The organism is Microcoleus sp. M2_D5 (genome assembly GCF_036701935.1).
Classification (GTDB): domain Bacteria; phylum Cyanobacteriota; class Cyanobacteriia; order Cyanobacteriales; family Microcoleaceae; genus Microcoleus.
The window spans coordinates 1-81,703 of record NZ_JAUBRP010000027.1; the positions used below are offsets into that span (position 1 = coordinate 1).

An 81,703-nucleotide genomic window follows, 5' to 3' on the forward strand; every position below is an offset into this window, starting at 1 on the left:
ACCTTAAATTTGTTGGCCATATTACATCTCCTCTACTTTTAGCCTACATTTAGTGTACCTTCATAGTGAATTGGTATCAGGGAATACTAACAATTAGTAATTGGTTATTGACAATTGGCTGTAGGAAGGGCATTACCGCCGTTGGTGTACCCCAAGGCAGAAATTAGAAGGCAGAATTTAAAATCCGTATCAATCCAAAGAAAGAGATTTGAAGGCAAAAAATGGCAGCCCGATCGACCGATTTTAGCAACCCGCTTACCGCCGATATTCGTCTGGGGCTTGCGGGGAATTTTTTTACAGAGGGCAGTATGGTACAACTCGGCAGAATTTTACCATATCGTCCTTAAAGGCGATCGGGGTAATTTCAACTTGAAATGTCATATTTATGCTGCATTTCACAAACTTTCCGCATCCTGTTAAATAAGTTTATTTCTGAATAATTTGACTGCTAAAATAACTGATAGAAACAGAACACAGCATGATACTGATACTATTGTTTCTTTGATATTTGGTGATATAAATACAATAAATCCCTCCTCTTTAATCAGGGCAGAGAAGCTTGAGACACAAAATGGCATGAGATATAACCTAAATGCCTGCCAACGATCTCTTTTGCCTTTACTAGAAGAAACACTTAGCATCAGACCCGTACCGATTACAGCACTTATACCAATTGAATTGATCCATATCTTAACCGAAGGGTCAAAATGAAAACAAACTACTATAACATACCAAATGAGATAGCACCAGAGAATAGCTTTATCTAATTGGATTTCGCAAAGATATTGAATCAACCATTTCATGGCTATAAAAATGCTTGGATTTTTTCAATCTAACTGATGAATACAACCCGGTGAATTGAAGAATTAGGGATGGAGAGCAAAAGAGTTTTCTAACGAGACAAGTTGATACCCCGCATCGGCTGGTGACACAACTGAGATAAAAACCAATGGCTCATCACCGTTGTTGAATACTCCATGTACACATCCGGTATGAGCGACTACAACATCCCCAGCAGCGATCGACTTCGTAGTGCCTGCTTTGTCCAAATAGTAGTCTCCCTTCCCGGTTAAAACAGTCCAAGTGTCTTGCCCGTTGGGATGGGTGTGCGCGGGGATTGCCTGACCTGGCTTGATATACCAGGCGACAACGACAGCCTCCTTAGATTCGGTAACGATCGAGCGAACAGGCTCTCCCTCAGTCGGTTGAAAGAATTTAGAACTGCTGAATATCCTAGTTGTACTCATCTTTGCATCACTCTTTGAAAGACTTCTAAGGTGATTGTCTCACCGATCGCCTACAAAGAACTGTCTCACCGATCACTTTACGGAAACTTAACTCAGAGCAATAAACCCGCTCAAATCACAACTTGTAAGGAGCGCGATCGTCTTTTCCCAAGAGCGCACCGAGTACAAGAATAACGCTAGAAACTAACGATCGCACGCTCATTGAAAAGCTATCGACAAATCAGGTAATTTTGAAGTATTGGGTATTGCGATCGCGACCTAACTCTTACCGTGACTTGTTCTGCCGCTGTCAACTACAAGCTCTGACAATCTTATTTCTGGGCGGATTTGTTAAACAGTTTGGACGCAGCACCTCTCAAAATGTGCGGTAGTAACTTTGGGCCCGGCAAGAAGACAATCCCTAACTGCTGCATTAATCCAAGTGCATCGCCCTGCCCCCAATGCTCCGCGATTTTGCCGTTCTCGACTCGATCGATGTGCATAATCGCCAAGCTGATTTGTTTGCCCGTTGGCGGCAGACCCTGAAATTCTCCGAGGTGTGTTGCTGTGAAGGTTCCCCACGTCACTACTTTATCGCCTGCAACCAGAACCTCATCAAAAACGTGTTTACCCTGACTGAAAGCTAGATAAAATGACATCCCGAACTGCTTGAACTCCTCCCCGTCCAATGGCTCCGGGATTCCCGCCATGCGAGCAATAAAATTCGGCGCTAGAAGTTCTAAGGCTTGTTCCATTTTGCGATCGTCGAAGGCTTTGTAGAACTGGAGAACGATTGCTTTGTTTTGGTAGCTCAGCATACAGAATTTTGTTTTGAACTAAATTGTAACGCAATGATTGCGAGAACCCGATCGAAATATCGAGCCGACTTCAACACGCTGCCTCGACACTCATCTTCAACATCAACTCACTTCACGCAATAATCGATCGCTTCATATCACGTCCGATCGACCAAATTCATCTTCAAAATAACCGATCGCTGGGAATTCTCTACAAACTGTTTGCCACATTCCTTACAGCGATAGCACTGCTTCCCCCGTCGATAACCGTTTTTGGACAACTGCTCCGATCGACAATGAGGACATTTCATTACTTTCATTACATGACTCGATCGACTTTCCCCCACATATGGCTCTAAATACGACACCAACAAATCCTCAATCTGCCCTACGAGTTGTTGGCGATACTGTCGATCGGGGTTCCGAAGTGCCGACAGAATGACAGCATTACTGCTGTGAACGCAAACCTCTGCTAACAGGCTGCATTGCGCCTCCCCCAAGCTGGGATTTCTCTGCTGCAAAAGACTTGCCATAAAGTCGATCGCTTCCTGAGTCATACTTTCATCGATCGACTGGAAAATCTCGCGCGCTATATAAAACTGCACGAACACCACCCGCGATACAGGCTGTTCAAACATCTCTGCAACAGCAGTGACCAGGGTATGGATCATTTCGCGCAGCGGTAACTGAACGATTTCCGACGTGTTCGCCTGCGCCCACATCGCCTTGACCCGATCGGCATGACGCAGTTCCATTGCATTAAAAATGGCAGCTTTATCAGGAAAAAACTGATACAGAGAACCGATGGCTGTCCCTGCTTTTGCTGCAATTAGATGGGTAGTCGCCTCCCAATAGCCCACCTCGTCAAACACTGCTGCTGCTGCATCCAAGATTTTTTCGACTCTTTCTTTACCCCGCTGCTGTTTCGGTTGACGGCGCAAACTGCTTGACGAATGCGAATCTTCTGTCATATTCTAGAAAAGCGACAAATCTCTCACAATTTTAGGTCTAAAGGAGAACACCATGCAGTCTATGCTTCCCGGTGCGCCTTGGTTGTTGGCACACAAATCGATGCTGACAGCGAACCAGCCTCGCAAAATTTCCTTGTACGGCACCGACTATGTGATGTGGAAAGATCCTGCCGGAACCATCCATGCCTTGCCCAATGCCTGTCCGCACATGGGAGCAATGCTGTCGGAAGGATGGTGCGAAACCGAAGGCGATCGCCCAAGCGGTGTTGTCTGCCCCTTCCATGCCCTGAAATTTGATGCGGGCGGCTGCACCGTATTGCCCGGATCGAATCAGAAAACTTTGCCCTTACTGAAACCGTTAGATTTGATTGTTCAAGATGACTTCATTTGGTCTTACGGGGAATACCAGCCGCAAGTCCCCATTCCCAACGTACTGAATGAAATCGCCGAAACTTACTACTTCATCGGGCATACCGCCGATCGCAGTATCGAGACAGATTTGCTGACAATGCTGCTGAATATGCACGACTACAACCATCAAAACGGCACCCACCGGGACTTGTTTAGAATTACCGATGTGGAATTTCATCAATTCATTGATGAGGGACATCAATCCCATGCGTTTTACGATATGCCGACGGCCCCTTACAGTTTGGCAGAAAAGCTCAGAAAGCCAGATTTGTGGTTGCTGCCGAGCACCATTAAAGCTCACTTAGAAAATCATTTCCCATCCCTAGTAATTTTTCATGGAGAAATGCCATTCGGCAAAGCTGCACAGTGTCATATATTCGTACCAGAAGCCGAGAATCGGACGCGGACTTATATTTTGCTGTTCGGTCAAGCAAAGCATCCTCTATTTAAGGTGTTGGGGGGAACGTATCTCAATTTTGGTAAAGTTGTCGTCGATCAAGATGCGGATATTTTAGGAAAAATTTATCCCGATACGCCTCAGAAAATTAAACTCAATAATGAAGTGGGGATGGATTGGGTGCGGCGCAATTTTGAAAGCTTCCCTAGTGTGAGGGAGCCTAATCTTTCCAGGTAGACAGTGAAGATGCCTTCAGCATCCTACTAGGTCGATACCTAAGAGCTCAATACGCAGGCTTATTTCCCCAGAGCGTTCAGAGCCTTGCGGAAAACGATCTTGTCCTCGCCCGCCTTGTAGAACTCGCGGATTCTTGCTTCCTCGTCGTAACCGCTCTTGCGATAGAACGATCGAACGTACTCGAAGCTCTCCAGTCCCGATGTTTCCACGAGCAGCACGCGCTCGCCCCGCTGGGCCAACATCTGTTCGACGTGGGTTAGCAGTGCCGTACCGCGTCCTTGCTGCTGACGATCTGGACAGACGGCAATTAGATATAGATTCCACGTCCCCTGGGTCATTCGTTCCGGCGCAACATACGCGACCCCCACCAGCCCGCCGTCATCGTCGGTGAGCCAGATGTCTTGGCTATTTTCGCCGTCGAAGTAGTCTGCCAGCATGAGGGCGAGTTCTTCGGTCTCGTGTGGCTCGAATCCAATTGCCTCAACTAAGGCGATTAATGCAGTCGTGTCATCGGGCGCGATCGGGCGAATCATAGCAAACTCCGTGGGTATGCAAAATAGGTCAGCCACTGAAGGTAATATTACAACAGTAGTCGATGGCATTGGCACTGGTGTGGTGATCTGTCCCGAGCAGTTCTGTGCAGAGCAACAACAATACCTCGTGCGGCGACATATAGCGGTTCGAGCGAAAGATGAGGTATGAATGACAGCTTATATAACCACTGAAACGTATAGGGCCGGGGCCCAACTACGTCCGCGAATCTTTCTGAGAAAGGCTATATCAATGCTTTACTAACATCATCTTGAATACCGAAGTCCTAGAAACTAAAAGGGCGATCCAATAGCTGCAAGCAACGATGGAGCACGCTCATTGAGCGCGCGATCGACCACAGTTAATTTTGAAGTATTGGGTATTGCGATCGAGTGTTGGAAACTACAATTCATCAAATGAATGATTAGATATTACTTTGTAGTTTGGGGCAACAATTGATTTAGTGCACCACACAAGTATCCCTTCACGGTGTCCCTACTTGCAGTCACGCCACTGGGAAGAGTAAAAATCATTTCGACATTTAATAGATTTCCGTCGGCTGAGGCAAAAACATCGATCGGCAAAGCCCGCTGAAATGCTGTTGCGGGATTTTCGGCTTTCATGACACCTAAGTTCAGATCCGTGCTGAGAGTCTTGATGCCCTCGCGCGCCAAAATTGGTCGTAATTGGGAAAATGCTCTCTCTATCGATAACCCCTCAACCTGAACACGTGCAGAAAAGGCGGAACCATTCAAAAAGTCCCCCTTTTTTTGAAAGCTTTCCTCGCAGGTTGTGGCAACAGCGGGGGTGGCTAAACATATGAGAGCTAGAGTTAGTACAAGCGATCGCATATTAGCTTAGTTATGAGAATGAAACGAAACAATCATCAAGATTATGATGAACCATCATAGGAGGGTTTGGCAAGCGATGCAAATACCTTCGATGGTTTTTAGCATGAGTTGCAGTCTGGTTAGTATTCGCTGCTATTATAGCAACTATAGAAACTAGAATAATTAAGGGTAAAGACTAAAAGAGCGATCGTACTTAGGATCGCGAATTAAATAAATTCCGCAAGGAAAGTGGGATGGGCGTCCCGCCCGTCCACTCATGACGGGCGGGACGCCCATCCCACAATAACAATTAAAATTGTAAGTTATTTAATTCGCGATCCTTAGTTATAATTTGTCCGCACCCAGCCCAACGCAGTGAAGGGAAGCAATCGCCACCATCTGAGATTGCGACACGAGCGTGAACAAAGACAAGTGATTAGCCGAACATGATAAAAAATGTCACTAAAATCATTGAGGAAACAGGGCTGGGGCAAGCCAATGTTTCCCAGCACCTCAAGATTTTGACCCCGGCAGGCATCGTTCAACAGCAACCGCAGGGAGTCAGTGTTTACTATCAAATCACTGACCCGATGATTTTGAATATATGCGAACTTGTGTGTCAGAAGCTCGAAACTCGATTGCAAGAACAGTCACAACAGTTAAAAAAGCTCGACAGATTGCGTCAACTCTAACCGCGCTCGCGTTGGCTGCAAGTGCTGTGTGCGATCGAGAGTCGTGCTAAAAATGTCACTATATCTAACTATCTGCACGCTTGTAATTCATCACCAAATCCAACCGCGATAAAGAACTTGTCGCTGATTCCCGCACATAAGAATCCACCGATTCATCATTCGCAAATGTGGTCAGAACTTCTACACAACGGCTATCGCCCACAGAAGCAAGAGCATTCACGATCGCCACTTGTACCGCCACATTATCCGTTGTATTCAGCGACTCCACCAAAATCTCAAAAGCAGACGAACCCATCTGCCCCAAGGCCATCACAGAAGCAATATTAACCACAGGATTCGGATCTTCGATCGCCTTTTTTAATCCCTGCAAGCCCGCTTCAGGAAACGGCAACTCTGGATAATTAATCGCAATTTGTGCCAATACCTTCGCCGCACTCCCTCGCACAGTCACATTATCACTGTTTAACAATGCGTCCACCACCGATGGCACGGCATCTTCACCAATCACGCCCAAGGCTTTTACCGCCGCCCGACGATAGGTGACATCTTCTTCATCTAAAATGCCCACCAGTCGAGAAATTGTATTTTCATCGCGGGAATCGGCAATTTCAAACATTGCCCGATCGCGCAGATGAGGGTTCGGGTGTTTTAGTTGTTCAAACAAAGCATCTGTTGTCATGGTTTTTGGGGTTTTAGGTGTTTTGATTAAGCTGAATTAACAATCCTGGGCGCATAAATATCAAAGAAACCGGGTTTTTTACCAGTATTAAAGGCAGGGATACAATATTGTCGTAAAAAAACCCGGTTTCTGCCTCCCGTCCTAAATTAAGATAGTTCGGATGTTACACAAGTATGAGCATCTACTTTAGCTCGAACCAACCAATCTTGGTCGGCCGCAGCAATTTCATAACCGCTGACATCACCAAGTTTTTCTAGTGCCATTAATGCAGCATACTTCAAATCCCAGATTTTAGTTTCCAGACAGATTTTCAATTCGGGAATAGCACGTTGTTCTCCCAGTTCCCCCAGGGCGATCGCCGCCGCTGCACGGGATTTCTGAAACTGGGGTTGGGAGTGATGCAAAGCTTCCAATAACAAATCGTAGGCGGGAGAATGTTTTAACCAACCAAACAATTTTACCACATGAAAATGCGCTCCATAGTCATTATTTGCTTCTTCAGCAAAGGTAGCAAACAGGGCGGCTGGTGCATCCTCTGAGTAATTTTCTAGTATAGTTTTAGCTGCTAGATAGCAACGTCCAAAATCTGTTTCGTATAATTGGCGAATCAAAAACGGTAAGTCGGGTAATTTTTCATAACTATGTATTAAATCTAAATCTGCTGGATAGTCTCTTAATGTTTGTTCCAAATGGGGTTTAATGTTAGCAAATGTCAGGATTTTCTCAGCAATTCCTGCTTCTGCTAACATCCTAATTCCTCTGAGTCTAAAGACTAAAGATACCGGACATCTGGCAATATTTGGAATTGCATCGTAGTAACGCGCATCTATCAAATCCTGAATAGATAATCTGCGCCCCAGGACATTTTTGTGTTGCAACATCGCGACAACTTTTCCCATTTGAGAAAAGTCTCTGGTTAAGCGACAAATTGCGGCGATCGCAGCACTAGCAGTCGGCGGGTCAATATCATCGACAAATCTGCGAATTCTGGCTACGGCTGGCTGATAATCTAATTTAGTTAGGGTGTGGATAATTACCCGGTAGGTTTGTCCCGGTTTGTCGAGCAATTGAGCAACTTCTGCTAAAATATCGGCATCTTGAGTGCCAATTTCGCCGATCGCCCAAACGGCATTTTCCACCGTGTAGCAGTCATCATCGGCCAGACAGGTGCGAATCACCGGCAATGCTTGCACAGCTTGCAATCTTCCTAATGTTTCCACCGATTTGCGGCGCACAATCCGGTTTTCCAGCACCGGATCGGTTTGTTGTACTGCTCGCATCAGTGCTGCGATCGATCGATCACTTGAGAAATTGATCAAGTGAGAAGCAGCTATGTAGCGGGAATCCTCTTCGCCGATTTCAGCTTGGGGCGTATCTAAAAGGGCGATCGCCTGGTCTTCCGTTAAATTAAAAAAACTAAAAAAGCGTTTATCCATAAAATTAGCAGTCTGCAATAACTATAATATGATATGCCTATTAAAACACAATAACAAGCCTAGGAATTCTTTACCCTTACCTCACCAAAATCGGTAAAGCAACGAGCCAAGAGTTCCTAGACTTGTCGGGTAAAAACTACCCAGTCACGACATTACAAACCTGTCAGTTAATTAGGACAGGGAGTTGATCGCGTAGTCAAGAAGAGCATTGTACTCAGTCAAAGCTTGAGCAGACAAATCGCGAGGAGCGCAACCGCGGTTGCGAGCAAAGCTCAATGCTTCAACGTAAGGAGCAGTAGGCAAGCCCAAAGCGCGATAAACTTCGCGTTGACCAGCAATACCCCATTCATCCAGAGGGCCTGTGCCGCCAACAACTAAGCAATATTGAACCAAGCGCAGGTAGTGCTTGATGTCGCGATGGCATTTTGCTTTGAAAGTATCGGTGGAGTTAGCTTGACCTGCTTCGTTCAAGTAAGGATACTTTTTGATGCAAGCATCATAAGCTTCTTTAGCAACTGCGTCGAGGTTGTTGCCTAGTTTTTCGGCAGCTTCTAAACGAGCAGCAGAGCGTTGGATAGAACCTTGAACTGATTCTAAATCTGAGGTGCTAGGGAAGCGGCCTGCTGCATCAGCAGAGGCAATAGCGGTGGTGAGAACTGATTTCATTTCCTAAAACTCCTAAAGTGATTTTGACGACAGTGAGCGTAGTTTCAATTTTGCTGAGCGACTTGCGATTAGCAACTGACTAGCTCAGTGCAGAAATGATGCGATCGAAGTAGCTGGAAGCTTCAGCAACGAGGCTAGCACAACGATCTTCTACTACAGGACTGCCCATTTTGCGGAGCTTAGCACCAGCAAATTTTTCGCTGGGATTGTCTTGGATGTGAGCGGCGGCTTGAGCCTTCATGATTTGAACGGCACGCACGGTGGAGGTAGTGGGCACGCCCAAAGCTGCGTAGGTTTCTTTCAAACCATTCAAGCAACGGTCATCAAGAACTGAAGCATCACCAGCCAACAAAGCATAGGTGACATAGCGCAAAATGATTTCTGCATCGCGCAAGCAAGCAGCCATGCGGCGGTTAGGATAGCAGTTACCACCAGCTTGAATCAAGCCTTGGTTTTCGCAGATCATACCGGCAACAGCATCAGAAACCATGCAGCTAGCGTTGCTGGCGATCGCGTTTACAGCATCCAAGCGTCTGTTGCCGCTGGCAACGAAAGCTCTCAGGGCACTGATATCACCGACGGTGGAGGTGCTGGCATCGGCTGAAACTACAGCTCTTGAAAAAGCGTCAAGCATTGAGTTCTCCTTAACTTAGAAAAATTATTTCTGATTTCAGTTGGTCAACTGGGTGACTAACTTAATGGTTTTGAATATATCTGTGGGGTGTTGCCTCTGTCTCATTCCTGAGAAACAAAGTAACAATTTGTTACTTTTGTGGCTAAAAGCACTTTTTTTCGTGGACAGGGGCGCCAAAAGCGGAGTTCTGAAGACAAGAATATTTTGGCTCTTGCCCCTGTACAATGTTTTCCATGAACAATATTAAGCAGTTTGTTGAAAATTCTCTAGGACGGTGGCGATCGCAGCGCAGCGCCCATCATTTGACTTTCAGACACTTTGAAGCTGTGCAGTCAGTCATTGATATCGTTGCTATCTCACCGGGCGATCGGGCAGTAATCGAACTCTGTCAATTGTATAGTGTTGACCCATCCCAAGCAGTCATGCCTTTTCAAATGAGTTGGGAGGGTGAGTCAGATTGGGATGAGAATTCTGAGGTTAAGGGAAGTTGTATTCTTGTACCAATCCCCGATCCAAATATACCTAATCGCGGTAAGTTATTACGAGATCAAGGTTATGCTGAAACTATTGCCGCAGCAGGTGACTATCATATCGCAGAGGATGGAACTTTTGTGCTTTTGACTAGCTACGAACACGCCGCAGCGGAAGAAAAAATCTGGTTTGCTAATCCTAATTTACGGTTTCGTGTTTCCCTAATTAAAACCAGTGGAGGAAGTGGAGTAGTAACGGCATCATTTTCCTCAGAGATTCGTTCGCTGTCAGGCAATTAGTGAATTGCTAATTGCTATTAATAAACTTTCTTCTACCTTCTCCTTAGCTTATGAATTCCGTTAAAAGCAATGATTTAATCACTTTAGCTCAGTGGATGGCTGGGGATTTTAGTAACTATCAGCAATCTTTTGATAACCCACAACAATTTGCCCATATTCGGATATTTTTTCGTCCCTTACCCTTTGAATTTTTCAATGCCATTGGCTTTTACTCTGAACAGGTTTACGACCACGATCTCTGGACTCCCTATCGTCAGGGAGTTCATCGCTTAATTGACCAGGGAGATCGGATTTATATTGAAAATTATAGCCTCCAAGACCCCATACAGTACGCCGGAGCCGCACGAGAATTAAGCATTCTCAAAACTATTAAACCAGATAGTCTGCAACGACGCTATAACTGTTCCATGATTTTTCAACGAGACGGCGAAATGTTTCGAGGCAGTGTGGAACCTGGAAACCTTTGTCTCATCGAAAAAAGAGGTTGTTCCACCTACCTAGTCAGTGATGTCGAAATTACAGAAAAAACTTGGAGTAGCCTCGATCGAGGTCTGGACGTGAATACCCATCAACAGGTTTGGGGGTCGGCTTTTGGTTCTCTACAGTTTGAAAAGCGTCAAAGTTTTGCCACTGAGTTACCTCACATCCCATAACTTATCGGCGTAATAATTTCAAGTCACATTCGGTATATATTACAACAATTAACGACGTATTACAGAAAAAACATTGTAGGAACAGAGTCAGAGCCAAAATATCAACCTCTTTGTGTAGTACAGATAAGCTCGCCCAGCGCAGTTTGTGTTAAGTTATGTAAAGTTTTCTAATAGAACGTCTAAGTATGGTAGTTTCTCATGTAATACAATTGTGGAGATTTTTTCAATGGTTTTTGGACCTGCATCTCGACTTGGAGTCAGTTTATTTGAAGAAACACCCCGTTTAGAACTAATTCCAGGACGTTCACAAGAAGAAGTAGAAACCATTATTCGTGCCGTTTACCGGCAAGTTTTGGGTAATGCTTACGTCATGGAAAGTGAACGGGCGACGATTCCTGAATCCCAATTCAAAAGTGGTGAATTCAGTGTGCGCGAATTTGTCCGCGCTCTGGCAAAATCAGACGCTTACCGCTCTCGCTTTTTCGATACTTGTCCTCGCTATCGGTTTATAGAACTCAATTTCAAACATCTTTTAGGTCGGGCTCCTGATGGCTTAGAAGAAATGAGAGGACATAGCACCATTCTAGATACTGAAGGCTTCGAGGCAGAAATTGATTCTTACCTCGACAGCGATGAATACCAAAATGCCTACGGGGAAAATATCGTTCCCTATTTCAGAGGCTACAAAACCCAGCCAGGACAAAATATGGTTGGGTTTACTCATATGTTTGCTCTCTTGCGGGGAGCTTCCAGTAGCGACCTCAAGGGCAGTCTTTCTGGAAAAACCCCTGTTCTGAATAAATTCGTGATTCAGCAAACCCCCCTACCCATAGTTCCCCCTTCAGGTGGTGCAGTTGGAGATGGTTGGGCATTCCAAGAATCTGGTATCAATTCCCGTACTCGTGCTGGATTAGGCGCCTCAGCAGAAGGCAAAGTTTATCGCATTACTGTGACTGGATATCGTTCTTCAGCAACGACTGTGATGAACCGAGTCTCTAAATTTCGCTCTAGCAATCAAGCCTATCTCGTACCATTTGATAGGCTCTCGCAAGAATATCAACGCATCCACAAACAAGGCGGCGTAATTTCCAGCATCACTGCTGTCAACTAACAACCGCTCAAACTTCTGCCTTAACGACTTGGGGAATTATCTCCCTGAGCGTGTCTTTCACAATCCCTAATTCTCTGTTTTGAAGCGTTATTTATTCTGAGGAGAAAGTCAATGAGTGTCGTTTTAGATGCGCCAGTAGAACTTTGGCCTACCAGCAGTTCCGATGATAAACAGGCGGTAATTCGCGCTGTTTACAAGCAAGTATTGGGCAATCCCCATGTCATGGAAAGTGAACGCCTGACCATTGCAGAATCCAAGTTGTGCGATGGCACGATAACGGTACGAGAATTTGTCCGCGCTGTGGCTAAATCTGACTTTTATCGCAGTCGGTATTTTGAATCCTGCGCTCCTTACCGCTTTGTCGAGCTAAACTTCAAACATTTGTTGGGTCGCGCTCCTTTAGCTCAAGAGGAACTTTCTGAGCATATTTGTCGGTGTACCCAAGAAGGCTACGAGGCAGAAATTGATTCTTATCTCGATAGTCCAGAATATCAGGAAAAATTTGGCGAGAATACCGTTCCTTATTATCAAGGAGCAAAAAGTCAAGTCGGACAAAAGCAAGTCGGCTACAATCGCACCCTTTCCCTGTATCAAGGTTATGCAGGAGTTGATAGTGCTTTTACCGCTTCTCGCTTAGTAGATTTTGTGGCTGGCAATAGCGGTAACAAGATTACTCTACCAACAACAGGCGGTCGGATCAGTGCTTACAAAGATGCCACCGAAAAGACATTCAAGATTTTAGCGAAGGGGTCTAAATTTGATAGTCCTCGCCGACTAAGTAACACTGAATATCTTGTATCCGGTGCGAATATGACTCCGCAAATTCAGCGCATTCATCGTGCAGGCGGCAAAATTGTCAGCATCACAGAAGTTGCTTGAAGCCTAAAGTGATTCGCGGGTAGAGAAGTAAAGATTTGCTTCTCTACCCTCTCGGAAACAATCGCAATTTTTATCTTATCAGCCTCGCAAATATGAAAGCGATAACGATAGGAACAGATAGTTTTTCTGTCCCTCAATAACAGATGTGTTCGCCTCATTCAAGTTATTTCAACCAACAGCAACTTTTTTTTACACTCTCAATCAAACTTTAATTAACGTTAGGAAAAAAAAATGTCCAGTTTAACAGCCTCTTTCGTCAGTGACCCCGTAGAACTTCGCTCCAATGCAACAGAAGACGATTTACAAGTCGTCATTCGTGCTGCTTACCGACAGGTGTTAGGAAATGCTCACATGATGGAAAGTCAGCGTCTCACCAGTGCTGAATCTTTGCTTCGCAATGGTGATATTACGGTGCGTGAATTTGTCAGACAAGTCGCAAAATCAGACCTTTATCAATCTCTCTTTTTTAACACCAATTCTGCCTATCGGTTCATCGAGTTAAACTGCAAGCATTTACTTGGTCGCGCTCCTTTAGAACAGAAGGAGATTTCGGAGCACGTCCAAATTTGTAACGGTCAAGGCTATGAAGCCGAAATCGATTCTTATATCGATAGTGACGATTACAGCCAGAACTTTGGCGAGAATATTGTGCCTTATCCTCGGAGCATTCGCAGCCAAGCTGGTATCAAGAATGTCGGGTTTAATCGGATGCTTTCTTTGCTGGGAGGAGCAGCTACTAGCGATAGCAGCAATCAAGCTCAATTAATTGCTACGGTTGCGAGCAATCTGCCTCAGAAAATCAAACTTTCTAGCGTTGGTAGCAGTGGAGCCTCTAGCACAACTGGTAAACGTTTTCGGATTACTGCTGCTAAGTCTGGTGGTGCTAAAGTCAGAGCGAGCAATCTCAGCTATGAAGTCAGCTATGCTCAAATGTCTAAGCAAATTAAAAATATTCAGAAAATGGGAGGCAAAATTCTCAGTATTACTGAAGTTGGCTAAATTTACCTAGACTTCACCTTTGTCTTCATTGAAGTTTGGTATCTCTTGCTTTCTATAGAGCGAGTTTATTATTCGCTCTTTTTCTTCTATTCAACACTTGAAAATAAAAATAAATCACTCAGTTTTCAAGCTGAGGATCTGAAAAATGCTACCCCCAATAGCTTGTAAAAAAATTCAGGCTTGGATCAGAAGTCGTCACCTAATTTTTTGCGGTCAATTGCTAGTTTTTGAAACTTTAGACTATCCAGCAGTTGAGCGATTTGAGGAATGTGTTAACAGCCTAGGAGGGTGCTTAATTTCTGTTGAACCAACCAAACGACTTTGGATGGGAAATCATCGACAAGTGATTCTCTATCAGGCTAAAGCCAGTTTGCATACACCTCATCATGAACTGCGGCAATATTGGTTCAAGTACGGCTGTTTTCAGACTCGATTCGATCAAAGAGCTTAGCTATAACAACCGCCCAGGTTAAGCTGTGGAGCATTTAAAATGGTATTGTATGGTGAGTCAGTTTTAAGGCGTTTTCCATGTAGAGTCAGTGTTATAGATGACGCACCCGGAGCGGCATCGTTAGTGATTTAAATGCTCCACAGCTTATTAATTATTAAAATATCTTTGATTATTTGCATAATTAGGAACTTTTTGGTTAAAATAAAGAAAAATTATACTTTGTTGTGGCTATGGATATTCACGAAATTGAAACGTCTCTGAACAATCCTGATTTTCAGTATCGACTCAAGGCCGTCGCGGCTCTCAAGGATTATCAACCAGAGATTGCTGTTCCCTTGCTCAAGGGCAAACTCGATGACCCGGAATTCTTAGTACGTTCCTTTGTCAGTCGGGCATTTGGGACACAACAAACCGCCGATTCCTTCGCCGCATTGCTCCAAATCATGAAATTTGATAATACGCCGAATGTGCGAGCTGAGGCTGCTAATTCTCTTTCGCTTTTTGGTCGATGTGCTGCATCTCATTTAGTCTCGACTTTTTTTCAGGATGACCACTGGTTAGTTCGTCGTAGTATTCTGGCTGTTTTGGTTGATATGAAGTGCGAAAGCGAACTCTTTGAGGTCTGTATGGAAGCCTTAGCTGGCGAAGATAGGAGCACCCAGGAAGCGGCTGTGGATGCACTTGGTACATTAGCCGGAACTAATCAGGAACAGGCTGCACTTTCTCAGTTATTAATGCTGGCTAATTCTGAGTATGAACGTATGCGTCAGCACGTCGCATCTGCTTTGCAGAATTTTGATGCTCCGCAGGCTAAGGAAATTTTAGGTCAACTTCGGCAAGACTCAAATCATCGAGTTGTTGCTGCTTTAGAAAATCTGCTTTAGACAATAAATAGTAAGGAAGTTGATTAAGCTGGACTAAAAGTTTTTAACCCACTGATTAAATGGTCAAAAGAGATACTTAATAAATCCCGGTCTTCAGAATTAAAATGCTGCAAGCTAACTTTTTTCAACTGTTCTAGTCCACAAAGCATCGCCGAAACAGGAACCCGCAATTCTTGATACAGTAGCTCCATATTTTTGAGTCCTTCTGGGCTAGTAAATTGAGGATTGTTACCTGCAATTCCATAGGTGATACACCGTAGGAACTGCCAAAAATCTCGCCAACAGGCTTCAGCACGTTCGGGAGGATAAAGGTCATTACCAGGCTCAGTGATATCGGGAAAGTCCGCTAATACCTTTTTCCTCGCATCAGCAACAATATCAGGAGCTCGATCTCGCAATAATCTGGCTTTTTCTAGCATTAAAGAGAGATGAGGGTGAATATTTTCAATGCGTTCTAAATCCTCATCTGTGAGATATCGACTTTGATTGTCAGCATCTTGAAAAATGGCAATTACTTCATCTGAATATAAATTTTTCCAAGTTGCAAAACTGACAATTCTCGCTTGAGGAATTAATTGTTTGGCTCTTTCACTTAATTGCATATTTATTAAATTACACTAACTTAATTTACTAGGATAGACTAAAATTATGAGCGAAGGAGTTAAGATTTATTACAAATGCAGCCGTTAAATGATGGTTGGTACAGGGCTTTTCTGGGAAATCCTGAGTGTACAACAGATTTTTGTAACGAAATATTACTTTGTTTGTCAAATACAGAGACAAGATTTAAGGTAATCCCTTATGATCTTGTTTTGAGGGAAAGATTGAAGGAGCTAGATTTTAATCTATGTTTAAGCCGTTTCAGGAATTCTTAGAAAAAGAACTGTTTGGACGTTTTGCTCTAGAGAGTCGTCCCATTCCCTCTGGGTTGGAATCGGTGGTGAGTGAAAGAGGCAAAAATCCTGCCACGATTCAAAGTTGGTGCTATCAATGTCCCGAATTGCGAAAGATTCGTTACACATACATTGATGCTGGAGAAACGGCACAAATTTTCAATAGTGTCATTTATCCGAATTATAATTACGATCTGCCTTTGCTGGGAATTGATTTTTTAGCCTTTGGACAGAAGAAAATCTTGGTTGTCTTGGATTTTCAACCTTTATTCCGCGATCGCGCCTACATAGACAAATATATCGGGCCAATGAGCGCAATTAAGGATAAATACAAAGATTTAACGCAAGACTTAGAAATGAAGTTTTACGATGCGAATCAGTATTTTTCTAATAACTTGCTATTTGCTAAAACAGATGCAGAAACAGTTGTAACTCGTTTGTTTCCAGCCTATCAAGAATATGTCCAGTTGTATTGGCAAATGCTAGAGCAAGCCTCCCCGCTTAACACTCCAGAAGAGATGCAGCAGATTGTGAAGGCACAGAAAGATTACGATCAGTATAGTGCGGAACGCGATCCAGCATCAGGGCTATTCGGCAGCTATTTTGGGCATGAATGGTCAGATAGATTTCTGTACGAGTTTTTGTTTGAAGATGCTGTTCCCTTAGCAGTTCCAGCGGGAGTAAGATAAGTTAAAAATGACTCTTTATCAGCCTTTCTTAGATTACGCTATCCCACTTCTAAAAGCACGACTTGACTTGGCTCCCTATCCCATTCCCGCAGGTTTTGAACGGAAGGAAGCTATAACTGGAAAGGGGAAAAAAGAGCAGTTGGTTGTGACGACAAGTCATGCTTTTAAATCCTCAAAATTACGGCAAATTCGGGCCGCCCATGTTGAGGGTGGTGATGCTCTCCAGGTACTTAATTTTGTGATTTTCCCCCAGTTAAATTATGATTTGCCTTTTTTTGGGGCGGACTTAGTAACTTTGCCGGGGGGACATTTAATTGCTTTAGATATGCAGCCTCTTTTTCACGATGCTGCTTATCAGAAGCAATACTCAGATCCAATTTTGCCGATTTTTAACAACTATCAAAAGGATTTGCCTTGGGGAGGAGATTTTCCTGACGAGGCAAAACCTTTCTTTTCACCTGCTTTTCTTTGGACTCGTCCGAAGGAAACAGAGGCTGTGCAAACTACGGTCTTTGAAGCTTTTAAGGATTATCTTCAAGCTTATCTCGATTTGGTTGAGCAAGCGCAACCTATAACTGATAGTGAAAGGTTGTCTGAGATTCTTCAGGCTCAACGGAATTATATCAATTATCGTGCTGCAAAAGATCCCGCTAGAGGAATGTTTATGCGGTTCTATGGTGAGGAGTGGACTGAGGAATATATTCACGGTTTTCTGTTCGATTTAGAACGCCAAATTCCCGACGTTCAACAATCAGTGTAAATTTATCCTAGCTGAGAGCGAAGACTCTGAGCCGTATTGTTACGAGTAAAAGCATTCCAAGTTCCTAATTCTTTGGGATCGCGAGTGCGAAGCATGGCTTTCATCTCTTGGGTGAGTCCTTGTGCTAGGGTAAAATCAGCGCCAGCAATACTCTTTAATTGCTCTAAATTTGCCCCGGTTAAGTCAGCCCCTCGTAAATCCGCTCCTTGTAATTCGACTCCAATTAAGATAGCATTTCGCAAATAAGCACCAGTCAGAAAGGCATTCTGAAGACTCGCCCCACTTAAGGCTGCTCCCTCTAAATTGGCCCCAGTTAAATCGGCTCCACTGAGATAAGCACCTCGCAGGTTACAGCCGTGTAAATCTGCTCCTCTGAGGTAAGCTGTATTGAGAAAAGCTCCACTAAGATTGGCTTGGGGACCAATTGCTCCCGAATTTTTGTAATTAAAACCCTCTGGCCAAAGGGTATGAGCATCATATTGAGCTAATTTTAATTTTGCCTCTTGTAGCTGGGCATCAATTAAATTACAGCCCTGTAAATCTGCACGAAAAAGATAGCTTTCTTGTAAATTCGCTCCACTCAAATTGGCATCTCTGAGATTTGCCCTTCGTAAATCAACCCCTTGGAGATTTGCCCCTTGTAAATTGGTTTGACTGAGGTTGGCCCCAATCAAATTTGAGCCGCTTAAATCAATACCAGATAAATCCATCTGGCTGAGGTTGATTCCCGCGATGTTGCTTTGAGCTAGACTTTTCCCTTGCTGAATGGTTGCCAAGATTTCAGTTGCAGAAAGGGGTTCGGAGAGGAAAGATGAGTGTTGACGAGGTGACATTATGTTTTTCTGAAAATTTATCGATCGAGTTGCTCAAAATTGTCCTGTGTCATTTATCCTAGAATTTGAAGGATTCCAGACTGACGTTTGTTTATTTTTCTTAACTAAAATCAGCTCTGATTCCCAGTTCGGCTAAGTTCAGGTCAAAGCCTAAATCCCCGTTTTTCATTGAGATTTGTCTCAATCCCTCTGATTACTCTCGCTAAGTTGACACAGAAATGCTGCTAACACCACCTATGACTATGATGGATTTCTTTCGCAAGAGTGAGGGCGTTTGGTTTACTCAGCGAACAGTCCATAATTTTGATACTGCTGCGGCTGATGAGTCGGGAGAGTCCAATGTCATCGTTGAAGTTTTGTCAATAGACGATCGCAGACTTTTAGATGTTTGTCAAGAGCAGAATGTCGATCCCGCTTTAGTTAGTGGGGGATGCAGTTTTATGTGGCAGGACAATTTAGATGATACAGTTCCGAACCAAAACTATGCTGCTATTCTTTTAGATGTGCCTAATCCTACTAATCCGAGAACGGGCAAGTTTCTGCGAAATCGAGGCTATGTTGAAGGTATTCCGGTCATCGGTGTTTACCATTTTGCGGATGATGGGGTGTTGACTATTGAGACGGAATATGAGACTAATCAAGGACAGGAACGCTGTTGGTTTATTAACGATCATTTTCGGGTACGGGTGATGACTGTGCAGATGGTAAATGGGGTTAAACAAATGGCATACTGTTCTGAGCGTCGTTGTATTTCTCACTCGGCTTTAGAAGAGATGATTGAACAAAATCGCTTGAGATTTTCTGGGGTGGGTGTGCTGTCACCTTAAAGCACAAATATCCAGTCTCTTGCAATCGCAGCTACACACACAGTCAAAATATACTGGTGAGTGAAATTGCGGTAACACAAACAAAAAATATCCCGACGACTGCAATCGCATCTACACAAAAAGTTCGCAGACGCGGACTAATTATTGAACTATCAAAACTATGTCTGAAAACGAAGAATTGAATCCATCCGATAATGAGGAAACTGTTGCTACTTCACCAGAGACTAATGTTGAAGAATTGGCAGAAGTAATTGCTGAATTTGAGAAATATCGCGAACGTTTGGTTAATGAAACGATGACTGCGGCACAAAAGGCCAAATTACCTCCGAAGGCGGCGATGGCTAAAATTGAGCCGGAACTTGCTAAGATTGATGCTGGACTGGATAGTCTGCGCGCTCAATTGGCGGCTCTAACTACTAATAATTAGGTGATGGTGATGGTCAATTCTAATGCTCGATCGGAGGTCGATCCAATTCTATTGTCTCACGCTGAAACAGATGCTTTTCTTCAGGAAGTTACTGAACAAATAGATTTAGATAGTTTCGACGCTAATGATTCCAATCTGTTGAAGCGGTTGGTTGAATGTTTGGGAGATACGCGGGGGATGACTCGACTGCGTTTCGCGGAAACTTTGGCGGAAATTGGCGAAGCGGCGACTCCTTTTTTGTTGGATGGTTTGGCTAATCATGTTAATCCGGTTGTGCGGCGCGCTGCTGCGAAAACTCTGACTTTGATTGCCGATCCGACTGCGGTTCCTCATTTAATTCATGCTTTGTTGAACGATGAGGATACGGTGGTTAAGGGTTCGTCAATTGGGGCGTTGGCGAGGATTGGGGAACCGTCTGTGCAGGCTTTGTTGGATATTTTAGGGTCAACTGATTTGCCTGAGAGTACGATCGGTCATGCGGCTTGGGCGTTGGCTTTTATTGGGGCGGGGGCGAAGGAGTATTTGTATCGGGCGATCGCGTCTGATTCGCCTGTGGTGCGCGGTGCGGTGGTGGGTGCGATCGCCAAGGTTGCACAGGAAGAACCGAAGGATGAATTATTCGAGATTTTGGTTAAGTCTCTCACGGATGTTGATGTTGATGTGCGCTGTGAGGCGGCGGCGGCTTTAGGAAATCTGGCTTATAAACCGGCTATTCCTAATCTGATTGAGTTGCTGGATACTGGTGATGGGGAAACTCGCAGGGCGGCGGCTTTGTCTTTGATGAAAGTGGGCGATCGGGCTGCGATCGAACCGCTACAAGCTGCATTGGAAAAGGAATCAGAAGCGGCGATTCAAGGTGTGATTAAGTTGGCAATTTCTCAAATTAAGTAACTAAAAGTATGAGTGAATCGGGAACGGGGCGGATGTTGCTTTCTCATAATTTTGATATGCCGGAGGGTATTTTTCCCACTTTAAGTAGGGAAGAATTAACTCTGGTATTTGCTGAGGGTTTAAGTCAACATCCTGAGATTAAGTGTCGTCAATTAAATCATGCTCATTGGATGGTAGAAGTTTTATTTTCTACTGATGCTTTTTCTCCGCCTCAAGTGGGAGAATTTTGTGCTCAAGCTTTGGTGGATAAGCGGATGAGTCAGGGGAAAGCCGATGATTCTTTTCCTGATATTTTGATTTTAGCGGGATTGAAGAAGACTCCGCCATTGAGTAGCGATGCTGAGGCGTTGCAAACGGGAGAATGGGGGGTTGATGTGGTGGAAACTCCGTCTGCTGAGAGTTTTTTGATGGCGATGGGGTGGGAGGAGAAAACGGGGGGGAAAAGTATTGATGATGTTTTTAAGGTTGAAAGGAGAAAGGGGTAAAGGGTGAGTTAAGGTGCCAGGATATCTTTTTAATTGTTACTGTTTGTTATTCTTGAGACTCCGCCAATTTCTGGGGGGTGACAAAGAGGTCTACGAAATAGACTGTATAAGGGTTGCAGCCCGCATACCTTGTTGATAAAAGCGGCGTTTAGAAGGAGTTAACTTGCGTTTACTTTTCCACCTCCAAAGAATATTTTTCTAGATAATTAACCCACTTTTCTCCATCTAATCCAACACCAAATGTACTCCGTCTGCGATACTTTTTCTTGGGTTCTGTGTGACGAGATACATATTCTTGTACCTGCTTTTTTTCAGTTCATTATCTTGAAATATTGCCCAAGTGTACGCCAGTGTCATGAGCAGAATCATGTTAATAAGTCGGTTCCCTTTGAGGCTTGTTCCTTCAAGATCGTAGCCTCCTGTTTTACAGTATCGGAACATTTCTTCAATGCCCATCCGCTGCTTATAAGCATTGAGCGCTGCTCGCAATGAGCCTAAGTCCGTGAGAATAAACCAGGCTTCTTTAACTTGATATTTCCCATAGTTCCTTTTCCACTTACAAGCAAGCTCAAACCCGGTAGTAGGTAGAGTTTCCTCAGTTTTTTTCCTTGAACATATAAAGACGTTCCTGGTACTATTCCTAATTCATCCAACCGTTGCCAAACTATATGTTGTGTTTCGATACAAAGATTCTTTTTCAGTCTTAAGCAAAAAGACACACCCTTTTCCTTAAGCCTGTTTGCCAAATCAACAGAACTTGCATTCACGGTATCCTAAAACGATGAGTTTATATTCTGAAAATAATGGTAAAACTTGCTGTAAATTGGTAGTCTGTGACTCGAAGCTACTGTTCCCCAATTTTGGCAACAGTGACCAGTATAATGGAATTGCTCTTCGCTCCCAGATCGGGCTAACCATAAAGAGATTTATGCACCCCCATTGACTGCGGTCGATGGCGATTGATAAACGAGTACCAATGGGGCAATAAGTGGTCAACCAATAAGTAATTAAGGGGAACCAAATTAATGAGATAGTTAAGTTTGGTAAATCCAGAAATATTTGTAGTTTTCTACGCCGACTTTCCGTTGTAATTGGGTAAGGAAATACCCGTGCCTGTCGTTATAATCTCACTTGTTTTTCTGATTGGATCGCCCTGGGCAAAGTTGTCATTACAAGAAACTGAGCTGATGTCAGTTGTTTTTTTAAATGAGTCTGGTAAAATGTTGGTATCATTATTTTTGGGATAGGCAAGCGTGTAACAATTATGCTGCCTATCTTTTTTGATCGGCGGATTGGCTCAATCCTCACCACCTCTGGGTTTCAGGCTGGTTGTCACCCCCGCAGGCGATCGCTAATAACCTCAACTGATTGCGCCTCAATCTTTCACCGCTACATTAGATCGATCGCACACTTTTTATCCCTAGAAGGAAACACTAGGTATTTGTTCTTTTTCTTGATTGTGGCAATTACACTTGGATCACAATAAGATTACTCCTATCTGTTTGTTATGGAAATAGATCGCGTTCCATTTCTGAATCGCCTCCGGCGCACCATGTCCTCTGCGGAAGCTTGGGGCTTTAGTGTGGTTGGATATCTGATGTGGTTTACCTTAGCGCCGTCGGTGCAAGCAGAAATTGGCTCCGCATCCCTGTTGGTCTGGATTCCTGGTGCGATGGTCGGAATTCTGTTTAACCTTCAAGTTCAGAGTTTGGGCGAGAAATATCCAGATGTATCTGGGGGAACACCCAATTACATCACGCGACTGCTGCATCGTTACCCTGCCCTTTCCCGTTACTTGGGGATTGCCTACTACTTGGGGTGGGTTTCTTTTCCGGCCATTAATGCGATCGTCATCACAGATTTGATCCAATTTCATTTAGAACCGATGGGGCTGAATGTTCCAGAAAAAGTGTTTGAGATCGGTTTTACTGCGATATCTTACTTTTTAGCATTCAGCGGCACCCGTGCCGTCGCCATTCTGCACCTCTTTTTTATCTTTCCTTCGATCGGCTTTTTACTCCTCTTCTGCGTTCAGGGTTTAGGCTGGCTTGCCTTTTCCGCCCAAAGTCCCGGACTCTTGCCCAGCAGCATTGATGCCATGAGTGTCCATGACTGGCTGAAATGGTTCTTGTTTGCCGCTTATAGCTTCTATGGCTGTGACACAGCTTCATCCTTTGTAGCAGACAGTCTCCACCCAAAAGACACCCTCAAGGCGCTGTCTTGGGTTGCCTGGTTCATGCCTCTGGTGTTTGTGGGTGGCACTTTAGTGTTGGTGCAGTTGGCAACCGCTGTCGGTTTACAAGGCAATTTGTACGGCAATTTCTTGGTGGCTGCCAAGCCTTTCTGGGGAGACGCTGCCCCTGTCATCGTCACATTGCTGGTTGCGGCTAGCTGTTTGTTGGGATCTGCGACTAGCGTTTGCAATACGCCCCGCATCCTTTTTCAACTCGCGCAGGATGGGCTGTTGTCTCCAGTGTTTGGCGCAGTGTCCCGTCGGGGTGCCCTAGAACCCGCGCTGCTGCTAACCTTTATCTGTAGTTTAGGATTTTTAGTATGGGGCAACACCACTCGAATTGTCGTGGTGTCAGGGGTGAGTTTTTTCATTTCTATCATGGGGTTTCACTTGGGGCTGTGGATGCAGCGCAAGGATCCAGTCGTGCGTTGGGGGCGACTATCCTTAGCATTACTGGTGCTGGAGTTCATTTCCCTGGTGGTGGGTGGCGTTGCCTGGGGATGGATGGATTTTGGTATCGGGTTGCTGTTGCCGTTAGCACTGATAGCGCTCGACGCTGCAATTCGGCGGATTCCTTGGGAATCTTTGCATTTACCGTGGTGGAATCGACTCCATACCAAGCCAGTAACTCCTCCTAAAAATGAATACTTTGTGGTGCTTCAGGTCGCAATTTTGATTGCGCTGATTTGTGGTACAGCGACGATCAGTTGGCTGATTCGCTCCTGGCTGCGGGTAGAAGCCGGAACCAACAATCCCTATCTGCTAATTATTGTGTTGATGACGCTGGCATTTGTGGGAGTGGCAATTGCTTGCTGGACAAGTCTGCCCCAGGTTGCTGCGATCGAAGAACTAGCAATCTCCTCAACCGCGCAAGCTAAAGAACTGGAGACAACCCTAAACGAACTGAAAAAAGCTCAGATGCAAGTTATCCAAAGCGAAAAAATGTCAAGCTTGGGGCAGTTGGTTGCGGGAATTGCCCATGAAATCAATAACCCGGTCAACTTCATCCACGGTAATCTCACCCACCTAGACGAATATACCCAAAATTTGCTGCAGATGATAGAACTCTATCAACAGCGCCATCCCAGCAACGATCCAGACGTGCAAGCAATGGCAGAGGAAATCGATTTGGAATTCCTCACTGAAGATATCCAAAAGATAATTTCATCTATCAGGATAGGAACCGAGCGAATTCGCGGTATTGTCCTCTCGTTGCGAAACTTTTCTCGCATGGATGAAGCCGACTTCAAAAATGTTGATATTCACGAGGGAATTGAAAGTACATTGCTGATTTTGCAACACCGGCTCAAAGATAAACCAGAGTGTCCAGGCGTGGTAACGATCAAAGACTATGGCACTTTGCCCAAGGTGGAATGTTTCCCCGGACAACTCAATCAGGTATTCATGAATATATTGGTCAATGCCCTGGATGCCCTAGATGAGATGAATACTAAACGCTCCTATCGGGAGCTTAAAGACACCCCGAACCAGATTACGATTCGGACTTCTGCGATCGACCATCAATGGGTGGAGGTGGCGATCGCTGACAACGGAATCGGTATGCCAGACCCTGTGAAGCAGCGCATTTTTGACCCCTTTTTTACCACCAAAGCCATCGGTAAAGGTACGGGTTTGGGGATGTCGATTAGTTATCAAATCATTACTGAAAAACATCGCGGTAAAATTAAGTGTTTTTCTACACCTGGATCGGGTACTGAGTTTGTGATTCAGATCCCCATTCGGCAACAGCCAATTTCACCATTCCCGATCGCTGCTCAATCTTAACCACTTCGCATTCAGTGCAGCCCTCAAACAAAGCATCGTACAGAATTGAAGAGCGATCGCTCTACTGGTAATTTTAAATTAGGAATGAGAATTAAATAACTTCCACAAGATTGTGGGATGAGCCTGAAAGCCCGTCTTTTAAGGACGGGCTTTCAGGCCCATCCCACAATAACAATTAAAATTGTAAGTTATTTAATTCGCGATCCTTATTGAGTATTGCGATCGCGACCTAACGACTTGGTTCAGTGGCAGACCGCCCCGCAAGACCCCAAACCTACACGCAGAAACAGGGTGGGCTTTCCGCTGCACCTTCATTGTTCGGCGACTGTTGATAACTTCTACCTCATTGGAACGAGGTTAATTAATTGTGCCAAAGTGCATAAGTGCTGCGCGGATCGCGATGAACCACACCGCGAGCGTGGCAAATAGATAGAGGTAGAACCGAAGTATGATGAGATTGAATGTGCAATGAACAGCACTATGCAATGTGCGAAACACGACGAATACCCACGCGGCGTTCACATACACTGTATCCACCTGCTTCGTGACGAACAGGTACAGGACAAGCGCATAAAAAAGTACCGGAATCTCGAACAGGTTTTTTAGGTTATCCGATGGATTGGATACGCTTGGTGGCGAAATTTGTGCCAGTGTTCCCGGTACAGCAAGTTCTTTCGGGCTGAGCTTTCTACTGGTGATAAAACTGATACGGCGGATGTACATATACACCCATACGATGAATGTGAGAAACACTGTTGCAAAGAAGGGACTGAAGATTGTATCTTGCGTCATTTCTACCTCTCAAATTTGATTGTTCTGATAGTTGCTGGACGAGAAAGTGGACGATATGCGATGTACAAGGCTTGAAGAAACATAGACTAACGTAAATCCAATTAGAGGATGGAGTATCTCTAGGTGAAGAGCAGTTTTGAGATGAATGCTAGAAAATTGTAGTCCAAGCAGGATTGGCAAACTGGCGGCGAGATGTCGTATTCTGCGCGAGAATGGGGCGATAAACGACCATCCCAGCAATACTAATGACAGTCCACTGTACCCTCGCACGAACCAAACATGAATATTCCACCATGCAGGATTATTGAAGTAGGCAACTCCAACCGTCAATAACTGAGCAATCAAGCAGACATTAAAGATGATTGAAGTCACATAAAAGCCGCTAGGCATCCAAGGTGTAGGAGCGCCGTCGATTTCCAAATCTGTTATCATGTCAAGTTGTTTTTGAGATTGTAAGGGTAATATAAACTGAGTATTGCCATGCTTCCAGACCTCGATCGGGTACTCTTTTTGACAATCAAGCAATTTGGTTGCAAGCCCCCGGATTCATCTCGCGCAAGTCAATTCTAAAATCTAAAATCTAAAATCTAAAATAGGTTGACACCATGAGCATGACAAGTCCCTTGCAGCTTTTATTTGAAGCGATCGAGCAGGTGAAGGACGAACAAGAGCTGCGATCGCAAATCGTGCCCAAAATCGGTGAGTATTTTGCAGCTAAAAGATCGGGAATCTTTTTCTTCGATGGACTTCCTTTAGCCGATAGCAATTTTCAGAAAACATTGAAAGTGGCGCTATCGATCGAGCACAATCCTGTTGCACGTTATTTAGTGGAGCGCCATGCTCCTGTCCATGAAGCATTAGTGACATCATCACCCAAGGTTTGGACAATAATTTGTCCCCGCCCCGATCATTGGCACGTGATGGCGGGGCCGATTGTCAGCCGTTGTCAATTAATGGGTGTAGTGGGTTGTACGCGCGATCGCTCAATGCCCGCTTTCGATACAGAAAATCTAGCTGATTTGAGTGCGATCTGTTTGCATTTGTCTGTTTGGGCTGCAACAGTAGGCGCGGCGAAGCTATCCGGTAGGGAATCGCAACACCAACCTTTGAAGACTTCACGCCTAACGCCTCGTGAATTGCAAATTGCCGAATTGGTTGCTTTGGGGCGAACCAACGCAGGAATCGGGAGGGAACTTTGGATTACTGAGAATTCAGTGAAGCAAGCTTTGAAGCGAATGTTCCGCAAGCTTGAGGTTTCGTCGCGTGCAGAAATGGTTGCACAGCTTTCGGCGACAAAATATAATTTGCCAAGGGTGAAAAAGAACGCACTCTTGGCAGAACAATAACGCTAGAAACTAAAAGGGCGATCGTACTTAATAGAAGGGCGATCGACCCACAGGTAATTTTGAGGTATTGGGTATTGAGTATTGCGAGCGCTCTTCGGCGCGACTCGGTTCTGGGGCTTCCAGAAAACGAAAGCAACCTCACACTTGGTTTTGCTCAGTCCACTTCACGAGATTTTTCGGCTGATGATACTGTAGTTGTGGTCTAACACTTCGATCAAACTCCTTTACCGCATACTCATTTTGTTTCTCAAACCAAACTTTAAATTGCTTGAGAGCCAAAGTTTCCCTGATTTGTCTGTCAAAAAAAATAGAAAACCCCCAAACCTAATTTTTAAAAGATTTTGGGGGTTTTCTACCTAAATCCAGTTTAAATCACAACTTGCTCGGCTCGATCGCCGGAGCTCTCAAAGACACAGTTTTATCCGCAGCAGCCTTAGCCACAAGCGACGGCACAGAATCGCGCAACTTTACAGTCAACTGTACAGTCGTCGCATCGTAAACCTGAGTCAACATCTTAGGATACAAACCAATACCGATAATCGGCACCAACAGCGAAGCAATGATAAACACTTCTCGCGGTTCCGCATCCACCAATTCCTCGCGATCCGACAATTCCTTATTCTCAGGCCCGTAGAAGATTTCACGCAGCATCGACAGCAGATAAATCGGAGTCAAAATCACCCCGACAGCAGCTAGAAATACCACACAAACCTTAAAGACTGGATTGTAAGCATCGCTGGTTGCAAAACCTACAAACACCATCAATTCTGCTACAAAACCGCTCATTCCCGGCAAAGCCAAAGAAGCCATAGAACAAGCAGTCCACATGGCAAAAACCTTACGCATTTTCTGTCCGACACCGCCCATTTCATCGAGCATGAGCGTGTGAGTGCGATCGTAAGTGCAGCCCACCATAAAGAACAAACTCGCCCCAATTAAACCGTGGGAAACCATTTGCAGCATTGCACCGCTCATTCCCAAATCGGTAAACGAAGCGATCCCAATCAGCACAAACCCCATGTGCGAAATCGAAGAATAAGCAATTTTCCGCTTCAAATTGCGCTGAGCAAAAGAAGTTAAGGCGGCGTAAACAATGTTAACCACACCCAAAATTACCAAGATGGGTGCGAAGGTAGCGTGAGCATCCGGGAGCATTCCCGCATTCATCCGCAGCAAAGCGTAACCGCCCATTTTTAGCAGAATTCCTGCTAGCAACATATGGGCGGGTGCGGTTGCTTCGCCGTGAGCGTCAGGGAGCCAAGTGTGCAGCGGAAAAATCGGCAGTTTGACACCGTAAGCTATTAAGAAACCTGTGTACAGGAGCAATTCTACATTGGGGGCGTAATCTTTAGCTGCGATCGCCCGCATATCGAAAGTCACCGTATCGCCGTAAAACGCCATCGTCAGCGCGCCCAGCAAAATAAACAGCGAACCGCCTGCGGTGTACAGGATAAACTTAGTTGCTGCGTAGAGACGCTTCTTGCCGCCCCAGATGGACAAAATCAGGTAAATCGGGACTAATTCCAGTTCCCAAACCAGGAAAAACAGCAACATATCCTGCACGGCAAAAACTGCGATTTGGCCGCCGTACATTGTCAGCATCAAAAAGTAAAAAAGCTTCGGTTTAAAGGTGACAGGCCAAGCAGCTAAAGTAGCCAGAGTAGTAATAAAACCAGTCAGCAAAATCAGAGGCATCGACAAACCGTCAGCACCCACCGACCAATTCAAATCGAGTTGCTGTACCCAAGTATAGCTTTCTACCAGTTGCAAATCTGGATTGCTGAAGTCGTACTGAGTGTAAAAAGCGTAAACAAGTAAGGCAAAATCGATTAAACCCACAATTAGGGCATACCACCGCACCGTCTTGCCATCCTTATCGGGAATTAAAGGAATCAGCAAGGACGCAGCAATGGGAAACAGAATTGTTGTTGTTAACCAGGGAAAGTTAGCTGTATCCATTGCGTTTTAAAATGATCCATCAGTTATTAGGTTTAAACACATTTTGCCAATTTTAGCCTAAATTTTATACTTTCTTTAGACGGAACATTTTTTTTTCTCTTATTTGGACAAATTATGCGATCGCAACAGTGAAGTTTAATTAAATATTTATTTTTATTTGCTAATTGTCAATTGTGAGTTTTTGAGCTAATACCCGTTCTTAAAATATCTTCTGGTGGGAAATGGCATTGCCCATTGGTGTCAACTTAAGCCGATCGTCTGCAATTGGGCGAGTCCGCCAGGGGTTGAAAGCCACGGGGCTTTTAGCGAAAGTCCTCGCTATGAGGACTAATAGATATCTCCAAAAAAGCCAGTATTGAACTGGCTTTTCGGCCTGTTCCACAAGAAGAGGTTTAAGGAGTTCTTCAGTCCTCATAGCGAGGACTTTAGCTTTGAGACAGGGAATTCATTCCCTGTCGGACTGTCGGACTATCGGTTTTACCTATTTGTTGACAGTAATGGACAATGCCGTTTCCCTAAAGATTTAACCGACTCCAGAAACGATCGCAAAACCCAGAACTGCGACAAACACAATCAAGGCATAAAATTGAGCGCGACCGCTCTCAAAGTATTTCAAACCTTCGCCGCTAACCAGGGTGAGAAACCCTGTTAAGTTGACGACACCATCGACGACTCGCAAATCAACTTCCATGACTTGCCGCGCTAAACGGCGACTGCCTTTGACAAAAAGAAAATCGTTGATATCGTCGAGATACCACTTGTTGAGGGAGAACTCGTAAAGCGGTTTGATTTTTTGGGCGATCGCACTTGCGTCAATTTTACGGCTCAAATACATCAGAGAAGCCAAAGTAATGCCCAGCAAAGCAATACCTACAGAGCTTCCGCCCATAATCAAAAATTCCGTCAAATTGAACTCAGCAGCGTGTTCCAAAACTTCTTCCAGAGACTCCCCTGGCGCGCGAACAAACTGCTCGAAATAATTGGCAAACGGCGTACCGAGAAAACCGATAAACACAGAAGGTACTGCCAGCAACACTAACGGCAGAGCCATTGTCAGAGGAGATTCGTGAGGCAAATGGTCGTGCTCATCGTGACTGTCGCCAGTTGATGCCAATTCCTTAACGTTCATCGCCCCAGGGCCGAAAACCAAACCGGGTTGCAGAAGTTGCTGTTTGATAGCGTTGTTATTGCCCCGGAATTCGCCCTCAAAGGTGCTGAAATACATCCGAAACATATAAAACGCGGTCATCCCGGCCGTCAGCCAGCTAACAGCCCACAAAGCGGGATTTGCGGAGAAGGCGCTGGCGAGGATTTCGTCTTTTGACCAAAAACCAGCAAACGGAGGAATTCCGCAGATTGCCAAATTTCCGATTAAAAAGCAAGAAGCGGTAATCGGCATATATTTCCGCAAGCCGCCCATGACTCGCATATCTTGAGCGAGTGCGGGGTTGTGGCCTACAACTGCTTCCATCCCGTGAATCACTGAACCTGAACACAGGAACAGCATTGCTTTGAAATAAGCGTGAGTCATCAAGTGGAAAAGTCCGGCACTGTAAGCGCCGACGCCCATTGCCATCACCATGTAGCCGAGTTGGGAGATGGTGGAGTAGGCGAGGCCTTTTTTGATGTCATTTTGGGTAATCGCGATCGAAGCACCCATAAATGCCGTAAAACAGCCGGTGCAGGCGATCAAATTCATGACTGCCGGCAGCCCTTCAAACACCGGGTACATCCGAGCGATCAGGAATACGCCGGCGGCTACCATTGTCGCCGCGTGGATTAAGGCCGAAATCGGTGTCGGGCCTTCCATTGCGTCTGGAAGCCAGACGTGGAGGGGGAATTGAGCAGATTTGGCTGCTGGCCCCAAAAATATGAGGACGCCGAAGATTGTCGCCAGAGTCGCCGAAAGAGCACCGGATTCTACTAAGGAGTGCAGGCGTTCGCCCATCACTTCAAATTCAAAGCTGCCGGTGGCCCAGTAAATGCCGAGGATGCCCAGCAGTAGGCCGAAGTCGCCGACGCGGTTGGTGACAAAAGCTTTTTGGCAAGCGTCAGCAGCGGGTTTGCGATCGTACCAAAATCCGACTAGCAGGTACGAACACATACCTACGAGTTCCCAGAAAATGTAAATCTGAACGATGTTCGGGCTGACTACGAGACCCAACATCGAGGCGCTGAAGATGCTCAGGTAGGCGTAAAAGCGCACGTACCCGTCATCGTGAGCCATGTAGCCGTCGGTGTAAATCATCACCAAAAAGGCGACCGTAGTGACGATCGCCAGCATCACCGCCGTCAGCGGGTCGATGATATAGCCCATATTCAGCGAGAAGTTGCCAGCAGAAGCCCACTGAATACTGCGGGTGTAGGGTGCGTGGCCCTGTAGTTGACTCCACAGCAATGCGAAAGAGAGTACCATTGACCCTCCGAGTGCGGACACGATTAATATCGCATTCGCTTGTCGGAGTTTGTTGGTTGCCTGATTAAAGGTGATTAAGCCTAGACCTACTAGCATTGCGCCTGCCAGCGGCAGCACAGGAATCAGCCAAGCGTATTGATAAAGCAGTTCCATGACTGATAGGTAGTTTAAAGTTTCTACTAGATATTGCCACAATTGTTTACAAATTGTGGCACAAGCCTGCGCGACTGAGCCAAAATACTCGATCCAATTCTTTAAGTATTGCTATACCCGAGTGCAATCGCTAGCGAGACGATCGTACTACTTTTTTTATCGCCAGACGATTACACTAAAGGCCGAAAATTATTATTCCGGTGAAAACGGAAACTATACGACAAATCTCACAGTCCTGTGCGTTCAAGACGGCGAGATTTATTTTGGTGTCAGATGCTTGATGGACAAATGGGGAAAGCCTTCTGCTTTCTACATAAAAGCCGAAGGCCTTCTCAACAAGAGCCGAATGCCTTGGAACCGTTACCTGTTGGCTACTTCCTGAAGTTGCAGCCGTTGAGATGGGGAAGCTGCGTGAGCGGCCAGCATCCAGGCATCGAGAGTCCGCCGCAGTTCCTCGCGCCCTTGGTAGTCTTCAAATCTAAATCGAACTTTATCGCCCTCAAACAAAATCAGCGTGGGCAGACTTGTCAGCCGATAAGTGTGGGCCAACTTGAAACATTGATCGGCATTCACCCCTACGAGCTTGACTTTTTCTGCCCACTGTGCTTCAAAAGTCTTAAGCGTGGGGTCGATCGCGCGGCACAAACCGCACCAAGGAGCCGAAAAGTGAACTAAAACGGGGGTAGAGGCTTGAAAAACCTCTTGTGCAAAAGTGCGTTCGCTAACCGACAACACCATGAGCCCTCAAAATTTAATAATTTTTTTTCTATCCTAGGGATCATGCTACCAGTATATGTTCCTAGTGACACGCATCAAAAAAGGATGAATTTCCCACAGCAGGCCCGTAAAAATGACTACACCTAGGTAAGAAGGGCGCAGAAACTCAAGCAAATCAAGGGTTTGACGCTTTTGTAGGATTGCCAAAAAAGGCATGATTGAGGTTCGAGATTTGATGGTTTCAAAGGATTCTCCAAAACGCGCCTGAAGTCGTCTGTCGCCGTGCCACACTCCGAACAGGTGGTGAAGTACCAAACCGATGGAAGTGACGAGGGTAAAGCTAGTGCCAATCCACAGGGTGTGGGCCACGCACCAAATCAGTTGTCCCACCATTTGCGGGTGACGGGTGATGCGAATGATGCCAGTTTCGTAGAGGTGAACTTGGGGCTTTTGGACGGCGGCAATTTCTAGGAGGTTGAAAGTTGCTGGGTACAGAAACAGAAAGGAAATTGCCGAAAGTATCCAAACAGCAGGTTTAACTCCGGGTAATCCCTGTACTTGCCAAAGCTGCACGCCGTCGTAGCGGTGGTTGAAAAAGTAGACAATCAGAATTACGGCTAGCGGCAAACTGACAAGGGCAAACAAAACGCGGTAAAGTCTCGGCCCGATCAGCTTTTCACCTTTGGGCCGGAGTGCTGCTAAACCGCTGTGGGCGATCGCAAAAACCAGTAACAAGCCCAGAATAACTAAGTGGGAGTCGAGCGCCAAGTCGATCGTCATTGCAAATATTAAGAAAAGTTATTGATTCTCGGCCAATTTGTGTCACAAAGTATCTATGGGAGCATTCAGCGGTTATCAGTCAGTTAACTGTTCACTGTTCGCTGTTGACTGTTGACTGTTCGCTGTTCGCTGTTGACTGTTCGCTGTTGACTGTTCGCTGGAAAGCTGTTCGCTGCCTACAGTCAACCGTCAACCGTCAACTGACAACTGACAACTGACAACTGACAATTTAGATATATGTCTGACCTTCCTTTCACTTTAGACCAGTTACGCATTCTCAAGGCGATCGCCTCTGAAGGAAGCTTCAAACGCGCTGCGGACAGCCTCTATGTATCCCAGCCAGCAGTTAGCTTGCAGGTGCAAAACTTAGAGAGACAATTGGACGTGCCGCTGTTTGACCGGGGGGGGCGGCGGGCGCAACTAACCGAAGCCGGACACCTGCTGCTGAGTTACGGCGAGAAAATTTTATCGCTTTGCCAGGAAACTTGTCGAGCTCTGGAAGACTTGCAAAATCTCCAAGGCGGTACTTTGATCGTCGGCGCTTCTCAAACAACGGGGACGTATTTGCTGCCCCGGATGATTGGGATGTTTCGCCAAAAGTACCCGGATGTAGCAGTACAGCTTCACGTTCACTCGACCCGCCGCACGGCGTGGAGTGTGGCAAACGGGCAAATCGATTTGGCAATTGTTGGCGGAGAAATTCCTACCGAACTTGTAGAAGCTTTAGAAATTGTTCCTTACGCTGAGGACGAACTGGCTCTGATTCTCCCTCCATCTCACCCGATGGTAGAACAAGAAACTATCCAAAAAGAAGACCTTTACAAATTGCAGTTTATATCCCTCGATTCGCAGTCTACAATCCGCAAAGTAATCGATCAGGTACTGACTCGCTGCGGCATTGACACGCGCCGCTTGAAAATAGAGATGGAACTAAATTCGATCGAAGCCATTAAAAATGCCGTTCAGTCGGGGCTGGGAGCTGCTTTTGTCTCGGTTTCGGCGATCGAAAAAGAGTTGCTCATGGGCGTCTTGCACAAATCTCAAATGGACGAAGTTTTAGTAACTCGCATTTTGTCGCTGATTTACAACCCCAACCGCTACCGTTCTAAAGCAGCAGAGGCTTTCAGCAATGAAATTTTGCCTTCCTTTGCTACTTATTCGACCATCCTGGAGAAGAAAGAACCCCCGGCTCTCGATTTGGGCTTCATAGAAATAGCAACTCCCAACTCGGCGGGAAGTTAATCTCTTAGGTCGCTGGCAGTTAGCAGTTCGCGGTGAGTTGAGAAATCGAAATCTGGTTTAACCATCACTTTTTCTTCGTTCTTCCCTTTTCCTTTTTTCCTCTTCCTTCTTCCCTCTTCTTAGCAAACAAAAATGGAAGTTTACTGCACCCGCCCGGGCTGCCCGCGCCCTCAAAACTCTTTTCCCGACCTCGATGACAGTTCGCTGCTCAAAACCGTGCAGCAAAAGTTTTGCACGACTTGCGGAATGCCCCTGATTTTGAGCGGGCGCTATTTGCCCGTGAGGTTGTTGGGTCAAGGCGGTTTTGGGGCGGCATTTTTGGCCAGAGACCGCTATACTCCCGCGATGCGGCAGTGCGTTGCTAAACTTTTGCAGCCGTCGGTAAGTCTGACTCCGCCCCAGCTAAAAATCGCTCAAACTCTGTTTGAACGGGAAGCGGCGGTGCTGGAAGAACTGGGAAACGAACATTCCCAAATTCCGAGTTTGCTGGCGTTTTTTGAGCTGACTGTTACGAGTTTGCAGCCGGGAAAAAACGATCAGTTTTTCTATCTGGTTCAAGAATTTATTGACGGTAAAAATTTGGAGGATGAACAGGCTGTTAAAGGCCGATTTTCGGAGGCGGAAACGGTGGAGGTGCTGCGGGAAATTTTGAAGGTTCTCGATTTTGTGCACTCTCGCGGTTCGATTCACCGGGATATTAAACCTGCTAATATTATGCGGGGTAAAAACGGTCGGCTTTATTTATTAGATTTTGGGGCTGTTAAACAAGTAACACAAAGTGTTGGGAGTGCAAAAGCTTCGACTGGTATTTATTCTTTGGGTTACGCTCCCCCAGAACAGATGAGCGGGCAAGAAGTTTATCCGGCAACGGATTTGTATGCTTTGGCTGTGACTTGCATTACTTTGCTGAGCGGTTTGCAGCCGACGGAGCTGTTTGATAGTTACAGAAACGAATGGAATTGGCATTCGCGGGTGCAGGTAAGTTCGCGTTTGGCTCATGTTCTCGATCGAATGTTATTATCAGCTCCCAGCCAGCGGTTTCAATCTGCGAGTGAGGTGGAGGCGGCTTTGAAATACAATTCTCAACAGCCTGCGAGGGTCGTGACACCGCCGACAGTCAGGACTCCGACTCCCCTACCGACTCAGCAGCTACCGCCGACTCAGCAGCCTCCTATGCCTGTTCCTGCAACTCCTCCGTCTGGCCTGCAACCTTCGCCGAGAAGGACTTTTTCGATTTGGGAGGTTTTGTCCGGGGCGGCGTTTACGGGTTTTGAGGCGGGGGTGCTGGCGATTGCCCTGACGAGTTTGCTGCCCTCTCCTGGTTTGAGTATCGGATTGTTGGGTACGATCGTGGCGGGTTTGATTTACGGCCAGTACCGCAGGGCGATCGAACAAACTGAGATGTTGATTATTGGTGCAGGTACTGTGGCTTTGCTGTGGTTTTTCCCGGTTTTACAGACGGCTGCAGGTGCAATTTATCCGAATTCTCCGATCGCTGGCGTGTTGTTTGTGGGATGGTTGGGTGCTTTGGGTGCGATCGCTGGAACAGCTATTTTTAGGTTGATTTATAAGTTGCTTTCAAACGTTTTTTAACTTGCACCACTGTCAGCAACAGGCTTTTCGGCCTGTTCCACAAAGAGTTAATTTATTGTGGGATGGGCATAGAGATCGCAACAGGCTTTTCGGCCTGTTCCACAAAGAGTTAATTTATTGTGGGATGGGCATCCTGCCCGTCCATAAAAAGGTTAATAAATCGATGCAAAATCAGAAGTTGATTAACCCTAATTGGGTGATTGCTTGGGGCCCAGAAGCCCGATCGCACCCTGCAACTTGGGAAACGTCCGGTTTTGCCATCATCGGATCTCAACCCACCTTCAGCCCGGATCGGCGATTTGTGCTGGTAGGCGACTGCTGCTTCGATCGCACTTTGCTAGTCAAACAACAAATGGATACTGAGGGATTGACCGATTTGGCGATCGTCGGACAGTTATGGGAAACATCCGGCCCTCAAACTTTGAGCTTATTGGAAGGACAATTTGCCGTTGCTGTGTGGGATAGAGAGGAGAAAACCTTGTGTCTGGGGCGCGATCGCGTGGGAGCAAAAACGCTGTATTACACTCGCACGGGAACGACTCGCTGGATTGCACCTCGACTGCGATCGCTCAATCCGTATCACGATCGCACACTCGATTTGGTTGCTTTGCGCGACTATTTGTGCTGTGCTTTTGTACCCGGATCGCAAACGCTGTGGGAAGCGGTGCGAGAGTTGCGGCCCGGTAGCTACTTGTATTTACCGGATGTTAAGGCGCAAAGATACTGGGAACCGCAGGAGCAAATTACTAATGCCGATCGCCCTTTGGAATGGCACAGTCAACAAGTGCGATCGCTTTTGGAACAACTGGTGCAGTCAGCGCTACCAGCGGCAGAACCAGTCGCAGCATATCTTTCGGGCGGTATTGATTCAAGTTGCGTGACGGCGATCGCCGCAAGGCTGCACGATCGCCCGGTACACACTTTTTCGATGCACTTTGGCGCTCAATATCCCAGCGAGATTGAATTTGCCAACCTCGTTGCGGCACATTGCGGCACGGAGCACCATATTTTAGAGGTTTCGCCAAAGCAAATTTGGGAGTTGCTACCGGAAACGCTGGCTGCTATGGACGATCCGGTGGGGGAAGGCTTGACGGTTCCCAATTTGCTGCTGGGGCGATCGGCAAAGCAATTCGCAGGCGTGGTACTCAATGGCGAAGGTGGCGATCCGTGCTTTGGCGGGCCGAAAAATAAGCCGATGTTGCTCAACAGTTTGTATGGTTCGATTCAGGGTAAACCAGATCCGATCGCAGCTTACTTGACTTCGTTTCAAAAATGCTATGTGGATTTGCCACGTTTGCTGAAGCCGGAGGTTTGGGAAAAGGTGAAGAGTGCGCCTTCCGTCTTTGCTGAGGAATTGCAACAGACAGAAACGACGTTTTTGAATCGGCTGATGCGGCTCAACATTGAGTTTAAAGGAGCCGATTACATTTTGACCAAGGTGAATAATCTCACGGCTGCGGCGGGACTAAAAGCTCGATCGCCCCTATTCGATGCGCGGATGGTGGCGCTGAGTTTGCAAATCCCTCCAGAATACAAGCTTTCGGGGGCGCAGGAAAAAGCGGTTCTCAAGGCTGCTGTGGCGGATTTGCTGCCCGATGTCATTGTTAACCGTCCGAAAAGTGGCATGGTGATGTCGATGCAGCAGTGGTTTTTGAGGGATTGGCAGCGGCAAGCGCGATCGTTGTTGCTGAATCGTCATGCGGCGATCGCGCCTTATCTCGATCGAACACTAATCCGCGAGTGGCTAAACTATCGTGGGGAAGTTTTTCCCCGCTATGGGCTGAAGCTGTGGCTGCTGGTGACGCTGGAAATTTGGTTACAAGTAAATCGCCGTTAGGATGGCGAATTAAATAACTTACAATTTTAATTGTTATTGTGGGATGGGCCTGAAAGCCCGTCTTTTTTGGACGGGCCCGACGCTTATCCCACTTTCAAGAGTGGAATTTATTTATACCAATTTTAAAAAAGAATACTGTTGCATTATTTTTTGAAATTGGTATAAAATCTAAAATCTAAAATCTAAAATCTAAAATCGAATGACCCCCTAATTTCTCGATCGACAGCGGCATTTTCCCTATGCGGTTTTCGCTCTTGTTTATAGAACTGAATTAAACCGCAGAGGGCGCAGAGCATACAGAGAAACGGAAGAGACAGATGAATCATTCCGAGGCCAATGGATTTGATAGAAAACAAAGATTCATCTTGGTCGTCTAATTAGCCTGAACTCTCTCAAAATTATTAACGACGATTTTGCACTTTTCTATCCAAGAATTTCATATCATGTCCGATCGATTAAACATAATATCCCGGCCGGGGCGAGTTTTTGAGATTGGAGATTGTTGGCAGGTATTCTTGGTGAACTCGCCCCTACAAAAATCTCTGTCGCTGGACCGGACATGATATCAGTTGTCAATTTCTTGCTCCCTCCCCAAGGCATCGGGGAGGGTTGGGGTGGGGTAAAAAGTTTACGGCTCCTGCAAGGATTGCTATAGTTCTATTGCGATGATTATGGGATGTTTGGTTTCACCCTTTTTTAAGTCGCCAATAGTCTCTTGAAATCGCCCGCGATTCTTCAAACCGCAATTTTAAGCATCCGCATTTTTAACCCCCAATTTCAAGCACTATTTTACCGGTTACTGAGCCTGTTTCTAACAGTTCGTGAGCGGATTGCGCTGCTTCGAGAGGGAAAGTTTTGCTGACATGAATTTTTAGCAAGTTGCGCTCGCACAAACGAGCGCACTTCTGCAAAATCTGAGCCTGCTGTTCCTGTTCCTCCACCAAACCTTCCAGCATCGGTGTTAACATTAATTCCAGACTAATTCTCAGATTCCGCATTCTCGCTGTTTTTAAATTGCCCAAAGCCGGATCTGGTTCCAAAATTGTTACCAAGTCTCCATAAATTTTCACAGTCGGAATAGTTTGGTAAAAAGTTTCTCCCCCGACTGTATCGAAAGCCAAATCAACTCCTTGTCCTTGAGTCCAAGTCAAAACCTCATCGACAACATTGGTGTTTTTGTATAAAATAACTGAATCTGCACCTAGGTGCTTGACAAAATTGGCTTTTTTCTCACAACTAACAGTTGTGCAAACCTCTGCCCCCTGCAATTTTGCCAACTGTACCGCGACGTGGCCGACACCGCCGGCACCAGCTTGAACCAGGACTTTTTGACCGGCTTGCAAGCGCCCTCGATCGTACAGCGATTCCCAAGCTGTAATTAAAACTAACGGTGCCGCCGCCGCCTCGGCAAAACTTAAAGCAGCAGGCTTGAGGGCGAGAAAGCGTTCGTCTACAACGGCAAACTCAGCATAAGTACCCCTCGATCCGCCCAAACCGCCATTGCAGAAAAAAACTTCGTCTCCCACTTGGAAACTTTGCACGCCAGCACCGATAGCCTCTACGACTCCAGCACCGTCGCACCCCAAAATGTGAGGAGTTTTGTCGGGGTAAAAAGTGCCGCGCGATCGCAACTTAGTATCTATCGGGTTGATACCTGCCGCTCGCAACCGCACCAAAACTTCAGTTTCTGTTTGTATAGTAGGAGCGGGGATATCTTGCAGTTTCAATACGGATGGGCTTCCGGGGGTTTGAAAAACGATCGCTTTCATCATGGGTGTTACACTAGATCAGATAATCCCTAGACTTTATTGTACATTGCTTAGTAAAGCAACAAAAAACTTTTCGTTAATCCCAAAATTTATGATTGTTGTTGAAAGGCATTACATAGATCGTCAGCATCAGTTTTATGACCGATCATTTCTGTTCAAAATTCTCTAGCATTGCGGTCAATATTTATGATAAAACAGTTTTTGAATACGGGTTCTAAAGTGGGTGATACTAAAATTATCAGACACTTAATTGCCATCTTACAACCTAGAGACGGCTCTCAATCATTCCTTGCTAAAATTAGCAAGCAAGTTCTCAAACAAGTTGTTCGCGATTGGGAGGATTGCTACAAGTCAAGCATAGCTTGTGACCGAGATATACCTAAATTTTCATGCTTCCCCAGCATTCCCCAATACAAACATAAAATCTGTACGCGTAACTTGTTCAGTTCTGATAACCAAGCCATACAAAAAAGGGGAATAAACCTCAATAATGGACTACGTAATTTATCTCATAGTGACCTAATAATTTCTACAAAGTCCCAAGATGTCATAAAGGTAAGGGTAGTTCCTGCAACAGCGCTCTACTTTTTTGAGGTTGCTAATCAAAAGCCTGTAACGTTGGTGGATTTAAATTACCACCTGAGAGCAGGTATAGATTTAGGGATCGATCGCCTCGTCGGTTTGGCATCTAATAAGCCAACATTTACTCCAACTGTTTACGATCAAAAATATCTCAAATCAATTAATCAAGGCTTCAATCAGCGCGAAGCATTTTTACTGTCAAAACTTGACCAGGGAAAATCTACCACGCGCCAAATCCAGCAAATCACCTTGAATCGAAACAAGCGATTAAAAAACTACCTTCATCAAACCAGCAGTTTAATTGTCAAGCGGTTGTGGGATGAGAAAATAATTCAGTTAATTATTGGGACAACTGTGAGGAATAAACAAAATCTAAAATTACCAAAAAAACAGCGAGATTTAGGAGTAATTATTCAGACCCCCATCGTAAAACTTCTTATTGACCAAGCTGAGTTAGTCGGTATCAAGGTAATAGTTACACAAGCATATTATACTACAAATAACTGCTGCTTTGGGGATTTAGAACCTGTCGGTAAGCAAGAGTCTTACCAGGGTAAGATCGATAAACGCGGGTGGTTTCGGTTTTGGAATAAAAGTCGGATTAATGTTGATGTGAATGCAGCGTTAAATATGATTAGAAAAGTCAACGTAAACTCACCCCCTTAGAGGAGTGCCACAATCGTATATATGTGTTTACAATTTCACCTGTACGGTTTCAGCCTGTACGAAAAAAAATACAAAAAGTTCGGTAATGTCAAGTATTGCCCGGTTTTTTGTGGACTGTTAACTCTCTTGTCGCCTTCAGGGCGATCTGACCTTGTATTCGTTACCCATCCGTGACGATACTTAGTTATTTTTAAGTAGATTGGCTTCAGATAACTACAATAATTGTCGAGCGGTGCTAATCGATGTTTGAGCTAGATTTATTTTTTTACTTTGAGATTCTTGCATATCTTATGGGATTATCGGCGACTTTAGCGGTGGTGTCCGCGATTTATCTCAAGTGGCACCGAAGGCGTTCCAGTTTACCGCTAGCCCAGCAGCAACGGCTGTTGGCCCAATTAAAGCGAGACGATTTATCTGCGGGATTTAAAATGCGGAAAAACTTTTTGATTTTCCCTAACTCAAATCGGTGGCCGACAACTGACAGCTTCTTGGGTAAAGTTTTAGGTATTGGGCACGCTGTATTCTTGGCTAAGCAACAGCGCCTAAGTGTGAATTCTTCGCCTATTGTGGGGCCTGGAAATAGCAAAACCCTAAGTCTGAGCATTTCGGGTTCGATGGGGCAAAATCCCGATCGCCCGAATGCCGAGAATCCTCCCAAAGTTAATGGTTTCGCGCAATTAGAGGAAGATTTGCTCGGCGAAATCCTAGCAGGTACTGATTCGCCGGGGGGGGCAGAATTCTTTGATGCCTTAGTTTGCCACTTAGCCTCAGCACTCGGAGTTCGCACCGCCGTCGCTGCCAAATCGATTAAGTCGAAGCCACGCACCGATGCTGCTGCCGATAGATTGCAACTTATCAGTTTTTGGAGCGACGGACAGCAGCAGCCAAATTTTGAGTGCGACACTGCCAATACTCCCGAAGCGCGGGTGCTGGAGGAGGGAATGTATTCCTGTCCAGACTACCTCGGGGAAACCTTTCCAGAAGACCGCAGACCGGTAGTTACGGGTGCGCGCAGTTTCCTGGGAGTCTTGCTGAAAAACTCTTACGGCGAACCTTTAGGCATTATTTGTATTTTTCACGATCGACCCCTGGTGGAAGCACATCTTGCCAAATTCCGATTAATTCTCAGTATCTTTGCCGGACGGGCCGCCGCTGAATTAGAGCGGCAGCGCCTAGAAGCAGCACTGTCTACTGTAGAAGCTAAATACTGCGCCCTGGTAGAACAAATGCCCGCTGTCACTTACATTTCTCCCCTCAACCGCAAGGCTGCGAAACTTTACATCAGCCCGCAAATCGAGACTTTTCTAGGTTATTCTGTAGCTGAATGGAGGGCAGATCCCGACCTGTGGCTGAAACTCGTTCACCCAGAAGACCGTGACCGCGTGTTAGTGGAAAACGCCACACAGAAATTCAGCGATGGAGAAGATATCTTCTGCGAGGGGTCGCTGGTTTCAGAATACCGCGCGATCGCCCGCAACGGTCGAGTCGTCTGGTTCCGCGATCGAGCTACCGCAGTTCGCGATGAAGCAAGCAAGTCTGTCATCCTTCAAGGCGCAATGTTTGACATCACAGAGACTAAAGTAGCTGCCAGCGCGCTGCTAGAAAGCGAATACCGCTATTACACCTTGGCAAAAATACTGCCTGTCGGGATTTTTCGCGCCGATGCTGCTGGAGATTGCTTGTACGTCAACGAGCGATTTTTGGAGATGGCGGGACTGACTGCGCCACAGGCACTCGGCGAAGGTTGGGCGCAAAGTTTGCATCCCGAAGACCGCGAGGGTGTTTTGAGCCAGTGGTATCGCGCTGTCACAGACAAGTTGCCATGTAAGTTAGAGTACCGCTTTTGCAACGGTGAGTTGACTACCTGGGTATTTTGGCAAGCAGTGCCAGAAATGACCCAAAGTGGGGAAGTTCTAGGCTATCTCGGCACGTTGACCGATATCACCGATCGCAAGCAGGCAGAATTCGCGCTGCAACAGGCGGAAGAGAAATACCGCAGTATCTTTGAAAATGCGATCGAAGGCATTTTCCAGATCACGCCTGACGGGCGCTACCTCAGCGCTAACCCTGCTTTGGCGAGAATTTACGGCTATTCCTCGGCCGCCGAATTGATCGCGAACATCCAAGACATAGACAGCCAACTTTACGTCGATCCCAACCGCCGCGTCGAGTTTTTGCACGCGATCGAAAAACACGGTTTTGTGTCTGAGTTCGAGTCCCAAGTTTACCGCGCTGACGGCACTACTATCTGGGTTTCCGAGAACGGCCGGGCAGTTCGCGATCCTGACGGAAATTTACTTTACTACGAAGGTACTGTCGAAGATATTACCCTCCGCAAAATAGCAGAAGATAAGTTGGTACACGATGCTTTGCACGATATGCTAACCGGTTTGCCCAACCGAGCTTTATTTATGGATCGCTTGGGGCACGCCATTGACCTTTCAAAACGCCGCCCCGAAATTTTGTTTGCGGTGCTGTTTATCGATCTCGATCGTTTTAAGGTTGTTAACGACAGTTTGGGGCATTTAGTGGGCGATCGCTTGCTAATCGCGATCGCGCAGCGCCTGGGAATCTGTTTGCGCGCTGGAGATACCGTTGCCCGTCTCGGCGGCGACGAATTCGCTATTTTGCTGGAAAATATTAAAAGCACCGAGGATGCGATCCAGATTGCCGAACGAGTGCAAGCGGAACTGGCAGAGCCTTTTTACCTTAACGAATATCAAGTTTTTACCAGTGCTAGCATTGGGATTGTTTGTTCTGGTTTGCCTCGGTATCCAAGGGAAACCAGCAAACTGTCGAGTCCCGAAAATTTGGGAAATATCGATCGGGAAACTTCTTTGTCTTGCTTGTGTTCCGACTCTCCTGTTTCCAATGTGCCGTTGTCCATATTGTACGATCGGCCTGAAGAACTGCTCCGAGATGCAGATGCTGCCATGTATCATGCTAAGGGATTGGGCAAAGCTCGCCACGAAGTTTTTGACTTAAGTATGCACACTCGCGCCGTTGCCCTTTTGCAACTGGAAAACGACCTGCGGCGCGCTTTAGACTCCCAGGAATTTCAGCTTTACTATCAGCCTATCGTCTCTCTTGTTACTGGTAGAATCAGCGGTTTTGAAGCGCTGCTGCGGTGGTATCACCCGCAGCGGGGTGTCGTAGCTCCTGGCGAGTTTATTTTAGTAGCTGAAGAAACTAGATTGATTATACCTATTGGCTGGTGGATGATGCGATCGGCTTGCCATCAGATCCACGAGTGGCACCAAAAATTCCCCGAAAATCCGCCGTTGACTGTCAGCGTCAACCTTTCTAACCAACAATTTAAACAACCGGATTTAATCGATCGCATTCGCGAAATTTTACAAGAAACTCAGCTCGATCCTCGGACTTTAAAGTTAGAAATTACTGAAGGCGTCATCATGGAGAATGCCGAATCTGCCGTCGCTATCCTGGCTGAACTGAAAAATTTAGAAATTCAATTATATATTGACGATTTCGGCACTGGCTATTCTTCTTTGAGCCGCCTGCACACTTTTCCAACTGATGCTTTAAAAATCGATCGAGCTTTTGTCAGCCGCATGACTGAAGATGAAGGAAATGAAGCCATTGTACAGACTATTTTAATTTTAGCCAGTCATTTAGGCATGGATGTAATTGCTGAAGGCATCGAAACCAGCGAACAGCTTAATTTACTCAGGGCGCTGCAATGCGAATACGGACAAGGATACTTTTTCTCAAAGCCGATAGACAGCATCGCAGCGACACTTTTGATAGAAAGTCAACCCCAATGGTAATGAGTAATGGGTAATGAATCATTGGGAATTGCTAATTCGGAATCGGGAATCGGGAATTGTAATTTGGAAATTAGAAATTAGCCAGTGGAAGTTAAAACCTTCTTCCTTCTTCCTTCTTCCTTCTTCCTTCTTCCTTAAACTTTCGCTTCCAAAGACTTGAGAAACTCAGTATTTACCCCTGACTCCCGCGTCAGGGCAATTTTCCCAGTACGAGCAATTTCCTTAATCCCAAATCTATTCAGAACCTGGACGATCGCCACCATTTTACCGGGATCTCCCACAACTTCCAACGTCAGCGTATCATCACCAATATCCACCACTCGCGCTCTAAAAATCTGAGCTAACTCAATTATCTCCGATCGCGTCCCGCTAGCAGCATTAACTTTCAGCAACATCAACTCCCGTTCCACACAGGGAATTTCCGTTATATCCTGAACTTTAAGCACGTTAATCAACTTGTACAGTTGCTTTGTCAACTGCTCAATAACTTGGTCATCTCCGGGTACAACCATTGTAATCCGAGACACTCCCCCTTGTTCCGCCGGGCCAACGGCCAGACTTTCAATATTAAAACCCCGACGGGCAAATAAACCAGCAATTCGAGTGAGGACACCCGCTTCATCTTCAACTAAAACCGAAAGAGTGTGTTTCATTTCTCCAAAAAGACGCTTTTCGTGCAATTCTACTTTCGCCAATTCGCCTTTTAGCAGAAGTGCACGCCCATTGAACCTGCATTAGATATTTTATCGCGAGTTATTGACCGTTCATCTCCTGGGAAAAAAACCCTCGATCAATTTCGCTTTTACCCGTCTCGATCCCCCTCGCATCCCCCTTAACAAGGGAGACTTTGATAACACTCCTGTCCCCCCCTTCTTAAGGGGGGTTAGGGGGGATCGGCTCGATCTCAACCGTCAACCCGCCCCAACTCAGTTCTGGGCGCACCCGATCCAAGTTTTTTTGTGTACGAACGTACACAATTACGCGATCGAATAAAAACTTTTCATGTCTTGTCCCGGACGGGACTGAAATTTTGAGACCAATTGGTCTCAAAATTCCTTCAAAGAAAAACCCGGTGTTGCAGCGACGGCATTTGGCGGCGGACTTGTTCTAGTCGATCGGGATTAATTTCTGCAATCGCCACACCCGGTTCGTCTCCAGCATCGGCCAAAACCACACCCCAAGGGTCTACAATCATCGCGTGACCGTGAGTTTGACGGCGGCCGTAGTGGCGGCCAGTTTGTGCAGGTGCGATCGTATAACAAGTATTCTCGATCGCTCTAGCTTGCAACAAAACCTTCCAGTGATCCTTGCCAGTGTAAGCAGTAAACGCCGCAGGCACGAACAAAATATCAGCCCCCTTGTACGACAAATGCCTGTACACTTCCGGGAACCGCACGTCGTAGCACACGGAAAGTCCCAGCGTCCCCAACTCCGGCGACACATAAACAGGCGGCAAATCTTCACCAGCTTTCACAGTGTTCGATTCCCTGTAAGTAATGCCGTCTGGCACATTCACATCAAACAAATGTACTTTTCTGTACCTTGCCACTTCAGTGCCGTTTGGGTCTACCAGCAAACAAGTATTGTATACCTTCCCCCCGGTCGTCGGCACTGGAAATCCGCCCCCCAGAATCGTTACCTGGAACCGCTGGGCCATCGTTTTGAGGAATTTTTCGCTTTGGATGCCGATCGCCTCTGCTGAAGCAATCTTTTCCTCCTCTTCGCCCATAAACGAGAAATTTTCTGGTAAGGAAACTAACTCCGCACCCCGACGCACTGCCAGGTCGATTAATTCCTCTGCCTGAACCAAATTTTTTTGCAGGTCAGGCAAGCTAGTCATTTGAATTGCTGCGGCGAGATAAGACTTCATCGATTCAAAATATTAGTCAATAGTCAATAGTCATTAGTCATTAGTCATTAGTCATTAGCCATTGGGAACTAATTTGATAACTAAATAGTTTAGATCCTTGGGTTTTACCCATCTCGGCGCTGGTTTTGCCCGAACTGGTATGGTTTGAGAGTTTTGATATTTGAGTTTTAAATTAGCCTGTAACTCATCACTCAAAACTCAAAACTCTCAACTTTTTACTCCTAGGTTTTGTAACCTAATTTCCTTCAAATCTTACGGCATCGGATGGAAAAGCAGGTCGGGGAAAAAGCGGTTAAATTCAATTAAAGCCGCAGCTTGAATAGATATCCAAAGGATAGCCAATACTGGTGCTGTCGAAAGAAACTTGACAAAGTATTGCATGAATTCTGCTCCTGAAAATTCCAGACAGTTGGTAATTGCCGATCGATCTAGCGCGCTAATTGCTATTTTCTAGTTAACTACTTAACTGTTAGCTATTAGCTCTTCTCCATTTCCCAATTTTAGCGGGGGGAAACAGTAATTTCGTCGTCCTTCGCAAACATTTCACCGCTGGTGATTGATGAGAGAGCTGCCAGAGGCCATAAAACGCCGCTCAGCATACACTTGATTGCCAAAGGAACGTCGATAATAATCTCTTTTTCCTCTGGGGTTGCTGATTTTTTGGTAACTTGCAGATAAGAACGGCCCACCCAACCAATCCAACCTGCGATATACAAGAACAGTATGCTAGGAATCAAAAAGTCCCCTGCTTTGCTCAAGTTGCCGTCTACGATTAAGTGCGGGTATCCTTCCGGGCCGCACATAGCTTGAGAATAGCGATCGAATCTTGCTTTCGCAGATGCCGGGTCGCCATTGGTAGAACGTGCATTTTTAGCCAGTTCCTTGAATTCGGGAGAGTCCTTGCACGGCACTAAATTGTAAGCCGAAGCAACTGGAGCAAAACTGATCCAGACACTCAACACTAAAATTGCAGCAAACAATCGTCGCATGGAATTGTTTCCTTTTGTTACAAAACAATAAGTTTTTGTACAAGCATTTCAACTTGCCGATCTGGAATCCAGATGATCGTGTTTGTTGACAGTGTAAAGTATCCATCATTGATGCGGCAAAGCCCAATAGAATGAGGGATTCCCGTTTTCATAGGTCAATGCTGAGCTAGCAATACCGCGAGGATATTCCTTCATTGCATCCGATGACGGCCTTACCTGTCGATCGGGCAAAAATCCCTTAACAATAACCTGAGTACAGGTAGAGCGGGGGACTTGCGCCGAATTAGTTAAGCTAGCAATAACTAACCTATCAAATAAAATTAGCAGTTAATGGCAACCATTTTCGCGATCGAAACAAGTTGTGACGAAACAGCAGCAGCAATTGTTAAGAATCGTCAAGTTTGCAGCAATGTTGTAGCATCGCAAATTAAAATCCACGAGCAGTATGGCGGGGTAGTACCGGAAGTGGCTTCGCGGAGTCACCTAGAAATGCTCAATCAGGTAATTGCCCAGTGTCTCGGTGAAGCAAACCTGAGTTGGTCAGAAATTGACGGCATTGCAGCGACTTGTGCCCCCGGTTTAGTAGGTGCATTGTTAGTCGGGCTGACAGCGGCGAAAAGCTTGGCAATAGTCCATCAAAAACCTTTTTTAGGCGTCCACCACCTCGAAGGGCACATCTACGCTTCTTACCTTACCGAACCCGACTTGCAGCCACCGTTTTTGTGTTTGTTAGTTTCCGGGGGACATACTAGCTTTATTTACGTCAAAGATTGCGGCGTTTATGAAACAGTAGGACAAACACGCGACGACGCCGCCGGCGAAGCTTTTGATAAAGTCGCGAGACTGTTGCAGCTAGGATATCCCGGCGGGCCGCTGATTGACAAATTGGCCGCCCTTGGCAATCCCCAAGCATACCCTCTACCAGAAGGCAGAATTTCCTTGCCGGGTGGCGGCTACCATCCCTACGACAGTAGTTTTAGCGGGTTGAAAACCGCTGTTTTGCAATTAGTACAGAAACTCAAGAAACAAAATAACAATGTGGGTGGCGAAGGCATCTTGCCTGCCTCTACAATTAATGATATTGCGGCCAGCTTTCAGGAAACAGTAGCTAAGGGTTTAACAAAAAGAGCGATCGACTGTGCCGTAAATTTCGGGCTTACCACTATTGTAGTCGGCGGCGGAGTTGCAGCAAACAGCGGACTCCGAAAAAACTTACAAGCAGCAGCAGCAAAACACAACTTGCGAGTATTGTTTCCGCCATTAAAATATTGTACAGACAACGCAGCAATGATTGGCTGTGCGGCGGCAGAACACTTGCAGCGAGGACACGCATCACCGCTGACTTTGGGAGCAAATTCAAGAATGGCCCTCAGCGATATTATGGAACTGTATCAGAAGAGTCATTAGTCATTAGTTGTTAGTCATTAGTTATTAGTCATTAGTTAACAGTCATATCATATCCGATCGAGTGACCGCGATTAAAAGGGCGGGTTTTTGAGATTGTCAATTATTGGCAGATGTTTTTCGTGAACCCGCCCCTACCGTATTAGGGGTAATCGACAGGACATAATATCATTAGTTAACAGTCAACCGTCAACAGTCAACCGTCAATCACACGATGAAAATCCGCGACGCAAAAGAAAGCGATTTGCCAGCAATTGTCCAAATATATAACGCAGCAATACCGGGCAGAATGGCCACAGCAGATTTAAAACCAGTCTCAGTCGAAAGCCGCCTCCCGTGGTACAGAGAACACTCCCCCAATTCCTGGCCGATTTGGGTAATGGAATCAGAACAAAATATTGTTGGCTGGCTGAGTTTTCAGCTTTTCTACGGACGCGCTGCCTATCAGCATACAGCAGAAGTTAGCATCTACGTCGCACCCGATCGCCAGCGCTGCGGAATCGGACAAAATTTATTGCAATCGGCAATTGTGCGGAGTCCAGAATTGCAGCTTAAAACACTCATGGGAATAATTTTTGCTCACAATCAGCCGAGTGTAAGATTGTTTGAGAAATTTGGCTTTCAGCGCTGGGGATATATGCCACAAGTTGCCGAACTTGACGGCGTTGAAAGAGATGTCGTAATTCTAGGTTTGCGTTGTCTGTAGGGACTGAGATGTTGCACTATTCTCAAGAACAGGCATCTTGCCTGTTCCACAAGAGATGAATTTTATTGTGGAACAGGCATCTTGCCTGTTCCTAACAGGATTATTGACAATGCTGCAACATCTCAGCAGGAAATGATACCAAATCCGGTACCACCGGAATTGATGCGATGTTTGCTCAATCTGCTAAAATTGTAATTTCATCCAAAGATGCGATCGCCACATCAGCTTTTTCCAAATGACTAACCTCGGCCTTTCCCCAACAAATCCCGATACAGCCAGCCGCCCCCGCATTTTTACCCATTTGAATATCGCCCGCTGAATCTCCCACCATCAAAGTTGCTGCGGGATTGACTCCGAGTTTCTCACAAGCTTGCAAAAACAATTTCGGGTCTGGTTTATGAAGCGTTGAATCAACTCCCATTTCTAACTGAATGTAGTCAGCTAATGCGTGGTGTTTCACAAACTTTTGCACCGACTCTGTTGTAGCAGCCGAAAGAATTCCCAATTTTAAACCCGCTTCCGAAAGATATTTCAGCACTTCCAAACTGCCGACAAATAAAGGAGAAACAGCACTATTTTTAAACATTTCGTCAGCTTCGTCGAAAGCGCGGCGCGCAATAGTTAAAGATTCCAGCCATCCCCTGCCGGTTTCGGCGATGTATCCCGCCGCCACAATCTCATTTTCCCTGCGACTACCGACGGCTAGCAAACCCGTGGGGTCGAGGCTGCTGCTTTCGATACCGAAAGCCATTTGTAAAGGCTCTCCAACGCCCGGAATTTGAGCGTCTGCGAGGCGCGATCGCTTAATTCCCAACAATCTCAAAAACTCCTGAGAATCCTCTAGAGTGCCGTCTTTGTCAAAGATTACGGCTTGGATATTCGAGAAGGTAATGCCCCGACATTTAATAGTTACCAAGAATCTGAACTCCGTAATTTTTATATTTTTTTCTATCTTCCCACATTGCGCTATTTTTGGCAATTTTTTTAGCGCAACATAACTCTCTTGTCCCCCCCTTATTAAGGGGGGCTAGGGGGGATCTGGCCTTAACTATTACAAGATCGATCGTACTCTTTTCCCCTCCTTATTAAGGGGGGCTAGGGGGGATCTGGCCTTAACTATTACAAGATCGATCGTACTCTTTTCCCCCCTTTATTAAGGAGGGTTAGGGGATATCTGCCCTAATAATGACGATCGCACGCACCCAACAACTCCTGACAAACTCCCTCAAAACACTGCAACACATCAACATTCGTAAACCTGACAACTTGCAGTCCATACCCCTCGAAAATCCCTGTTCTTTCCGCATCATATTGTTTCCCCTGTTCAGTAAAATGACTCTCGCCATCAACCTCAATTACCAATCTTAAAGCAGCACAATAAAAATCTACAATAAAATTGTCTATCGGTCGCTGTCTCAAAACTCTAAAAGGGAAATTTCTCAGAAAATCTTGCCAAAGTTTCTTTTCGGCTGGAGTTGGATTTTTCCGAAGTTCCTTGGCGATAGGGATGAGTTTTGGGTTGTAGGGTAGGTGGAAATTCGAGTCGTTTAATTTAGTCATAATCCTCCTAATCTCGATCCGGAGATCCCCCCTAGCCCCCCTTAAGAAGGGGGGGACATGAAGCACTCAAAGTCAACCCCTACTCCCCTTCTTAAGGGGGATTTAGGGGGATCTCCGGGGGATAAAAAGTGTTAACGCAAGCGTATTTGGTCGTCATCCTCCTAATCTCGATCCGGAGATCCCCCCTAGCCCCCCTTAAGAAGGGGGGGACAAGACTCTTCTCAAAGTCCCCCTTCTTAAGGGGGATTTAGGGGGATCTCCGGGGGACAAGAGTTTAACTGCTTAATCTAATCTCAAACATCATAAATTAAAACTCCAAAATATTTAAAATCGTCCTACTAAATTAGCCACCATTAATGCTAGTACAACCGGCTCGATCGGCTTAACCATATGCCTTTGAAAACCAGCTTCCATCGCCATTTCGCGTTCTTTATCTGTCGCATAGGCAGTCAGCGCCACAGCGAGGATTTCTCCTCCGGCTTCTGCAGCAAGAGCTCGCACTTCTCGAATTAAGAAATACCCATCTTCCTCTGGCATTCCGAGATTGGAGATTAGTACGTCGTATCTGCCCGGATTTTCAGTCAAAGCAGCGATCGCGCTTCTGGCAGATGGAAGTGCCAAAACCTCCGCCCCATAGCCTTCAAGCGCAAATTGTAAGAACTGGCGCGTATCGATATCATCGTCTACGGCTAAGATGTGCAAGCCTTCGAGAGAGGGGACGCGATCGCTAGAGGCGTTTAAAGACTCTACCAAAGCAGTTGACTTTAAATCGACCGCCGATGTCAACTTTTGAGGCAGCGATCGCAACGGCAATCTCACAGTCATTGTAGTTCCTTGTTCCTCACCCGGACTTTCGGCTTGCACCGTTCCCCCGTGCAATTCAACTAGGTGACGCACTATCGATAAGCCCAATCCCAGCCCTTGATTCGCGTTAGCGCTGCTGGCATCGGCTTGATACAAACGATCGAAAATATAGGGCAAAAATTGTGCCTCAATGCCTTTTCCCGTATCGCTGACTCGAAGTTGAGCATGATTGTCGATCGTCGATAGCAGGATTTCCACTCGTCCCCCCGCCGGAGTAAACTTAATCGCATTAGACAGAAGATTCCACACAACTTGCTGCAAGCGATTGGCATCCCCTAAAACAGTCGTAGAAATCAACTCCGAAACAATTTGAATGTTTTTGGCTTCGGCGGATAATTGAACCCCGTCAAGCGCAGCTTGTACCGCTAACCGCAGATCGATCGGACAAATGCACAGTTGAAGCTTGCCACTCGTAATCCGGGAAATATCCAGGATATCTTCGATTAACTGATATTGCGCCGTCGCGCTGCGCTCGATCACCTCTAAGGCCTTACTAACGGCTGCTTCATTCAGTTTCCCGGAACGCAGAATTTTTACCCAGCCCAGGATCGGAGTCAAGGGATTGCGTAATTCGTGGGAGAGATTCGCGAGAAATTCATCTTTAGCACGGTTGGCTGTTTCTGCCTGGTGGCGGGCCAACTGTTCGTGTTCCAATAACTGCGATCTTATGGTCTCAAACTGCTTGCGCTCCGTGATATCCTCGATCGACAACAGAATCATTAAAGCTTGGTCTTCTCGTTCAAGTTTACAAGCATTCAGTAGCATGGTTTTCTGCCCGATCTGCTCAAACAGGTGATCCAACTCAAAGTTTTCAAGCTGAACATCACTAACCAGAATATCTTCCAGAATCCATCGCAATTGCGGGATATTCCACTGCCCATTTCCCAATTCAAACAGCGAAGATTGCGCTGTTTCTGGGGATGAAACTTTAAACGTTTCATAGAACGATCGATTTGCTTTATTCACTCGGAAATTAGCATCTAGGACGACTAAAGGCGTTTGCACAGTTTCCACAATGGTTTCAGCATAATTTCGGGCCTCCTCCAAGGTTCTGGCACTGCGTTTAAGAGCATCGATATCGAGCAAAACCATCACCACACCGTCAATCTGGTTTTCCGTTGTCCGGTAAGGACGAATGCGGAGGTTGTACCAATATCCCGATAAAGTTTGAATTTCTTGTTCTTTCGTCTGGAGAGTATCAATCACCTCCAAAATCATCTGTTCCAAGTCAGGAACGTTCAGAGTTGAGCGGATGTCGCTAAAAGGTCGTCCAACATCTGTGGGAATCACACTAAAAATTTGCTGTGCCGTTGGCGTAAAGCGTCGAATCTGTAAATCGTTTGTCAGCATTAAGATAGGGATATTGATACTGGAAAGCAAATTTATCAGATCGTTATTGACCAGGCTTTGTTCAATATTGCGGCTGCGAAGTTCATCGTTAGTGGTAGTGAGTTCCTCGTTAGTGGCTTGAATCTCTTCTTTGGCAGTCTCTAACTCCTCATTCGTGCTTTGCAACTCCTCGTTGCTCGATAGGATTTCTTCGTTCGCAACTTTGAGGTCTTGGTTGAGACTTTCCTGATCCTGGATCACCGCTTGCAGTTGGGCTTGAGCCGCAATTTTTGCTTGGTTAGCCGCTGCAACTTGCTGGCTCAGCAGCTCAATTTCGCGCACTAAATCAGCTTGCTCGAAGCTTTCAGAAGGGAGAGTGCTGAAGTTAAGCACGGGGGGTGCAGCCTCTTCAAATACCACCAAAAAGTAGCGTCCTTCGACCGCCGGTGGCCCGAAGGGAATCACCTCAAAATTGACGATACTCGATCGTCCGCCCGATTCAAGCAAAACCCTTTCTTTCCTAATGGTTACGGTCTGCGTTTGTGCCTGATAAATCGCGGTGCGAAGCTCAACCAGCAAGCCTGCCCTTGCCATTGCCAGCAAGTTTAAGTCGGGCGTTCCGGCTACCACTCTCAAGTAAGGATCGATGTCTCCCCGCACTTGCAGGATTTTCATCTGCTCGTTGACAACCACACTGGCTGGGGCATATCGATTTAAAATCAGTTGGTCAGTTTCTTGTTGTAAATCCAAGCTATTCGTAAAATTGTTTTTCACTTCCTCCCGTTCACGTGCTTTAGCGACGGGATAGGAACTCGGCGTAAACGAAAAATGGGGACGAGTCGCAGTCAACTTTTTGGTATAAATTTTAGACTTTTTATCCAATGAAGTAAACAAGTAGGAAAATTCTCCGGTACTCTCAGAAGTGCCTAACAGGAGAAAGCCCGTTGGCTTAAGACTGTAATGGAAAATCGGCATCACTTTTTTTTGCAATGACTCTCCCAAGTAGATCAGCACATTGCGACAGCTAACTAAATCGATATTGGAAAAAGGCGGGTCACTGCCTAAGTCTTGTCGGGCAAATACACAAAGTTCGCGGACTGCCTTGCTGATTCTATAGCTACCTCTTGCTTCGGCAATAAAGAAGCGAGTACGTCGTTCTGGTGAAACATCTACCATCTGGTTTTCTGAGTAGACGCCACACCTCGCTTTGTTGATAGCGTGTTCGCCAATGTCCGTGGCAAAAATCTGGATCGGTGGCTGAATGGCTCGATCGCCCAAAAACTCTAACAAGCAAATGGCGATCGAATAAACTTCTTCACCTGTCGAACATCCTGCCACCCAAATCCGAATCGGAGTTGAGGCCGATTTATTTTGGGTAATCGTGGGGAAAACCAGTTCTTTTAACTTTTCAAAGGCTTCGGGGTCACGGAAAAAACTGGTAACGTGGATCAGGATTTCTTCATACAGGGCTGTGACTTCAGCCGAATTGTGTCGAAGATGTTGGGCGTAATCATTCAAACTTTCCAGCTTGTACAACACCATCCGTCGCTGGATGCGTCGAGCGATCGAGGTGGGTTTGTAGTGGCTAAAATCAACGCCTGTGGTGGATTTCAGCAGCGCAAAAATAGTTGCCAGGGCATCTCGCTGTTCGGGCGATTCCTCAACTTTTGTCATGGCAAGCGGGCAAGTCAGAAGCGGATTGTGACTGTAGTTTGCCAGTTCCTCGGCAATTTTTTCCGGTGGCAGAACAAAATCGACATTGCCTGTGGCAACAGCGGTATTCGGCATACTATCGAATTTTGCTGTGTCTTGACATTGAGCAAAAGTCATGCCTCCGGCTGCTTTGATTGCCTTGAGTCCCAGTGAACCGTCTCCGTCTCCCCCGGATAAAACTACGGCGATTGCTTTGTGCCCGCGATCGATCGCCAATGAGGTAAAAAACGCATCTCCCGGCATATATTGGCCATCAATCTTCTCGCGGGGTGATAGTTGCAGAGTGCCTTTAGATAGCACCATCTTGGTGTTGGGCGGAATAACGTAGACTTGATTCGGCTCTACAACTACGCCGTCTTCTACCTCATTAACAGGCATTTGCGTCGTTCTCGCGAGTATCTCGCTCAGCAGACTTTTGTGATTGGGATCTAAATGCTGAATCAGCACAAACGCCATACCCGTATCGATGGGTAAATGGCTCAGTAACTGCGTGAATGCTGCCAAACCTCCTGCTGAGGCGGCAATCCCAACAATGGGAAACGGGGCATCGGTTTCGGCTAATTGTTCGCTGTCGAGGGCGGCTGGTGCGATCGATTCGGGTGTATTTTCTGGAGATGATTGAGGAGAAGTCATAATGTGAAGTCCTGAACCTCCGTTATTTAGGAGCCAAGATATTTGGTAAGCGTGCGGCTAAGTAATTCGGACTATTTGTATCAGAGCTGAGGTTGCCATTATAACGGCACTCGCTTCAGGAGGAGCTAAACTGTTGGAGCCATGCTCTGATGGCGATCTAATAACTCTATCTGCTGTCGGGACGATCGCAACCAGAGGCTAGCAATAACGTAAGTATTACTTAGTAAGTAGCATATCCGCTCCATCATCCGGGGTAAATCGCTCAAAGATTCACCTCAAATGACGCCAAATCGTTACTGAGTGGGTAGTCCGCCCCGAATTATTTAGCGGATACTTAAGTAGCTAAGTAGTATATCTGCTTGCATACTTAGCTTTTTTCAGCGACCTGTGTAGCAACAAGTGCGATTACTGATTCGGTATTAATTCTAGCAGTATAAGCGACTTGTGCGCCTTGTATTCCTTTTAAATCTTCTACTCGTTTTTGAATTTCGGAGACTCCAGCAGCTTTTAATGCTGTTAAAAATGCTTCGTCGCTGTAAACTTCTTCGGAAAATGAAACTTCGTCACTTTTAGAAAGATTTTGAATGCGGGCGGCTTTGTTGACTGTCGAGCCAAAATAGTCGATCGAGTTATTAAGATTTACCAGCAAAGCCGTACCTCGGTGAATGCCAATCCTGACTTGAATCCACTCTGGTTGTTGGCGAGTTGAGTTATACTCTCTCAAACAGGCTACAGCACCAGTGGCAGCCATAATTGCTTGTTCGTTGCTGATAAAGGAAGCCATGACGGCATCGCCAATGGTTTTAATGATTTTACCGCCAAAATTCTCGATCGACTCAAAGAAAATTTCAAAATGATCGCGCACAATATTGTAAGCTTTGGTATCTCCCAGTGTTTCGTACATTCTGGTAGAACCGGTAATATCAGTAAACATAATAGTAATCGCCCGAATCTTGACTCGCTCTCTTTCCGAGATTACTCGATCGCCGAACAAACGCTTATAATCCGGGTGATGAAGCAGTTGCATTCCTGATAGTCGCATGGGCAGTTGTTCTACTGTCAATTCATCGGGCAATTCATCTGAATGCAAAATCAGCCCCGACAAATTGTGTTCGGTATTAGTTAATTCTATCTTGAGTTTTCCCGGACGCACGGCCAGGTTTTTTTTATCGAAATCTGGGCCTGCTAACTGCTGGAGTTGAATTTCTTGTATCTCTTCTGTTTCTTCGCCTTCAACTTTTAAAATCCCTTTAGCTAAGGTGAGGGGACAGCAGTAGCGATATCTACCTTCTTCTAAGGTGACAATCTCCGATTCGGTGCAGTATAAAGGTGTTACCAGTTGCAGTTTGCTCTGGAGTACGGGAGGGGGAGCGCAGACGGGCCGCAGTTGCGGGTCTTCGATTTCTTTGTTTAGGGAAAAAGTGACTTCGACCCGATCGAGCAAATCAATGTTGAACTCGCGCTCGCACATCGGGCAAAAAGACACTTCTGATGTGTCTGCCAAATCCTTAAATTCTTCTGTAATCATGTTGCAGTGGGGGCAGTGAATATCCCAGTGCAAGTCGAAGACGCCGGCTTTTACTCCGTGCAGAAATTCGGAAGTAATTTTTTTAACATTCTTGACTGTATCGCCTGCTACGTAGTAAGGATTAATTCTCAATCTTTGCAAAATGTGGGAACCGGTTAACCAGTTTTCGATTTGGTCGATCGTTCCTTTGCTCGAATTGGGACGTTTTTTGAGCTGTTCTAATTTTTCTTTTAATAGTTCGATGTTCATAATCAACTTGCCTTTGAGCCTCATGGCAAGAAATTTCTAAGTATTATTTTGTGTAATTTGCTTGTCTAGTGTGTTTTTGCCTGAGAATGCTGATGAGTTGGCACTTGTGCGGATGTCCCTGATGTTTGTAAATCTTAACAAATTAGCAGCGTAAAGGCTAGGTTTATTTAGGCAGATGCAGCGATCGCACTTTTTTTAGTTCAAAGTGCGATCGCTGCATCTGCCTGCAGGAACATATTAAATTGTTGGTAATTGGTAATTGCTAATTGGTAATTGCTAATTGTCAACCACTAAGTAGGGAGACAGCAATGCCCATAGGTGTCAACTTAAGCTGTTAGCTCGCCAAGTTCGTTAGTCATCCCGTCAGTCCGCCAGGGGTTTCAACCCTTGCCTGACTATGGGTTTAACGTTAAGTTTACACCTATGGGCAATTCCGTTTCCCTACAAATGCGCGCGTACTTTTCAGAATTGATATTAATTGGTAATTAATGATTGGTAATTGGGACGTTTAAGGCAAAAAAAAGAGGGAATTTTCCCTCTTTTAATCACACTAACTGTGATGTTATTCTTCCGTCGCAGGAGGGATTTCTTCCTCTACATCTAATACTGCTTCGGGTGCTGCTTCGTGTGCTGCTTCGGGTGCTACTTCCGGCAGATCCTCTTCCATTGCTGAGGGCACATCTTCGAGTTCGTCGGAGAAGTCATCATCAGCATCAGTTGAGTCTACAGGAATGTCTATGCCTGCTTTAGCTTGCTTTTGAGCCAGCATTTTCTCGCGGAACTTAGCTGCCATTTCCTCAGCTTTTTCGTATACCAATTCGCGATTTTTGACCATCGCTCCCGGCTCCGGTTCCAACTGCTTGGTGGAGAGAGAAATCCGGCCCCTCTCGGCATCCAAGTCAATGATCATCACTTTCACTTCGTCGTTGACATTGAAAACGCTATGAGGCGTATCGATGTGATCGTGCGAAATTTCCGAGATGTGCAGCAAGCCGCTGACGCCGCCGATGTCGATAAAGGCACCGTAAGGCTTGATACCGCGTACTGTACCGATGACGACTTCCCCGACTTCGAGGCGGTTCATCTTGCGCTCAACTAAGGCGCGGCGGTGACTCAACACTAGGCGGTTGCGGTCTTCGTCTACCTCTAAGAATTTTAATGGTAATTCTTCGGCGACTAATTCTTCCTTCGGTTTGCGGGTACTGATGTGAGAACCGGGAATAAAGCCTCGCAAGCCTTCTATTCTCACGAGTGCGCCGCCGCGGTTGGTGGCAAATACTTGCGATCGTACTGTGGCATCTTCTGCTTGCAGTTGTCGCACTCTTTCCCACGCCCGCATATACTCGATGCGCCGGATGGACAGGGTTAATTGTCCGTCTTCATTTTCATCGGTTAGAATGAAAAATTCTCTGGTTTCGTTTGATTGCAATACCTCTTCAGGGCTTTCCACTCTATTGATGGACATTTCCTGAATGGGAATGTACGCTGCTGTTTTAGCACCGATATCAATCAGAGCGCCCCTGGGTTCTATACTAAAAACTGTACCCGCTACTACATCGCCCGGGCTAAAGTGATAGTCATATTTATCAAGTAGGGCTGCAAAATCTTCGTGAGTAAAGCCGATGTCTTTGACTGTGGTTTTGAGATTGACCATGCGAATAGTTTCCTAGGATTTCTCTCCTTCATGTTTTTCGTTTGTGCCGGCAGATATTCGAGATTTTGGTGAAAAAGCGATTAACTTTTTTCAAAATCTTTTACTAAAGTCAGTTTTTGCTAACTTTTGCCGGGTGCAACTGCACACCAGCGCTTGCCATTACTGTTACTCCATACTCTGTGTTAAAACGTTGAATCTTAACATTCCGAGTCAAGTAGACTATTTTGACACTCTCAGGTATAAATAAACTGAGATTCTTCGTTCAACGAGCCGACTTGCTGGCGACAGGATTACTCCAGTCTAAGTAGAGGTCGGTTTCTCCAGAAGCGTAAATTTCGGTATGTCCTACCGTATTTAATTAGTCACCGAGCTTTAGTTAGGTTTTGTTCAAATGCGAGCTTTCCTAAACTGCAACACCGTTAGGTGTGACTACGCACTCAACTAATCCAGTTAAGTTTTTACGTTGTCTAGTTATACTCTATTTTAGACCGATGACGATCATATCACACCCAGCACTGTTACTGAGAAAAAAGAACACTCGCTCGAATGAGAGTCCCTTGAGTCGCTATTCCTCCTGGCCTTCCTCGCGACACGGTTTTCAATCTCAAGCGAATATTTCTATAAATTAATTTAAGCGAGCTTAGCTGGGACTAGCGCAGGATGCGGGGCTTTCTCGATCGACTGATTCGGAATCGGGCAAATCTGCGTCAAAATTCGGTCTAGTTTCTGTATCTTCAGCTTCGTTGAGGGGATTCTGAAGGTGATTTAGGGTATCTACAAAATCTCGGATGCCTCGAAATTGCCGGTATACGGAGGCAAAACGGACATAAGCGACTTCGCTGAGCGGTCGCAGGTGCAACAGCACCAGTTCCCCTATTTCCGAACTGGCGATTTCTCGGAGCGATCGACCTTGGAGTTGGGCTTCGATTTCTTCTGCCAGAGTTTCGAGATGCCCGGAAGACAAACCTGTTTTTTCGCAGGCCCGAATCAATCCCCTGACTAATTTTGACCTGTCAAAAGATTCGCGCTTGCCGTCCCGCTTGATCACCGTAATCGGCACAAATTCTATGCGTTCGTAGGTTGTGAAGCGGTGCTGGCAGTTCAAACACTCACGCCGCCGACGGATGCTTTGACCTGATTCGGCTGAACGCGATTCTAGAACGCGGCTATTTGTGTGTTGGCAGGAGGAACAGCGCATGATTGCTGAGTTTAACAGGCATTGCCAGCAAATTGCCATTCATCAGACCCCAAGGGGTCTGATGAATGGCTGGACTAGAAAAATCACTTAGCACACAGCGGTGAAAGAGTCCCGCACCAAATTAGATCGCTATGATGCGGGCTAACCGCAGTCCGGTTCAGGATATTTTGGACTAACCGCAGGCGTATAGCTAATTATTTGCCAATCCGGGGAGGTTCCCGAAAGGCGATCGCAAAAAATAGTACGCCTATGGCTAAAGCCAGAATCAAAATGTAAGCAACACTTTCCATGTTAAATTTTCCCTATCTTCCCTTGCCGTATTATTTTATCGTGAACAAACCTGACGGTCAACTGAGTACAGTTAGACCGCAGGCTTCTTTTTCCTTTTTTTCAAAGGCTTTTTATAGTGAGGTAGTTCCACCCCCACTTGCTAATATAGTATCAGAGTATTTCCCGATCATCTTGGGGTTTAAAAGAATAATTGTCGGTTTCGGTACCAAAACCCAACAAACCTTTCATCCCAAGGAGTAATTCCCAACGGGGTACGGGGCCCAGCGCTCAGATTAATCCCCTCTAAATATACGTTCGGGACTTCCCGGCTGGTAGTTAATTGCTGGTTTTATTCTTAACTAAAAAAACCCGGTTTCTTGAAGAAACCGGGTTTTTGTGTAGCGGGGAAGTTTCCCCCGCTAGCGAGAGGCTGGCGAAATTTAGAGAGGTTCTTGTCTTCTGGTGGTTACGTCGCCCAGTTTTTGGAACAGGCCCCACTCGACTTGTTCTTCCATGTCAGCCTCAACTCCAGCAAACACGTCGCGGAAGATTGTCCGAGAACCGTGCCAGATATGGCCGAAGAAGAACAGCAAAGCAAAGCAAACGTGTCCGAAAGTGAACCAACCGCGAGTCGAAGTGCGGAAAACGCCGTCAGAATTCAAGGTTTCGCGATCGAATTCAAATACTTCACCCTTTTGAGCAGCGCGAGCAAACTTCTTAACATCTAGAGGATTATTAAAGGTTTGACCGTTAAGTTCGCCGCCGTAGAAGCTGACAGTAACTCCGCTTTGTTCAAAGCTGTATTTTGATTCAGCACGGCGGAAGGGGATGTCAGCGCGAACGACCCCATCTTTGTCCGTCAAAATTACTGGGAAAGTTTCAAAGAAGTTGGGGAGGCGGCGAACCGACAATACCCGACCTTCGCTGTCAGTAAATACTGGATGGCCCAGCCAAGATTTAGCAATACCGTCGCCATTGACCATCGCGCCGGCCCGGAACAAACCGCCTTTAGCAGGAGAGTTGCCCACGTAGTCGTAGAAAGCCAATTTTTCGGGAATTTGTTCGTAAGCTTCTTGGAAGCTTTGGCCACCGGCCAAGCTAGCTTGAGCTCTGCGATCGATTTCTTGTTGGAAATAGCCGCTGTCCCACTGATAGCGAGTCGGGCCAAAAAGTTCGATCGGAGTTGCAGCAGAACCGTACCACATCGTACCCGCAACCACAAAGGCTGCAAAGAACACGGCAGCGATACTGCTAGAAAGTACAGTTTCGATATTCCCCATCCGCAGGGCTTTGTAAAGACGTTCCGGCGGCCGCACTGTCAAGTGGAACAAACCGGCAATTACGCCGACTACGCCCGCTGCAATGTGGTGAGCCACGATGCCGCCCGGATTGAAGGGATCGAAGCCTTCAGGGCCCCAAGAAGGCGCCACTGGCTGGACGTGACCGGTCAGGCCGTAGGGGTCGGACACCCACATTCCCGGCCCAAAAAGTCCCGAAAGGTGAAATGCGCCGAAGCCGAAGCAAAGCAAGCCGGAGAGGAACAGGTGAATGCCAAACATTTTTGGCAAGTCGAGGGCTGGTTCACCGGTGCGAGGGTCTCTGAAAAGTTCTAAGTCCCAAAATACCCAGTGCCAAACTGCTGCTAAGAACAGCAGGCCCGATAGGACGATGTGAGCGACGGCGACGCCTTCAAAAGACCAGAAGCCCGGATCGACGTTACCTTCGCCAGTGATGCTCCAACCGCCCCAAGAACCCGTAACTCCCAAGCGAGTCATGAAGGGCAACACGAACATCCCTTGACGCCACATCGGGTTCAGAACTGGGTCTGTGGGATCAAAAACTGCTAGTTCGTAAAGGGCCATTGAGCCGGCCCAACCTGCCACGAGGGCTGTGTGCATTAAGTGTACAGAAATCAATCGGCCTGGGTCATTTAAGACGACTGTGTGTACGCGATACCAGGGTAGTCCCATTGACTGCGGTTCTCCAAGGTGTAAGTGATGATGTCTATTTTTACGGAAAAGTCAGATTCTGAACCCCCAGCAGTTACCTGCAGGGTTTAAACTCTGCCTTTTGCCGACTGCCATCTACCTTCAAAGGTGGAGGCATAAAAATCAAAGTTATTTAAAGAAGTGTATCGAGTGTTAGAACCGATTGCAATATGTTGAGCATTACATTAGTTGCGGGTTGCCCATTTCGCAGCGGGCGGCGATCGTCCCGAGGCGTTCGAGGACTTGTTCGGCATCGATCAGTCTGGTGAGGGTAACGTTGCCGATATTTTTGGCGGGATCGGCGGGATCGGGACGGACTGCTGGTTCGACTTCTACCATGAGTACGGCGTCTTCTACGCGGTAGAGCCACATTTTTTCGTTGCGATCGAAAAGGCAGAGGTTGAGCTGTTGGATGTCCGGCGCCCGCCTCCAGGCGGCGTGACTCCACTCCCCGCCTACGCCCCAGACGCGCCCAACTTTCCAGCCGTCGGATAAGAAGAAGTATTTCACTTGTGTACGCTTGTTGAGATTTTTTTGTCTAACATAGCGCAAAACTGCAATTGTACGGAATTATTGAACCGCGAAGGGTGCGTTAGGCGAAGCCGCGCGTAAGCGCTCTTGTCACGAAGGAAGAGCGGATCGCTTGGGTCAGACAGTTCTAACCATTCAAATTTGTATTGGGGCCCTAACAAGGTTGTGGTAATTTTGCTGTTTTGGTCGCTGGCTGTCGATCGCATCATCTTAATCTCGGTTAATATGCGCCAATTAGGAGCGATCGATATTTGACCAAACTTTTTACTATACTATATAATGGTATTAAATGACAGGTGCCCTGAACTGCACGGGGAGTTATGGTACGGTTGAGATACCGTGCGCCTGTCAACCTGAAACATGATTTTAACGATCGTACCATCACTGCCAAAATAACGCCCCGCCAAGGCGTAGAGAGTTATTTTAAGCCCCTCTTAAAAGAGGGTTAAGCTCTCAATAAGGGCGAAATCCACGACTATTATAGTCGTGGATTCGCATTTAAACTTACCCTTCATTTTAGCGGTCTTCAAAGTGGATTTTATGCTGGAAAATAGGAATTTTCAACAACTGCATTTTCGGCTCAAGTAGATGGAAGGCTTCCTCCAATTCAGTATGACCACTGGCTGTCCCTGCTTCCTTTGAGTAACGATCGATCAAGTACACCACATAATCTGCTAACTGCAAACCCGTGTAAAATTATGAGAAGCCAAACAAAGGTAGTTCCACAAAGTTAGAAGATATTTTTTGTGACTTCCAATCTCGATACACTCTGAGCAATCTCCCATCCTGAATACTGGTATGCTGAGTTGAGCGCGAATCCATAAGTAATATTCCAGTTTCGTTAGATTGCTTTAGATAAGCATCTAGCTGCTCTAATAATTGATTGAAACTTAAGCGATACAAACCAGTTTCATCTTTAATATCTTGGCTGGTTTCGCGCCATCTTTTTTTGTTGACGTGAACAGCGAATATATGGCAAGGTAACTGACTGAGAGTTTCTGAAACTTTCTTGAACGCTTGAAGACGAAATTCCCTTGGAAAATTCTTAAATGAACCCACACCTTGCCAAATATCGCGCCCCTTAAGTTCCCAGTCTTCAGGTTCCTTCCCACTAAATAGCTCCTTTTTAAGTGCTGAAAATGCTCGATCCATTTGTGACCAGTGCTGGACATGGATAGCAAAGCTACCTAAAAAAAATAAATTTGTCTCCATATCTTTCCAGCCAGTGCCACCCTCATCAACGTAAAATAAAATCGTCATCTCGCCTTATGGTAACTTTTTGACATAATAAACGCTACATTATAAGTGTTTTTTAGCTTTTAACTTATACTAGAATAAAGACAAGACTAAAACCCCATCTCTCACCGGCGCTTATATTGATGGCAAACATCCAGGATACAAGCCCCCAGATTAATCCGTAGAGTCACCTCTTCAATTTAAAATCTAAAATCTAAAATCTAAAATCGAATGACCGCACAAACACCAGTACAATTCCAAGACAGTTTCGACATCATCGTAGTAGGTGGCGGACACTCCGGCTGCGAAGCCGCCCTCGCCACTTCTCGCCTCGGCTGTCGCACCCTTCTTCTCACCCTCAACCTCGACAAAATTGCGTGGCAACCCTGCAATCCGGCTGTCGGCGGCCCGGCTAAAACCCAACTCACTAACGAAGTTGATGCGTTAGGCGGGGAAATTGGCAAAATGGCCGATCGCACTTACTTGCAAAAGCGCGTCCTCAACGCTTCGAGAGGCCCCGCAGTTTGGGCCCTGCGAGCACAAACCGACAAGCGGGAATACGCCGCTGTGATGAATAATATTGTTGAAAATCAACCCAATTTGACCATCCGCGAAGCGATGGTAACAGACTTAGTTTTGGGCAAAAACGAAGAAGTAATCGGAGTCGAAACATACTTCGGCGTCGCTTTTGAATGCAAAGCAGTAATTCTGACAACAGGTACTTTTTTAGGTGGCACAATTTGGGTTGGCAATAAGTCGATGCCCGCCGGACGTGCGGGAGAGTTTGCCGCCGTTGGTTTGACGGAAACTCTCAATCGTTTGGGCTTTGAAACGGGCAGGTTAAAAACAGGAACTCCGGCAAGAGTTGACAAACGTACTCTCGATTATACCAACCTGGAACCGCAGCCGGGAGATGCAGAGGTTCGCTGGTTTAGTTTCGATCCAGAAGTTTGGATAGAACGCGAACAAATGCCTTGTTATTTGACTCGAACTACGCCGGAAACTCACCAGTTAATTAGAGACAATTTGCACCTTTCTCCAGTCTACGGCGGCTGGGTTGATGCGAAGGGGCCGCGCTATTGTCCGAGTATTGAAGATAAGATTGTGCGGTTTGCGGATAAGGAAAGTCACCAGATTTTTATTGAACCGGAAGGTAGAGATATTCCTGAACTTTATATCCAAGGATTTTCCACTGGTTTACCGGAAAATTTGCAATTGCAAATGCTGCGGACTCTTCCGGGTTTGGAAAAGTGCGAGATGATGCGCCCTGCTTATGCTGTGGAGTACGATTATTTGCCCGCTACTCAGTGCTTTCCGACGCTGATGACGAAGAAGATCGAAGGGCTGTTTTGCGCGGGTCAGGTGAACGGTACAACTGGATATGAGGAGGCGGCTGCACAGGGGATTGTGGCGGGGATTAATGCGGCTCGGTTTGCGAAAAATCAGGAGATGATTGTGTTTCCTCGCGAGCAAAGTTATATCGGGACTTTGATTGATGATTTGTGTACGAAGGATTTGCGGGAACCTTACCGGATGTTGACTTCGCGATCGGAATACCGGCTATTATTGCGATCGGACAATGCAGATCAACGCTTGACTCCGCTGGGACGGGAAATTGGTTTGATTGACGATCGCCGCTGGAAGTTGTTCGATCGCAAACAAGCTAATATTGTGGCAGAGAAGGAACGCTTGTACTCGACGCGGGTGAAAGAGCACGAGGAAGTTGGTAAGGCAATTTTTGCTGACACCCAACAAGCGATTAAAGGTTCGATTACTCTGGCTGATTTGTTGCGCCGTCCGGGTTTTCATTATGTAGATTTGGAACGCTACAATTTAGGCAATTCCAGTCTGAAGTTGGCTGAGAAAGATGGTGCAGAAATTGACATCAAATATTCCGGCTACCTGCAAAGACAGCAAAATCAAATCGATGACATTGCCAAACACGAACGCCGACAATTGCCTGCGGATTTGGATTACATGGCAATTACAACTCTCTCGAAAGAGTCGCGGGAAAAGTTGGCTAAGGTGAAACCGCTGACAATTGGCCAAGCGGCGAGAATTGGCGGGGTGAATCCGGCTGATGTTAATGCTTTGTTGATTTTTCTGGAAGTGCGAAACCGTCAGCAGCCAGCGGGTGTGGGTAAATAAGCTAAACTAGAGGTGTTTCAAAGCTGCCTTCAATTTTATGGAATAGCAGGATGAAAAATTGTGACTATTGTGAAACCACTATTTTGTTCTGCGGCTTTCATATTGAGGAATATACAGCATATTCCATGTATATGTCGTACACACAAGAAGAGCGATCGCCTGCTGTTTGGTGCGGATACACCCGTTAATCTGCAATCTTTATCAAATATGAAGGAGCGACACACCCTACCGATTAACACCATACTGGGCTTAAAAAACTTCCGAAATCTTGAATTGATATCTGTATTCAGCAACGCCACCAAAAAGGAAAACTGGCAGAATGTCAACTATAATTGATGAAACTCTGCCAGTCTATTGTAGATATTTATCAATCCTCGAACCCCAACTTCCATAAAGAGTGGGAGTGGGAGAATGGGAGAGTGGAGAGTGGGAGAGGGAGAGAGGGGGAAAATTGGGAAACACAGTTAAATTCATCCGTGTATCCGTCTCCGAATCAGTGTCGTGCCTTCCTTCTTCCTTCTTCCTTCTTCCCTCTTCCTTCCTTTAATGTGCCCAGAGAATCACGCCAGCTTCATAAGGACTGCTGAGATTGTCGTGCTTCGGCAAAACGCGCAACGACAAACCTTGCAAACCGCTAGAAGTATAAGTAATGTCAGCCGTATAAAGGCTAGCATTCTGAGAATCTTCTCCCAAATACTCCATCACCACCGGCACGCCACCAATGATATCGCCGTTAGCATCAACCGAGCCTTGATAAAGTTCAACTTGCACGTCTGCTGGCGTCAATCCCATCAGATTTATCCGAGATTTAACAGAGATCGACTGATTGACTTTAACTTCCTTATCCTGGGAAATATCAACAGCCTCAATCTTAATATCGTGCCACTTCGCGAGAACGTGCTTCTTCCAGTGAGACAACTCCTTGGCGGGAGCGCAATTATCCGAAGTCATGGTGTGGTAGCGATCGCTCACCGGGAAATAAGCCCGCCGCGCGTAATCTTTCACCATCCGAGCCGTATTGAAGAAAGGACAGTTCAAGCGAATCGAATCCTTCATTTTCTCCGTCCAACCGCGGGGAATGCCATCAGCATCCCGGTTGTAAAACAGCGGTACAACTTCTTTTTCCATCAAGTCGTACAAAGCATTCGCCTCAACTTCATCCTGATACTTAGTATCTTCGTAAAACTCGCCATGTCCGATCGGCCAACCGGTACGAACATAATCAGCCTCATCCCACCATCCGTCGAGGATGCTCAGATTCGGCAAACCGTTCATCGAAGCTTTCATCCCGGAAGTACCCGAAGCCTCACGCGGGCGGCGCGGCGTATTCAGCCACACATCGCAGCCAGACACCATCATCCGAGCAACGTTAATGTCGTAGTTCGGCAAAAACACCATCGAGCTCATCGTTTCGTGCTCGCGGATGAAGTGAACGATATCCCGAATCAATTCCTTACCCGGAATATCCATCGGGTGAGCCTTCCCAGCAATCACAAACTGCACGGGGCGGTTTTTGTCCCGCATGATCCGCATAATTCGATCGACATCGCGCAAAAACAGTGTAGCCCGCTTGTAAGTAGCAAAGCGGCGGGCAAACCCGATCGTCAGCACCTTCGGATTCAGAGCCTCCCGCGCGTGTTCGATTTCCGCATTCGCCGCACCGCGCTCGCGCAAAGTCTTTTGCAGCCACTCCCGCGCGAACACCACCAACTCCGAGCGACACCGTTCGTGATTGCGCCACAATTCCTCATCAGGAATCGATGACATCCGATCCCAGAGTCGATCGTCCTTGCGAGTCATTTCCCAATCCGGGCCGAGGTATCGATCGTACAACTCCTGAGTAGACTTCGCCACACAACTGCGAGCGTGTACCCCGTTGGTAATCGAAGTAATCGGTACTTCTTCCTGCGGCAAACCCGGCCACAACCCCTGAAACATCGGGCGCGACACCACGCCGTGCAAAGCAGCCACCCCGTTGACAAAACTCGACATTTTAATTGCCAAAATTGCCATATTCAGAGGTGCGGACAAATCGCCAGTATTCTCCCGGCCCAATCCTAAAAACTCATCTTGCGACAAGCCAAATATCTTGGGATAGTGACTCAGATAGTGCATCACCATATCCGGCTCGAACAAGTCAAACCCAGCAGGCACAGGAGTGTGAGTCGTAAACATACTGCTCGAAACCACCACCTGTTCCGCTTCCACGAAACTCAGGTGATATTCCTCCATCAGCATCCGAATGCGTTCCAAAGCCATGAAAGCCGCGTGGCCTTCATTCATGTGATAAGCCGTAACTGTCAGCCCCAATGCCTTGAGCATTTTCACGCCGCCGATGCCCAGCATGATTTCTTGGTGCATCCGCAGAGTTTTATCACCGCCATACAGTTGGTCGGTAATATCTTGGTCGTAGCGGCTGTTAGGTTCAATATTTGTATCCATTAGGTACAAAGGAACCGTTCCCACTTGTACCCGCCAAATCCGGGCATACACCTTGCGGCCGGGATAGTCCACCTCAATCCGCAATTCCGAACCGTCGGGATTGCGTTCTAGGTGCAGCGGCATATTGTAGAAATCGTTGAGCGGATAGCGTTCTTGCTGCCAGCCGTCGGCGTTGAGATACTGCGAAAAATAACCTTCTTGGTAAAGCAGGCCGACACCGACTAAGGGCAAGCCCAAATCGCTAGCTGATTTGAGGTGGTCGCCTGCGAGCACGCCCAAACCGCCCGAATAGATCGGTAGGGCTTTAACTAAGCCGAATTCCATCGAAAAGTAAGCGTAGCATTCTTGCTGCTCGGTGCCGCGCTGTTTGCGGTACCAGGCGCGATTTTTGAGATAATCGTCTAACTGCTGGGCTGCTCGGTTCATTTGGGCAATGAAGCCTTCGTCTTCTGCCATTTCTTGCAGTCGCTCTTGAGATATGGTTCCGAGCATCAGCACCGGGTTTTGGTTGCTGGAGTCCCACAGGTCTCGATCGAGGCGGCGGAAGAGGTCTTTGGTATCGACGTTCCAGTCCCAGTGCAAGTTGTAGGCAAGCTTGCGTAGGGGTTCGAGAATTGTCGGTAGCGACGGGGAAACGTTAAAAGTGCGAATTGGCTGCATAGACAAAGCATTTATGTTGGGGTAGCGATATTTTCCTCTGTCTTTTGGTACAAGTCCGTTATTCTGCACACTATTTTAAGTTTTAACCAGTTTATGCACGATGCCATCCAGACAAAACGGAAGCGCAAGTCGTTCGATGTGAGCGAACTAGCCGTTTTCGGCTGCGATAACTGTCGCCAGAAGGCCTCGCCACCAGACCATCACGACTGGACGGCGATCTGTCTTGAGTGCGGCAACGAGTTTTCCTACAGTGGCTGCTCGTGCGACGGCTGCTGCGGCGGAACCTATGCGGGTTTCGGCGGTGGTCGCACGACTTTTTACGTGTAACGTTCGCAGGACTTGCACGCAGCGTTACACGTAAAAAGTCGTAAGTCGCGACCCAATTAAGCAATTTGCACTTGTTTCAACTGAGAATTTAGCAATAGCTTCCTAGTATCATTGGCTGATAGTGCAGGGCTGAAATAGTGACCCTGAATTTCTTGACAGTGGAGTTCGCGCAAACACTCTAACTGCTCTTTAGTTTCTACTCCTTCGGCTACCACGCTCAAGTTCAAATCTCGCCCCAGGGTCGCTACAGCCTTGGCGATCGCCCGTTCGCAGGGATCGGTTGTCAATCCGCTGACAAAGGATTTATCTATTTTTAAGATATTCAAGGGAAACTTTTTGAGATAATTTAGAGAACAATAACCCGTGCCGAAATCGTCCAGCGCAATTTGCACTCCCATATTCTGCAACTCCGTGAGAACTTTTGTGGTATAGTCCACATCTTGCATGGCTGTAGTCTCGGTAATTTCTAACTCTAAATACTTGGGTGCTAAACCAGTTTTTTCCAAGCAGTTCGCTACCATTTCTAATAAATTAAATTGCTGGAACTGCCGAGCCGAAACGTTGACTGCTACCCGCAAATCTGGCTGCAAAGCATCCTGCCAAGCTTTATTTTGAGTGCAGGCTGTTTGCAGCACCCATTCCCCAATAGGTACAATGAGTCCGTTCTCTTCGGCAATGGGAATAAATGTAGCGGGAGTAACTAAACCTAATTGTGGATGTTGCCAGCGCAGCAGAGCTTCCATGCCCTGAATTTGCCAAGTAGTGATGTTGACTTTGGGCTGGTAGAAAACCTCAAATTCTCCCTGTTCTAAAGCCTCGTGCAGTCTGTGTTCTATAGTTAGTAAATGGCTGCCGTGGGGATTAAGTGTTGAAGTATATAACTGATAGTTATTTCTTCCCATTTCTTTAGCGCGGTACAAGGCTGCATCGGCATTTTTGACTAAAGTTTCGGCATCTTCACCATCATCGGGATAAAGGGCAATGCCGATACTGCTGCTAACATGAAAGGGTTGTGCTTCTAGTTTAAATGGTGGCTTTAAATTGTTGAGTATTCTTTGAGCTGTTTTAACGGCATCTTCTAAGCAATTGATGTCGGGAAGCAGTATGGTAAATTCGTCGCCTCCCCAGCGGGCTACCGTGTCAGTCGATCGCAAAGTGTCGCTGATGCGTCCGGCAAAACCTTCTAACAGGCGATCGCCCGCAGCGTGACCTAGTGTATCATTAATCTTTTTGAACCTGTCCAAGTCGAGAAACATCACAGCAAGCATTTTTTTTGTTTGTTTAGCTTGTTTTAAGGACGCCAGCAGCCGCTCGTTAAAAAGTATCCGGTTCGGTAAACCGGTGAGTTGGTCATAAACAGCTTGATAGCGAATAATTTCTTCAGCTTGCTTGCGCTGAGTGATATCCATCATCGTGCCGATCGCCCTGACTGCTTGGCCACTTTCATTGCGGATGATATAGCCGCGATCGAGCACAAAAACATATCCCCCGTCTGCACGGTGAAAGCTGTATTCTTCCGACCAACATTGAGCGTCTGAGTTCATTGTTTGGTTGAAGCTTAACCTCACTCTTTCCCGTTCTTCGGGATGAATATTTAACCACCAAAATTCTAATTCTATCGTCTGAGTTTCGTTGAGTTTGTATCCAAAAACTTTTTCAAATTCTTCGCTCAACCAATACTCATTTTTTAACAAATCAAAGTCCCATACGGCGTCATTTGTCGCCCGCGTCAGCAGGTGAAAGCGTTCTTCGCTTTTGCGTAGTTTTTCTTCGGATTGCACCCGTTCGGTTACATCCCGAAAGCTGAATACTCGACCAGTAATTTTGCCTCCCGTGCGCTGCGGCAGCGAGTAGCGCTCGAAGATTCTGCCATCTGTTAACTCAATGATATCGTAACTTTCTTCGGTAGGGCGATCGGACAATTCTTTAGCACGGTTGAGAAATATTTCCGGGTATTTTAACTGATTGATTCCAAACGCCAAAATTTGGTTGTTATCTCTCGAATCCAGCACGAAATCCGGCAACTGCCACATTTCGACAAACTTGCGGTTAAAGGTGAGCACAGTCCCTCCACTGTCAACCGCCAGAATACCGTCAGCAGTAGATTCAATGGTTGCTTGAAGCAAGGAAAGAGATGTTTCTCGTTCTAACTCTGCTAATTTGCGATCGCTGATATCAAATGCTGTGATTAATATTGAGGCTTTTTTTTCAAATTTTATAATATCTACAGTTGCTTCTATCCAGCGCATTTCTCCAGTTTTCGTGACTATTACTAATTCATATTTAGAGCCTGCTGTTGAGCGCGCATGACTGGATTTACCCCATTTTTTAACTATTTCTCTAAAATCTAGATGAATTAAGTCGTATAAATCCAATGCTAGTAATTCTTCGCGAGTATATCCTGTCAGAGCTTCTGTCTCAGCATTGACATAGCGGAACTGTCTGCGGTGATAGATAAATGCAACAGCGTTAACAGTTTCTATCAGTTGGCGAAACTTTTTTTCACTGCGCCGCAAATTTCTTTCAACCTGCTTGCTTTCGGTAATATTTTGTGCTATGTACAGCTTACCGCTGACCTTGCCTTGACTGTCGCAAATAATTGAAATAGAAAGCAGTACAATTATTTTTTTTCGCTGTTTAGAAAGGTAGACTTTTTCCACGTTGTGGACAGAACCTTCGGCTGTTAAACTTCCTAAATCTAACTCCGGGGCTGGTGATTCACTTTTCTTAAAAAGTCCGGCTATTGGTTTGCCTAACAACTCTTTTTTAGAGTATCCCAAAAGTTGACAGGTAGTTTGGTTTAACGATAGGATATGACCGCCAGGAGTGGTCGCGATTATCGAGACGTTCACTTCCTCACAAATATCGAGAGCATATTGGGCAGTTTGCTGCAAATCTTGGGTCATCTGGGCAATAGTATGCCAGATATCCTGTTCTTTTTTTGGATACAACACTTTTTCTCCTTTTGGTAGCTTGTCATTCTCTGTTTCAGACTTCGGCTTGATTAACGTCGTCGTCTTGGATAAGCTATTTACTGTCTTCCCCCGGATAAATAATGAAATCCCTAAACAAAGACAAACCAGAGAATAACAGAGAATTTTTAATCTAAAGTTACGTTCTTCTTTATTGGTTTTTTGAGAGTTTATCTGATTGTAATTTGGTAATATTCTTGGTTGAATTTGGGATAAATGATTCAAAAATAATGCGTCGCTTCCAGAGGTAAGGGGGCGAGATGCCGATCGCAAATAGCTATGTTTTTGAGACAGCACCAACATCCTTTCTACAGGGTGAGTGCCAGATTCACCCCATACACTTGTTGGTAATATTTTTGCACTCATGCTAGTTTCCACACCACAAATAGCAACCGCGAAATATCCACAAATTAATTGAAAAATTATTTTCACTTGCTCTATTTCCTAAGATTAACTACTTTTTTTTCAACCAAAAATTTAAAAAATTATAGCAGAACTTTCTCTCCCATAGAAAAACCCAGCCACCATTAATTTATGTGGATTTGTAAATTAAATTTTACCCAGCTAATAAATTAGCTTTATAACTAATTACAATTTTAATCTTAATTTAAAATGTGTCATCAGCCATTGTGCCACAAATTATCCGCCATTCTGCCTAGACACGGGGTGGAAGCGCGCTAAAATTAGATAATTCCCGCAAAGAGGCGACCGGGATTTGTTAGAAAAATAAACACTTAGCTTAAAATCTATGCAGAGGTCCACTAATTGAACCCATGAGTCAGACCATCCCAGAACTCCAAACAGAAGTCCGCGCGCTGCAAGCAGAAGTTACCGCCCTGCAAGAGGCGCGGGAAAAACTTGGCGTAGAGCGCTCAGAGTGCCGAGTGGCAGTCAGTTTTCCCCAAAATAATACTCCTGAAGCCATTGCCGAGTTCCACCAGCAAACTGCTGCTTTTGGGGAGCAGTGGTTGCAGCAAATCCAGGAAATTGACCGAGAGACTAAAAATATTGAAAAGCAACTGCAGGCAAAACAGGCTTTACTCAATTACAAGCAAGGGGAACTAGACAAATTGTTGGCCGGAGAACACTGGCAAGAAGTAGAAAACCACGTTCAAACCGGGGAAAAGCGCTTGCAAGCACAAGCTCGGAGAATCAATCAAGCAGCAGCGCAGCTAGAGGCAGAGATTCAAGCTTTAAAAGCACTGTACGATCAACTCAATCCCAGTTATTCCGAGTGGTTTCAACAACCAACTCAAATAGTAGAATTTTCCGCAAAAACTATTCCTTATGCTTTTCCCAGCAGCAGCGGGTTGATATTGGAGAATAAGGAGATTGAGTGGGAAAGAAAGTAGTTTTGAATTGTCAATTGTCAAGGTAAATTAGTGATTTAAATGTCGCCGTCGAATGCTCCAAAAAGCAAGACAGATTCGACGGCAACATCCGAAGGCTTTTACCGGCTTTTTTAGATTAAAAATAAAAAACTGCTTCTGGCACAGCTAATTTTAAGATGTTTGAGTTTCATTTTTTGAAACAGGTTTATTTTTAACTCTGGTGTTAATCTAAAATATAACAGTTCTGGACGCATCAATCGGGTTTTACAAAAAGACTTTGTTGCAGCCCTCGCTTCCGCTAAAAAACCCGGTTGATGAGAGTGAGGAGTGCGTAAGCCCTGTCTAAAATCTAAAATAGACTTACTGATGAAACAATTGATTTGGATAGCGCTATTTATTCTGGTTGCGGTGGTGGCTGTCGGCTGGGGTTCTGACTCGTGGCAGCGGTTGTCGGCTGTACCAGAAGTTTGGATCGATCGCAATATCCACACTTCCCAAAACCCTTCTCCCTTACCGCTTCCTGCTGAAAAAAATACTTTTTTTCAGCCCCAAATTGACCCGTCGCGTTTGTGGAAACACGTCGATAGTTTAGCAGGAGAACGCGATGGAGAACGAGATCGCTCTTTTACTAGAGACTACATTTCCCAACAACTGAAAACATTAGGATTTTCCGCAGAGTTGCAGCAGTTCGATCGCGGAATCAACGTTTTCGCCGAAAGAAAAGGCACTGACTCAAACGCCGGGGCAATTTTAGTCGCAGCCCACTACGATACTGTACCAAACTCCCCAGGCGCTGACGACAATGCGACGGGAGTTGCTGTAGTTTTAGAAGTAGCAAGATTGCTGGGTTCTCGCCCCACACCTCGGACACTGCAAGTAGCTTTTTTCGACAGGGAAGAACTCGGACTTTTAGGCAGTTTAGCATTTACAGGTAGCGACGTGCGGTTAAAAAATTTGCAGGGTGCGATCGTCCTGGATATGGTAGGTTATGCCTGCCGCACTCCCGGATGCCAGCAATATCCCGAAGGATTGACAGCGCAACCTTTTCTAGAAGCATCGGGGGTAACTTCTCCCGACAAAGGCGAGTTTATCGCTGTGATTGGGGATGCGGAACATCCGCTGCTATTGAAAAGTTTTGCGGAGTCTGGAAAAGCCGATTTGCCGCCTGTGGTGGCGCTGCCGGTTCCGCTGAAAGGGTTGCTGACTCCCGATGTTTTGCGGAGCGACCACGCGCCTTTCTGGTATAAAGGAATTGGTGCTGTGTTGGTGACGGATACTGCAAATTTGCGATCGCCCCACTATCACCAATCTAGCGATACATTAGCAACTATCGATCGACCTTTTTTCACCGGTTCTGCTCAAATTGTTGTTAATGCCACCGCTAAATTATTGGAAATTAGGTAATTGGTAACTACTCGTTACCAGGCTCTGCCTGGTAACGCATATCTGGAGGCAGAGCCTCCTATTTTCCCACGCCAAGCAAGCGAGGCAGAGCAAGAGTGAAATCGGTTCCTAAAGAATGAGAATTAAATAACTTCCACAAGTTTGTGGGATGGGCGTCCCGCCCGTCCAAAAAGGATGGGCGGGACGCCCATCCCACAATAACAATTAAAATTGTAAGTTATTTAATTCGCGATCCTAGGCAGAGCCTAGGAACTAGGTAAATAACAAATAAGTAATAAAAAATGACTAACAAAGAAAGCCTGCAACGGCATTTACTGCAACTAGACAATCGAGGCTACAAAGCATACAAAGACATTCAAGGTAGTTACGAATTTTCAGAATTCAGATTAATTATTGATTACGTGCAGGGAGATCCGTTTGCTTCTCCCAGTAAATTTAGAGTCAGAGTTCCGCCAAACATTGCTCAAATTCCTGGCGAACTTTTCAATTCTCGCAGTCGAGAAATAGCCTTGCGAGATTACCTAACTCGCCAGTTTGACAAAGCAGCACACAGCATCAGCAGCAAGCGCGGCACAGGAAAAAGCGGTATGATTGCAGTGACTCGCTTCGGACAAGAAGTTTTAGATCGAACTTCCGCATTTATCATTTTCTCAAATACATCCGATATCGAAGATTTAGGAGGAGTTGAACTGCGATTTGCAGTCGGACTTCCAGCGGGCGGCCGCAGTATTTTAGGGCGACAAGCTGCTGAAATGCTGTGCGAAGACATTCCTCAAATAGTCAGTAAATCTCTGAAGTATGCTAATTTAAATCCTGCGGAATGTCGCCGTCACGTTGAAACTGTAGAAGATGCTAACTGGCTGCGGGAACAGTTAGCTGAAAAAGGATTAGTTGCGTTTGTGGCTGACGGTTCTATTTTACCCCGCCGCACGGGTGTTGACAATCGCCCTTTGTTAAATAATGCTGTGGCTTTTCAGTCGCCGCCGTCGTTAAAAGTTGAGTTTAATTGTCCGAATCGCGGTTGGATTTTCGGTATGGGTATTCCCGCTGGCATTACTTTGATTGTTGGGGGCGGATATCACGGCAAATCAACTTTACTCAGGGCGATAGAGTTGGGAGTTTACAACCGAATTCCGGGAGATGGTAGGGAATTTGTGGTGACTAATCCGGCTGCGGTTAAAATTAGAGCGGAAGATGGCAGAAGTGTTGCGGGAGTTGATATTTCGCCTTTTATTAACCACTTGCCGCAAGGTAGAGATACTGCACAATTTTATACTGAAAATGCGAGCGGTAGCACGTCGCAAGCTGCTAATATTATTGAGGCTTTGGAAGTGGGGAGAAGGAAGTTCGGCAACGGATTCTGTAACGGATTTAGCGGATGTCCGTCCGATGTCCGTCGGAAGAAGGAAGAAAGAAGAGGGAATGAGGAACAGGAGAGAAGGAAAAAGGAACAGGATTTAGTGCCTGTTTTATTGGTGGATGAGGATACGGCGGCGACGAATTTTATGATTCGCGATCGCCGAATGCAGGAACTCATCGCTAAGGATAATGAACCGATTACGCCGTTTATTGATAAAGTGAGACAATTGTATGCGGATTATGGCGTATCGACTATTTTAGTAATGGGGGGAAGCGGCGATTATTTTGATGTGGCGGATACTGTGATTGCAATGGAGAATTTTCAAGCATATAATGTGACTGAAAAAGCTAAAGAGATTGCTAAGAATTACTCGATTAGCCGCGCTGCTGAAGGCGGAGAAAATTTTGGTGAGATTACTCAAAGAGTGCCGGTTCCTGCTAGTTTAGATCCGAGTCGGGGACGGCGAGATGTGCGGGTGAAGGTGCGGGATGTTGATGAATTGGCTTTCGGAACTGAGGATATTGATTTGGGTGCTGTTGAGCAAATTGCCGACGGCGGACAGTTAAGGGCGATCGCTGTGGCAATGGTTTATGCAAAGGGGCAATACATGGACGGTAAACGCACTTTGTCGGAAATCATAGATTTGGTGATGGCAGATATTGAGGCGCAGGGAATGGATATTTTATCGCCTTTTCCTGAAGGGGATTTTGCTATGTTTCGACGCTTTGAATTGGCGGCGGCAATTAATCGGCTTCGCAGTTTGTCCGTTGTTGCTAAGTAGACTTGCTTAATATAAGTCAATACGCTTGGGTTAAGGAAAATTGTAGCGAAAATGTTGGGTTTCGTTCCTCAACCCAACCTACGCACTAATGACTAATGACTAAAGACTAATGACTAATGACTAATGACTCACATTGAACTATGACAGGCAATATAGGACAACTGACTGCTTTAAGCGATCGACCTTATTTAGTATTAAGCAATCAAGGGGAGGTTTTACAGTTAGAGTTAAAACAGCAGCAGCACGTATTGGGGCGCGATCGCACTCGTGCTGATTTGGTCATTCCCGAAGCTTGGCGGGCAGTTTCCGGCGTTCACGCTGTTTTGCGCGAAATTGGGAATAATTACTGGATTTACGACGGTGACGGGCAGCGACCCAGCACTAATGGCTTATTTGTCGATCGCACTCGCATCACTCCCAATGACGGTTATTGTCTGAAAGACGGTACAGAAATTAAAATCGGTCTCGATCCTCAAAATCAAGTTTTGCTGACTTATTTTAATCCGCTGGCGAATCAGGTTGCTGTCTCTAGCAAGCAGTCAATTATTCTTAAGAATCGGTCGGTTTTGTTGGGACGCGATCCAAACGCTTCGCTGCAATTAGATGCGCCGCTTGTTTCTAGACGCCACGCCACAATTGACCAAGACAGTCGCGGTAATTATATTTTGCGAGACTACAGCGTTAACGGGGTTTTTGTGAACGGTCAGCGAGTCACAAATTCCGTACAATTGTCCGAGGGAGATGCAATTCGGATCGGCCCGTTTACTCTAACTTACCGCAGCGGTGAGTTGCAGATGCAAGACTCCGGCCATCAAATTCGTTTGGATGCTGACAGTCTGGTGATTCCGAAGCGTTTGGATGGGATAAAATTGGCGATCGAACCGGGGCAGTTTGTGGCTTTAGTCGGCGGTAGCGGCGCGGGCAAATCTACTTTAATGCGGACGCTTTTAGGCATTGAAAAAACCACTAACGGCGCTGTGTTTCTCAACGGCGACAACCTGCGCCAAAACTTCAATATTTACCGCAATCAAATCGGTTACGTGCCTCAAGATGATATTGTTCACGCAGATTTGACAGTAGAAGAAGTCTTGAGTTATGCAGCTAAATTGCGATTACCTCCCGATACAGATGTCAATCAGGTAGTTGCAAAAACTTTAGAGGATATTGAAATGACTCACCGCCGCAAGGCTTTGGTAAAACAGCTTAGCGGCGGACAGCGAAAGCGGGTCAGTATCGGAGTCGAACTGTTAGCAGATCCGAAACTTTTCTTTTTAGACGAACCGACTTCAGGACTCGATCCGGGCTTGGATAAGAAGATGATGCAACTGCTGCGAAAGTTGGCAAATCAAGGCCGGACGGTGATTCTGGTGACTCACGCGACGGCAAATATCACGATGTGCGATCGGATCGTTTTTATGGGTCGCGGCGGACGCCTTTGTTACTTTGGCCCCCCTGCGGAAGCGCTCGATTTTTTCGATGTCAAAACGGGCGATTTTGCGGACATTTACAGCGAATTAGAAACAGGAGAAACCAACGTTTTAATCTGGGCTGAAAAGTTTAAACAATCTCCCTACTATCAGCGCTATATTGTCAACCACTTCAGCACAGGCAACGCTAATGCAAAAACACCTTCAGCACCTTCTGTACCCCAATCTCAATCTTTTGTAAAACAACTTGTTTTGCTCGCCCAGCGCTATTTTCAACTCGTTTCCCGCGACGTAGTTAACTTGAGTTTAGCTCTTTTAACTGCTCCGATAGGCATTAGTTTACTGCGGCTGGCCGTCAGAGATAAAGACCCGTTAATTGGCGCGCCGGAAGCAACTTTAGCACCTTTGGCGCTCAGAGTTTTGTTTGTATTTACCTGTGCGGCGATTTGGGTAGGACTGGCAACTTCTCTCCAAGAAATTGTTAAAGAATCTGCTATTTATCTGCGCGAACGTTTGGTCAATTTAGGTTTGTTTGCTTATTTAGGTTCAAAAATATTTATACTTTCTGGTTTGGCAGTATTGCAAACACTGTTAATGGTAGGAGTTATTCTGATTGGTTTTAAATCCCCCGAACCGAGTTTTATTTCCTGGTCGGTGGGAGCAGGTATTACCACATTCCTAACTTTAATGAGCTGCATAACCCTTGGATTAGTCGTTTCCGCGATTGTTAAAAATAGCTCTCAAGCTAATAGCGCTTTGCCTCTATTATTGCTACCTCAGATTATTTTTTCTGGAGTTTTGTTTAAGATGGAAGGTGCGGCGAGCAAGTTTTCTTGGCTGATGTTAAGCCGCTGGTCTGTGGGTGCTTACGGCTCTTTAGTTAATGTGAATGGGATGGTTCCCGCACCTACTACATTACCGGACGGGAGTACGCTTCCTCAGCCGTTTGAGCCTACTCCTGTTTACGATCCAACGTGGGAAAATTTGGGTTTGAACTGGGGTATTTTGTGCGTGCATATTTGCGTTTATTTGATGTTGACTCTGTGGTTGCAGAAGCGGAAAGATATTTTATGAATTACTGGCTGATGAAGTCGGAACCGGAGGTTTACAGTATTGCTGACTTGAAGGGCGATCGCACTTGTACTTGGGATGGCGTTCGCAACTATCAAGCTCGCAATTTTCTCCGAGAAATGATTCGGGGAGATTTAGTATTTTTTTACCATTCTAATACTAAAATTCCGGGAATTGTCGGGTTGGTGCGCGTCGTAGAAGCTGGGATTGCCGATCCGAGTCAGTTCGATATCAATAGCGAATATTATGATGCTAAATCGCAGTTTGATGCTCCTCGCTGGCAAACTGTGAGAGTTGAGTTTGTTGAGGAATTTGCTAATTTAATATCTTTGGATATACTGAAACAAAAGTTTAGCGCTGATGAGATTTTGCTGGTGAGGAAAGGCAATCGGTTATCGGTGATGCCGGTGTCTGAAGTTGCTGCCCAGAAGATTTTGAAGATGAGATAAGCTGTGGCAGTTTAACCTGCATATTTGGGGCGGGCAAGATGCCCACCCCACAATACTTAAAGACTTTACAAAAATCATCGGTAAGGCTATTGAAATTTTGCTTTATTTAGGCTATTTTATACTAAGTTGTGGTTTTGCTTAGTAATATGATTCCTGAAAATTTGAGTCAGGTAAGCAATCAGGATTTGGGCGGGAAAGATGCCTACCCCACAGGTCAATATCAGCTTTTTGTGGGACAGGCTTCTAGTCTGCCGCTTAAACTTAGAGATGCTCAATTAAAAGTTACTTACAGAAATTTACCTCATTGGGAGTTAGAAGGATCGGTCTATTTCATCACTTTTAATACTTGGGAGAAGCTGGAATTAACTCCGGCTGCGAGGCAAGTTGTGCTTAATGCTTGCAAGTTTTTTGATAGGCAAAGGTATCAAATATTTTGCTTAGTTGTAATGCCAGATCGTGTGCATATGCTAATGCAGCCTTTAGCAAAGTCGGATAATAAATTCTGGTCGCTCAGCAGCATTCTGCACAGTATGAAAAGCTACAGTTCTAAACAAATTCCCCAGGTGATGAAGCATATTGGTACTGTCTGGCAGGATGAGAGACATGACCACATTGTCAGAGATGAACGAGAATTTCAGGCTTTTTGGGAATATATTAGGCAAAATCCTGTCAAAGCTGGTCTTTCACTGACTCCGGAGGAATATCCTTTTTTCTGGCAAATGTATGAAGTTTAGCTTCTGCTGAATTTCTTGTGGGGTGGGCATCTTGCCCGCCCCAGCTTCAGTCACAGGCAAGATGCCTGTGCCACAAGGATTTCACAGGCAAGATGCCTGTGCCACAAGGATTTCACAGGCAAGATGCCTGTGCCACAAGGATTTCACAGGCAAGATGC

General features: G+C 46.0%; 67 protein-coding genes. 31 read left to right on the plus strand and 36 right to left on the minus strand.

Annotation, left to right across the window (positions count from 1 at the left end):
- Positions 1-866 precede the first annotated feature (866 nt).
- The 3 genes from QUA50_RS13615 to QUA50_RS13630 all read right to left on the minus strand — a co-directional run bounded on the left by QUA50_RS13615 (position 867) and on the right by QUA50_RS13630 (position 2,994).
- A complete protein-coding gene (locus QUA50_RS13615; RefSeq protein WP_333207964.1) occupies positions 867-1,247 on the minus strand; it encodes a cupin domain-containing protein in 381 nt (126 codons plus the stop codon).
- A 311-nt stretch (positions 1,248-1,558) separates the two neighbouring features.
- Positions 1,559-2,044, minus strand: coding sequence for an ester cyclase (locus QUA50_RS13620; RefSeq protein ID WP_333264701.1), 486 nt, complete (start codon positions 2,042-2,044; stop codon positions 1,559-1,561).
- 137 nt (positions 2,045-2,181) lie between these two features.
- Positions 2,182-2,994, minus strand: a complete 813-nt coding sequence (locus tag QUA50_RS13630; protein ID WP_445243096.1) for a TetR family transcriptional regulator — start codon at positions 2,992-2,994, stop codon at positions 2,182-2,184.
- Positions 2,995-3,046: 52 nt separating this feature from the next.
- Between QUA50_RS13630 and QUA50_RS13635 the strand changes: the two genes are divergently transcribed.
- A complete protein-coding gene (locus QUA50_RS13635; protein ID WP_333207966.1) occupies positions 3,047-4,039 on the plus strand; it encodes a Rieske 2Fe-2S domain-containing protein in 993 nt (330 codons plus the stop codon).
- A 59-nt stretch (positions 4,040-4,098) separates the two neighbouring features.
- Here QUA50_RS13635 and QUA50_RS13640 read toward each other — a convergent pair whose 3' ends face one another.
- Both QUA50_RS13640 and QUA50_RS13645 read right to left on the minus strand, forming a co-directional pair.
- Positions 4,099-4,572 (minus strand): GNAT family N-acetyltransferase, encoded by a 474-nt coding sequence (locus QUA50_RS13640; RefSeq protein WP_333207968.1) that lies wholly within the window; start codon positions 4,570-4,572, stop codon positions 4,099-4,101.
- 429 nt (positions 4,573-5,001) lie between these two features.
- Positions 5,002-5,193: a hypothetical protein gene (locus tag QUA50_RS13645; RefSeq protein WP_333234050.1), complete on the minus strand. Its 192-nt coding sequence runs from the start codon at positions 5,191-5,193 to the stop codon at positions 5,002-5,004.
- A 653-nt stretch (positions 5,194-5,846) separates the two neighbouring features.
- Between QUA50_RS13645 and QUA50_RS13650 the strand changes: the two genes are divergently transcribed.
- Positions 5,847-6,092, plus strand: coding sequence for an ArsR family transcriptional regulator (locus QUA50_RS13650; protein ID WP_333207972.1), 246 nt, complete (start codon positions 5,847-5,849; stop codon positions 6,090-6,092).
- Positions 6,093-6,156: 64 nt separating this feature from the next.
- Here the strand turns inward: QUA50_RS13650 and QUA50_RS13655 are convergent, their stop codons facing one another.
- The 4 genes from QUA50_RS13655 to cpeB form a co-directional block, all read right to left on the minus strand.
- The gene (locus QUA50_RS13655) at positions 6,157-6,771 is read right to left on the minus strand and encodes a HEAT repeat domain-containing protein (protein ID WP_333207974.1); all 615 of its coding nucleotides are present in this window, start codon (positions 6,769-6,771) and stop codon (positions 6,157-6,159) included.
- A gap of 146 nt (positions 6,772-6,917) precedes the next feature.
- Positions 6,918-8,207, minus strand: coding sequence for a HEAT repeat domain-containing protein (locus QUA50_RS13660; RefSeq protein WP_333207976.1), 1,290 nt, complete (start codon positions 8,205-8,207; stop codon positions 6,918-6,920).
- A gap of 171 nt (positions 8,208-8,378) precedes the next feature.
- A complete protein-coding gene (locus tag QUA50_RS13665) occupies positions 8,379-8,873 on the minus strand; it encodes a bleomycin hydrolase (RefSeq protein ID WP_333207978.1) in 495 nt (164 codons plus the stop codon).
- 79 nt (positions 8,874-8,952) lie between these two features.
- Positions 8,953-9,507 carry a C-phycoerythrin subunit beta gene (gene cpeB, locus QUA50_RS13670; RefSeq protein WP_015174916.1) on the minus strand — a complete coding sequence of 185 codons (555 nt, stop codon included), beginning with the start codon at positions 9,505-9,507 and terminating at the stop codon, positions 8,953-8,955.
- Positions 9,508-9,740: 233 nt separating this feature from the next.
- Between cpeB and QUA50_RS13675 the strand changes: the two genes are divergently transcribed.
- The 7 genes from QUA50_RS13675 to QUA50_RS13705 all read left to right on the plus strand — a co-directional run bounded on the left by QUA50_RS13675 (position 9,741) and on the right by QUA50_RS13705 (position 15,254).
- A complete protein-coding gene (locus QUA50_RS13675; RefSeq protein ID WP_333207979.1) occupies positions 9,741-10,277 on the plus strand; it encodes a phycobiliprotein lyase in 537 nt (178 codons plus the stop codon).
- A gap of 50 nt (positions 10,278-10,327) precedes the next feature.
- Positions 10,328-10,930: a chromophore lyase CpcT/CpeT gene (locus QUA50_RS13680; RefSeq protein WP_333207981.1), complete on the plus strand. Its 603-nt coding sequence runs from the start codon at positions 10,328-10,330 to the stop codon at positions 10,928-10,930.
- 226 nt (positions 10,931-11,156) lie between these two features.
- Positions 11,157-12,041, plus strand: a complete 885-nt coding sequence (locus QUA50_RS13685) for a phycobilisome linker polypeptide (RefSeq protein ID WP_333207983.1) — start codon at positions 11,157-11,159, stop codon at positions 12,039-12,041.
- A 111-nt stretch (positions 12,042-12,152) separates the two neighbouring features.
- The gene (locus QUA50_RS13690; protein ID WP_333207985.1) at positions 12,153-12,920 is read left to right on the plus strand and encodes a phycobilisome rod-core linker polypeptide; all 768 of its coding nucleotides are present in this window, start codon (positions 12,153-12,155) and stop codon (positions 12,918-12,920) included.
- 231 nt (positions 12,921-13,151) lie between these two features.
- Positions 13,152-13,919 (plus strand): phycobilisome rod-core linker polypeptide, encoded by a 768-nt coding sequence (locus QUA50_RS13695; RefSeq protein ID WP_333207986.1) that lies wholly within the window; start codon positions 13,152-13,154, stop codon positions 13,917-13,919.
- A 145-nt stretch (positions 13,920-14,064) separates the two neighbouring features.
- Entirely contained in the window at positions 14,065-14,370 is a 306-nt protein-coding gene (locus QUA50_RS13700) for a CpeR family transcriptional regulator (protein ID WP_333207987.1), read from the plus strand.
- A gap of 230 nt (positions 14,371-14,600) precedes the next feature.
- Complete coding sequence (locus QUA50_RS13705; RefSeq protein WP_333207988.1) at positions 14,601-15,254, plus strand: HEAT repeat domain-containing protein; 654 nt, start codon at positions 14,601-14,603, stop codon at positions 15,252-15,254.
- A 23-nt stretch (positions 15,255-15,277) separates the two neighbouring features.
- Here the strand turns inward: QUA50_RS13705 and QUA50_RS13710 are convergent, their stop codons facing one another.
- Positions 15,278-15,856 carry a phycobilisome protein gene (locus tag QUA50_RS13710; RefSeq protein ID WP_333207990.1) on the minus strand — a complete coding sequence of 193 codons (579 nt, stop codon included), beginning with the start codon at positions 15,854-15,856 and terminating at the stop codon, positions 15,278-15,280.
- Positions 15,857-16,101: 245 nt separating this feature from the next.
- Here QUA50_RS13710 and QUA50_RS13715 point away from each other — a divergent pair, with 245 nt between their 5' ends.
- Together QUA50_RS13715 and QUA50_RS13720 are read left to right on the plus strand one after the other, a co-directional pair.
- On the plus strand, positions 16,102-16,836 hold the full coding sequence (locus QUA50_RS13715) for a 15,16-dihydrobiliverdin:ferredoxin oxidoreductase (protein WP_333207991.1): 735 nt from the start codon (positions 16,102-16,104) through the stop codon (positions 16,834-16,836).
- 7 nt (positions 16,837-16,843) lie between these two features.
- The gene (locus QUA50_RS13720; RefSeq protein ID WP_333207993.1) at positions 16,844-17,596 is read left to right on the plus strand and encodes a phycoerythrobilin:ferredoxin oxidoreductase; all 753 of its coding nucleotides are present in this window, start codon (positions 16,844-16,846) and stop codon (positions 17,594-17,596) included.
- Positions 17,597-17,598: 2 nt separating this feature from the next.
- On the opposite strand, the gene QUA50_RS13725 is transcribed toward QUA50_RS13720, so the two are convergent.
- Complete coding sequence (locus QUA50_RS13725; protein WP_333264702.1) at positions 17,599-18,429, minus strand: pentapeptide repeat-containing protein; 831 nt, start codon at positions 18,427-18,429, stop codon at positions 17,599-17,601.
- A 242-nt stretch (positions 18,430-18,671) separates the two neighbouring features.
- Between QUA50_RS13725 and QUA50_RS13730 the strand changes: the two genes are divergently transcribed.
- The 5 genes from QUA50_RS13730 (at position 18,672) to QUA50_RS13750 (ending at position 25,077) form a co-directional block, all read left to right on the plus strand.
- A complete protein-coding gene (locus QUA50_RS13730) occupies positions 18,672-19,256 on the plus strand; it encodes a phycobiliprotein lyase (RefSeq protein ID WP_263053582.1) in 585 nt (194 codons plus the stop codon).
- A 160-nt stretch (positions 19,257-19,416) separates the two neighbouring features.
- Positions 19,417-19,683, plus strand: coding sequence for a hypothetical protein (locus QUA50_RS13735; RefSeq protein ID WP_333207998.1), 267 nt, complete (start codon positions 19,417-19,419; stop codon positions 19,681-19,683).
- Positions 19,684-19,692: 9 nt separating this feature from the next.
- Complete coding sequence (locus QUA50_RS13740) at positions 19,693-20,574, plus strand: HEAT repeat domain-containing protein (RefSeq protein WP_333264703.1); 882 nt, start codon at positions 19,693-19,695, stop codon at positions 20,572-20,574.
- An 8-nt stretch (positions 20,575-20,582) separates the two neighbouring features.
- On the plus strand, positions 20,583-21,059 hold the full coding sequence (locus QUA50_RS13745) for a DUF2656 domain-containing protein (RefSeq protein ID WP_333264704.1): 477 nt from the start codon (positions 20,583-20,585) through the stop codon (positions 21,057-21,059).
- Positions 21,060-22,566: 1,507 nt separating this feature from the next.
- The gene (locus QUA50_RS13750) at positions 22,567-25,077 is read left to right on the plus strand and encodes an ATP-binding protein (protein WP_333264705.1); all 2,511 of its coding nucleotides are present in this window, start codon (positions 22,567-22,569) and stop codon (positions 25,075-25,077) included.
- A gap of 357 nt (positions 25,078-25,434) precedes the next feature.
- On the opposite strand, the gene QUA50_RS13755 is transcribed toward QUA50_RS13750, so the two are convergent.
- Positions 25,435-25,869, minus strand: coding sequence for an MAPEG family protein (locus tag QUA50_RS13755; RefSeq protein ID WP_333209215.1), 435 nt, complete (start codon positions 25,867-25,869; stop codon positions 25,435-25,437).
- Positions 25,870-25,878: 9 nt separating this feature from the next.
- Positions 25,879-26,301, minus strand: a complete 423-nt coding sequence (locus QUA50_RS13760) for a DUF6220 domain-containing protein (RefSeq protein WP_333264706.1) — start codon at positions 26,299-26,301, stop codon at positions 25,879-25,881.
- A gap of 173 nt (positions 26,302-26,474) precedes the next feature.
- Between QUA50_RS13760 and QUA50_RS13765 the strand changes: the two genes are divergently transcribed.
- Positions 26,475-27,215 carry a LuxR C-terminal-related transcriptional regulator gene (locus QUA50_RS13765; RefSeq protein ID WP_333264707.1) on the plus strand — a complete coding sequence of 247 codons (741 nt, stop codon included), beginning with the start codon at positions 26,475-26,477 and terminating at the stop codon, positions 27,213-27,215.
- Positions 27,216-27,587: 372 nt separating this feature from the next.
- On the opposite strand, the gene QUA50_RS13770 is transcribed toward QUA50_RS13765, so the two are convergent.
- The 4 genes from QUA50_RS13770 to QUA50_RS13785 form a co-directional block, all read right to left on the minus strand.
- On the minus strand, positions 27,588-29,174 hold the full coding sequence (locus QUA50_RS13770; protein ID WP_445243163.1) for an NAD(P)H-quinone oxidoreductase subunit 4: 1,587 nt from the start codon (positions 29,172-29,174) through the stop codon (positions 27,588-27,590).
- A 523-nt stretch (positions 29,175-29,697) separates the two neighbouring features.
- Entirely contained in the window at positions 29,698-31,743 is a 2,046-nt protein-coding gene (locus QUA50_RS13775) for an NAD(P)H-quinone oxidoreductase subunit 5 (RefSeq protein WP_333264736.1), read from the minus strand.
- Between the two features lie 360 nt (positions 31,744-32,103).
- Positions 32,104-32,481, minus strand: coding sequence for a thioredoxin family protein (locus QUA50_RS13780; RefSeq protein ID WP_333264708.1), 378 nt, complete (start codon positions 32,479-32,481; stop codon positions 32,104-32,106).
- 45 nt (positions 32,482-32,526) lie between these two features.
- Positions 32,527-33,240, minus strand: coding sequence for an NnrU family protein (locus tag QUA50_RS13785; RefSeq protein WP_333264709.1), 714 nt, complete (start codon positions 33,238-33,240; stop codon positions 32,527-32,529).
- A 237-nt stretch (positions 33,241-33,477) separates the two neighbouring features.
- Between QUA50_RS13785 and QUA50_RS13790 the strand changes: the two genes are divergently transcribed.
- The 3 genes from QUA50_RS13790 to QUA50_RS13800 all read left to right on the plus strand — a co-directional run bounded on the left by QUA50_RS13790 (position 33,478) and on the right by QUA50_RS13800 (position 37,912).
- Positions 33,478-34,482: a LysR family transcriptional regulator gene (locus tag QUA50_RS13790; protein WP_333264710.1), complete on the plus strand. Its 1,005-nt coding sequence runs from the start codon at positions 33,478-33,480 to the stop codon at positions 34,480-34,482.
- Between the two features lie 132 nt (positions 34,483-34,614).
- Positions 34,615-36,075: a serine/threonine-protein kinase gene (locus QUA50_RS13795; RefSeq protein ID WP_333264711.1), complete on the plus strand. Its 1,461-nt coding sequence runs from the start codon at positions 34,615-34,617 to the stop codon at positions 36,073-36,075.
- 163 nt (positions 36,076-36,238) lie between these two features.
- Positions 36,239-37,912, plus strand: a complete 1,674-nt coding sequence (locus QUA50_RS13800) for an asparagine synthase-related protein (RefSeq protein ID WP_333264712.1) — start codon at positions 36,239-36,241, stop codon at positions 37,910-37,912.
- A gap of 764 nt (positions 37,913-38,676) precedes the next feature.
- Here QUA50_RS13800 and QUA50_RS13805 read toward each other — a convergent pair.
- Complete coding sequence (locus QUA50_RS13805) at positions 38,677-39,681, minus strand: zinc-dependent alcohol dehydrogenase family protein (RefSeq protein ID WP_333264737.1); 1,005 nt, start codon at positions 39,679-39,681, stop codon at positions 38,677-38,679.
- Positions 39,682-39,867: 186 nt separating this feature from the next.
- Between QUA50_RS13805 and QUA50_RS13810 the strand changes: the two genes are divergently transcribed.
- Both QUA50_RS13810 and QUA50_RS13815 read left to right on the plus strand, forming a co-directional pair.
- A complete protein-coding gene (locus QUA50_RS13810; RefSeq protein ID WP_333264713.1) occupies positions 39,868-40,929 on the plus strand; it encodes a transposase in 1,062 nt (353 codons plus the stop codon).
- A 290-nt stretch (positions 40,930-41,219) separates the two neighbouring features.
- Positions 41,220-44,717, plus strand: coding sequence for an EAL domain-containing protein (locus tag QUA50_RS13815; protein WP_333264714.1), 3,498 nt, complete (start codon positions 41,220-41,222; stop codon positions 44,715-44,717).
- 134 nt (positions 44,718-44,851) lie between these two features.
- Here the strand turns inward: QUA50_RS13815 and ilvN are convergent, their stop codons facing one another.
- The 4 genes from ilvN to QUA50_RS13835 form a co-directional block, all read right to left on the minus strand.
- Entirely contained in the window at positions 44,852-45,370 is a 519-nt protein-coding gene (gene ilvN / locus QUA50_RS13820) for an acetolactate synthase small subunit (RefSeq protein WP_333054405.1), read from the minus strand.
- A 404-nt stretch (positions 45,371-45,774) separates the two neighbouring features.
- Positions 45,775-46,587, minus strand: coding sequence for a carbon-nitrogen hydrolase family protein (locus QUA50_RS13825; protein WP_333264715.1), 813 nt, complete (start codon positions 46,585-46,587; stop codon positions 45,775-45,777).
- Between the two features lie 252 nt (positions 46,588-46,839).
- Positions 46,840-46,968: a photosystem I reaction center subunit IX gene (gene psaJ, locus QUA50_RS13830; RefSeq protein WP_333037175.1), complete on the minus strand. Its 129-nt coding sequence runs from the start codon at positions 46,966-46,968 to the stop codon at positions 46,840-46,842.
- A gap of 119 nt (positions 46,969-47,087) precedes the next feature.
- A complete protein-coding gene (locus tag QUA50_RS13835; protein WP_333264716.1) occupies positions 47,088-47,576 on the minus strand; it encodes a Photosystem I reaction center subunit III in 489 nt (162 codons plus the stop codon).
- A 330-nt stretch (positions 47,577-47,906) separates the two neighbouring features.
- Here QUA50_RS13835 and tsaD point away from each other — a divergent pair, with 330 nt between their 5' ends.
- Together tsaD and QUA50_RS13845 are read left to right on the plus strand one after the other, a co-directional pair.
- Positions 47,907-48,983 carry a tRNA (adenosine(37)-N6)-threonylcarbamoyltransferase complex transferase subunit TsaD gene (gene tsaD, locus QUA50_RS13840; RefSeq protein ID WP_333264717.1) on the plus strand — a complete coding sequence of 359 codons (1,077 nt, stop codon included), beginning with the start codon at positions 47,907-47,909 and terminating at the stop codon, positions 48,981-48,983.
- 211 nt (positions 48,984-49,194) lie between these two features.
- On the plus strand, positions 49,195-49,686 hold the full coding sequence (locus tag QUA50_RS13845) for an N-acetyltransferase family protein (RefSeq protein WP_333264718.1): 492 nt from the start codon (positions 49,195-49,197) through the stop codon (positions 49,684-49,686).
- 175 nt (positions 49,687-49,861) lie between these two features.
- On the opposite strand, the gene QUA50_RS13850 is transcribed toward QUA50_RS13845, so the two are convergent.
- From QUA50_RS13850 to QUA50_RS13900, 11 genes are all read right to left on the minus strand, one after another.
- The gene (locus QUA50_RS13850) at positions 49,862-50,602 is read right to left on the minus strand and encodes an HAD family hydrolase (RefSeq protein WP_333264719.1); all 741 of its coding nucleotides are present in this window, start codon (positions 50,600-50,602) and stop codon (positions 49,862-49,864) included.
- Between the two features lie 263 nt (positions 50,603-50,865).
- Positions 50,866-51,246 carry an endonuclease domain-containing protein gene (locus QUA50_RS13855; RefSeq protein WP_333264720.1) on the minus strand — a complete coding sequence of 127 codons (381 nt, stop codon included), beginning with the start codon at positions 51,244-51,246 and terminating at the stop codon, positions 50,866-50,868.
- Positions 51,247-51,570: 324 nt separating this feature from the next.
- Complete coding sequence (locus tag QUA50_RS13860) at positions 51,571-55,785, minus strand: chemotaxis protein CheB (RefSeq protein ID WP_333264721.1); 4,215 nt, start codon at positions 55,783-55,785, stop codon at positions 51,571-51,573.
- Positions 55,786-55,910: 125 nt separating this feature from the next.
- On the minus strand, positions 55,911-56,051 hold the full coding sequence (locus tag QUA50_RS13865) for a hypothetical protein (RefSeq protein WP_333298722.1): 141 nt from the start codon (positions 56,049-56,051) through the stop codon (positions 55,911-55,913).
- A gap of 101 nt (positions 56,052-56,152) precedes the next feature.
- Entirely contained in the window at positions 56,153-57,562 is a 1,410-nt protein-coding gene (locus tag QUA50_RS13870) for an adenylate/guanylate cyclase domain-containing protein (RefSeq protein WP_333264722.1), read from the minus strand.
- A 562-nt stretch (positions 57,563-58,124) separates the two neighbouring features.
- A complete protein-coding gene (locus QUA50_RS13875; RefSeq protein ID WP_333264723.1) occupies positions 58,125-59,216 on the minus strand; it encodes a 30S ribosomal protein S1 in 1,092 nt (363 codons plus the stop codon).
- A 640-nt stretch (positions 59,217-59,856) separates the two neighbouring features.
- Positions 59,857-60,414 carry a transcriptional regulator NrdR gene (nrdR, locus tag QUA50_RS13880; protein ID WP_333108154.1) on the minus strand — a complete coding sequence of 186 codons (558 nt, stop codon included), beginning with the start codon at positions 60,412-60,414 and terminating at the stop codon, positions 59,857-59,859.
- A gap of 194 nt (positions 60,415-60,608) precedes the next feature.
- Entirely contained in the window at positions 60,609-60,704 is a 96-nt protein-coding gene (locus tag QUA50_RS13885; RefSeq protein ID WP_006635641.1) for a photosystem II reaction center protein T, read from the minus strand.
- Between the two features lie 420 nt (positions 60,705-61,124).
- Positions 61,125-62,654, minus strand: a complete 1,530-nt coding sequence (gene psbB, locus QUA50_RS13890) for a photosystem II chlorophyll-binding protein CP47 (RefSeq protein ID WP_333264724.1) — start codon at positions 62,652-62,654, stop codon at positions 61,125-61,127.
- Positions 62,655-62,852: 198 nt separating this feature from the next.
- On the minus strand, positions 62,853-63,182 hold the full coding sequence (locus QUA50_RS13895; protein WP_333264725.1) for a hypothetical protein: 330 nt from the start codon (positions 63,180-63,182) through the stop codon (positions 62,853-62,855).
- Between the two features lie 717 nt (positions 63,183-63,899).
- Positions 63,900-64,463 carry a DUF3800 domain-containing protein gene (locus QUA50_RS13900; protein ID WP_333264726.1) on the minus strand — a complete coding sequence of 188 codons (564 nt, stop codon included), beginning with the start codon at positions 64,461-64,463 and terminating at the stop codon, positions 63,900-63,902.
- A gap of 207 nt (positions 64,464-64,670) precedes the next feature.
- On the opposite strand from QUA50_RS13900, the gene mnmG reads away from it, so the two are divergent.
- Entirely contained in the window at positions 64,671-66,587 is a 1,917-nt protein-coding gene (gene mnmG, locus QUA50_RS13905; RefSeq protein ID WP_333264727.1) for a tRNA uridine-5-carboxymethylaminomethyl(34) synthesis enzyme MnmG, read from the plus strand.
- Positions 66,588-67,130: 543 nt separating this feature from the next.
- Here mnmG and glgP read toward each other — a convergent pair.
- From glgP to QUA50_RS13920, 3 genes are all read right to left on the minus strand, one after another.
- Positions 67,131-69,689: an alpha-glucan family phosphorylase gene (glgP, locus tag QUA50_RS13910; protein ID WP_333264738.1), complete on the minus strand. Its 2,559-nt coding sequence runs from the start codon at positions 69,687-69,689 to the stop codon at positions 67,131-67,133.
- Between the two features lie 147 nt (positions 69,690-69,836).
- Positions 69,837-70,034 (minus strand): hypothetical protein, encoded by a 198-nt coding sequence (locus tag QUA50_RS13915; RefSeq protein ID WP_333264728.1) that lies wholly within the window; start codon positions 70,032-70,034, stop codon positions 69,837-69,839.
- Between the two features lie 38 nt (positions 70,035-70,072).
- The gene (locus QUA50_RS13920) at positions 70,073-73,420 is read right to left on the minus strand and encodes an EAL domain-containing protein (RefSeq protein ID WP_333298721.1); all 3,348 of its coding nucleotides are present in this window, start codon (positions 73,418-73,420) and stop codon (positions 70,073-70,075) included.
- A 341-nt stretch (positions 73,421-73,761) separates the two neighbouring features.
- Here QUA50_RS13920 and QUA50_RS13925 point away from each other — a divergent pair, with 341 nt between their 5' ends.
- The 6 genes from QUA50_RS13925 to QUA50_RS13950 all read left to right on the plus strand — a co-directional run bounded on the left by QUA50_RS13925 (position 73,762) and on the right by QUA50_RS13950 (position 81,545).
- Complete coding sequence (locus QUA50_RS13925) at positions 73,762-74,340, plus strand: hypothetical protein (protein WP_333264730.1); 579 nt, start codon at positions 73,762-73,764, stop codon at positions 74,338-74,340.
- Positions 74,341-74,685: 345 nt separating this feature from the next.
- Positions 74,686-75,723 carry a M28 family peptidase gene (locus tag QUA50_RS13930; protein WP_333264731.1) on the plus strand — a complete coding sequence of 346 codons (1,038 nt, stop codon included), beginning with the start codon at positions 74,686-74,688 and terminating at the stop codon, positions 75,721-75,723.
- Positions 75,724-76,004: 281 nt separating this feature from the next.
- Positions 76,005-77,864 (plus strand): ABC-ATPase domain-containing protein, encoded by a 1,860-nt coding sequence (locus QUA50_RS13935; RefSeq protein ID WP_333264732.1) that lies wholly within the window; start codon positions 76,005-76,007, stop codon positions 77,862-77,864.
- A 140-nt stretch (positions 77,865-78,004) separates the two neighbouring features.
- On the plus strand, positions 78,005-80,365 hold the full coding sequence (locus QUA50_RS13940) for an FHA domain-containing protein (RefSeq protein WP_333264733.1): 2,361 nt from the start codon (positions 78,005-78,007) through the stop codon (positions 80,363-80,365).
- Positions 80,362-80,811: an EVE domain-containing protein gene (locus tag QUA50_RS13945; RefSeq protein ID WP_333264734.1), complete on the plus strand. Its 450-nt coding sequence runs from the start codon at positions 80,362-80,364 to the stop codon at positions 80,809-80,811. The genes QUA50_RS13940 and QUA50_RS13945 overlap by 4 nt, the downstream gene beginning before the upstream one ends.
- A 146-nt stretch (positions 80,812-80,957) precedes the next feature.
- Positions 80,958-81,545 (plus strand): REP-associated tyrosine transposase, encoded by a 588-nt coding sequence (locus QUA50_RS13950; protein ID WP_333264735.1) that lies wholly within the window; start codon positions 80,958-80,960, stop codon positions 81,543-81,545.
- The last annotated feature ends 158 nt before the right edge of the window (positions 81,546-81,703 follow it).

What these genes read in the sequence shown, in the direction of transcription:
- QUA50_RS13615 (WP_333207964.1), bottom strand. Translation starts at nt 1,247, where the DNA reads ATGAGTACAACTAGGATATTCAGCAGTTCTAAATTCTTTCAACCGACT.
- QUA50_RS13620 (WP_333264701.1), bottom strand. Translation starts at nt 2,044, where the DNA reads ATGCTGAGCTACCAAAACAAAGCAATCGTTCTCCAGTTCTACAAAGCC.
- QUA50_RS13630 (WP_445243096.1), bottom strand. Translation starts at nt 2,994, where the DNA reads ATGACAGAAGATTCGCATTCGTCAAGCAGTTTGCGCCGTCAACCGAAA.
- QUA50_RS13635 (WP_333207966.1), top strand. Translation starts at nt 3,047, where the DNA reads ATGCAGTCTATGCTTCCCGGTGCGCCTTGGTTGTTGGCACACAAATCG.
- QUA50_RS13640 (WP_333207968.1), bottom strand. Translation starts at nt 4,572, where the DNA reads ATGATTCGCCCGATCGCGCCCGATGACACGACTGCATTAATCGCCTTA.
- QUA50_RS13645 (WP_333234050.1), bottom strand. Translation starts at nt 5,193, where the DNA reads ATGAAAGCCGAAAATCCCGCAACAGCATTTCAGCGGGCTTTGCCGATC.
- QUA50_RS13650 (WP_333207972.1), top strand. Translation starts at nt 5,847, where the DNA reads ATGATAAAAAATGTCACTAAAATCATTGAGGAAACAGGGCTGGGGCAA.
- QUA50_RS13655 (WP_333207974.1), bottom strand. Translation starts at nt 6,771, where the DNA reads ATGACAACAGATGCTTTGTTTGAACAACTAAAACACCCGAACCCTCAT.
- QUA50_RS13660 (WP_333207976.1), bottom strand. Translation starts at nt 8,207, where the DNA reads ATGGATAAACGCTTTTTTAGTTTTTTTAATTTAACGGAAGACCAGGCG.
- QUA50_RS13665 (WP_333207978.1), bottom strand. Translation starts at nt 8,873, where the DNA reads ATGAAATCAGTTCTCACCACCGCTATTGCCTCTGCTGATGCAGCAGGC.
- cpeB (WP_015174916.1), bottom strand. Translation starts at nt 9,507, where the DNA reads ATGCTTGACGCTTTTTCAAGAGCTGTAGTTTCAGCCGATGCCAGCACC.
- QUA50_RS13675 (WP_333207979.1), top strand. Translation starts at nt 9,741, where the DNA reads ATGAACAATATTAAGCAGTTTGTTGAAAATTCTCTAGGACGGTGGCGA.
- QUA50_RS13680 (WP_333207981.1), top strand. Translation starts at nt 10,328, where the DNA reads ATGAATTCCGTTAAAAGCAATGATTTAATCACTTTAGCTCAGTGGATG.
- QUA50_RS13685 (WP_333207983.1), top strand. Translation starts at nt 11,157, where the DNA reads ATGGTTTTTGGACCTGCATCTCGACTTGGAGTCAGTTTATTTGAAGAA.
- QUA50_RS13690 (WP_333207985.1), top strand. Translation starts at nt 12,153, where the DNA reads ATGAGTGTCGTTTTAGATGCGCCAGTAGAACTTTGGCCTACCAGCAGT.
- QUA50_RS13695 (WP_333207986.1), top strand. Translation starts at nt 13,152, where the DNA reads ATGTCCAGTTTAACAGCCTCTTTCGTCAGTGACCCCGTAGAACTTCGC.
- QUA50_RS13700 (WP_333207987.1), top strand. Translation starts at nt 14,065, where the DNA reads ATGCTACCCCCAATAGCTTGTAAAAAAATTCAGGCTTGGATCAGAAGT.
- QUA50_RS13705 (WP_333207988.1), top strand. Translation starts at nt 14,601, where the DNA reads ATGGATATTCACGAAATTGAAACGTCTCTGAACAATCCTGATTTTCAG.
- QUA50_RS13710 (WP_333207990.1), bottom strand. Translation starts at nt 15,856, where the DNA reads ATGCAATTAAGTGAAAGAGCCAAACAATTAATTCCTCAAGCGAGAATT.
- QUA50_RS13715 (WP_333207991.1), top strand. Translation starts at nt 16,102, where the DNA reads ATGTTTAAGCCGTTTCAGGAATTCTTAGAAAAAGAACTGTTTGGACGT.
- QUA50_RS13720 (WP_333207993.1), top strand. Translation starts at nt 16,844, where the DNA reads ATGACTCTTTATCAGCCTTTCTTAGATTACGCTATCCCACTTCTAAAA.
- QUA50_RS13725 (WP_333264702.1), bottom strand. Translation starts at nt 18,429, where the DNA reads ATGTCACCTCGTCAACACTCATCTTTCCTCTCCGAACCCCTTTCTGCA.
- QUA50_RS13730 (WP_263053582.1), top strand. Translation starts at nt 18,672, where the DNA reads ATGATGGATTTCTTTCGCAAGAGTGAGGGCGTTTGGTTTACTCAGCGA.
- QUA50_RS13735 (WP_333207998.1), top strand. Translation starts at nt 19,417, where the DNA reads ATGTCTGAAAACGAAGAATTGAATCCATCCGATAATGAGGAAACTGTT.
- QUA50_RS13740 (WP_333264703.1), top strand. Translation starts at nt 19,693, where the DNA reads ATGGTCAATTCTAATGCTCGATCGGAGGTCGATCCAATTCTATTGTCT.
- QUA50_RS13745 (WP_333264704.1), top strand. Translation starts at nt 20,583, where the DNA reads ATGAGTGAATCGGGAACGGGGCGGATGTTGCTTTCTCATAATTTTGAT.
- QUA50_RS13750 (WP_333264705.1), top strand. Translation starts at nt 22,567, where the DNA reads ATGGAAATAGATCGCGTTCCATTTCTGAATCGCCTCCGGCGCACCATG.
- QUA50_RS13755 (WP_333209215.1), bottom strand. Translation starts at nt 25,869, where the DNA reads ATGACGCAAGATACAATCTTCAGTCCCTTCTTTGCAACAGTGTTTCTC.
- QUA50_RS13760 (WP_333264706.1), bottom strand. Translation starts at nt 26,301, where the DNA reads ATGATAACAGATTTGGAAATCGACGGCGCTCCTACACCTTGGATGCCT.
- QUA50_RS13765 (WP_333264707.1), top strand. Translation starts at nt 26,475, where the DNA reads ATGAGCATGACAAGTCCCTTGCAGCTTTTATTTGAAGCGATCGAGCAG.
- QUA50_RS13770 (WP_445243163.1), bottom strand. Translation starts at nt 29,174, where the DNA reads ATGGATACAGCTAACTTTCCCTGGTTAACAACAACAATTCTGTTTCCC.
- QUA50_RS13775 (WP_333264736.1), bottom strand. Translation starts at nt 31,743, where the DNA reads ATGGAACTGCTTTATCAATACGCTTGGCTGATTCCTGTGCTGCCGCTG.
- QUA50_RS13780 (WP_333264708.1), bottom strand. Translation starts at nt 32,481, where the DNA reads ATGGTGTTGTCGGTTAGCGAACGCACTTTTGCACAAGAGGTTTTTCAA.
- QUA50_RS13785 (WP_333264709.1), bottom strand. Translation starts at nt 33,240, where the DNA reads ATGACGATCGACTTGGCGCTCGACTCCCACTTAGTTATTCTGGGCTTG.
- QUA50_RS13790 (WP_333264710.1), top strand. Translation starts at nt 33,478, where the DNA reads ATGTCTGACCTTCCTTTCACTTTAGACCAGTTACGCATTCTCAAGGCG.
- QUA50_RS13795 (WP_333264711.1), top strand. Translation starts at nt 34,615, where the DNA reads ATGGAAGTTTACTGCACCCGCCCGGGCTGCCCGCGCCCTCAAAACTCT.
- QUA50_RS13800 (WP_333264712.1), top strand. Translation starts at nt 36,239, where the DNA reads ATGCAAAATCAGAAGTTGATTAACCCTAATTGGGTGATTGCTTGGGGC.
- QUA50_RS13805 (WP_333264737.1), bottom strand. Translation starts at nt 39,681, where the DNA reads ATGAAAGCGATCGTTTTTCAAACCCCCGGAAGCCCATCCGTATTGAAA.
- QUA50_RS13810 (WP_333264713.1), top strand. Translation starts at nt 39,868, where the DNA reads ATGATAAAACAGTTTTTGAATACGGGTTCTAAAGTGGGTGATACTAAA.
- QUA50_RS13815 (WP_333264714.1), top strand. Translation starts at nt 41,220, where the DNA reads ATGGGATTATCGGCGACTTTAGCGGTGGTGTCCGCGATTTATCTCAAG.
- ilvN (WP_333054405.1), bottom strand. Translation starts at nt 45,370, where the DNA reads ATGAAACACACTCTTTCGGTTTTAGTTGAAGATGAAGCGGGTGTCCTC.
- QUA50_RS13825 (WP_333264715.1), bottom strand. Translation starts at nt 46,587, where the DNA reads ATGAAGTCTTATCTCGCCGCAGCAATTCAAATGACTAGCTTGCCTGAC.
- psaJ (WP_333037175.1), bottom strand. Translation starts at nt 46,968, where the DNA reads ATGCAATACTTTGTCAAGTTTCTTTCGACAGCACCAGTATTGGCTATC.
- QUA50_RS13835 (WP_333264716.1), bottom strand. Translation starts at nt 47,576, where the DNA reads ATGCGACGATTGTTTGCTGCAATTTTAGTGTTGAGTGTCTGGATCAGT.
- tsaD (WP_333264717.1), top strand. Translation starts at nt 47,907, where the DNA reads ATGGCAACCATTTTCGCGATCGAAACAAGTTGTGACGAAACAGCAGCA.
- QUA50_RS13845 (WP_333264718.1), top strand. Translation starts at nt 49,195, where the DNA reads ATGAAAATCCGCGACGCAAAAGAAAGCGATTTGCCAGCAATTGTCCAA.
- QUA50_RS13855 (WP_333264720.1), bottom strand. Translation starts at nt 51,246, where the DNA reads ATGACTAAATTAAACGACTCGAATTTCCACCTACCCTACAACCCAAAA.
- QUA50_RS13860 (WP_333264721.1), bottom strand. Translation starts at nt 55,785, where the DNA reads ATGACTTCTCCTCAATCATCTCCAGAAAATACACCCGAATCGATCGCA.
- QUA50_RS13870 (WP_333264722.1), bottom strand. Translation starts at nt 57,562, where the DNA reads ATGAACATCGAACTATTAAAAGAAAAATTAGAACAGCTCAAAAAACGT.
- QUA50_RS13875 (WP_333264723.1), bottom strand. Translation starts at nt 59,216, where the DNA reads ATGGTCAATCTCAAAACCACAGTCAAAGACATCGGCTTTACTCACGAA.
- nrdR (WP_333108154.1), bottom strand. Translation starts at nt 60,414, where the DNA reads ATGCGCTGTTCCTCCTGCCAACACACAAATAGCCGCGTTCTAGAATCG.
- QUA50_RS13885 (WP_006635641.1), bottom strand. Translation starts at nt 60,704, where the DNA reads ATGGAAAGTGTTGCTTACATTTTGATTCTGGCTTTAGCCATAGGCGTA.
- psbB (WP_333264724.1), bottom strand. Translation starts at nt 62,654, where the DNA reads ATGGGACTACCCTGGTATCGCGTACACACAGTCGTCTTAAATGACCCA.
- QUA50_RS13900 (WP_333264726.1), bottom strand. Translation starts at nt 64,463, where the DNA reads ATGACGATTTTATTTTACGTTGATGAGGGTGGCACTGGCTGGAAAGAT.
- mnmG (WP_333264727.1), top strand. Translation starts at nt 64,671, where the DNA reads ATGACCGCACAAACACCAGTACAATTCCAAGACAGTTTCGACATCATC.
- glgP (WP_333264738.1), bottom strand. Translation starts at nt 69,689, where the DNA reads ATGCAGCCAATTCGCACTTTTAACGTTTCCCCGTCGCTACCGACAATT.
- QUA50_RS13925 (WP_333264730.1), top strand. Translation starts at nt 73,762, where the DNA reads ATGAGTCAGACCATCCCAGAACTCCAAACAGAAGTCCGCGCGCTGCAA.
- QUA50_RS13930 (WP_333264731.1), top strand. Translation starts at nt 74,686, where the DNA reads ATGAAACAATTGATTTGGATAGCGCTATTTATTCTGGTTGCGGTGGTG.
- QUA50_RS13935 (WP_333264732.1), top strand. Translation starts at nt 76,005, where the DNA reads ATGACTAACAAAGAAAGCCTGCAACGGCATTTACTGCAACTAGACAAT.
- QUA50_RS13940 (WP_333264733.1), top strand. Translation starts at nt 78,005, where the DNA reads ATGACAGGCAATATAGGACAACTGACTGCTTTAAGCGATCGACCTTAT.
- QUA50_RS13945 (WP_333264734.1), top strand. Translation starts at nt 80,362, where the DNA reads ATGAATTACTGGCTGATGAAGTCGGAACCGGAGGTTTACAGTATTGCT.
- QUA50_RS13950 (WP_333264735.1), top strand. Translation starts at nt 80,958, where the DNA reads ATGATTCCTGAAAATTTGAGTCAGGTAAGCAATCAGGATTTGGGCGGG.